The organism is Lonsdalea quercina (genome assembly GCF_900107885.1).
GTDB classification, from domain to species: domain Bacteria; phylum Pseudomonadota; class Gammaproteobacteria; order Enterobacterales; family Enterobacteriaceae; genus Lonsdalea; species Lonsdalea quercina.
Genome location: NZ_FNQS01000014.1, coordinates 1 through 96442, shown reverse-complemented (window position 1 = coordinate 96442; position 96442 = coordinate 1). Strand labels below are relative to the sequence as shown.

The 96442-nt window shown below is 53.0% G+C and carries 68 protein-coding genes and 9 pseudogenes; 28 read left to right on the top strand and 49 right to left on the bottom strand.

Annotated elements, in window-relative coordinates; all coding sequences use genetic code 11:
• The first annotated feature begins 766 nt into the window (after window positions 1–766).
• The 4 genes from BLU64_RS15890 (at window position 767) to BLU64_RS15875 (ending at window position 6421) form a co-directional block, all read left to right on the top strand.
• Window positions 767–1900 carry an HlyD family secretion protein gene (locus tag BLU64_RS15890; RefSeq protein WP_051625479.1) on the top strand — a complete coding sequence of 378 codons (1134 nt, stop codon included), beginning with the start codon at window positions 767–769 and terminating at the stop codon, window positions 1898–1900.
• The gene (locus BLU64_RS15885) at window positions 1897–3465 is read left to right on the top strand and encodes a DHA2 family efflux MFS transporter permease subunit (protein WP_074729366.1); all 1569 of its coding nucleotides are present in this window, start codon (window positions 1897–1899) and stop codon (window positions 3463–3465) included. Before BLU64_RS15890 ends, BLU64_RS15885 begins: the two co-directional genes overlap by 4 nt.
• A 1-nt stretch (window position 3466) precedes the next feature.
• Window positions 3467–5011, top strand: a complete 1545-nt coding sequence (locus tag BLU64_RS15880) for an efflux transporter outer membrane subunit (RefSeq protein WP_026742280.1) — start codon at window positions 3467–3469, stop codon at window positions 5009–5011.
• Between the two features lie 312 nt (window positions 5012–5323).
• Window positions 5324–6421: an MBL fold metallo-hydrolase gene (locus BLU64_RS15875; RefSeq protein WP_026742281.1), complete on the top strand. Its 1098-nt coding sequence runs from the start codon at window positions 5324–5326 to the stop codon at window positions 6419–6421.
• A 140-nt stretch (window positions 6422–6561) separates the two neighbouring features.
• Here BLU64_RS15875 and BLU64_RS15870 read toward each other — a convergent pair whose 3' ends face one another.
• A complete protein-coding gene (locus BLU64_RS15870) occupies window positions 6562–7617 on the bottom strand; it encodes a glycosyl hydrolase (protein WP_051625480.1) in 1056 nt (351 codons plus the stop codon).
• A gap of 869 nt (window positions 7618–8486) precedes the next feature.
• Between BLU64_RS15870 and BLU64_RS15865 the strand changes: the two genes are divergently transcribed.
• Both BLU64_RS15865 and BLU64_RS15860 read left to right on the top strand, forming a co-directional pair.
• Window positions 8487–9605: a DUF3289 family protein gene (locus BLU64_RS15865; protein WP_074729364.1), complete on the top strand. Its 1119-nt coding sequence runs from the start codon at window positions 8487–8489 to the stop codon at window positions 9603–9605.
• Window positions 9602–10294: a hypothetical protein gene (locus BLU64_RS15860; protein WP_026742283.1), complete on the top strand. Its 693-nt coding sequence runs from the start codon at window positions 9602–9604 to the stop codon at window positions 10292–10294. The genes BLU64_RS15865 and BLU64_RS15860 overlap by 4 nt, the downstream gene beginning before the upstream one ends.
• Window positions 10295–10412: 118 nt before the next feature.
• On the opposite strand, the pseudogene BLU64_RS17070 reads toward BLU64_RS15860, so the two are convergent.
• The 12 genes and pseudogenes from BLU64_RS17070 to BLU64_RS15795 all read right to left on the bottom strand — a co-directional run.
• Window positions 10413–10636, bottom strand: a pseudogene (locus tag BLU64_RS17070) (transposase); the annotation flags it as partial.
• A gap of 237 nt (window positions 10637–10873) precedes the next feature.
• Window positions 10874–11578, bottom strand: coding sequence for a fimbria/pilus periplasmic chaperone (locus BLU64_RS15845; protein ID WP_074729362.1), 705 nt, complete (start codon window positions 11576–11578; stop codon window positions 10874–10876).
• On the bottom strand, window positions 11550–13910 hold the full coding sequence (locus tag BLU64_RS15840; RefSeq protein WP_026742285.1) for a fimbria/pilus outer membrane usher protein: 2361 nt from the start codon (window positions 13908–13910) through the stop codon (window positions 11550–11552). The genes BLU64_RS15845 and BLU64_RS15840 overlap by 29 nt, the downstream gene beginning before the upstream one ends.
• 57 nt (window positions 13911–13967) lie before the next feature.
• Window positions 13968–14666, bottom strand: coding sequence for a DUF1120 domain-containing protein (locus BLU64_RS15835; protein ID WP_081825698.1), 699 nt, complete (start codon window positions 14664–14666; stop codon window positions 13968–13970).
• 420 nt (window positions 14667–15086) lie between these two features.
• On the bottom strand, window positions 15087–15542 hold the full coding sequence (locus BLU64_RS15830) for a hypothetical protein (RefSeq protein WP_051625481.1): 456 nt from the start codon (window positions 15540–15542) through the stop codon (window positions 15087–15089).
• Window positions 15543–15546: 4 nt separating this feature from the next.
• The gene (locus BLU64_RS15825) at window positions 15547–16365 is read right to left on the bottom strand and encodes a winged helix-turn-helix domain-containing protein (RefSeq protein ID WP_026742287.1); all 819 of its coding nucleotides are present in this window, start codon (window positions 16363–16365) and stop codon (window positions 15547–15549) included.
• Between the two features lie 1394 nt (window positions 16366–17759).
• Window positions 17760–18047 carry a Bor family protein gene (locus tag BLU64_RS15820; protein WP_074729360.1) on the bottom strand — a complete coding sequence of 96 codons (288 nt, stop codon included), beginning with the start codon at window positions 18045–18047 and terminating at the stop codon, window positions 17760–17762.
• A 445-nt stretch (window positions 18048–18492) separates the two neighbouring features.
• A complete protein-coding gene (locus tag BLU64_RS15815) occupies window positions 18493–19410 on the bottom strand; it encodes a hypothetical protein (RefSeq protein ID WP_139171529.1) in 918 nt (305 codons plus the stop codon).
• Window positions 19411–19487: 77 nt separating this feature from the next.
• On the bottom strand, window positions 19488–20054 hold the full coding sequence (locus BLU64_RS15810) for a fimbrial protein (RefSeq protein WP_026742290.1): 567 nt from the start codon (window positions 20052–20054) through the stop codon (window positions 19488–19490).
• A gap of 54 nt (window positions 20055–20108) precedes the next feature.
• A complete protein-coding gene (locus tag BLU64_RS15805) occupies window positions 20109–22679 on the bottom strand; it encodes a fimbrial biogenesis usher protein (protein ID WP_051625482.1) in 2571 nt (856 codons plus the stop codon).
• Window positions 22680–22829: 150 nt separating this feature from the next.
• Window positions 22830–23441, bottom strand: a complete 612-nt coding sequence (locus BLU64_RS15800; protein ID WP_235195085.1) for a fimbria/pilus periplasmic chaperone — start codon at window positions 23439–23441, stop codon at window positions 22830–22832.
• A gap of 160 nt (window positions 23442–23601) precedes the next feature.
• Entirely contained in the window at window positions 23602–24219 is a 618-nt protein-coding gene (locus BLU64_RS15795) for a fimbrial protein (RefSeq protein WP_026742292.1), read from the bottom strand.
• Between the two features lie 2548 nt (window positions 24220–26767).
• Between BLU64_RS15795 and BLU64_RS17685 the strand changes: the two are divergent.
• Window positions 26768–27025: pseudogene (locus BLU64_RS17685) on the top strand (transposase); the annotation flags it as partial.
• 236 nt (window positions 27026–27261) lie between these two features.
• On the opposite strand, the pseudogene BLU64_RS17520 reads toward BLU64_RS17685, so the two are convergent.
• Window positions 27262–27942: pseudogene (locus tag BLU64_RS17520) on the bottom strand (IS110 family RNA-guided transposase); the annotation flags it as partial.
• Window positions 27943–28064: 122 nt separating this feature from the next.
• Entirely contained in the window at window positions 28065–28265 is a 201-nt protein-coding gene (locus BLU64_RS17515; protein ID WP_200873745.1) for a hypothetical protein, read from the bottom strand.
• 106 nt (window positions 28266–28371) lie between these two features.
• Here BLU64_RS17515 and BLU64_RS15780 point away from each other — a divergent pair.
• Both BLU64_RS15780 and BLU64_RS15775 read left to right on the top strand, forming a co-directional pair.
• Window positions 28372–29216 (top strand): annotated as a pseudogene (locus tag BLU64_RS15780) (IS3 family transposase); the annotation flags it as partial.
• 32 nt (window positions 29217–29248) lie between these two features.
• Window positions 29249–29492 (top strand): annotated as a pseudogene (locus tag BLU64_RS15775) (IS3 family transposase); the annotation flags it as partial.
• A gap of 308 nt (window positions 29493–29800) precedes the next feature.
• On the opposite strand, the gene BLU64_RS15770 reads toward BLU64_RS15775, so the two are convergent.
• Together BLU64_RS15770 and BLU64_RS17290 are read right to left on the bottom strand one after the other, a co-directional pair.
• Window positions 29801–31168 (bottom strand): hypothetical protein, encoded by a 1368-nt coding sequence (locus BLU64_RS15770; RefSeq protein WP_139171528.1) that lies wholly within the window; start codon window positions 31166–31168, stop codon window positions 29801–29803.
• 373 nt (window positions 31169–31541) lie between these two features.
• A pseudogene (locus BLU64_RS17290) lies at window positions 31542–31720 on the bottom strand (integrase core domain-containing protein); the annotation flags it as partial.
• A 75-nt stretch (window positions 31721–31795) separates the two neighbouring features.
• Here BLU64_RS17290 and BLU64_RS15755 point away from each other — a divergent pair.
• From BLU64_RS15755 to BLU64_RS17060, 5 genes and pseudogenes are all read left to right on the top strand, one after another.
• Window positions 31796–32930: pseudogene (locus BLU64_RS15755) on the top strand (IS3 family transposase).
• Between the two features lie 26 nt (window positions 32931–32956).
• Window positions 32957–33167 (top strand): annotated as a pseudogene (locus BLU64_RS17925) (helix-turn-helix domain-containing protein).
• Between the two features lie 527 nt (window positions 33168–33694).
• Window positions 33695–34222, top strand: coding sequence for a hypothetical protein (locus tag BLU64_RS17510; protein WP_200873746.1), 528 nt, complete (start codon window positions 33695–33697; stop codon window positions 34220–34222).
• 8 nt (window positions 34223–34230) lie between these two features.
• Complete coding sequence (locus BLU64_RS17505; RefSeq protein ID WP_200873747.1) at window positions 34231–34728, top strand: SIR2 family protein; 498 nt, start codon at window positions 34231–34233, stop codon at window positions 34726–34728.
• A gap of 46 nt (window positions 34729–34774) precedes the next feature.
• Window positions 34775–36285, top strand: a pseudogene (locus BLU64_RS17060) (IS3 family transposase).
• 20 nt (window positions 36286–36305) lie between these two features.
• Here the strand turns inward: BLU64_RS17060 and BLU64_RS15730 are convergent.
• The 3 genes from BLU64_RS15730 to guaB all read right to left on the bottom strand — a co-directional run bounded on the left by BLU64_RS15730 (window position 36306) and on the right by guaB (window position 40996).
• Complete coding sequence (locus tag BLU64_RS15730; RefSeq protein WP_026742296.1) at window positions 36306–37556, bottom strand: tyrosine-type recombinase/integrase; 1251 nt, start codon at window positions 37554–37556, stop codon at window positions 36306–36308.
• A 298-nt stretch (window positions 37557–37854) separates the two neighbouring features.
• On the bottom strand, window positions 37855–39432 hold the full coding sequence (gene guaA, locus BLU64_RS15725; RefSeq protein ID WP_026742297.1) for a glutamine-hydrolyzing GMP synthase: 1578 nt from the start codon (window positions 39430–39432) through the stop codon (window positions 37855–37857).
• Between the two features lie 94 nt (window positions 39433–39526).
• Entirely contained in the window at window positions 39527–40996 is a 1470-nt protein-coding gene (gene guaB / locus BLU64_RS15720; protein ID WP_139171527.1) for an IMP dehydrogenase, read from the bottom strand.
• A gap of 170 nt (window positions 40997–41166) precedes the next feature.
• Here guaB and xseA point away from each other — a divergent pair, with 170 nt between their 5' ends.
• The 3 genes from xseA (at window position 41167) to BLU64_RS15705 (ending at window position 44016) form a co-directional block, all read left to right on the top strand.
• A complete protein-coding gene (xseA, locus tag BLU64_RS15715; RefSeq protein ID WP_026742299.1) occupies window positions 41167–42522 on the top strand; it encodes an exodeoxyribonuclease VII large subunit in 1356 nt (451 codons plus the stop codon).
• Between the two features lie 116 nt (window positions 42523–42638).
• On the top strand, window positions 42639–43700 hold the full coding sequence (locus tag BLU64_RS15710) for a M4 family metallopeptidase (protein WP_026742300.1): 1062 nt from the start codon (window positions 42639–42641) through the stop codon (window positions 43698–43700).
• A complete protein-coding gene (locus tag BLU64_RS15705) occupies window positions 43675–44016 on the top strand; it encodes a protealysin inhibitor emfourin (RefSeq protein ID WP_394296478.1) in 342 nt (113 codons plus the stop codon). The genes BLU64_RS15710 and BLU64_RS15705 overlap by 26 nt, the downstream gene beginning before the upstream one ends.
• A gap of 30 nt (window positions 44017–44046) precedes the next feature.
• Here the strand turns inward: BLU64_RS15705 and BLU64_RS15700 are convergent, their stop codons facing one another.
• From BLU64_RS15700 to ndk, 10 genes are all read right to left on the bottom strand, one after another.
• Window positions 44047–44289 (bottom strand): zinc ribbon domain-containing protein, encoded by a 243-nt coding sequence (locus BLU64_RS15700; RefSeq protein WP_026742302.1) that lies wholly within the window; start codon window positions 44287–44289, stop codon window positions 44047–44049.
• A gap of 113 nt (window positions 44290–44402) precedes the next feature.
• On the bottom strand, window positions 44403–45896 hold the full coding sequence (gene der, locus BLU64_RS15695; RefSeq protein ID WP_026742303.1) for a ribosome biogenesis GTPase Der: 1494 nt from the start codon (window positions 45894–45896) through the stop codon (window positions 44403–44405).
• Window positions 45897–46042: 146 nt separating this feature from the next.
• Window positions 46043–47224, bottom strand: coding sequence for an outer membrane protein assembly factor BamB (gene bamB / locus BLU64_RS15690; protein WP_026742304.1), 1182 nt, complete (start codon window positions 47222–47224; stop codon window positions 46043–46045).
• 10 nt (window positions 47225–47234) lie between these two features.
• A complete protein-coding gene (locus tag BLU64_RS15685; protein ID WP_026742305.1) occupies window positions 47235–47849 on the bottom strand; it encodes a YfgM family protein in 615 nt (204 codons plus the stop codon).
• A gap of 13 nt (window positions 47850–47862) precedes the next feature.
• Entirely contained in the window at window positions 47863–49137 is a 1275-nt protein-coding gene (gene hisS / locus BLU64_RS15680) for a histidine--tRNA ligase (RefSeq protein ID WP_026742306.1), read from the bottom strand.
• Window positions 49138–49271: 134 nt separating this feature from the next.
• Window positions 49272–50393: a flavodoxin-dependent (E)-4-hydroxy-3-methylbut-2-enyl-diphosphate synthase gene (ispG, locus tag BLU64_RS15675; protein ID WP_026740089.1), complete on the bottom strand. Its 1122-nt coding sequence runs from the start codon at window positions 50391–50393 to the stop codon at window positions 49272–49274.
• Between the two features lie 36 nt (window positions 50394–50429).
• Entirely contained in the window at window positions 50430–51422 is a 993-nt protein-coding gene (rodZ, locus tag BLU64_RS15670) for a cytoskeleton protein RodZ (RefSeq protein WP_026742307.1), read from the bottom strand.
• A complete protein-coding gene (pilW, locus tag BLU64_RS15665; RefSeq protein ID WP_036152732.1) occupies window positions 51412–52170 on the bottom strand; it encodes a type IV pilus biogenesis/stability protein PilW in 759 nt (252 codons plus the stop codon). The genes rodZ and pilW overlap by 11 nt, the downstream gene beginning before the upstream one ends.
• A 136-nt stretch (window positions 52171–52306) precedes the next feature.
• Complete coding sequence (rlmN, locus tag BLU64_RS15660) at window positions 52307–53485, bottom strand: dual-specificity RNA methyltransferase RlmN (protein WP_074729354.1); 1179 nt, start codon at window positions 53483–53485, stop codon at window positions 52307–52309.
• Between the two features lie 154 nt (window positions 53486–53639).
• Window positions 53640–54071, bottom strand: a complete 432-nt coding sequence (ndk, locus tag BLU64_RS15655; protein WP_026742310.1) for a nucleoside-diphosphate kinase — start codon at window positions 54069–54071, stop codon at window positions 53640–53642.
• A 397-nt stretch (window positions 54072–54468) separates the two neighbouring features.
• On the opposite strand from ndk, the gene sseA reads away from it, so the two are divergent.
• Complete coding sequence (sseA, locus tag BLU64_RS15650; RefSeq protein WP_026742311.1) at window positions 54469–55329, top strand: 3-mercaptopyruvate sulfurtransferase; 861 nt, start codon at window positions 54469–54471, stop codon at window positions 55327–55329.
• A gap of 294 nt (window positions 55330–55623) precedes the next feature.
• Here sseA and sseB read toward each other — a convergent pair whose 3' ends face one another.
• From sseB to trmJ, 5 genes are all read right to left on the bottom strand, one after another.
• Window positions 55624–56418: an enhanced serine sensitivity protein SseB gene (gene sseB / locus BLU64_RS15645; protein ID WP_026742312.1), complete on the bottom strand. Its 795-nt coding sequence runs from the start codon at window positions 56416–56418 to the stop codon at window positions 55624–55626.
• Between the two features lie 123 nt (window positions 56419–56541).
• The gene (gene pepB / locus BLU64_RS15640) at window positions 56542–57837 is read right to left on the bottom strand and encodes an aminopeptidase PepB (protein WP_074729352.1); all 1296 of its coding nucleotides are present in this window, start codon (window positions 57835–57837) and stop codon (window positions 56542–56544) included.
• A 786-nt stretch (window positions 57838–58623) separates the two neighbouring features.
• Window positions 58624–59841 (bottom strand): IscS subfamily cysteine desulfurase, encoded by a 1218-nt coding sequence (locus BLU64_RS15635; RefSeq protein ID WP_026742314.1) that lies wholly within the window; start codon window positions 59839–59841, stop codon window positions 58624–58626.
• A gap of 119 nt (window positions 59842–59960) precedes the next feature.
• Complete coding sequence (gene iscR, locus BLU64_RS15630) at window positions 59961–60455, bottom strand: Fe-S cluster assembly transcriptional regulator IscR (RefSeq protein ID WP_026738381.1); 495 nt, start codon at window positions 60453–60455, stop codon at window positions 59961–59963.
• A gap of 132 nt (window positions 60456–60587) precedes the next feature.
• Window positions 60588–61310, bottom strand: a complete 723-nt coding sequence (gene trmJ / locus BLU64_RS15625) for a tRNA (cytosine(32)/uridine(32)-2'-O)-methyltransferase TrmJ (RefSeq protein ID WP_026742315.1) — start codon at window positions 61308–61310, stop codon at window positions 60588–60590.
• Between the two features lie 120 nt (window positions 61311–61430).
• Between trmJ and suhB the strand changes: the two genes are divergently transcribed.
• The 4 genes from suhB (at window position 61431) to BLU64_RS15605 (ending at window position 65755) form a co-directional block, all read left to right on the top strand.
• Window positions 61431–62234 (top strand): inositol-1-monophosphatase, encoded by an 804-nt coding sequence (gene suhB / locus BLU64_RS15620; protein WP_026742316.1) that lies wholly within the window; start codon window positions 61431–61433, stop codon window positions 62232–62234.
• A 514-nt stretch (window positions 62235–62748) separates the two neighbouring features.
• The gene (locus BLU64_RS15615) at window positions 62749–63873 is read left to right on the top strand and encodes an ABC transporter substrate-binding protein (RefSeq protein WP_051625483.1); all 1125 of its coding nucleotides are present in this window, start codon (window positions 62749–62751) and stop codon (window positions 63871–63873) included.
• Window positions 63874–63878: 5 nt separating this feature from the next.
• The gene (locus BLU64_RS15610) at window positions 63879–64961 is read left to right on the top strand and encodes a FecCD family ABC transporter permease (RefSeq protein WP_074729350.1); all 1083 of its coding nucleotides are present in this window, start codon (window positions 63879–63881) and stop codon (window positions 64959–64961) included.
• Window positions 64958–65755 (top strand): ABC transporter ATP-binding protein, encoded by a 798-nt coding sequence (locus BLU64_RS15605; RefSeq protein ID WP_026742319.1) that lies wholly within the window; start codon window positions 64958–64960, stop codon window positions 65753–65755. Before BLU64_RS15610 ends, BLU64_RS15605 begins: the two co-directional genes overlap by 4 nt.
• 80 nt (window positions 65756–65835) lie before the next feature.
• Here BLU64_RS15605 and BLU64_RS15600 read toward each other — a convergent pair whose 3' ends face one another.
• The 4 genes from BLU64_RS15600 to glyA form a co-directional block, all read right to left on the bottom strand.
• The gene (locus BLU64_RS15600) at window positions 65836–66885 is read right to left on the bottom strand and encodes a nickel/cobalt transporter (protein ID WP_074729349.1); all 1050 of its coding nucleotides are present in this window, start codon (window positions 66883–66885) and stop codon (window positions 65836–65838) included.
• Window positions 66876–67481 (bottom strand): DUF1007 family protein, encoded by a 606-nt coding sequence (locus BLU64_RS15595; RefSeq protein ID WP_036152747.1) that lies wholly within the window; start codon window positions 67479–67481, stop codon window positions 66876–66878. Before BLU64_RS15595 ends, BLU64_RS15600 begins: the two co-directional genes overlap by 10 nt.
• Before the next feature lie 72 nt (window positions 67482–67553).
• Complete coding sequence (locus BLU64_RS15590) at window positions 67554–68723, bottom strand: 3-phenylpropionate MFS transporter (protein ID WP_026742322.1); 1170 nt, start codon at window positions 68721–68723, stop codon at window positions 67554–67556.
• 131 nt (window positions 68724–68854) lie between these two features.
• On the bottom strand, window positions 68855–70108 hold the full coding sequence (gene glyA, locus BLU64_RS15585) for a serine hydroxymethyltransferase (protein ID WP_074729347.1): 1254 nt from the start codon (window positions 70106–70108) through the stop codon (window positions 68855–68857).
• 487 nt (window positions 70109–70595) lie between these two features.
• Here glyA and BLU64_RS15580 point away from each other — a divergent pair, with 487 nt between their 5' ends.
• From BLU64_RS15580 to BLU64_RS15570, 3 genes are all read left to right on the top strand, one after another.
• Window positions 70596–71798, top strand: a complete 1203-nt coding sequence (locus BLU64_RS15580; RefSeq protein WP_074729345.1) for a polysaccharide lyase — start codon at window positions 70596–70598, stop codon at window positions 71796–71798.
• A 412-nt stretch (window positions 71799–72210) separates the two neighbouring features.
• Window positions 72211–73407 (top strand): pectate lyase family protein, encoded by a 1197-nt coding sequence (locus BLU64_RS15575; protein WP_026742325.1) that lies wholly within the window; start codon window positions 72211–72213, stop codon window positions 73405–73407.
• 785 nt (window positions 73408–74192) lie between these two features.
• Window positions 74193–74423: a hypothetical protein gene (locus tag BLU64_RS15570; protein WP_139171526.1), complete on the top strand. Its 231-nt coding sequence runs from the start codon at window positions 74193–74195 to the stop codon at window positions 74421–74423.
• An 84-nt stretch (window positions 74424–74507) separates the two neighbouring features.
• Here BLU64_RS15570 and glnB read toward each other — a convergent pair whose 3' ends face one another.
• The 5 genes from glnB to purL all read right to left on the bottom strand — a co-directional run bounded on the left by glnB (window position 74508) and on the right by purL (window position 83326).
• The gene (gene glnB / locus BLU64_RS15565; protein ID WP_026738393.1) at window positions 74508–74846 is read right to left on the bottom strand and encodes a nitrogen regulatory protein P-II; all 339 of its coding nucleotides are present in this window, start codon (window positions 74844–74846) and stop codon (window positions 74508–74510) included.
• Between the two features lie 105 nt (window positions 74847–74951).
• On the bottom strand, window positions 74952–76289 hold the full coding sequence (gene glrR, locus BLU64_RS15560) for a two-component system response regulator GlrR (RefSeq protein WP_074729342.1): 1338 nt from the start codon (window positions 76287–76289) through the stop codon (window positions 74952–74954).
• The gene (locus BLU64_RS15555) at window positions 76286–77026 is read right to left on the bottom strand and encodes a two-component system QseEF-associated lipoprotein QseG (RefSeq protein ID WP_157755387.1); all 741 of its coding nucleotides are present in this window, start codon (window positions 77024–77026) and stop codon (window positions 76286–76288) included. The genes glrR and BLU64_RS15555 overlap by 4 nt, the downstream gene beginning before the upstream one ends.
• Window positions 77027–77094: 68 nt before the next feature.
• Window positions 77095–78534, bottom strand: coding sequence for a sensor histidine kinase (locus BLU64_RS15550; protein WP_074729340.1), 1440 nt, complete (start codon window positions 78532–78534; stop codon window positions 77095–77097).
• A 907-nt stretch (window positions 78535–79441) separates the two neighbouring features.
• A complete protein-coding gene (gene purL, locus BLU64_RS15545) occupies window positions 79442–83326 on the bottom strand; it encodes a phosphoribosylformylglycinamidine synthase (protein WP_026744295.1) in 3885 nt (1294 codons plus the stop codon).
• A 281-nt stretch (window positions 83327–83607) separates the two neighbouring features.
• Between purL and mltF the strand changes: the two genes are divergently transcribed.
• A complete protein-coding gene (gene mltF, locus BLU64_RS15540; protein ID WP_074729338.1) occupies window positions 83608–85074 on the top strand; it encodes a membrane-bound lytic murein transglycosylase MltF in 1467 nt (488 codons plus the stop codon).
• Here mltF and tadA read toward each other — a convergent pair.
• From tadA to murQ, 3 genes are all read right to left on the bottom strand, one after another.
• On the bottom strand, window positions 85063–85569 hold the full coding sequence (tadA, locus tag BLU64_RS15535; RefSeq protein WP_074729337.1) for a tRNA adenosine(34) deaminase TadA: 507 nt from the start codon (window positions 85567–85569) through the stop codon (window positions 85063–85065). The genes mltF and tadA overlap by 12 nt on opposite strands.
• A 192-nt stretch (window positions 85570–85761) precedes the next feature.
• A complete protein-coding gene (gene yfhb, locus BLU64_RS15530; RefSeq protein WP_026744292.1) occupies window positions 85762–86400 on the bottom strand; it encodes a phosphatidylglycerophosphatase C in 639 nt (212 codons plus the stop codon).
• Between the two features lie 72 nt (window positions 86401–86472).
• Window positions 86473–87366 carry an N-acetylmuramic acid 6-phosphate etherase gene (murQ, locus tag BLU64_RS15525; protein ID WP_026744291.1) on the bottom strand — a complete coding sequence of 298 codons (894 nt, stop codon included), beginning with the start codon at window positions 87364–87366 and terminating at the stop codon, window positions 86473–86475.
• Window positions 87367–87564: 198 nt separating this feature from the next.
• On the opposite strand from murQ, the gene lapG reads away from it, so the two are divergent.
• Together lapG and lapD are read left to right on the top strand one after the other, a co-directional pair.
• Window positions 87565–88224 (top strand): cysteine protease LapG, encoded by a 660-nt coding sequence (gene lapG / locus BLU64_RS15520; protein WP_026744290.1) that lies wholly within the window; start codon window positions 87565–87567, stop codon window positions 88222–88224.
• A 42-nt stretch (window positions 88225–88266) separates the two neighbouring features.
• Window positions 88267–90216 carry a cyclic di-GMP receptor LapD gene (lapD, locus tag BLU64_RS15515; protein ID WP_026744289.1) on the top strand — a complete coding sequence of 650 codons (1950 nt, stop codon included), beginning with the start codon at window positions 88267–88269 and terminating at the stop codon, window positions 90214–90216.
• Between the two features lie 60 nt (window positions 90217–90276).
• On the opposite strand, the gene BLU64_RS15510 is transcribed toward lapD, so the two are convergent.
• Complete coding sequence (locus BLU64_RS15510; RefSeq protein WP_026744288.1) at window positions 90277–90618, bottom strand: hypothetical protein; 342 nt, start codon at window positions 90616–90618, stop codon at window positions 90277–90279.
• A 91-nt stretch (window positions 90619–90709) separates the two neighbouring features.
• The coding region (locus BLU64_RS15505) for an Ig-like domain-containing protein (protein ID WP_139171525.1) at window positions 90710–96442 on the bottom strand (5733 nt) is incomplete at its 5' end.

Sequence of the window (96442 nt, the reverse complement as noted above, 5' to 3'; positions counted from 1 at the left end):
GAATTTAAAATATACATTTCAGCCTATTCAAAATCTGCGCAAAAAGTTGCGCAGAATGCGCAGATCGTTTGCAAACATTGCGCAAAAAGTGATTTATGCTGGAAAGTGCGCAAGAAGTTGCGCAGATTTGGCAATTATTCTGCGCAAAGACACATGAACTGACAAACGCATAAAAAACGTACTGCACGCTGCCGAAACAGATCTTAATTTTGTCACGTCACTGGCACATCATTCCCTGTCTGTCGGGAGTGAAAATATAAGCTTTCAAGCACTTAGCAGGCGACAAAAAGAAACCCACGGAAAATATCGTTACAAATCATGTCACGTATTCTTCCTAAAAATCACCTGTTCAGCCCAGATGAAAAGCCCCGTTGATGCCGATGTCATGACGAAACCGATACGGCGATTCACCGACGAAATATGACGATATTCCGGCTAATTAGAAGCAATGTAGCGATTTTTTCTGCGCGAAAAGCGCACCGGGTCAACGCCCAAAACGCCGAGGATCGGTTGCAGAATGGACGCACATTTTGACGCTTACTCCTGAATTTTTTCCATGAATTTACTTAACCCTACCTTGATTGACAGACGCGTTAGTCCTAAGGTCGAAAAAAGCGTAGAGGAAGGGATACAGCAGCGCGAGTTACGCCGATCACCTCCATCCGCAATCGCCTGTACTTGGGAGTGCCGGATTTAACGTCCGTCTCATAATGGCAGTATTCATTTCGCGGACTTGGTTTGAGTCCGTCGTTTATCGATGAGAACTATGGCTAATCAATCTATTTCTCCGTCTGAGAATGACCCGCGTCATCAGGACGACAACCCGCAGAATCACACCCCAGACAGCGCTCCCACGGAACGCAAGACGCCCGGTAAGAAGCCACTGATTATTCTGGCCATCGTCGTTGTACTCATGCTAATCGTCGGCCTGTTTTTCTGGCTGGCCAACCGCAATATTGAAACCACCGATGATGCATTTACCGACTCCGATGCGGTCACCATCGCTCCCAAAGCCTCGGGCTACGTAACTGAGCTGCGGGTAAAAGATAACCAGCGTGTTAAGCAGGGCGACTTACTGGTCATCATCGATCCCCGTGATAATACCGCGCAGCGCGATCAGGCTCAGGCTCAGTTGGGACTGGCGATGGCGCAGCTGCATCAGGCGCAGGCCGCGTTAGATCTGGCGAAGGTTCAGTATCCCGCACAGAAAGATCAGGCGCTGGCAACGCTGGCGAAAGCGCAGGCCAACTACGTTAATGCGCTGGAAGATGACAAACGTCAGCGGGGCGTCGACCCGAGAGCCACCTCGCAGCGCAACATTGATGCGGCAGGCGCGCAGCTAAGAAGCGCCCGTGCGGAATTGGAAAGCGCCAAGGCGCAGGTCGAAGTCGCCTCGCAGGTCGCGTTGCAAATCCGCCAGCAGGCCACCAACGTCGAAGCGCGTCAACGGCAGGTTGAGCAGGCGCAAGCCCAGCTCAATACCGCCAACCTGAATCTCTCCTACACCGAAGTCCGCGCCCCGTACGACGGCTTCATCACTCGCCGCAACGTGCAGGTAGGCAGTCTGGTGCAGCCGGGTACGGCGTTGTTCTCGCTGGTGTCGCCGAATACCTGGATTACCGCCAACTTCAAGGAATCCCAGCTGGCGCGGATGCGGCCGGGCAATAAAGTGAATATCACCGTGGATGCGTGGCCCAACATGAAGCTCGAAGGCCACGTCGACAGCGTACAGATGGGCTCTGGCTCGCGCTTTTCCGCGTTCCCGGCGGAAAACGCGACCGGCAACTATGTAAAAATCGTGCAGCGCGTCCCGGTGAAAATCGTCATCGATAAAGGGCTGGATCCGGAAAGGCCGCTGCCGCTGGGCCTGTCGGTTGAGCCGAAGGTGACGGTGGAATGAGCCAGAACCAGACTTGGCAGCCGGCCGGGAATCCCTGGCTGGTCGCCATTACAGTCACGCTGGCGGTATTCATGGAGATCCTGGACACCACGATCGTCAACGTCGCGCTTCCGCATATGGCCGGCTCGCTGTCCTCCAGCTATGACGAGTCGACATGGGTGCTGACGTCTTATCTGGTGGCTAACGGCATTGTGCTGCCCATCTCAGCCTTCCTGAGCCGAGTCTTCGGCCGTAAGCTCTTCTTTCTGCTCTGCATTGTGATGTTTACCCTCTGCTCTTTACTCTGCGGCGTCGCCACGGAGCTGTGGCAGATCATTCTGTTCCGCATCTTGCAGGGCTTCTTTGGCGGCGGTCTTCAGCCCGTACAACAATCGGTGCTGCTGGATTACTTCAAGCCGGAGGATCGTGGTAAAGCTTTCGGCCTGTCCGCGATTGCGGTGATTGTCGCCCCCGTCATCGGGCCGACGCTCGGCGGATGGATCACCGACAACTACAGCTGGCGCTGGGTGTTCTTCATCAACATCCCCATCGGCATTTTGAGCGTGCTGGCCATCTACCATCTGCTGGAAGATCCGCCATGGGAGCGCAAATCGGAGAAAGGCACGCTCAGCATCGACTACATCGGCATCAGCCTGCTCACGCTGGGGCTGGGATGTCTGCAGGTCATGCTCGACCGCGGCGAGGACGACGACTGGTTCCACTCCAATTTCATTATTACCTTTGCCATATTGACGGCGATCGGCCTGGTGGGCGCAGTTTACTGGCTACTCTACGCCAAAAAGCCGGTGGTCGATCTCCACTGCCTGAAAGATCGTAACTTCGCGGTGTCTTGCTTGCTCATGGCTGGCATGGCGCTGGTGATGTACGCCAGTGCGGTGGTCATCCCGCAGCTGGCGCAGCAGGATTTGGGCTACACCGCGACCTGGTCTGGCATGATCCTCTCTCCGGGGGCGATTTTGGTGGTGCTGACGATCCCGGTCGCGCTGAAACTGATGCCGCTGGTGCAGACGCGCTGGATGATTGCGTTCGGATTCACCTCGCTGGCCGCCTCATTCCTGTATTCGTCAACGCTGGCGCCAAACGTGGATTTTTATACGCTGATACTGATGCGTAGCGCTCAGACCATCGGACTCGGTTTCCTGTTTGTGCCGCTGACCACCATCGCCTTTGTGTCGATTCCGCAACGGCTGAACGCGGATGCCTCCGCCCTGTTCACCATGTGCCGCAACGTGGCGGGGTCGATCGGCATTTCGCTGTCCACCGCGATGATTACCGAGCGGCAGCAGGCGCATAGCGCCAGCATGGTGCATAACATGACCCCGCTCAACGAGCCGTTCAATCTGGCGTTGGAACGTTTGACCCACGCGATTAAGAACTTCTCCACGATGGCGGGCGATCCGATGTCCATCGCAACCGGTCAACTGTATAAAGAGATGATTGCCCAGGCGCGTATCCTTGCCTATATAGACGTTTTCACGGGCCTCAGCGTTATCGCTCTGCTTCTCATTCCTCTTTGTTTGCTGCTTTCTCCCATCAAGAGCAAAGGCAGTGCTGGAGCACATTAACATGAAGGTTTCTCTACCCTACTCGTATTCCCCCATCGCTACGGTGATAGCGGTTGTGCTGGCGCTGTCGGCCTGTACCGTCGGGCCCGATTACCAGGCGCCGACCCCTGCCGCGCCGGGCGCGTTCAAGGACATGGCATCTGACGGCGCATCACCAACGCTGGCCGCGGAGATCAACCCCAGCTGGTGGAAAACGTTTAACGACCCACAGCTGGACAACCTGATCGACCGGTCGATCGCCGGCAACCTCACCCTGCAACAGGCGGTGTTGCGCATCGCCGGATCGCGCCAGCAGCTGAATCAGGCTCGCGGAGCCTGGCTGCCATCGGTCAACGCCAGCGCTTCAGCGCAGCGGCAGCAATTGGGTCTGAAGGGGCTGATGGAGTCTCATGACGTGTACGGTCAGGTGGATCAGGTCGATCCCAATCTGACGTCTTCGCTCGATAGCCTGACCCAGTCCGTCGGACTGTATCAGGGAAGTTTTGACGCGTCATGGGAGCTGGACTTGTGGGGCAAAGTGCGTCGTCAGGTGGAAGCCGCCGACGCTCAGCAGCAGCAGTCGATAGAGAGCCGCAATGATGCGCTGGTGTCGCTGGAAGCCGAGGTGGCAAGAACCTATTTGCAGCTGCGAGGCGCGCAGGCCGCCTATCAGACGCTGGAGAGCCAGATTGAGATTGCGCAACAGACGCTGACGCTGACCCAGAGCCAGCAGCGCAACGGCCTCTCGCCGCAGATGAACGTCGAGAACGCGCAAGCTCAGCTCAGTTCGCTGCGAGCGCAACTGCCGCAGTATCAGGCGCAAGTGCGGCAGGCGATGAACGGGCTGGCCGTGCTGACCGGGCAAGTGCCGGGCGCGCTGGATAATGAACTGGCGGCCACGAAAGCCATACCGACGTTGCCTAAAGCCGTGCCGGTCGGCGTACCGTCGACACTGGCCAGACGCCGCCCGGATGTCCGTCAGGCGGAAGCGCAACTGCACGCCGCCACCGCCAACATCGGCGTCTCGGTCGCACAGCTGTTCCCCGATCTGTCGCTCACCGGGCAGCTCGGCATGCGCAATACCGATTTTAGTTATATGGATAACTGGAGCAGTCACTTCTACCGCTTCGGCCCGTCGGTTTCCATTCCTATCTTCCAGGGCGGCCGTCTGGTCTCCGGCGTCAAACTGGCCCGAGCGGAACAGGCCAGCGCGGCGTTAGGCTATCGTCAGACGGTCCTCACCGCCTTGCAGGACGTGGAAAACGCGCTGATCAGCTACCGGACCGATCAGCAGCAAGTCGAAGAACTCGAACGCGCCGTCGAATCGCAGCAAAACGCGTTCGACCTGGCGAGTGACGGATACAGCAAAGGCCTGACGTCGTTTATCGAGGCGCTGGACGCACAGCGGCAGCTCGCACAGGCCAAACAACAGGCCATTATGGCGCGCGTGCAATGTCATCTGGATCTGGTCGCGCTGTATAAAGCCTTAGGCGGCGGTTGGGAACCTTACCAGCAGGTCAAACTGCCGGAGTTCTCAGTGTTCGGTCCGGCTGAAAGCTCATCCTGACGGTCGAAACACCCCGTTTTATCACGTCAATTCACGCACGTTCTTTACCGCCAGACGCCTCTCTCGCGCTGGCGGTTTTTCTCCTCCCTTCCCTGCCGCTCCGAGCGGCAGGTCATCACGGAAGGATTTCATTAGGAGCGGAGGACTTTGCGCCGCGCCTTCTGGAAAATCACGACGTCACCCCCAAAAGCCTGATCTGTGAAGGAGGAGCGCGCACGCCGGTTCGCCACGGCAGAACACGACACAATGCAGTACACTGAATGGGACAATATCCTCTCTTACAACTCTTTGCGTTCAGGTACGGGTAGAATCATGTTATTGAGTTTATTAGCGATAATAGTGGTATTCATTGTCATTCCCGTCGTTTACCTTTATCGGCCCGAGTTTGTCAAAATCAGCGTTCCTGAAGTGAAAGCACAGGACTCGGACCATTACCGGCAAGGCCAATTTCACAACGTCGAGCCGACTCCCGTGCTGACCGGGAGCGGGAGCTTTGCCAAGTTGATGCTGGAATTTTTGCTCCACGGCAACCCGCGCCGTCGCCCTAAACAGGCGCTCCCCACGGTCAAGACCTTACTGTTGGCGTTACCCGCTGACCGGGACGTCGTTATCTGGCTCGGCCACTCCTCTTTTTTTGTGCAGCTGGCGGGAAAACGCCTGCTGGTCGACCCCGTGCTCAGCCAAAACGCCGCGCCGGTCCCGTTCGGCAATCGCGTATTTCAGGGGACTAATCCCTACACGCCAGCCGATATGCCCAACATTGATTATTTACTGATGACGCACGATCACTGGGATCATCTGGATTACGCCACCCTGATTGCGCTCAAACCCAAAGTAAAGCAGGTGGTCTGCGGGCTTGGCGTGGGCCAATATTTTCGCGCGTGGGGATTTGCTCCAGAACGCGTTCATGAAGCCGACTGGTTTTCCGAACTGAATCTTGGGGATGGTATCGACATTTCAGTTTTACCCGCACGGCACTTTTCCGGTCGTTTATTTAAAAAGAACCAGACGTTGTGGGTGTCTTTCGCCCTGCAAACGGCTGCACGACGCCTGTACTTTAGCGGAGACTCGGGATACGGCGCGCATTTCAAGAAAATCGGCGAGCAGTTCGACGGTTTTGATTTCGTCGCACTCGACAGCGGCCAATATGACGAACGCTGGTCGCACATTCACATGCGGCCGGAAGAAGCGGCTCAGGCGGCGACGGACCTGAAGACAGGCGCCCTGCTGCCCGGGCATATCGGCAAATTCGCCTTGGCGCAGCATGACTGGAACGATCCGTTTATCCGTATCGTCAAAGCCAGCAAAAATCATGATTGGCGGCTATTGACGCCGCTCATCGGTCAACCGCTGTGGTTAGACGAGAGCGAAACGGCGTTTGAGCGCTGGTGGGAAACGGTCTCTCGCTGATCGCCCCCGACGCCTGAGGGAAAATAACTTGATTTAGCGAGGGAAAAACGCGCGAATAAAGGAACCCAGCGCCAGACTTAGGGCGTTGGGTTCCTTTATTCGCGCCTGAACGGCTCACTCATCTACATAATTTCTCACAATCACGTCTGACTGAGCACGTCGCCACTCCAGACATCGCCCCGATTGATCACATGAACATGATTATACGCCTCTGCCATGTTTTTATTTTTCAATGGACCCCAGGCATTATTCCACGGCATAAAAAACGTAGTCTTAGGGTAGGCCGAGAGAATCACATCCACCACGCTGCCATAATCTAATTGACCATCAAGGGTCATTGGCCCTATTTCCGGAAAGGCGAACGGTTTATTGAGGTTCAGCATCTCCTGATAACCGCACAGTGTCTGCGGATTATCCAGATACATATCCAACCCAGTAATATCCACATACGGATGGCCGGGATAATAGTCCGATTTATATCCGCGTAGAGCATCCGGCGAATAAACCCACAGCAGATTATTCAGCCCTTTGTGATAGGTAAAATAATTAAACATGTCCTGATAGAGCATTTTATACAGCTCCATGCGTACGGTATCGCTATTTTCATAGCCGGACGCCCCCCACCAAAACCACTCCCCATTCATTTCATGCAAAGGCCGATAAAACACCGTGATACCGCGACGGTTTAACGCCATCAGCCCCTCGGCGATCTTATCCAGCATTGCCAGCCAGCGCTGGCGCTCATCGGAACCCAACGCGAGAATCCGCGAATATTGTTCATTGCTGATCGGCTGCTTCAGCGCGCCCTGCCCTGTTCCCGGATTGTTCCCCGCATAAATGGGATTCGGCAGGTGATGGCTAATGGCGACTAATCCGCCGTTCTCCCAATGTGTTATCAGCTCGGCGTTACAGCCGTAGTCGATTAAATTCGCTTCCTCGCCCGGCTCGGTAATATCCCAACCGCGGGCGTAGTCCGCGCCGTAAATAGCGGGGTACTGCCCCGTGGCGGCGTGAATCGCCTCCGCCTGGCGCATTGAGAACGCATCCTCGCCGGTAATGTGGGTGTAACCGCCGAATGCGCCGGAGATGAGTTTTTTATTTGAACGTGCCGGTAACTCGGCGAGCCAGTGATAAACCTTAACCGCCGTATCATCCGCATTTTCATTTGCCGTGGTCAGTTCTGTTGTATTGTTCATGGTGATATTCCTCATTATTGAATGATGTCTTAATATGCATTTCCGCCATACTTAATCGCGGTCTAATGAGGTTATCACTGCAAATAACACAATAAATGACTAGCTGTTGTATAGGAAATAGCACAACACAAACTCATTGAATTATTTTTAGATAAATACACAGCGCACGAAATAAAGCCTTAAATCAATTAGTGGGAGAGGTTTAGTTTTATGGCTATTTATCGCGACAATGATTTTTCATGAAGGAAGAGTTCATTGGAATTACGAAAAAAATTAATCACCTGACGGTAATGGACGATATTCTGGTGTATAAATCACGTCATGCGTGAGGGGATAATATTGGGGGATATCACCTTTTTCACTGACTCGTCATCCCTATAAGCGATGGTGAATCGATGATAAGTGCACTGTGATTTCTCAGAGGATCATCGTTAAGGTTGTAAAAGCAGCAGGATCAAGGCGGTCACCCACAGTGCCGTCGTCGCTGCTAGCGCTCGGCGAAAGAGTCGCCTAACGCCCAGATAACGCTCGGCCAGTGTGCGTGTTTTTCCCCCAGGCTTTGGTGACCACATTACGTGGGTAGGATCAATTTCATCAACGCCACCTAACGCACTGAGCAGCAGCATAACCTCACAACGCGATCGGCAATACCGATCGAAATGAAAAATTGTTCTGTATAAACGTTTATAAAATAAACAGCTCTGATGTCATTATAAGCCTGCATACTAAAAACACATGCTGACAACCGGGAAAATTAAACCGCCGATTTTGGCGGTTTTTTCGTGGCCTATCGTTCATTTACATAATTATAAGTTGCGCATAGACTATTCGCGCTTCACAGGGATAGATCTGTTTACAGGGAATGAAACATGCTGATCACCAAGCGTCTGGATGAACTCACCCCAGATGAATTTACGCGTATCTTATCGCCCGAAAAAGGCAGTGCGCTGGACGCCCAAACCGTCGTATTAGGCTCGCAAGAGCACGCCTGTTGTTCATTAACGGCGGGCACCTTAGACATCAACGCCAACCGCGATTTCGCCAATACCGTCCGGAATGCCTATGACCGCGCCAGGGTGAATGCGCCGGCACAGAAAGCGGGCTGGGGATTTGCGCCCCGACCTGCCACGCCGCGAACCGAACCCGAGCCGACGCTCAAGGTCACCGAAGTGACCGACACCACCAGTGCGACGCGGATTGATCTCCCCATTTTGGTGTACGAGACCAAGCGAAAGCCGGGATTGAACGCCAATGGGACGCCGGCGGCGGATATGCTTTACGGTGATATGACCAAAGAAGAGATCACAGACATTCCCACCTATATGCATACGCACATGTTTGCAGTGGATGACTGGATGGTTGACTTCGATTCCCCTGATATTTTCTTTTATAAATTCAGAGAAATGGCAACCAGCCTTTTTTCTACGGGGAAGTTGGAAATGGTTATATTGGCAATGATCGCCAAATTCCAAAAGAAGGAAGGCGGAGAGTTCAGCCACCCAGATTTGACACGCGCGGTGCGCGCGCATCCAGATACTCAAGCGTTTGTCACTAGGTTACAGTCAGGTATCAACACGGTAATTCGATCTCAAGGTGGTGAAATAAATAATTCACCTCTGGAATTGTGGATGAGCGAATATGATCGGGATAATGACAAAAAATTACGGCCTCCAGCTTTTCATAATGTTTCAGATATCATTGGTGGATTAACCATGTCAATTAACGATGTCTGGGCAGCTAAAGCAGAACTGGTTAAGTATGACCGCGTAGGACGCTTTTATACCGGTAAGGTTCGCGTCACGTTCTACGACCATTTTGGGTTAGATATTCCAGACATCGGCCCCGATCCGACCAACGGCTCTATAAAAAAATATGGCATGCTTGCAGGGTTCCGAGGCTGGTTTATCCTGCAACATATGAAGCAGTTCGGGTATAAACCATTCATCACCGTTATGGAAATGGACTACCCCATAAAGGGAACGTTATGAATTTTACCTTTGCTTTTCTGGTTGTGAATTACCTCATCCTGGTCGTAGGACGACTTTATCAATTCGATGCAGACTCCTTTTTGTACATGCACTATTCCACGATGCTGCCGTTGATGTTAGTCCTGAGTCCTGTATGTACGCTTATCTTTCTACGCCGTCGATTTGCTCATAAATGGCGTTTCGTGGGATGGAATACATTTCTATATGCTTTTACATTGCTATGGATTAATTATATTGGCCCTGCTTCAGCCTATTTATCTTTTTCAAAACCGACAATGAGACTTGCTGAAAATAATGTTCATTACGTGATAAATAACCCGCCCAAAGGACAGCATGCGCTCATTGATTTGATCATGGATTATTTTGCACAGCATCCCTTTGATAAGAGCAGTGATGAATACTCTGCTGTTTTTTATGAGGAAAGTGTTGATTCTCCGCTAAGTGGTAAGAGGCCATTAGCTCACTGGTGGGATCAGTCCATGTTGAGCGAATATCAAAAATACCAAAATACCGAAGACCATCAATTAGCTTTTATGATTTATTTTAATAGAAGTAAGTTTAAAGGTTTTAATGGCCTTACACGGTTCTGGCTTTATAACGGTTATGCATTTAACTGTAATGGTGACCCGTCAGAAATGAATCTTTTCGATATCAAACCCGATGGTTCTCGCCGCTCTATCTGCGATTAACCCCACTAAGTAAAAAACAGCGCGACGCTGAGCACTTCTTTCAGCGCCGCTTACAGAAACCTTCCAGGCAATCAATACGATGTGTTTTCTTATGGTTAACCCACCAGCCCTCGCGTCACAACTGGATATGAATACGCGGACAGCCATATTGTATCCGGATTTCCGCTATCTCTCGGATGCGGTGGGTGAACGCCCGATCATCACGCCGAATTTCTTCTTCCAATTGTAAAAAGTAGCCTCACAAATTCCCATCTTTCTACAAATTTCCCCTAAGCGGGTGCCGGTTTCGGCTTGTTTCAGCGCAAACGCAATCTGTTCTTCGATATAACGGGTCTTTTTCATGGCAATGAGCCTCTCTGGGTGATAGAAGAAAGACCGGGTACTTCCGTTTAGACTGAAACTATTTTCTGGGGGGAAGGTCAATTGCACTATTTGTATATCAAGAGTGCCACTACAGGCACAGGCTTTCCTTTTCCTGATGCCTGATGTAAACAGCAACTCAATGGGGAAAAATCCGTATGCCGGAAGATCGTTAAAAGTGAATGCCCCCCTTATGCGGCATACTTTCAAAAAATTGACTTATAAAACGACCTTATTGGTTTTAATACGATAATTATAATCGCTGACGCTTGTCAGGTTGATATGCATACCTTTACTCAGCGCGCGATTGGGTAATGCACACAGCGCTTCGCCGGGAAGGATATACGCTTTTTTGAAAGTGATTTCTATTTTACTTTCATCGGCAACTATCGTCGGTGAGAAGCGAAAAACTTTCGCCGTCGGATTCAACAGACACAAACCTGAATCAGTAATGCTGTAGCGTATACGCTCCCAGATATCTTTTTGTGCCATATCTTTTCGCACATTGATCACGACGGGCAAATCGTGTCCGATAAGGATTTTTACCTTGCCATCGCTCACGTCTCCCGTAGGAGGAAGTCCTGAAAAAATCACCCGGGCAATATGCTCTTTGGTGTCGGGGGTGTTGGTCTGGTATATCACCCGGATGCTTTGAGTCTCACCGGGCGCCATCAAAACAGTCTGTGGATCAGTGATGATTGTGCCTTTAGCCAGATCATCGTCCGGGAGAAGATTAATCTTGCTGTAAAGTAAAACGCTCTCATCTCCGCTGTTTTTAATATCGATGGTCGTTTCCTCTTTACCTGCAGGAATTAATACCGCGGATGAGGAAGGATGAATTTCAGCAGAAACGTAATGCGTGGCTGCGAGTGAAATCAGCATGGCAATAAAAACATTACGCATTGACACTATTGAAAATGACATTTTTAATTTTTTCCTTTTTCTGAACGCTGCTGGGCAACAGTCTGTATTTAACGTTGATATTTGAAGGTGAAGACATCCCTTCCTTTTCTAATTTTTTTAGATCTCCCTCATCAATAATAAGAATGTCCTTGTCAATGAAACGGGCAAGCATTTTTCCATTGCTGTCGTAAAAGACGTCACTCTGACTAATTTTGGCGGGTTTATTCCTCCATTTTAAAAGCAGTAAACGGTTTCTATAGGCGTTGAAATTAAAGTGTGCCACCGAACCACGTTTGGCCGAAAATTCCCGGATATTATTCGCAATAACAACCCCTTGAGGTAACCCTTCCGGACTGACTCGGATGAAATCATTACCGCTGTCGGTTATTGGACTGATAATCGCTTTGCCGTCGTGATTGGTGACGGCGCCCCCCTGCAACGATGAGACCTTCAGATACTGACGGACGCCGGTATCAACAACCGCCCAGGTGTCGCTGACACGCGACGGAGAAAAGATAATGCCTTTCCGACTTGCGGCAATGGCTCCGGAAGCATAGACCGCCGTTGTCTGGGAAGACAGGCCACTTTGTTTATTCTGCGACAGCGAAATATCTGCGGTCGTATAAGGCGTGGTGACCGAATTATCCAGAGAAAACGCGTCACTTCGTTGCGCACCCGTCGTACGCATCTGGCTAGCGGTCAGCGTATAATTGTCGCTGACATGTGCACCCAGCGAGTTCATTAATCGCGACGTACCGGCATAATTGTAATATTGACTACGCCAGGTGGCCTGATGTTCACCAAAATTCAGGGGAACGCTAAGGAACAGATTCATGCTGACTTTATCTGCTTCTTTACGTCTCTGTATGGGCGACATATATGAGAGGTTTACCCCCACCGAAGCCCGTGGCAGAGCCAGGTTCAAACCGGTAGACACCGAGTTAAAACCTGGGGCGTCATAAAAGTTGTAATGGGTGAATGAAAAATTCCCGGTGATGCGGTCGTTCAGCCTAAGGCTTTGTGCAATACCGATACTGCTGCGTTGACTATTAACGCCCCCCAATAAAGCCTGATCGAGGTAACTGAAGTGCCGGCTATTTTGCATGTAACTCAGGCTTGAATTCATAAAGCTGACAGTGAGATTCAGGCTAGAACCCATTTCACGGTTTTCATTACGGACAGTAGTCAGCCAGAGGTTAGAGCGTAATCGTCCGATATCTGAATAGTTACTGAGCGCAATGCCGTGGTAACGGGAGGTGGAGACCATTGCTGCTGCGGGACGTAATTTGTCACTGAATCGGTGACTAAAGCCAGCACCGGTGACCGGACTACGGCTTCCACTGGTCGTACGTCCCGAAAAAGCGTAATACCCGGCGCTTCCGTCCTGAGCGGCATTAATTTGCCCGCGTACGATTAATCTGGAGTCAATAACCTGGTCATTTCGTTTAATTAACACAATGACATCGTCAGCGAAGCCTGACACCGGAATATTCTTCAGCTCGGCGTGGCCCTTCTGCACCGTCTGCTTCCATAGCAGCAGATTATTCTGCAAGAACTCAATGGTCAGAATTTCGGAAGCGTCATAGTCAAAATCGACAAAAGCCTGATTATTGCCAGTTGAAGAAGACACCATCGCGCCATCGATAAAGCCAGTGCCAAATCCACCGTCACTGACCATGGAGCGGCCGGCGCGGATCCTGATCTGTCCGATATCTCGCTCAGCGTAACCGTCGCGGATATGGTTATAACGAGCGTGAGTTTCATGGCTCCGGAAGGCGCTATAAGTGCCGTGCGCCCGGATAATCATATTATGGGTATTAATGCCCGCTTCGTAATCGGCATTCAGACTACTGAGCTGGCTTTCACCTCCGTTGAAACGGTATCCGTAGGCGTTGTAGTTGACGAACGCGCCGGTCCCCCCCGTAACGCGATTCATACCATCAGGATTGATGAGGAGTTTGGTTGAGACGACAAGCCTCAGAGTTGCATCAGAACGATCGTATTCCGTCCGTATCGAATGATTAAGACGGTGAAATTTGGCGTTATTAACGACTTTGGTTGACGTCCATGATTCAGAAGATATTCCTGCATTATTCTTTATATCTTCCGAGTAATAGATAATATTATTCTCCGAAAATATTGAACCAGTTGACACATACTTATTGTTCACATAAATGTCAACCACAGAAAAACCGGGGGGTGCAGTATTTCTATTAAGGGCATCATTTAGCTGCCCTGCGGTAATTCCATTAGCCTCAAGAAGGTTTCTGTCAAAATGCAGTGTTTGTGCCGATGATATAAAAGCATATAACATCGCGAAAACAGCAAAAAGAATACGCAGATTTTTTATCATAATAAATAGGCATCTCAGCAAGCCAAGATGCCTGCCACAAATTAATGGAAGTTAGAGTCAGAAATAACGAACGTTAACCTGTGCCGTCCCCTGCCAGTCAACCTGTTCCGCATTAGTAATCATTTCACCATTGTTGAGCTGAGGCTCAATATCGAATACCCATGAGAATGATTTCCCCACTGCAGGTTTATTTGTGGTTTCATTCCACGGCGTGTAGTCTTCGGTCTTTTTATAGGCCCATGACTTAGTCAGAACTCTACCGAATGCGGTTCCATTATGAGCGCCACTGACCATATAACCAAAAGAGGTATCATTAGTAATACCATCAACCGTCGTTGATACGGGATTCAGGGTGAAATTACCGAGTTTATTCCCAGTCACAGGATCAAAACCAAGTCCGAATATACGGTTGACATCGGCATGACCAGTTCTGCCATCAATATTTTCCCCAACCAGAGCACTGTCCTGATTAGGGTCAGTTGCCCAGAATGCTACACTTTGGTCTGACGGACAATTGAACTGCAAGGTGACTTTTTTTGCAGGAAAGTTATTCAGCGATTTCTGCTTTAAACTCGCGTGCTGCGTGATACCCCAGTCCAGATTATCCCCACCCACGATAGTGGCAATACATGCATTGGGGGCGATGATGCCATGTACATTAATGTTCATGGCGGAATAGGCATTGCCACATAACAGTACACTACTGCTGATTGATAGAACTGCTGCAATTTTTTTTATAGGCATTTTGTCTTCCATTTATATTATCGAGTACGTGAATTACCGGCCATTCCGGCCAGAAAATATTACCTGGCCGTATCGAAAAACAAGGCATTAATATCTCTCTCAAGCTTTATAAATAAATAATATGCAGTAAATTCAACACATTAAGACCGTTCTCTTTGTTAATCTTGAATAATTCAAGAGATTTCACAGGTATTTACAGAGGTTGAGAGAAAAATTAATGCCCAGTGAAGATATAAATAGATAGATTGATGAGGTTATCAAATGAACATTCAGATAATCGAGGTGACATTCGACGTTTATTAGTAAGTGGGAGCGTATACTGATGAGGGAAAATTTGTTTTTTAATATTAGGTAGGCCGCTCCTGTACATCTCTTAACGTAAAAGACGTATAGGAGACGCTTCATTCATTTTTTTCGCTATCACCTAAAGTTCTATGGTTCTTTTTCACAGAGGTATTGAGGAACCACGCCTGAATAGATGAACCATCCTTGCTCGCCCACAGGCCTGATTTTCAGGACCATGACCTGTCCTTGATGGCTATAAAATCCAGGGAACCATTTTTTCTCAAGCTCGGGTGACATAACCATGAGGGGCGAATTAACAATAATATCGGACTTTAAAATATATATTTCACCATTTTTTTCGTATGTAAAACGGATGTTTTTACTGATATGCGCCGAGGTATCTTTTCCATCGTAAAGAACGCCCGATATCGTCATTACGCCTTTTCCAGAGCTAAGTGACAGCATAGTAATCATATCTAATTGTGTGTTTTTCTTAATCACGGTTAGTTCAGATTTACACGAGAGCACCGTTCCTTTCTTGTAATAAAAAACAATAGATACTGCTGCAAAAGTGATAAATAAAATAGCTAATACTGATTTCATGGTGTTATATGTGCTCAATGTAATAATAAGAGTTGCAGTTTGCTCGTTGATTCAAGCCAATAGCATTCTGGCAAAGAAGAATGGAACTACGTTCTGATTTTTTGTAGGTTGTCACATAAAGAAATTTTTTCTTTTTACAGTTGAGACGTGAGGATTCCATGATTTTTTCTAGCTTGGCATCGTCCATACTATTGTCGGCATTGGTGTAAGCGTGACACTCTCTGAACTTGAGTTTTATTGGACGATATAAAACCCTCTCATCAGCAGACTGCTGTCTTATCATTCCCCCCCCTACTAATACAGTAAGTAGAAAACAAACCGTACAGAAATAAAAGTTTTTTTTGAATAAACTAAGAACATAACGTCTCAAGAACCCGTCATCTTTAGCTGAGATCTTAGTCACCTCTTCATCAGGGCTTAATTTTTCTTCTATATTGACATTTATATCAGTGTCATCCGGCGTCTGATTGTCAGTGTCGACGGGTGGCTTGCGTTCATAGTGAATGTCGGTAAGGGGGGAAAGAATAAATCCGCGACGCGGCATAGTGCGTATTATTTCTTCTTTCAGCCCCGTGCTGTTTAGCGCTCGCCGAAGATTAGAGATATTCTGATACAACGACGTGGCTGTAGGCTCCATTCCAAAACGACGCCATGCAAAGTCATATAATTGTTGGTGAGTCACTAGTACGCCAAGGTTATCAATCAGCAGTTCCAGACACAGGGTTGCAGAAGCACTAAGCCGGATGGCGTTTTTTTTCCCGGAAATGATTTTTTTATCAGGCTCAAATGTCACTATCTTATTTATTGTTATTTTTCTGCTCAAGTATATCTCCCAAAAATGCTATTCAAACATGTAGGATTGAACCCTCTTATAAAGCATTCCTAGCATTGTGAATGATATTTATTTATGGAATTTCAAGCTTATTTAGGCTTTGTTGAACAAACCGAACCATTGGCCGTAATGAGGGTTAAATCACCACATGCCCCATCCTGTAACAGCATAGCGTGGCAACAATAAAAATCTCAGATTGAACAACTTAGAGTAAGACGCTCGAGGGTGTCGTCCGCGATTGCGCTATTCTGATGATTCGTTCATCCAGGCGGGGTATGCGGAGCCAACAACACCCTCGCGTGATCGCTCCACAGGACTGAAGGTTTCCGTATTGGCGAAGAGAAAGTGAAAATCGTAGGCAGGAAAAAGGTCACTGCCCCTGCCGGTGGACGCCGGTGATGGCGGGTGATATTGACGGTTCCCACTCAATAACGTGACTGATAGGAAGGTTATCCCGGGACTTATCCGTCGTGCCCACCGAAAACCGGACGGATTGCTGTTCGGAGTGCGTATTTAACGCTGTGTGATGATAATGCGCAGGTCGGGAAGCGATGACGATCAACCACAAGTAAAACCAAATGACACGTGCAGGCAGGCAGTCGTGGTCGGATGGATGAATAAGTTAGTATTGAGGAAAGACTACTTAAAACTCAATATCTAAAAGAGCATAACCTCGACTGAAAATAGGCTCGTGTATATCATCAAACTGAATTGCTCCTCAGACACACCTTTCCATGACGAGATTCAATGACAAAGTCATATTAACATCCAACACTATTTAGGCAGAAAATAAATATGACATTGAGTCATCGATTTCCGTGTAAGGAGAAAGTATCGTTCTCCGACAGTAATAACATAAGCGTCTTATGAATAATGATTACGGTGGTTAATCTATTATTCATCATCAGATCTGTAGCTGATATTTCGACTATTTACGCAAATAACCTGTTTAAGATACCAAGCCAAAATAATTAACGCGCTACAGGATTTCCCCAACGGTGTTAAAGAGTGCTTATTGAAAGTGGACACTGGTAAGTGTCCTATAAAGAGAGGCTGGCTTGTGGCATGGCTGGGTCGGTATTATCGCCCAAAAAAAGACGATACGCCCCGACCAACTATCAAATACATTTACCCGGATCGAGCGTTTGAGCGCTTTTTGCAGGGCAGATATCGTTTTTCTGATTCATATTCCCAAGCCCCAGACGTGTCCCCTCACAGCCCGTGAGCATCATGACCACGGTCAGTGCCCCGATAGGCAGTATCCATCTTTGTATATAACGATGCTTCATTACGCTGATCTCACAATTGGGGCTTAGACGACCCGGATTTCTCCGGTCGACGAAATAGTTCATCCGGACATCGAACGGACCATTCGCTTAGCAGGCTTATTTTTCGCAATATACGCGAGCTTCACGCGGCGTATAAATACCGAAGGTGATGACATTGAGGAAGCCATTCATGAAGGTGAGCTGCGTTTCGGTTCGGGAAACTTTATCGGCCCCGCCGCAGACAGCTGCTGCATCAATAGTTTTCTCCTGACCCAACCCAGAAATAAAGAAATGATGCGTTTCTACTTTTGTGGGACTGAGCGGCACATTCTGTTTGAAATCAAAGCCCTGTTTTGCACAACCGCTGAGCATGACCATTAAACTCACCATTAAAACTTTTTTCATAAAAGCCTCAGTTAAATCGAAAGGAGACAGATTATTTCATACTATTTCTTGGTGTGTCTAAACCGGGCTTAAATAGAAAGCACTTACATTATTCATTCAAAAAAATGATAAATAACTGCCATACAGCGCGCCTCGAAAAATTTTCTCTGTAAAGTTTGGTTCAGCCACCATCGGGTTAATCGCACCATAATTCGGTATCTGGCGCACCTGAAAAGCCGTTAATCCGCGTACCCCAGCCTTGTTTTAATTTAGTCATCACATGGCTTCGGTGAATGAATCGGATCTACATAACAGCGTCCCTAAGACCGACTGATTCTGTTAATCCGAATTCGCGCTGACCTGCCTGCACGTGTCATTTTTTGATCACAGGTCATCGCCGTAAATTGTCGACCTCAGCAAGAGAGATCAACAACAGACCTGGGGTGTTCAAATTATTCGTGGCGATTCATTCAGGCTCAATCTTCATGACCATCACCCCTTGGCTTTTACCTATTACCGGTGTTTTCCCGGCGCCTGGAATAATCGTCAAGACCGTATCACCTTGGTCTTCCGCTACATCTACCGAGGATGTGCTATTTGTCATGTCGATAGCCACTTGATTTCTAAATACACAATATCGTAATGAGTCATTATCTGTGCCGATGCAGGCGCCATCACTTTTACTGGTTGAAAGAGTCAAATTTACTTTTGTCGGAGTTTCTGTGCACTGCCATTTCACCGGCAGTTCTTTTTGTTTACTGAATAGTAAACTATCCCCCGCGCTTGATAGCTCAGCTATGGCGATATCACCAAGATCCACCAGCGCATCTGTGGATAATGAACACTGAGATTTATAGGGAACTTCCCCAGATAGATATAGATCCCAGTGGTTTTCACCGACACTGATTACTCTGGAAATTTTTATCGTTTTGCTATCAGCGCATTGGTTCGTCACTTTAAGGGATGACGTATCAATACTATTGATGGTTACTGCATCCATTGCTTTGCTGACCCCAGGGCCATCGAGATGGGCATTTGACAGAAAAAAGTCAGAACTAAATACGACTTTTTCATTATCAGCTGCTCCACCACGATGAACTTTATAGGTAATATCCGCTTCCAGGCTTCCTGAAAAGGCGATGCACTGCGAATCCACGTCATACTCATCAGGACTCTCGCTGACCCAAACGTTGCCTTGGCTAATAGAGGCGGAGCTTGTCTTCTGACTGGGAGGTGGCAAATTTAAAGTTGCTATTCCCGAACCATCATTTCCTTCACTCGTTCCATACCATGAAATATGACCACCTACACCACAATATCCTATGGGAGAAAGGAATATTGCCAAGCTAACAGCCAGATTAAGCGTTCTATTTTTTAGATTCATGAGATTTATATTTCCAAAGGGATGTTTCACCTTATCTTAATAAGGGGGGGTACTCTCTTTCATATAATATGTGTAACTTATTGATATTCGAATTTCATATTCATTATCGAACTAAATTTTCCCGCAGTGGCCGTATTTTGGGTTCCGACGTAGGCAACTTTATACGTTAATGTATTATCCTGAGAAGGGGTTAAAGTACTGGTTTCTGTCGTGCTCCCATCGGGTTTAAATTGCGTCGCGTTATCTGTCTCGTAGACATAAACTCCGACGCCTGTTGCCCCCCCTTCACTACTACTCGCGTTGTTCGCAAAAGCCATGACATCATTTTCATCTGCGGTGCCTGACGCCGTCACTTTGACGGCAGAGGCGGCGGCGCCGCATCCGGTGAGGATTATATTGAAACTTCTTTCCCCTGCCGTTTTACTTTTTTGGATATCTCTGTCAGAAATATCGGGCAGAGGGACTGTCTGATTTTTAGAATTATCGTCAATAGCACATGTGTTAGCTTTGACAGTGCCTGTTATAGTAATTGTCGCAGTGTCGTCGGCAGCATAGACATAACTAAACAGATTGTTGATAAGCAGTAACATTGCGGCAAAAACAGTAGTGATTGCATGTGTTTTTAACTTCACTTTCGAACCCACCTATTAATCTCATTTTGATACCAGTAAGTAACCCATCGCTGAATCAGTGATTGTTCAATGACATTCCATATTGATCCTCACTACGGACTGTTTTTCAGCATCCGCGGGCAAGGACCAAGGAGCGGAACACCGTCTGCCAGCTCCGTCGCCCCAATCCGCATTGACCGTCCCTTCCCGCGGCATCCCGGACAAAAACACCAGACCATCATCACCCACAATGCCCGACCGCTCACCGGCCGTCACCATCGCCCCGAAAGGCACCGGTTTGCCTCTATACATCAGCGTCATCAGTATTCGACTACCGGAATACCCCTTAAACCTAGCTCGCACAATAGCTCCACGGGTTGGCACCACACGGCTGACCGCGTAATCAATATCGGTATGGTCATCCAGCGATGCAGTGTCCAGCGCGATCCGATTTTCCCGGTAGATGGTGGCATAGGGCTTAATCGCATACCCGCGCCAGTCCGTGCGGACCCCGGCTTCGTTTTCTACCGCCACGCCGGATACCCCCGGCGCTGCAATCAAGACGCCGGTCTCACCTATTTGCTGTCCCAGGGTCAGACCGTTTGCATGCAGCAGCCCTCCCCCGCTGACGCCATAACTCACTTGCTTGTAGGTGCTGCTATAGCTGTAGCCCGCGTTACTACTTCCATACCCGCCCTGATAGCTCGCGCTTACGCTGCCACTGTCGCCACTGGTGCGCGAATATCCCTGGGATACGTTCCAGCCAAGGTTGTTCCCTTCAAGTGCTGTGCCGCTAAGGCCGGCTTGATGAGTAATATTCCCGGTAGTGTCCTGCCCTGCGCTGTAGGTGGCATATACAGGATGGTGACGGTTCTCCCTATCGCCCGACAAAAAGGCATCCAGCGGTACGGACAGGGATAGATACAGCGATTTATCCGCGCCACTCTGTCCGGTTTCCCGGCTGTAACTCCATGACAGGCTGTAGCTAACGCTTCCAACGGAACTGTTAAACCCAGCCTGCAGAGAATCAGCGGCGCCAGTGCGATTCCAATATGTCTGCCTGACCCCTGTGAGGTATACAGAGCCGATCTTTCCTACCCGCTGAGAGATACTTGCCTGAACTTTCGCCCGCCGGTTGTTATATAGATTGTAATAATCGGTATAGGGCCGCTTTACTGGTTTACCTTCAACGTCAACGGTATCTGTGTCATAACGCCAGCCCGTCATTCCTTTCAGGGCCGTTTCATCCAGTGAGTGGAAACCCTGAGTGGAATAACGATACCCCGTTAGCTGGAACGTCGTACCCAGCGAGTTAAGCGAACGAGCGTATAAGAACCTTAGTGACTGCCCCTGATGACGGGAGCCATCCACAAGGGTACTGTCTGCCTGAGTGATATCAGCAGAAAAGGCACCCAGCAGCCCCAGATTCAGCCCACCGCCGATCAGACCGGACAGATAGTTCTGCGAATACTGCATGCCACCGTAAACAGTGATGTTATGAGGCAGCCCCCATATCAGCGTCCCCTGGGCAAACTCCGGGCTGTTGTAGCTGTCACTTCCCGCCTGATACCGCCCCGCCGTCAAGGAATATTTAAGATGACCTTCACGCTGTAACACGGGTACGGACGAATAAGGCACGGTAAAAGTATGTGTGCTGCCATCCGCTTCAGTGACGGTAACCTCAAGGTCGCCACTGGAATACACCGGATAAAGGTCATTAATTGCAAACGCGCCGGGGGAAACAAAGGTCTGATAAACCCTATAGCCGTTCTGTTTAATGCTGACTTTCGCATTGGTAGTGGCCACGCCCCGAATAACGGGCGCGAATCCTCGGAGACTGTCTGGATACATGTTGTCATCCGTCGCCACTTGCATCCCTCTGAATCCGAGCGAATCAAATACATCACCACTGGTTGTGCTCTCGCCCATCACCAGTTCACTGCGCAGCGGAACAATCGCACGCTCAGCGTAGGTTTTTATGCGCTGCCATTTACGGTAACGGTAATAACGGCTTTCATATTCATTCCACGTACGGTAATCCCGCAGTCGCCATGGCCCCACGTTCAGTCCGCTATTCAGGTTTAGGTAATGGCTGCTACTGTTGCTGTAACGTCCGTGATTGATATTGCCGCTGAAGCTATAGTTCAACAGCGCTGCATTGATCCCCTCATCCCACTTTTTCGGCGAAATATAGCCCCGTGCGCGATTGTGCATGGCAGCCTGTGGAATACTGATATCGAGCCTCATTTTCTGAAAATCGAATGAGGTGGATGCTTGCGGAATGTATCTTCCGGGAGAAATGCACGCATCGTCCTTAATCGCGTTCAGAACGGGGAATGACGTCAGATTCACCCCAAACTCCTCAAGGTCCTGACGGGTCAGACAAGCCATCAATCCTGTCTTATCCAAGATGTCCGATGCGTCTTGCTTTTCCGCCCCCGAGGCCCCTGAACGGGGATCACCATGACCTACAGCCTCAGTGAACCGCAGGTTGCGACTTGCAACCTGTTGATGATTAACATAAATATCAACCTGATAATTTCCGGGCAGTTGAGCGCCCTCTTTCCCAAAACGGGACAGATCCGCCACCATCTGTGCATCCGAGGCAATAAGCTCCGCCGGGAAATAAAGTTCAGCGTGCGCGCACAACGGCAGCATCAGTGCTGCAGTAACCCAGGCCGCCACAGATGATATGGCGCAAAACCGCCTGTTCTCTGGTGCTGTCTTTCCCTTGTGTTGTTTGTTGTCATGTAAAATCTGCATTCAGCAAGCACCCAAATCAAACCTGAGTAAAAAAAAAGAACAGCATTACTTCAGCTCTGAGCGCATTTCCGGTGTCGCCGCACCATAATCGTTGATTGTCCGATACGTCACCGTTCCTCCCGGTGAAGCCGGAAGCGCTAGCGTGGCACTGCTACGCGGTGAAACCATGGTGTCAGGCAGCTTGCTCCCTCCGACCTTCATCTCGACCAAAGTGAGATAATAAGGCGTCGGATTATCAATTCGTATCTGGCCGCCGGCACGGTGAAAGGTCAGTTCAGTTGGCGCTTTATCTACGGTCGGCTTCAGTCCGGCAGGGCGCAGGAATAATTTGATGCGCGTTACCGCCGCCAGCAACAGCATGTTTTTGCCTTCCATCTTCTTCTTGTCGATTGAGGGAATAGCTTTAGTGTTGAAGTAGTAAAGGGTTTCCCGGTCAGGCGCTGCCGATGCGCCGACATACATCAGACGAAGGGTGTTCTCATTACCCGGCCCGCTAACATATAGTGGCGGGGTAACAACAAAATCCTGACTCTTTTTCTCATCTGCCTGTTCTACCCAAGACTGGACCAGGAAGCTGCTCTGTTCCGAGGTATTGCGCACGGACATAGGGACCTGCTTCTGGTTTGCCGGGTAAATAATGCGGGTCCCCCCCAGCATGATGCCTCCTGCATTTGCCAAGGAGGGCATCAGACATACTGTCGACATAAATACTGCTATTAAGGTGTTTCGTATTTTAAAACCGGGCACGATTGTTTCCCCTGATGATGATGAAACCGATGTCCGCGACACTCATGTCGCGGACACAGTGACTCTGCGATTATTCGTAGTTCACTTTGAAGTTAACGGAGGCATTTGCTGCGCCAGCGGTAACAGACGTACCAGTCGCCACATAGGTTGCAGTGAAAGGAATTTCATTTTCACCCGCAATGATGTTCTGTGATTTGGTGCTGGTGCTGCCATCAACCGTGACAGTCTGTCCAGCCTGCATAATCTGGATACCTACGTTTTTGGCCGGCGTAGAGCCAGCTCCATCAGCGGTCAACTGCAGGGTGGTGGAATCCACGGTAGACCCATTGAACGTAATGGACGCTTTGGTGTAGTTGCTCGTCCCGGTAGCCGCACCCGCCTGCGGTGACAAGTCACAACCCACCAACTTGATGGTGAATGGTACTGCGGAGCCGGTGGCGCCTTCTGTTGCCAACTGATTGGTGGCAATTTGCCCCAGAGTGACACTCTGACCATTCGAAGAGCTATCTACCGCACATGGCGCAGCAACAACGGAACCCGTAAAGTTGATTTTGCCACCATCAACACTAATCGCTTTAGGGGAAACCGTCGTTGGCTCATCACCGCCACCACCTTCGTCATCTGCGTGACAAGTGAACGACCCAGCCATTAATACCGGTAACAATGAAGCCAGAATGAGTTTTTTCATTTAAAAATCCTGCTATTTGATATTCATATATTTCATTAGACAGTCAAAAACACCACGTTCTTGATGTCATACTTCATTCGCATGTCATGCGAATACATTTGTCCACTCAGTAAATAGACAAATGTATTCCCTGGATTTCGCAAGACCATACTTCCACCTGACAAAATGAAGTGCTAAACAAATAAAAACATTTAAAGACAGTAATACCTCTTATTAAAGTAACCCCAGAAACTAATAAAACGCCTCATCAAATCAGAGAAAAACAGCCATAGTAAAAAAGACTTAGCTAACTAAAGTTATGTGGAAACAAATCCAAGTTAAGCAATATCGTTTGATTGAAATAAAAATAACGTTAGTTATCTTAAGTAATAAAACAGTTTTCACACTCACCAAAATATTAATTACACCGGCAACTTCCGCTCCTTCACTCCTGAGCGCCATAACCTACGAAGTGGGACTTATTTCACTATAACCGCTTCATCTACTCTGGTTTTATCCGATCCACAGCGATTTCGTTGACGTAAGAATGTGAGATTAATTAATTTTCACCACCCCCACACCTGAGGATTGATTCAAATCAAATTGGCATTATTTTATTTTCACCCCTCAAATTGACTTGGTGCATTATCCATAAACCAAACCGATCGTCAAAGGCGATCAATCAAGCAACTTTAATAGTTAATACAAATCAAATATTGGGTCACCGATCGCTGATTCCGATCATCAAAATAAACTCACACACAAGTAAAATCACTGTTATATATAAGGAAATTAACTTTCCCATCATGTATTCGCAAACACGTTATCAATCGTTAAAAGTGAGAAATAAACAAAATGGCAACAGATTTCATTATCTAAATTAACGCTAGCCGTTTAACTTCCATTTAATTTTATAATAAAGCACAATTTTGAATATATATTTTCGAGAAAAGAACAGATACAAATTGTAGTGATGTTGTTCGTCTTAAAATATCACCCATTCTGAAATGTTTAACACTGACTCACGCGATAGATGGAATTTGATGTATCAAGACACACCTTTTTAATTAAATTGACGCCACTCGTTTAACCCACGTTTAGCTTTTCAAAGAAGCTCGGTTAAATTACTTATTGTCTAAATAAAATCAGATTCGAGATGTCACCAGGTGATTCGTTTCTAAATATTATTTATTGTGTGGTTATTAACATTAACCCCACGCTATAAGTGGAGTAAGGTGTGTCAGACGAACACATCTGGCCGATTACATGCTGACAAATAAACTCGTAACACATTGTTAAATAAAGATATTTAATATTCGGCACAGGCCTGATGTCGCCGGTAGTGGTTGTGTGCCCCTCCTAAATGTGGTTTTGCAGTCCGATCCCTCCATGAAAAACCGTGCTTCCCCGTAGCTAACCGCTGCCAGAAAGTGCCAGACACAAAAACAAAAAAGCCCGCAGTTACGCGGGCTTAGAGGTGTTTTTACTGCTTATACGTGCAGGCTGTTGCCAGAAGCGAAATCATTCCAACAAGATTATCAACCAATCAATAAATTCATTATAAAACATAACATTCATATATTCCGGAATCGTAAGGCTATGAAAAATGCCATACAGAGTCAAAAAACTACCTAAGAGGACGGGTTAGCGCTGCTAATGGCAAAGCTAGCCGATAGCTACCGTTCAAAGACAGCCAGATCATCATCACGAGCACCCTTAGCCAACAACTCAGCCGTATAAGACGGATCGGCCTATAAAAGCTTAGCCATTGCCTCTTAATGGCTACTGTCTTTCATAAAGTTCGCCTAGCACTCAAGCTTCAAGAATAACCCGTTCAGACCACCACAAAACCGTCTGATTCTGGACGACTCCAACCGATTGCAGCAAGCGTCTGCCAACCAAAAGCGGCCAGTGGAAAAAGACTGCTCTAGACCCAATTCAGACGTTTAATGAGTCAAAATAATGACCGCTATGCATAGCGTTGTGGTCTTTCGCAGTCGAAGACAGCACTTACTCTGGGACATCAAGAGGTCGCTGCGACAGCAGCGCACAACGTCATCAACTATCTGAGGTGATGTGCTCATATCCTAAGTGTAACTGTTTTGACCACCGTAGTGGCACCAAAGCCTCGCTGGTTCGTCGCGGCCATATTCGCTTTTTGGTGAACTATCATTGCAGCGCAAAATCTACCTACCGCTCCTAACATCACTCGGATGCGCACTTCGCCAATTCCGTCATTTATCCCCATGATGGCAGTGAGTACTCGAATACTCACACCGTAGCATGGCTTTGCCAAAAGATCCTGATAGTCAACAAGTACTTCGCCATGGCTTTTGCAAGGAGGATTGCCGCCATCCAGGATGCTGCACGGTTGACTGAGCCGCTCTTTGCGCAATGCTCTGACTTGACCAAGAAGCGTTTTCGGACCCTTTGCTTTCTGACAAGCAGTTAAAAGACACTGACCCTGACCCTGACCCTGACCCTGACCCTGACCCTGACCCGAAATCTTGCTCCATTCAGAAACAAAATTCCGGCATGATAACCTCCCCCCTGAACGGAGGTGGTGCCGATGAAAAGATCACGATTCACTAAAGAGCTGGTTGTTTTTGCCCTTAAGTAGGCAAAGCTTGGAACCTCTGTGCCGGACATCTGACGCAAGTTCGGTATCTACGACGCCACTTTTTACGCCTGGCGTAAGAAATACGGCGGGATTTCGCCTTCAGAACTAAAACACATGCGGCAGTTGGAAGAAGATAATCTCAGGCAGAAGAAGCTGGTGGCCGACCAGAGCCTCGATAAGGCCATGCTACAGAACGAGCTGACAAAAATGTATGGTTCGCTACCGTTTTGCAAGCACACGATGATAAAAGCTGTTTGCGTTAATGTATCCGGCCTCTTGCAAGTCAGCTGCTTTTGGCAGCAAGGCCATGATGGAATAAGCGCGTCAAGTTCTCGATAAACTTCTTCGGCTGCTAAAGCCGCTTTTTTGTCCCAGGTTTACAAGACGCCATTGCACAGTTTTGTCATCACATACCCTGCACACTGGTAAGATTTTAAGCGATTTTAGACATCTCGTTGTTGTAAATAGAAAGTGCCCGGTCGAGTCATGACAGCCCAGATAATTCGGGCAATTTTGTTCGCCAGTGCAACAACAACCTTATTGCGGTGTACCCCACGCTCTTCCATAATTTGTATCCACTGTCCCAGCAGATTTGTTGTTCTGTTTAAATGCAGAACACAGGTTCGGGCACCATGGATAAGCAGTTTTCTAAGGTATGCATTACCACGTTTACTCATACCTAATAAACGTTGCTTGCCTCCTGTTGAGTATTCTCGGGGGACAAGGCCAAGCCAGGCTGCTAAATTGCGCCCTGATTTAAATTGTTGACCATTACCGACAAACGCCGTCATTGCTGTCGCTGTCAATTTTCCTACGCCGGGAATCGACGTTAGCCTTTTAGCTATTCCATCCGCATCAGCGATAGATTCAATACGGCGACGAATGTGCAAAAGCTTTTCTTCAAGGGCACGGTATTCCTGCCAGAGATCAGTGAGTATATCCCTCATTGATGGACTCAACTCGTTTTGCTCGTCTGCTAACAGTGAAGGCATACCATGTGTAAATTTCGCAATCCCACTATGAATAGTCAGCCCGTATTCCAGGAGAAATGCTCTGGTCTGATTAACCACCGCTGTTTTATGAGACACCATGCGTTCTCTGATCCGATGTAATGCCTGCAGATCGAGTTGTGCCGTTGTTTATGGTATCACTGTTCGCATAGTAGGGTGAGAGATAGCTTCAGCGATTGCTTCAGCACCAATCAGATCATTCTCGTTTGATTTAACGAAAGGTTTTACAAATTGGGCTAGGACAATGAAGGGCGTATATCCAAATGATTTAGCTTTTCTGGCCAGCCAATGGCAACCCCCATGCCGATTGTCATCTGGGGTACACGGGCCAGATACTCAATTAATTTATCGCGGGTAAAACATCGCCGAATCAGGATATTTGCTTTGTCGTCCATCCCGACTAAACGAAACCTATTTTTACCGATATCAATACCCATTCTGCTCAGGGACTGTGTCTTTATTCTCGACATAACACACATCCAATATAAAGGCTGACAACAAGTGAAATTTTAGCAAGCCGGGTGGGAGCGAACCATTCCATTAGCTTTAAAACCATCGATAAAGCGTGAGCTTGTCAGCCATCTGACGACGCAGTTTACGATGAGCATACGCCAGGCATGCAAGACGTTATCGCTGAGCAGGACGGTGTTTCGTTATCAACCGGATACACGGCGTGATGAACCGGTGATCCAGAGCCTGACTGAGGCGGCTGAACTCTATCCTCGCTACGGATTTAAGAAGCTATTTCAGGTTCTTCGCAGGCAGGGAAATACCTGAAATCATAAGCGTGTACACCGGATTTACTTCCTGCTGAAACTGAATTTTCGTCGCAAAGTAAAACAACGACTGCCCTTGCGTAATCCGGTTCCGCTGGCCACACCGGGAGCGCTGAACCAGAGTTGGTCCATCGATTTTATTCACGATGCGCTCGTCTGCGGCAGACGTATCAGAACCTTCAACGTGGTTGATAATTTAACCGTAAGGCGCTGGCGATAGAAATCGATCTGAATATCCCGGCTCAGCATGTCGTCCGGGTACTGGATAGGATAGTGGCACACCGCGGATATCCACTGAAGATACGGATGGACAATGGGCCGGAATTAGTCTCGCTGACTTTGGCACAGTGGGATGAGGATCATGGTGTGATGCTGGAGTTAATCAAGCCGGGTAAACCTGCGCAAAATGCTTTTATCGAACGCTTTAACCGGACATACTGGACAGAAATACTGGATTTTTACCTGTTCAGAACACTGAACGAGGCACGGGAAATCACAGAGCGCAGGCTGACGGAATACAACAGCGAGCGGCCTCATGAATCCCTGAATAACCTGACACCGGAAGAGTACCGGCTAATGGCTGAAAAACTGAAACTCTCAAAAAATGCGTGAAACTAAAACGGGTGTGCTTACACTTACACCATGAGTGGCAGTCGTTCCTAAATCACACGGTCTTGAAGGCAGCATGAGCGTCGTGGTAACTGTCACGATAACGCAGTTGCGGAAAGCTTTTTCCAGCTACTTAAACGCGATCGGATAAAGAAAAAGATTTAAGGAACGCGGGAAGAAGCCCGCATCAATATTTTTGATTACATCGAAATGTTTTATAACTGTAAGCGTCGGCATGGTTCAAGCAATCAGATTCCACCGGCAGAATACGAAAACTAATATTATCATCGACTCGAAAGTGTCTGGATTTTTCGTGGCGATTCACTTCGACAAGATGATGCTGCAGGATGTGCTGGCAAAAAACTGCCGCCGGCGTGCCCACTGCAGAGAAAGACAGCTATTACTTGTGCTGCGCGTGAGCCGCAATCCGCCGGTTGTCAGAATATGCAGCTAACTTTAAGTCGATTACTTTTGATTATCAGTGGATTAAAACTGTCATCAGTGGCAGTTTTACTAAATTTTTAGCTAGTATAAGGCCCCCAATTTGGGGGCGGTTTGAAAATCTGGTATTATAAATTTTTATGCTATCAATGATCTGAAGCTATGAGGTTTTTATTCCAAATAAATATTTTTACGCCTTCTACTTCGATTACTTTGTCGGGATTACCGAATTGCCTAACAACAGTTGCCTCAATATCATTGTTGTTAACGATGACAAAATTATTTCCTGAGTTATACCACTCATCTTTACTTAGCCATTTCATCTTTATCAGCTTCATACCATCATAATATATTGGTGCTACTTGTACATCACCATATACTGAAATAGATGAAGCATGCCAAAACTCAGCATAGCCTTTTTTTAGACCATTTTTTTTGATAATTTCAGAAACATTATGCATTTGATTGAGGGCTTTAGGAGTATTTAGCATGTTGTAAATACTGTAAATAGATACAACAAACATTACAAAAAATACAAGATACTTCAATCGTGTGTTGCTACATTCTCCATCATTTTTTCTACTAAGGAGTATTGTCGTAAAAATAAAAAATGGAATTATATATCTGATTGATGATACCCCAACATTTACGCTACTTACTACAAAAGCTATGGGCATAACAAAGGTTGCTGAACAAAGATAAACATCAAGGCTATCAAAGTCTTTTGCTTTTTTTAATTTTAAAAAAAGCATGATCATAATATAACTTAGACATGCAAAGGATAAACAAATAAATATAGTCTGGCGGTTGTGTGGATCTGCACCGAAAAAGAAAGAGTCTTGTAATCGTAAAAAACCTTCAACTAAAATATTTAGGTTACTATAAAAATCATCCAATGATACAAATGTTGGGGATGAATATCCTGGAACATTAAACCCGTATTTTTTGAATAGATTCCATATTAACAATGATGATCCATATGAAACTAAGGATATTAGTGTAAGTGCAGACCAGCGCTTACTTATCTTACCTTGTATAAACGTGACAAAAGAAACAGTTAAAAAAGGGACAAGTATTATAAATATAGAGATACTATCACTGAAAAAAACCATCGTTAGTATAAAATAATTGATGATGAGATGACAGTTCAAACCGCTTTTAACGTATTTCATAGTAAGTAATAGAGATGTCAGGCTAAAAATATATGCGCCGATATGAATTACGGGAACTAGTATGTTACTTGTCAAAAACAGGCCCGGTGTTCCCAGCAAGAAAAATGTAAGAAAAAAACCTATTTTTTTATTATCACAGCACATTATTATGAGGGTGCATAAAACCACTAGATATATTGCTGGTAGAGCATAGTTGTACATATAATTATATCCACCGATGAGGATCACCAGTGAATACCAAACTAATTCTGTAAAGTAAAATGGAACAGTTGATAGACTCCAGCCTTTAAGATATATATTACCTTTACTTAAATCGCTAGCGGCAAGGAACCCAGAAGCCATATCCGAATTTATGTTTATTCTTTGACTTATTTTATAGTAGATAAGTGACATAACTAAGGCTATGACTAAGTATAATCCATAGTGGATGAAGTTCCTTTTATTCATTTTTTAACCTGTGTTAGATAATGGAATTGTAGAAGCATATATTACCTTCAATCTCTTCTTACATCTATAGAAAAATACAACAATGACCCGACATCTCTTGGCTGCATATCCTTATTTTTACTGAATATTTGGACTGGATTCATGCCTTGATATTTTACCTTGATCATGATCCCAAATCTGATTTGGACATAATCATAAATAACCGGCTTCAGGTTGGTTGCATATTCTGGCAACCGGCAGATTTTTCGGCAAATTCAGCAGGGGTCGTTCATCCCAGCGCAGAATGGGGGCGGCTCTGATTATAGAGTATGCGCCAGGCCTTGATTTAGCACAGTGCATCCTCCTGAGACATAAATCCGTTTTATTCAGGCACCCCTGCCGCAGTCTGCCGTTAAAAGACTCCACCGTGGCATTATCTGTGGGTGTTCCAGGCCTCGAAAAGTCAATCCTTATACCTCGTGATCCTACCCAGCAATAGTGGACACGCGATTAAGTGAGTAAACTCTCAACCAGAGGCGACTCATGACAAAACCGACATCAACCAGCAAAAAGCCCCGTAAACAACACACACCTGAATTCCGCGATGAAACCCTGAAACTGGCTGAGCGCATCGTCGCTGCTGCTGCTGCCCGCCAGCTCATTATGAATCGCAGCTCTATACCTGGCGCAGTAAGCAACAGCAACAAATGACCTCTTCAGAACATGAAAGTGAACTGGCCGCAGAAAGTGCTCGGTTAAAGCGACAGCTGGCCGAGCGGGATGAGGAGCTGGCCATTCTCTTTAAAAGGCCGCGACATACTTCGCGAAGCGCCTGAAATGGAGTATGTCTTTATCGAAAAATATCAGTCTGAGTTCAGCATCAAGGCCATTGTCGCCCGCAGCGGCTGGTATGCCTGGCGTCTGCGCCGTTATCAGGTCAGCCCGCGTCAGCAGTTCCGCCTTAACTGCGATAATGCTGTTCGCAAGGCATTCAGTGCGGCAAAACAACGGTATGGTGCGCCGCGTCTTGCAGTCGAACTACCGGAATACAACGTGAAAACCATCGCCGCCAGCCTGCATCGTCAGGGGCTGAGAGCAAAAGCCAGCCGGAAGTTCAGTCCGGTCAGCTACCGTGCACACGGCCTGCCAGTATCGGAAAACCTGCTGAAGCAGGACTTTATCGCCAGCGGCCCGAACCAGAAGTGGGCGGGTGACATCACGTACTTACGAACAGATGAAGGGTTGGCTTTACCTTGCGGTCGTTATCGACCTGTGGTCCCGGTCAGTTATCGGTTGGTCGATGTCCTCGCGGATGACGTCACAGTTGGTTTGCGATGCGTTACAGATGGCGATGTGGCGTCGGAAGCGGCCGGAACAGGTTATTGTTCATACAGACAGAGGCGGTCAGTATTGTTCAGCGGATTACCAGACTTTACTGAAACGGCATAATCTGCGTGGCAGTATGAGTGCAAAAGGCTGCTGTTATGATAATGCCTGTGCAGAAAGCTACTTTCACTCACTGAAGGTGGAATGCATCCACGGTGAACACTTCGCCAGCCGTGAAATAATGCGAAGCACAGTGTTTAATTATATAGAGTGTGATTACAATCGCTGGCACCGGCACAGTGCCTGCAGCGGTCTCAGCCCGGAACAATTTGAAAACCAGAACCTCGCTTAGGGCGGTGTCCACATTACGTGGGTAGGATCACAAAAAACATCACCGTCCGTTTTGGACAACGCGTAAAATACTTTGCTTACAGGCCGGACTCTCCAAAGAGGCTTTCGCCGATAAGTGTGGTTTGGATCGCACCTATATTAGTGGTATTGAGCGAGGCGTTGGAAATCCGACGCTGGAAGTGATGGGGTGATTGCTGATGAGTTAGGGATTGATTTTAAGGCTTTGTATGATTTTTAAAATTCTCTAGCTGCAATTATTTACAAAATAAATAATCAGAGAAACCTTGAGAGATGATTGATAATATTTATTCTTAGCCAAGAAAATATTATAACTGTATGCATAATGTTATTAGCTCCACACATTATTTGCAATTTCCGAGTCTTGGCCATGTTCTAAATGCACTGAGGAGTTAGAGATCTTCGTCTTTTCGGAGAACCCAAATAATTCATACTCTCGTGCAGAATATTATAGAAGACTCCTGTTGTCTGTTATGAGCAAGGAGGAGACATTAACAATTTCCGCCAATCGTCACATTTTCGTTATCTTAATCGCCTATAAGATGTCTACCGAACACATGTCTCTTCGGTTTATATTCATTTTTAGTTGAAACGGTAGTGAAAAACACAACCGTTGCAGAATTGTTGCCACCTCGTCTGAAGAATAATTGAATACGCTGTTATAAACATTTTAGTTAGAAAATACCGATCCGCAACACGCAGTAATGCTATCAAATTTTTACATGCACATAGTAAGGAGCAGTAATTGTGAATGCTAATGAGTCTTCATTCTCAGCTGATAGTGACGAAACAGCTACCCCTCCGGCATCCCAAGATGAGAAGAAAACACCAAACATCAACATAATTAAAGTGCGCGATGACCACGTACCGTTACAGTTCATCGCTGATGAAAATCAGACTGCCAAATTTAAATTGACTGAAGGAATAGAGGTGTCTTGGCTAAGCTCTGATTCATTTGGGTCTAAAGATTTGCGCAACCACATCGAACCTTGGCTAACTTCACTGTTTCAGTCAGAGCACCTTTCTTTATTGGCTGGTTCCAGCTTAACACATGCGATTCACTATCTGGCTACCGGGAAAGGTGCTGCTGGTATGAATACTCTGCCTCTTAGCAACCACCGCACCGAAATTAATCAAGCCACAAAGAAAGCAGCCATCGCTGCTGGACGCAAAGAATGCAATCTCGAAGATCAACTGCGAGTTGCTAATGAGTTACTCCGCGGCTTTGAGATATTGCAAAAAAAACTGAGGCTGAAGCTATTTGTGCAGAACTAAAAAGCGGCATGCAAAATTTCGCATATTCAATTCTGAAGAGTGAAGAAGGTATCGCGATTGCTGCGGAACATACACGAGAGCAGGCGTTCAATACTCTGGTTACTTTTCTGATGAGTTTTGCCAGCCGTACCGGGGTGCGGGATCGACTAAATATTTTCACAACTAACTATGATCGGCTCATTGAAGCAGGTGCTGAATTGGCTGGATTGCATTTATTAGTTCGTTTATTGGGCAACCTTATGCCTATTTTCCGTTCCTCTCGGTTAGATTTAGATATGCACTACAATCCTCCCGGCATTCGTGGAGAACCGCGTTACTTGGAAGGTGTCGCGCGTTATACCAAGCTTCACGGTTCGGTTGACTGGGTGCAAACTAAGAAGGATATCCATCGCGTCGGCCTTCCCTTTGGTGCGGAAAGTACCGAACCATACTTAAAAGCACCGGGTCTTGCCGGGACTACTGCTCATCAATTGATGATTTATCCTAATCCCCCTCTGGCAGGATAGTTGACACCCCTTACTGAAAATCTCTATGGGGGCAACGGAGCCTGTTATGAAACGCTATTCACCGGAACGTAAAGCCGCCGTTTTGTCCAAATTACTGCCGCCCTACAACATGACCGTTACCGCACTTGCACAACAGGAAAGGATATCGGAAGCTACCCTTTATAATTGGCGAACCCAAGCCAAGCTGGTGGGAAAACCGGTGCCCGGAGCTAACAAAACCACCGACCTTTGGTCGACAGAAGCGCGCTTTGCGGTCATCGTCGAAACCGCCACACTCAGTGAAGCCGAACTGAGTGAATACTGCCGTCGCAAAGGACTTTATCCTGAACAAATCGCCCAGTGGAAACAGGCTTTTCTCCAGACGCCACAAGCTGATACCCGCCAGTCGCAAAAGCAGGCCCAAAAGAAAATCAAAGGGCTGGAGCGCGAATTGGCGCGCAAAGAAAAGGCCCTGGCCGAGGCGGCTGCGTTGCTGGTCTTGCGAAAAAAGCTGAATCACTATTACGGTGTGGAGGACGAGGACGACTGACCCCCGCTCACGAACGCACGCAATTTATCCAATGGATACGTGAAGCCATGCGCGCCGGCGCACGTCTGCTCTCTACTTGCCGGGAAGTGGGGTTAAGCCTGAGCACCTGGCGGCGCTGGAACGGCCAGGCTGAAGACCGTCGGCCCACGGCCGTGCGTCCGGTCCCGGCCAATAAACTGACAGCTGAAGAAGAGCATCAAATAGTCGCGGTATGTAACGAGCCGGAATATGCCAGCCTGCCGCCAGCACAGATCGTGCCATGTTTGGCGGACAAGGGTATCTACCTGGCCAGTGAGTCGACGTTTTACCGGGTGCTCCGGCGAGACGGCTAGGTACATCACCGTGGCCGTAGTCGGGCACCACAGAAAGTGAATAAACCGACCACTTATCAGGCTATTGAGCCATGCCAGGTGTGGACGTGGGACGTCACCTGGTTAGCCTCACGGGTTCGTGGTCGCTATTTTTATCTCTATTTAATAGAAGATATTTTAGCCGAAAAATCGTCGGTTACGAGGTTCATGAAGAGAAAAACGGCGAGCAGGCCGCCGCGCTCCTTACGTGAAGGGTGCTACCGACATCCGTTAGTGCTGCATGCCGACAATGGTGCGCCAATGAAATCCCAGACGTTGAAAGCGAAACTGGAAGAACTGAATATCACCGGCTCGCACAGTCGCCCATGAGTCAGCAACGATAATCCCTATGTGGAGTGGCTGTTCAGGACGCTAAAATATGTTCCGGCTTGGCCGTCATCAGGCTTCCTGGACCTGGATGAAGCGCGGCGTTGGGTCGAGGTGTTCAGGCAGTGATATAACGAAGAGCACCGGCATAGCGCCATCGGTTATGTGACGCCGGACCAACGGCATCGGGGGGAAGATATAAGCCTGCTGGCAAAACGAAAAACCTTATATGAGACGGCTCAAAAAGCCCGACCGGAACGATGGTCAACCTCATGCCGTCAATGGCAGCGGGTCGAGGTGGTGATGTTGAATCCGGAGAAGCCAGAAACTGGGCTGAAAACGGCAGCATAAAAACGAATAATGCTTCATACCTATGCTCTCAATACCGGCACCGTGACACTTTCCGGCATCAGCGTTGGTACGTAGTTCCGGCCATCAATCCAGGCTTCGACCATGTCGGACCACTCTTGCAGCATATGCCGACGCTGCTCCGCATACTCAGCCTTGTTGTAGATCGAGCGCGAGGAGCGACCTTCTTCATGCGCCAAGCATTTTTCAATCCAGTCCCGGTTGAACCCCACCTCGTTAAGCAATGTAGAGCCGGTGCGACGCAAATCGTGAACGGTAAACGGCTCCAATGGTAAACCGTTGGCCTGAGCACGCTGAACCACAAGCTGCGTGACCCGATTAAGCGTGGCGTGCGACATGCTGCGATGACCGTCATAACGTGAAGGCAGCACGAACCTTGAGCCGGAAGCACAGGTATGCAGCGCCACAAAAATATCCAGCATTTGTCGGGACAAATAAACGACGTGTGGGTTTCGTCGCTTCATCCGTTCTTTAGGGATGGTCCAGGTAGCGTTCTCGAAATCGATTTCATTCCAGGTAGCCTCCACCAGCTCGCTTTTGCGCACCAGGGTCAACAGAACCAGACGCAGAGCCAGACGGATGGTCGGGTAAGAAGCCACAGACTCAAGTTGATGGAACGCCAGGCGGATCTCGGTTGGCGAGAGCGCCCTTTCCTTCGGCGCGAAAGTGGCAATCGAGGCGGCTTTGACCTCATCGGCCGGGTTAGTGACCTTCTCCCCATGCAAAATGGCAAAACCATAAATCTGTTTAACGATATCGCGGATATGCACCGCCGTCGCCGGAGCGCCACGCGCCTTAACCTTGTTGCACAAGGCACGTAAATCATCTGGGCTGATTTCGGTGAGTAGCCGGTTACGGTAAACCGGCAGGATATCGCGCTCCATGATACTTTTGCGCATAGAGCGGGTGCTGTCGGCCATGCGCGCGTCCACCAGCCAGCGGGCCGCCATATCATCAAAATGTTTGGCAGCGGTCAAACGGCGTTTCTCACGTTGTTTTTCATGTGCCGGGGAACGCCCTTCACTAATTGCACGCTTGGCATCCAGCAGCTTTTCGCGGGCCAGCGCCAGAGAAATACCGGCGGGGCCGTAGCGGCCAATAGTGAGGGTTTCGCGCCGTCCGTTAAGACGGTAATCGTAGCGGAAGGTGACGGTACCGGCGATGGATACCATGACATACATGCCGTCCCGGTCGGAAACCTTGTACGGTCTGGCTTTGGGCTTGAGATTGCGTAGTGCGGTGTCGGTGAGCATCGCGTTTTCCTCCTGTTCAATGGCGGTTTTACCGTCAGGGGTCAGGAAGTCTGAAGATGCCCCGAAAGCCGCATCACGTCTAGCTTTTGGCGGGGATTTTTACCGTCATGACCGAAAAAGAATCAATCATCAACGGGAGGGTCATAATCCGGGTCTCTTGATTTACCGTCGCGTCTACCGCCAGCCTGTTCTGCTGGCCGGCGATAGTCACCGATAGTCGCCACAACCTATTTAATTATAAATCAAACTGTTATAGCGATTTTTCGATAGTTAGCGATAGTTCTTGAAGAACCTTGGATCATTCCCACTCAATCGTCGCAGGCGGTTTGCCGGAGACGTCGTAAACGACGCGGGAGATACCGTCCACTTCGTTGATAATGCGGTTGGAGACGCGGCCGAGGAACTCGTACGGCAGATGCGCCCAGTGCGCGGTCATGAAGTCCACGGTTTCCACCGCACGCAGAGAGACGACCCAGTCGTACTTACGGCCGTCGCCCATCACGCCCACGGAGCGCACCGGCAGGAAGACGGTGAACGCCTGGCTGACCTTCTGATACAGATCGGCCTTGTGCAGCTCTTCGATGAAGATGGCGTCGGCGCGACGCAGCAGATCGCAGTACTCTTTTTTCACTTCGCCCAGTACACGCACGCCCAGACCCGGTCCTGGGAACGGATGACGGAACAGCATGTCATGCGGTAAGCCCAGTTCCAGACCGATTCTGCGCACTTCGTCTTTGAACAGCTCTTTCAGCGGCTCGACGAGGCCAAGCTTCATCTCTTTCGGCAGGCCGCCCACGTTGTGGTGGGATTTGATGACGTGCGCTTTACCGGTGGCAGAGGCGGCGGATTCGATTACATCCGGGTAGATGGTGCCCTGCGCCAGCCATTTGACGTCCGTCAGCTTGCAGGCTTCTTCATCGAAGACCTCAACAAACACACGACCGATGGTTTTACGCTTGGCTTCCGGCTCGTCAATGCCCGCCAGCGCGCTCAGGAAACGCTCTTCAGCCGGGACATGAACAATGTTCAGACCGAACTGGTCGCCGAACATTTCCAGCACCTGATCGGCTTCGTTCAGTCGCAGCAAGCCGTTGTCCACAAAGACGCAGGTCAGACGGTCGCCGATGGCGCGGTGCAGCAGCATCGCAGTTACCGAGGAGTCTACGCCGCCAGACAAGCCAAGGATGACTTTGTCTTCACCGACCTGTTCACGAATGCGGGCGACGGCATCGTCGATGATTTTCGCCGGCGTCCACAGCGCTTCACAACGACAGATATCGAGGACGAAACGTTCCAGCATGCGCTGGCCCTGGCGAGTGTGCGTCACTTCAGGATGGAACTGTACGCCGTAAAAACGCTTTTCTTCATTCGCCATAATGGCAAACGGACAGGTATCGGTACTGGCTACGGTCTCAAAACCTTGCGGGATCGCGGTCACTTTATCGCCGTGGCTCATCCACACATCCAGCAACGGCTCGCCTGCTGCGCTGACGGTGTCCTGAATGTCGCGAACCAGCGCGCTGGCAGATTTCACTTCCACCTGCGCATAACCGAATTCACGCTGGTTGGAGCCTTCAACTTTTCCGCCCAGCTGCATCGCCATGGTTTGCATGCCGTAGCAAACGCCCAACACAGGTACACCAGCCTGGAATACATACTCAGGCGCGCGCGGGCTGTTGAACTCAGTGGTGCTTTCCGGGCCGCCGGAGAGAATAATGCCGTTCGGATTGAATTCACGAATCTGCGCTTCGGTGACGTCCCATGCCCAAAGTTCACAGTACACGCCCAACTCACGCACACGGCGAGCGACGAGTTGCGTATATTGCGAACCGAAATCCAGAATAAGAATGCGGTGTTGATGAATGTTTTCTGTCATGAGAGGCGTATTCCAATACGGATAGAAGCGAATGAAAAATAGAACCCGATAAATATTACCGGGTTCTGTTCGTTAAATCAGTCAACAAAAGCGCTTAACCCATGCGATAGTTAGGCGATTCTTTAGTAATGGTAACGTCGTGAACATGGCTTTCCTGAATGCCTGCGCCGCTGATGCGGACAAACTCAGCCTTGGTGCGCAACGCATCGATAGTCGGACAACCGGTCAGCCCCATGCAGGAACGCAGCCCCCCCATTTGCTGATGGACAATCGCCTTGAGGTAGCCTTTATAGGCGACACGGCCTTCGATACCTTCCGGCACCAGTTTGTCGGCCGCGTTGTCTGATTGGAAATACCGGTCTGAAGAGCCTTTGGACATTGCGCCCAGAGACCCCATGCCGCGGTACGACTTGAACGAGCGGCCCTGATAAAGTTCAATTTCGCCCGGAGATTCTTCCGTACCCGCCAGCATGGAGCCGACCATCACGCAGGCCGCGCCAGCGGCAATCGCTTTGGCGATGTCGCCGGAGAAGCGGATACCGCCGTCGGCAATCACCGGAATGCCCGTGCCATCCAATGCTGCCACCGCGTCTGAGATCGCCGTAATCTGCGGTACGCCCACGCCGGTCACGATACGCGTCGTACAGATAGAGCCAGGGCCGATGCCGACTTTCACCGCATTGACGCCCGCTTCGGCCAGAGCTAAGGCGCCCGCGCCGGTTGCCACGTTGCCGCCGATGATTTGAAGGTCAGGATATTTGGCGCGAGTGTCACGAATACGCTGCAATACGCCTTCGGAATGACCGTGGGAAGAGTCGATCAGCAGGACGTCGACACCGGCGGCGACCAGGGCGTCGATACGCTCTTCATTGCCTTCGCCCGCGCCAACGGCTGCGCCAACGCGCAGACGGCCGCGTTCGTCTTTACAGGCGTTCGGTTTACGCTCCGCTTTCTGGAAGTCTTTGACGGTGATCATGCCCTTCAGGCGAAACTGCTCGTCGACGACCAGCGCCTTCTCGATGCGGCGTTCATGCAATTTGTGCAGCACGACTTCACGTTCGCGCGCTTCACTCTCGCTGACCGTGACCAAACGCTCTTTCGGCGTCATCACGGCACTGACCGGCTTGTTCATATCGGTCACGAAACGCACGTCGCGGCCGGTGATAATACCGACCAGCTCGTTGCCTTCCGTCACCACCGGATAACCGGCAAAGCCGTTACGTTCGGTCAGGTCTTTCACCTGCTGGAGCGTCGTCGCCGGAGTGACGGTCTGCGGTTCAACCACCACGCCGCTTTCGTGACGCTTCACGCGGCCGACTTCTTCCGCCTGACGCTCAATAGTCATGTTCTTGTGAATGAAGCCGAGACCGCCTTCCTGAGCCAGCGCGATCGCCAGAGCAGATTCGGTTACCGTATCCATGGCGGCGGACAGCATAGGGATGTTCAGGCGAATGTTTTTGGTCAGTTGAGTGCCGAGTTCGGCCGTGTTGGGAAGAACGGTAGAATGTGCGGGAACGAGCAGGACATCATCAAACGTCAATGCTTCTTTTGCGATACGTAACATGGGCAATATCTCACCGAGGAGGGTTGGAAGATTAGATAAAATATTGCCGCGGCATTATACAGAGCATGTATGATTGCCTCCAGCGTTTTTTATAAAAAGCCTTGCGTGCAGCCCTTTGCCCGGTAGTATGAAAAGATTAACCCACTGCTTAGAAACGCGATCTCTCTCTCATGCCACAGACTCCTTCAAGCGCCATATTTACCGTCAGCCGCCTCAATCAGACGGTCAAACAACTGCTGGAAGGCGAGATGGGCCATATCTGGCTCAGCGGAGAAATCTCCAACTTTTCCCAACCGTCCTCCGGCCACTGGTACTTCACGCTGAAAGACGAGCGAGCGCAGGTGCGCTGCGCCATGTTCCGTGGCAGTAACCGTCGTGTGACGTTCCGACCCCAGAACGGTCAGCAGGTGCTCATCCGCGCCATGATTACGCTGTATGAACCACGAGGCGACTATCAGCTGCTGGCGGATAGCATGCAGCCTGCCGGCGACGGCCTGTTGCAACAGCAGTTTGAACAGTTGAAGCAGCGCTTGTCCGGCGAAGGATTGTTCGACCAGCAGTTCAAGCAGCCGCTGCCGAAACCGGCCAAACGCGTAGGGGTGATCACATCCGCAAGCGGCGCCGCATTACATGACATTTTGCAGGTGCTGCAACGACGCGATCCGTCGCTGCCGGTCATCATCTACCCGACTTCCGTTCAGGGAACCGATGCCCCGCCGCAAATCATCCGCGCCATCGAACTGGCTAACCTTCGCGATGAGTGCGATGTCCTGATCGTCGGCCGCGGCGGCGGTTCTTTGGAAGATCTGTGGAGCTTCAACGACGAACGCGTCGCCAGAGCGATTTTCGCCAGCCGCATTCCCATCGTTAGCGCCGTCGGTCATGAAACTGATGTCACCATCTCTGATTTCGTCGCGGATTTACGCGCCCCGACGCCCTCTGCCGCCGCAGAACTGGTCAGCCGCAATCAGCTGGAGCTGTTGCGTCAGGTGACAATCCAGCGCCAACGGCTGGAAATGGCGATGGATTACTATCTGGCGCAGCGTCAGAGCCTGTTCACGCGTCTGCACCACCGCCTGCAACAGCAACACCCTCAACTGAGGCTGGCGCGTCAGCAAAACCGGCTTATCCGGTTGCGTCGGCGACTGGACGATGCCGTACAACTCAGATTGCGCCAAAGCCTGCGCAGGCAAGAGCACCTCCAGCAACGGTTGATGCAACAGCCGCCGCAGCCGAGGATCCATCGCGCTCAGCAACACCTTCAGCAGTTGAACTATCGGCTGCAACACGCGCTCGACAAGCAGATCGCTCAGAACAAACAGCGCTTTGGCGAGGCCTGCTCCCACCTGCAAGCCGTCAGTCCGCTGGCCACGCTGGGCCGAGGCTACAGCGTCACCACGATCTCATCGGGCGAAGTGTTGAAAAAGGCGGGACAGATTACCCCCGGAGATACCCTCAGCACGCGGCTGCAAGAGGGATGGGTCGAAAGCCAGGTCACCGCCATTCATTCGGTCGACAAAGCCTGATCTCGGGCTTCGTCTGAAAATGAGTTCCTGAACTATACTTATCGCTCCTTTGCTGGTTATCTACGTTATGGACGTCCGCTCATACCGAGAGATATGCATCCATGTGGAGATGATGTATGAAAGCGATTCATAGCATAGTACCCCCGTATATCCTTCATCGCATCGTCAGCAACGGTTCTGACGAAGAGCGTCGACTCGCTCAGCAGACGCTGATGCACGTGCAGTCGCTGATGGTTTCCGCCCAAACGCCTCTCCCCGAGCACGACGCGCTTCCCGGCGGACAGGTCCACCGCCACATTCATGATGCGCAAAATCAGCAAACGCTGCCGGGAACGCTCGTTCGAGAAGAGGGCCAGGCCGCCACGGGCGATATCGCCACGGACGAAGCCTATGAGTATCTGGGCGCCACCTATGATTTCTTTTGGCAGATTTTCGGCCGTAACTCTCTGGACAACGCCGGGCTGCCGCTGCTTGGCTCCGTACACTACGGTCAGAATTATCAGAACGCCTTCTGGAACGGGCAGCAAATGGTCTTCGGCGACGGCGATGGAAAAATCTTCAACCGCTTCACCACCGCCATCGACATCATCGCCCACGAGCTGGCGCACGGCGTCACGGAGAGCGAGGCGAATCTTCTTTACACCCGCCAGTCCGGCGCACTGAACGAATCGTTGTCCGACGTCTTCGGCGCTATGGTGAAACAGTTCTATTTCAAGCAAACGGCGCAGGAGGCGGACTGGATTGTCGGCGCTGGCTTGCTGACTGAGGAGATCGACGGCAAGGGGTTAAGATCCCTGGCCCGGCCGGGAACAGCCTATGACGACCCGCTGCTCGGCACAGACCCGCAGCCAGCCCACATGCGTGATTACATCAATACCCGTGAGGATAACGGCGGCGTACACCTTAATTCCGGAATACCGAGCCGCGCCTTTTATCTGGCGGCGACCGATCTGGGCGGGTATGCCTGGGAGAAAGCGGGCGTCATCTGGTATGACGTTTTGTGCGACAAATCTCTACCGCAGAACGCCGACTTTACACTGTTTGCCCAATACACGGTGAATCATGCTGAACAGCGCTTCGGCATGGCGGTCGCCAATACCGTGCTACATGCCTGGCATCGAGTAGGTGTGGATACAGGACTCCCGAATGAGTATGAACGCACAGCCCCGCTTGACTGACGACGCCATTATCGAACTGGCGCGAGAAGGCGGCATCGCCTGGATACCTAAATTATCCGGCCCGAGATGGGTGGTCTTAGCCAAACTGCCTGCGGAAGAACGCCAACGGATCCGTGCGATATTGCACAGCGTGTTGCCTTCAGCACAGACCGACGATCCGGCCGATCGCCCCGGCCGGGGCGATCAATTTTACTACCGGATTCACATTTTCCATGGCGATTCAGGCGGCGGCGCGCCCCCTCAGGTGTGGCTGGTTCCCGAACGGGCTGCGCCGGAACTGGACGTCCTGTGGCAGAACGCACAGCCAGCACCCTGATGTCAGCAGCGGCAACTCAAACCATCGGCATCAGGGGAGCGCGTCAGGCAGAACCGGTTGGCAGCGAAACGTCACACGTTTTTTTGAAACCAACGCCTTCTCCTGCGGACAAAAATAATCGACCGCGCCGCAGGCTTTGAGCACCTGTAGCGGCTGCCCACAATCCGGACACAGAGGCTCACGCCGATAATCCTGTTGACACTCGGCACAGCGAAAACGCTCATCGCTGCGCTCTCTCATTTCATGCTGGCACCGTGGACATAAAAAGGTCATGCCACTCTCTTTTTCCATCGTGTTGTTCCCTCTCATCCGTCTTGTCGTCCTGAAATAAAAACGGGGCAGAAAATATTCTGCCCCGCAGGTCGGAGTTACCGTTCCAAGTTGGCTTATTTGCCTTTTTTGATGTGCTGCATCAACCGCTTACGTTTACGTAGCTGGTTTGGCGTCAACGTATTACGTTTGTTCGCGAACGGGTTTTCCCCTTCTTTGAACTGAATACGAATCGGCGTTCCCATCACTTCCAACGAACGACGGAAGTAGTTCATCAGGTAGCGTTTATAAGAGTCGGCCAGATCTTTCACCTGGTTGCCGTGGATCACGACGATAGGCGGGTTGTAGCCCCCAGCGTGCGCATATTTGAGTTTCACGCGGCGCCCACGCACCAGCGGCGGCTGATGGTCGTCAACGGCCATACGCATAATGCGCGTCAGAAGCGAAGTGCTGACCCGGCGAGTCGAGCAAGTGTAGGCCTCTGTAATCGACTCAAAGAGGTTACCTACGCCACTGCCGTGCAACGCGGAAATGAAGTGAATACGGGCGAAATCAATGAAGCCCAGACGCAGATCCAGCGTCTCCTTCACTTGCTCTCTTACATCCTGGGAAAGACCATCCCACTTGTTGACCACGATCACCAGCGAACGACCGCTGTTCAGGATAAAGCCCAACAGAGACAGATCCTGATCGGAGATCCCTTCGCGCGCATCGATCACCAGCAGTACCACATTGGCGTCTTCAATCGCCTGCAGTGTTTTGATGACGGAGAATTTTTCGACGGTTTCCGTGATCTTGCCGCGCTTACGCACCCCTGCGGTATCAATCAGAATATATTCGCGCTCGTCACGTTCCATAGGAATGTAAATGCTGTCGCGCGTCGTACCAGGCATGTCGTAAACCACGACCCGGTCTTCACCCAGGATACGGTTGGTCAAGGTCGACTTACCCACGTTAGGGCGACCGACGATAGCCAGCTTGATCGGCAAAGACTCCGGATCGAAGTTATCCTCGGCTTCGGCGTCCTCTTCGGCCTCCGTTTCGATGGCCAACTGCTCCGCCCAATAAGCGGCATTAGCTTCTTCTTCCGTCAGTTCCTGCGGCTCTTCGTCCTGGTCTTCCGCGAACGGAAGCAGCACTTTTTCCAGCAGGCTGGTCACGCCGCGGCCGTGCGATGCCGCAATCGGGTAGACTTCCCCGAGGCCCAGCGAATAGAAGTCCGCCGTGCCGGTATCCACATCAATACCGTCGATTTTGTTGGCGACCAGGAAGGTGGACTTTTGACGGTTGCGCAGATGCCGGGCGATGCCCAGATCCGCCGGCATCAATCCATCACGGGCGTCAACCATGAACAGAACGATATCCGCTTCTTCAATCGCCAGCAGAGACTGGTCCGCCATCCGCGTTTCCACGCCCTCTTCGCTACCGTCAATACCGCCCGTATCGATGATAATGAACTCGTTTCCTTCCACCTCGGCACGACCATACTTGCGGTCACGCGTCAGCCCAGGGAAATCCGCCACCAATGCGTCACGAGTACGCGTCAAGCGGTTAAACAGCGTGGATTTCCCCACATTCGGGCGCCCGACCAGCGCGACGACAGGTATCATTGTTACAACCTCATTGCTTATATTTCAATTCGTTACAGCGAGCTTAGCCGGCTGATCATCAAAGACGAAACGGCTCCTGATAGCGTCAGGAGCCGTTCGACGGGCGAAGGCCTTCTGGCGCCTTAGCCCGGAGTAAAACACGTGTACTAGCGAGTAAAGGCGTAAACCTCTCCGCCTTTAGCCTGGATCAGCAGCTTATCGCTGGCTACCACGGGATTGCTCAGGAATCCGGAGCTATCCACTTTCTGCTGAGAAACGAAACGGCCATCGGTCGTGTTGACCCAATGCATATAGCCTTCAGCATCCGCAACCACCAGATAACCATTATACAGCGCCGGTGCCGTCAGATTACGATGCAACAATTCGCTCTGACGCCAGATGCTCACGCCGCCGTTGGTACTCAAGGCCACGATACGATCGTCCTGATCGACCAGATAGATACGGTCGCCATCAACGATGAAGTCATTCACCGAACCCAGCTCACGTTTCCACAAAATCTGACCGGAGCGCAGGTCCAGCGCCGTCAGGTTGCCGTGGTAACCCAGCGCATAGACCACTTCGCCGACGATCACTGGCGTGGTATCGACGTCGTTCAGACGATCGATTTCAGTGGCGCCGCTCGGCTGGGAAATTCGCTGCTGCCAAATCAGTTGCCCCTGATTAATCAGTACGGCGCTCACGCGACCGTTGTCGCCGCCAACGATGGCTGCGCCAAAGGCAGTCGCAGGAGCAGATTCACCGCGTACCGACAATGACGGCATATCCAGGTTTACCGTCCACTTGACGGCACCGTCAGATTCGTTCAGCGCCTGCAGCATACCATTGCTGGTGTGCACCAGCACTACGCCATCACTGATAACCGGATGGGAAGTGACTTCGCCTGCGACCGGCGTTTCCCAGACCCGTGAACCGTCATCGGCATTCAGGGCGAACATCTTCGCTCTTTCGCTGCCGACGTAGACGTGATTACCGGCAACCGAGACGCCGCCGGACAGCAGCGCCGGACGATTCGCCGACAACAGCCCCGTCTTCTCAGACAGGTCAGCCTTCCATTTTTCTTCGCCGTTGCTCAAGTCCATCGCTTTGACCGTACCGCGTCGGTCAGCCGCATACACACGGCTGTCCTGCCAGGCCGGACGCAAATTGGAATAGAAATCACCGATACCGCTGCCGATTGAACGACTCCAGACTTTCGTCGGCGTGAACTGATTCTCTACCTGCGGCAGAGGGGACATTTTAACGACGTCCTCTTCACGGTCGAATAGCGAACAGCCGCTCAGCAGGGCAGTTGAAACCAGTCCTACCAAAAGTGTTTTACGCAATTGCATGGAATTCCTCTTAGCTGGACAGGTTGTTCAGTTTCATTCGTAACAGGGCCTGCAGCCCCTGAGGAGGCTGAGACTCAATGCCTTTTTCGTACGCACTGCGCGCGCCCTGGTTATCGCCTTTGCTGACCAGCACGTCGCCGCGAACGTCTGCAATCATCGCGGCCCAGCTTTCCGTCTTGATGGCATCCAGCGTTTTCAGCGCGTCGTCCGCTTTTTTCTGTGCAAGCTGGACCCGCGCCAGGCGCAGGTTGATCAGCGTTTGCAGATCGGCGTTGTTGCTCTGAGACAGCGCCTGAGTCAGCTGCTGCTCTGCTTTGGCGAAATCTTTCAATTCAGCGTAGTGAGCCGCCAGCTCCATCGAAGCAAGCGCGCCGTAGTTGTTTTTGTTGCCGGCAGCAAACGCTTCCACCGCCGTGGTGCCCTTACCTGCCGTCAGCGTTTCACTGGCTTGCTGATAAGCCGACGATATTTCCATCGCGCTATTGTCCTGATGGCTTTGCCAGAAACGCCAACCTACCAGCGCCCCGATACCCAGGACTACACCGACAGCCAACGCCTTGCCGTTTTCTCTCAAGAAACGTCGCAGCGCATCAACCTGTTCATTTTCTGTGGTATAGACTTCCACGGTGTCTTTCTCCTCAATCCAGTAGCGTCGTCAGCCGGGCTGCAACGTCAGCCTGCGCCAGAGTTTCTTGTTCGCCGCTGGACAAGTTTTTCACTACTGCCTGTCCTGCCGCGACTTCATTTTCGCCCAGCACCAGAGCGACGCGCGCCCCGCTTTTATCCGCACGGGCAAACTGCTTTTTAAAATTGCCGCCGCCAAAGTTGGTCATCAGCTTTAATCCGGGCAGCGCATCACGCAGCGATTCCGCCAGCAGCATCGCCGCGCTTTGGGTTCCCGCGCCGGAAGAAATGACGTAAACGTCCACAGCCGGCAGCGCTTTGAACTCCGGATTGACCGTTTGAACCAGCAGCACCAGGCGTTCTAAACCCATCGCGAAACCGACCGCAGGCGTACTGGAACCGCCCAGCTGTTCCACCATGCCGTCGTAGCGTCCGCCGCCGCACACAGTACCCTGTGAACCGAGGCTGGTCGTCACCCATTCGAACACAGTGCGGTTGTAATAATCCAGCCCACGGACCAGGCGCGGATTAACCTTATATGGGATGCTCGCCTGAGTTAAAAGTTCACACAGGCCGTTAAAATGCTCGCGCGACTCGTCATCGAGGTAATCGGTAAGCACCGGCGCGTCGTTCAACAGCGTCTGCACATCGCGATTTTTAGAATCCAGGACGCGCAGCGGGTTGGTGTACATACGACGTTTGCAGTCTTCATCCAGGACATCCTGATGCTGTTCCAGAAACGCAATCAGCGCCTCGCGATAACGCGCGCGCGCTTCCAGCGAACCGATAGAATTCAGTTCCAGCGAGACGTGTTCGGCGATGCCCAGTTCGCGCCACCAGCGCGCCGTCATCATGATCATTTCGGCATCGATATCCGGGCCTTTCAGGCCGAAGACTTCACAACCGAGCTGGTGGAACTGACGGTAGCGGCCTTTCTGAGGACGTTCGTGACGGAACATCGGGCCTGTGTACCACAGGCGCTGTTCCTGGTTGTAGAGGATACCGTGCTCGATGCCGGCGCGGACGCAGCTCGCCGTGTTCTCGGGACGCAGCGTCAGGCTGTCGCCGTTGCGGTCCTCAAACGTGTACATCTCTTTTTCTACGACGTCGGTCACTTCACCGATAGCGCGCTTGAACAGAGAAGTCTGCTCAACGATAGGCGTACGAATTTCGCCATAGCCATAGCTGGCGAGGATCTGTTTCAAGCTGGCTTCAATGCGGTGCCATAGAGCCGTATCGGCCGGCAGGTAATCGTTCATGCCTCGGATGGCTTGGATATTTTTTGCCACGTCAGTTCTCTAATCCGTTTTCTCGAAAATAGGCCCGATTATAGAGGGAGCGGCACTGCGGCATCAATGCGCGGCCGTCGCCGTCGGGTTGGGAAGCTGTCGACAGGGTGGCATCTCATGCGATGCCACCGCCGTCACTTATCGACCACGTTGATGGTGATGCGGTTACTTTCGTTCAGCATCGCCGCTTTGGCGCGGATTTTAGACTCCAATTGGTCGATCATCTGTTCATTGTCAAAACGTTCACGCTGGCGAACGCCGTCTTCATAAAAGCCGCTTTTCTTGTTGCCGCCGGTCACGCCCAGCGTCGACACCAGCGCTTCGCCCGGTCCGTTGACCACGCAACCGATAATCGAGACGTCCATCGGCGTAATGATATCTTCCAGTCGCTGCTCCAACGCGTTAACGGTGCCAATCACGTCAAACTCCTGACGCGAGCAGGTCGGGCAGGCGATAAAGTTGATGCCGCGCGCGCGAATGCGCAGTGACTTCAGAATATCGAAACCGACTTTCACTTCTTCCACCGGGTCGGCCGCCAGCGAGATACGCAGCGTGTCGCCAATCCCTTCGGAGAGCAGCAGCCCCAGACCGATGGCGGATTTAACCGCCCCGCTCCGCGCGCCGCCCGCTTCCGTGATACCAAGATGCAGCGGCTGATCGATGCGGGACGCCAGCAGACGGTAGGACTGAACAGCCAGGAAGACGTCCGACGCCTTCACACTGACTTTGAACTGGTCGAAGTTGAGTCTGTCCAGAATATCGACGTGGCGCATGGCGGATTCGAGCAGCGCTTCCGGCGTAGGCTCGCCGTACTTTTCCTGCAGATCCTTTTCCAATGAGCCGGCGTTGACGCCGATACGGATCGGGATGTTGTTGTCCCGCGCGCAGTCCACGACAGCGCGGATACGCTCTTCGTTACCGATGTTGCCGGGGTTAATGCGCAGGCAATCCACGCCGTATTCAGCGACTTTCAACGCGATGCGATAGTCAAAATGGATATCCGCAACCAGCGGCACATTCACCTGTTGCTTGATCAACTTGAATGCCTCAGCGGCATCCATGGTGGGGACAGAGACTCGAACGATATCGACGCCCACGCGTTCCAACGCTTTAATTTGATTCACCGTCGCTTCAACATTCGTTGTGCGGGTGTTCGTCATCGACTGCACCGCTATCGGCGCGCCGTCACCGACGGGCACCTTACCAACGTAAATGCGCTTTGATTTGCGACGGGTTATGGGTGCGGGGTTATTCACAACTTCACCTCCAAAATGCCGCTACCGGCCGGAAAATTACTGGCCGGCCAGCGTTAAACGTGCAACCTGATTGCTTCTGACGTACTGACTCAAATCAACCGGTTTACCCTGATACTGAATCTGAACAGCAGCAGGGGCGCCGATTTTGAGCCGATAAGGAGGTTGTCCGCTCAGATTCAGCGAACCGCCGTTGCGTTGCATACCGCTGAACAGCTTTTTGCCGGTGCTATCCACCACCTCCAGCCAGCAGTCCGCAGAGAACGACATCGCTAATGCATTTGACGCAGGCACGGAAGGCGCCGGAGTCTCAACAGCCGGAGCCGCGGAGGATGGCGATGGCGCTGGAGAAGGTTGAGTCGGAGACACGCTCGGCGCAGGAGCCGGCGTGGCGGGAGCGACCGGCGCAGGCGAATTAGCCGTTGGCGCAGACGTTGTTGCAGAAGACGCATCGGCAGGCGGCGTTACTTCTCTAGCTGCGCCACTCGTGGCGCTATCGTCCGGTACGACCGGGTCCGGTTCGCCATTGCCCAAATCCAGCGACTGTCCATCCTGCGAAGTCTGCGTAGCGTTCGCATGATCGACCATGGAATTGATTTCCTGCTGCTGCGCCTGATGATTTTGCCACCACCAGGCGACCGTCAGCCCCAAAACGCCCAACAATATCAACCAAGTAAAGGTCATGAGCCAGCCGTCGCGCTTCTTGCGGCTTTTGCCTAGCGCGAGGTGCTGCATAGGGGAAACGTTGGAGGTGCGGCTCGGCACCACGTGTTTTTCCAGCATCGGCAGCAGTTCGTCTTCAGGCAGATGCACCAACTTGGCATAAGACCGGATATATCCACGCAGAAATGTCGGAGCAAGCCCGGCAGGCGTGTTGCCTTCTTCAATCTCACGAACGGTCGAGACTTTCAGGCACAACCTCTCCGCGACGACTTGCTGCGACAACCCTAAGCTTTCACGCGCCTGACGCAGTCGCTCCCCAGGAGTGGCTATGGGTGATGCTGTTCTATCTTGATTGGCTTCAGTATTCATTAGCTAAGAATTGCTGGTACTGTTTAGATTGTGGAAAACTTCGCGCCAGCATCGCACCGTAACGCATCGCGTCATCGGTATCCCCCGCCAGCGCGGCGAAACGAATCTGTAGCCATAAACTTTCGGCACTCGCCGGAAATTTCGGCTGATGTATATTCAAGAGCATCCGCGTTTGTTCCGGATGGCCGGTATGCATACGATGCTCGGCTTCCGCGAGTAAGCGTTGGCCTTTGCGCGGGTCGTGGTTCAAAGCCCGACTAAGCCATTGCTTCGCCTCATCAGGCTGCCCGGCGTCTAAAAAACAATAACCGGCATTTTCCAGAGCATCAGCAACCGGCGGATAATCCGCGAGCTGCGCTGCGCGGCTAAACTGTTGTTGCGCCGTTACATACTGCCCTAAACCACACAGAAACGCACCGTAATTATTCATTACGCTCCCATTGACGGGACTCTGTCGCAACAACTGGCGATAACGCTTTTCCGCCGCCGCATTTTCGCCGATTCGCTGTTCGTACAGCGCCATCCCCAGTTGAGTGCGATAGTCATTCGGGGACGCCCTCAAGGCGATGAGCAGGTTACTGTGGGCAACGTCTAACTGCCCGCGTTCAAGGTACGCCAACCCCAATTGCAAACGCGTCTGCGCCTGGGGCGAGAGCAAGACTGTTTCCGAGGTATTCACACACCCGCTTATCATCACGCATACGACGGCCAAAGCGCGCCGCCACCTTCCCTGCCACCGTGAATTCATTTCTGACTATCCTTAGCCATTGTCTCTCGCCGAAGGCAAGCGGTCTCAGCCCATGAGGCCGCCGTTACTACAGCATAGTATGATAAGCCTCTGAAATGTAATTATCATCTGTCTGCCCCTTTCAGGCTGACAGCGATCATACGCTTTTGACGGCTATTGTATCCTTGACCATTTTTTTCTTCATTGTCCGCTTGGTGCGGTCAACGACTTCCCCAGCCAACTGCCCACAAGCTGCATCAATGTCGTCACCGCGCGTTTTACGTACGATGGTGGTGAAACCGTATTCCATCAGTACCTTGGAGAAGCGGTCAACGCGGCTGTTGGAGCTGCGTCCATACGGCGCGCCAGGGAACGGGTTCCACGGGATCAGGTTGATCTTGCACGGCGTGTTTTTCAGGCATTCCGCCAATTCATGCGCGTGCTCCGTTCCGTCATTGATGTGATCCAACATGACGTATTCAATGGTGACACGCCCCTGATTGGCGTTCGATTTATCCAGGTAACGCCGTACTGCCGACAAAAAGGTTTCGATATTATATTTTTTGTTAATCGGCATGATTTCGTTACGGATTTCATCGTTCGGCGCGTGCAGCGAGATCGCCAATGCGACGTCGATCATGTCGCCCAGCTTATCCAGCGCAGGCACGACGCCGGAAGTCGACAGCGTCACGCGACGTTTAGACAGACCGAAACCGAAATCGTCCAGCATGATTTCCATCGCCGGCACCACGTTGGTCAGGTTCAGCAACGGTTCGCCCATGCCCATCATCACGACGTTAGTGATAGGACGCTGGCCGGTGACTTTGGCCGCACCGATAATTTTCGCCGCCCGCCATACCTGACCGATGATTTCAGAAACCCGCAGGTTGCGGTTGAACCCTTGCTGCGCCGTTGAGCAAAACTTACATTCCAACGCACAACCGACTTGAGAAGATACGCACAGCGTCGCGCGTTCATCTTCCGGGATGTAGACCGTTTCCACGCGCTGGCCGTCAACCAGGATGGCCCACTTGATCGTACCATCAGAGGATCGCTGCTCATCCACCACAACAGGGGCGCGAATTTCAGCGATCTCCTGCAATTTGGTGCGTAGCACCTTGTTGATGTCGGTCATCTCGTTGAAATCATCACAGCAGTAGTGATAGATCCATTTCATGACCTGATCGGCACGAAATGGCTTTTCTCCCATTGAGGCAAAAAAGGCGCGCATTTGCTGACGGTTAAGATCCAGCAGGTTGATTTTTTCAGTGCTTGTCGGCTTAACAGCGATAGCGTCAGACTCGTTGGAGATCGGGGATACGGTTTGCTCAGACATATTGACTCATGGCCTCGTTGTTACACGTTATGGCTCGAAAGAAGTGATAAAAGAAAAGCCCCGGCCGAGCGCCTGCTCGCTCCGGGGCGCGGCATTGTACAAAGTTTAATAGAGCGGTGCCAGAGCCACTCAGCTTTTAATTCTTGGTCTCAGCTTAGCGGGTGCGTGCGTGCAACTCATCCGCACTGAAGAAATAGGCGATTTCGCGTTCGGCGGATGCCTGAGAGTCCGAACCATGCACCGCATTTTCAGTCAGGCTATCTGCGTAGTCAGCGCGCAGCGTGCCCGCCAGCGCATTCTCAGGATTCGTCGCCCCCATCAGGTCACGGTGACGCTGCACGGCATCTTCACCTTCCAAAACCTGAACCATAATGGGACCGGAAGTCATGAACGTCACCAGACCGTCAAAGAAAGGTTTGCCCTTGTGCTCAGCATAAAAGCCTTCGGCCTGTTCGCGAGTCAGATGAAGCATTTTGGCAGCAACAATCTTGAAGCCTGCGCTTTCAAAGCGGTTGTAGATAGCGCCAATCAGATTCTTGGCGACCGCATTGGGCTTAATGATAGAAAAAGTACGTTCTACCGTCATAGTGACCTCATTTGATAACTGTCTGATAACTGCCGGTTAAAAATGATGACTCCGGCACCGTAAAGTGGCGCAGATTATAGGGTTGCTCTTCCATCTTGCCTACGGTCAAATAACATTTTTTTAAAATAACGTTATCTTATCGTCCTTTTCCTATCATTATAACGCTGAATCCTTGTCTGACACTCACTCTCTGCCCGACCTGCGGCACGGATAGCAAACAAACCACCGCTTTTCATCTGTTTCATCCGTGTGTCCCAATCACGCACGCATTCCTGAAATAGCGTGCGCCGAAACTGGCATGAGATACAGGTTTGCACTTGTCCGTTGCTAAAAAATCACTGACAATTCAATCCTCATCTTATCTCGGGCTATATCGACAGCCCGCACGGGAGGTCACATGTCTGTATCCAGCTCCGACATCTTTGTCACCGCCGCTTGGCTGAATTCTCATCTTAACGACGCGGATATCACACTGCTTGATGCGCGGATGCTTCCGCCTGGTGATACCTCGCGGGATATCCAGGCCGAATATGAAGCCGGACACCTGCCAGGAGCGGCTTTTTTCGATATCGAAACGCTATCGGATGCGGCTTCGCCTTTGCCACATATGATGCCGGATAGCACATCCTTCGCTCAGGCGATGGGGGATCTAGGCGTGAGCGAAGACCAACACTGCATCATTTACGATGAGGGTAACTTATTTTCAGCACCTCGCGCCTGGTGGATGCTGCGAACTTTCGGCGTGACCAAGGTTTCTATCTTGGCTGGCGGGCTGGCCGGATGGAAACAGGGGCAACGACCACTGGAGCGGGGAAATGTCTCCCATCAGACCCGGACATTCAACGCTCGGCTGGACGCCGGCGTGATCTGTCAGGCCGAGGTCGTGCTGGCAATCACCCATGATCATTCCGCGCAGATTGTCGACGCCCGTCCGGCACCACGCTTTGCTGGCGATGTCGATGAGCCTCGTCCAGGACTGCGCCGCGGGCATATTCCCGGCAGCTTTAACGTACCGTGGAATGAGCTGGTGGAAAACGGCGCGCTGAAAACGCCGGAGGAGCTGGCCGCCGTATTCAAACAGAAGGGGATTGATATTCAACGTCCCATCGTCGCAAGCTGTGGGTCCGGCGTGACGGCAGCGGTGATCGTATTAGCGCTGTATGTGCTGAATGCTCCTCAAGTCAAACTGTACGACGGCTCCTGGGGCGAATGGGGCGGCCGAGACGACCTGCCTATTGAAACTGGCGCGGATCGCTAAGGCCAATCCGCCCGAAATCGAAAATAGCCTCGTGAAAACGGCCACTCAACGTGGCCGTTACAGCGTGAGTGATAGCAGGTATCACACACTCAGCGGTAGATAAGGTTCTTGCCTGACGTGGCCGAACGGGCCGCTATCGTTATCGATCATGAGGCGCGTTCGCGCGCAGCGCCATAGATGCGTTTGGCTTTTGCAGCTATACGGTCAAGCGGTCAAGCGGTCAAGCGGTCAAGCGGTCAAGCGGTCAAGCGGTCAAGCGGTCAAGCGGTCAAGCGGTCAAGCAACATTATCCGCTCAGGCGTGGCCGCTGTTTTTAAAGTCGCGAAGAAAGCTGCCCCACTTACGCTCATAAAATGGCGTGGTGTGCTTGATCATATAATGACTGATGCCCGGCTCGTTGTCGGCAACGACGCAGAGGTCGATTGGGCGATCGTCCGGCAGCGTGTCGCTGGCAACGGTGCCTGCCGCCTGAATGATCGCTTCCACATCTTCATCCACGTCGATGCCAACCAACAGATGCGGTTGTTCTTCGTCCGGTTCCTTGATTTGCACCAGAAACGCACGGCGCACCCCGGGATATTTCGCAAACAGCTGGGTCAAAGAGTCGATCATCTGCGCGGGCATTTCTGCCGGCTGACCAATCAGGACTTGAGTGTCCTCCTCAATCACCTTTTTCGTCACGAGTCCGGTGCCTTCGCCAGCCAACAGGTGTTCAACCTCCTGCGGCAGAAACTCTTTCCCGTAAGGCAATTTCGGATTGAGGAATAACACGGCGCCCTGTGTCAGTTCGAACAGCGCTCGCGCCGGTAAGGCCAAAAAGGACTGTTCTTCGGTGATGGCTGACTGTAAAGCCTCAAGGGAAGAAAAAAATGGGATCGCCGAAGTGCCATCCGGCTTCTCCCAATGCTGAAGATGCACATGGCTTCCGGCCTGAAGCGTCTGCTCACCAAAAGTGGTATTACCGTCGCTGTTTCCCAGTACGTACACTGTAGCCGTCATCAGTTCGCTGAAAAATTCGGGCCGATGCGCAGGCTCCGTGGCAGCGCGTATCAGCGCCTCTTCCAGCGTGTTTTGTGGTGAAAATTCCATCAAACCCCTCAACACTTTCATGCCTGCGCTTCACGTTGAAGCCGCGCAGGCCTGTTGTTATGCTCGCGCGGTGTTACCGCACATTGTTTTGTAGCGGGTATTAACTTGCCCGCCGTCGCTTATTCAGCCTGCTTTACGCAGCAGGAAGTCCGCCAGCGTGCGCACCCCCAGCCCGGTCGCGCCAGCCGACCATTGATCGACAGCGCCCTTACGATAGGTCGCCGAACAGTCAATATGGAGCCACCCTTTCTGGTAGTTTTCCACGAAGTAGGACAGGAAAGCCGCCGCCGTGCTGGCGCCCGCAGAATGCGCCGGACTGGCGATATTATTCAGATCCGCGAAGTTGGATGGCAGATGCTGGCGGTGAAACTCTTCCAGCGGCAGACGCCAGAAGGGTTCGCCCTCGCGTCCTGCGCTGGTGAGTACATCCCCGACCAGCGCATCGTCAAAACTGAGCAGGGCATGGTAGTCGTTCCCCAATGCCATCTTCGCGGCACCGGTCAGCGTGGCGCAGTCGATAATCCACTGCGGCTTCTGTGCGGATGCGTCGATCAGTCCGTCGGCGAGCACCAGACGCCCTTCCGCATCCGTGTTCATCACCTCGACAGTCTTGCCATTGCGGTAGCTAATGATGTCGCCCAGACGGAATGCGTTGCCGCTCACCATGTTGTCGGCACAGCACAAATACAGTTTGACGCGCTGCTTGAGTCCACGCGCTGCCGCCATTGCCAATGCGCCAGTCACCAGCGCCGCGCCGCCCATATCGGACTTCATCGAATCCATAAAGCCGCTGGGCTTAAGGCTATAGCCACCGGTATCGAACGTGATGCCCTTACCGACCAGACACGCCATCACCGGCGCATCCGGGTTGCCAGTCGGATTGTAGTCGAGCGCCAGCAATACCGGCTGGCGGTCTGAGCCGCGCCCAACGGTATACAGGCCGGAATAGTTCTGCTTACGCAGGTCTTCGCCTTTGGTAATGCGGTACGACACCGCGTCGCAGTTGACGGAACACAGCAGATCTACCGCGCGGGTCGCCAGCTGTTCCGGCCCCAGCGATTCCGCTGGCAGGTTGATGGTATCGCGCACCCAATCGACGATTTTCAGGCGGCGGTCCAACTCCTGCTGCGCAACTTCATCCAGCGCTGCCCATTCAACGGTGCGCTGCCCCTTTGGTCCACGGTAGCCCTGCCAGAAAGCCCAGCTACTTTCGAGATCCCATCCTTCGCCTTCCAGCTTGACGCGTTTAATGCCCTGACCGTCGATTTTACGGCCAGCGCGCTGGATGGTGACCAGCGATTTTTCGCCTGTCAGATGGATGGTGAACCCCTGTTCGCCAGAGGTTAATGTTGCTTTTTCGCCCCAACGAGCATCAGCCGGCTGGTGGGAAAGGGTAATCGGCATAATTTCGGTTGTCATAATCACGTTCCCTATTGCGCATTTCTTTAATCAGGCTGGTCAGCCATGAAGAAGAGAATATCGGCCGCCTCGATGGCGCACCTGTCGTGCTGGTTATTCAGCTTTTATCCAACCAGAGAACCGCATCTCTTCCAACCTTTTCAGGTCACGGTAAGGTGGCCGATCGTTCAAATCATCCCTATGCTCATTCCATCATGCAGAGGGGTCACTCTTACGGGAATCGGTATGGCAATATTCGACCGCCGATCCTCGTATCAATCCGTCTCGCCCAGCAGGCAGACGGAGCATAAGCCAGTGCGTGTATCAATATAGTGTAATGTGACGTTTTTACGGCCCATACGTCATCTTTGCCCTCGGTGGTCACCGGACGTTCTCAAGTACCGCCCTCTTGTCATCGATACGCGCTCACGATGCCAGTACCAGGACAGGTTATTACCAATCCTGCCCCATTAGTCCTGCGACAAAAACCTGGGTCAAGATAGCATATCTACGCCCCGCCACTGGCGTAACTCGCCGGGAATCACGCTCAAAAACAGGAAAATCCCACGTTGTATCAGCACAAAGGACGTTTTAAAGCCAGTCAGGTGAGAGGGGATCCGGAGCGGTCGGCAGAAAGCCGTGAACAACTTGAAGCGTGGAGCGCGTGATTGAGCGTTTAACGCTCTCGACTCGAGCGTTAATTCAATCCCTTACCAGGTAATCAATCGATGACGAGGAGAGTTAACTGCAGCGTTGACCGAGCAGAATCGCCCGGTCAACAACACCTGTCGGGATGATGGCAACGCCTTAGGATTGAGGCGCCAAAGCAATGCTGGCGTTCTTCGCGTTCTGTTTAAACGCTTTCCAGTCTGGAGAGACGTTACGCAGCCGGTCGACGGCTTTATGTATCTGCCCAACGGCGTAATCTACTTCCTCTTCCGTGCTGAAACGCCCCAGCGAGAAGCGGATGGAGCTGAGCGCCAGCGTTTCGTTAACCCCCAGCGCCCGCAGCACATAAGAAGGCTCAAGGCTGGCGGAAGTACAGGCCGAGCCTGAAGAGACCGCCAGGTCTTTCAACGCCATGAGCAGCGATTCGCCCTCGACGTAGTTAAAGCTGACGTTAAGAAGGTTAGGGATGCTTTGAGACAGGTCGCCATTCAAATATATTTCTTCAATATTCCGAATGCCGTTCCATAGCCGATCGCGTAGGGTCCGCAAGCGCGAAAAATCTGTTTCCATTTCTTCCGCCGCGATGCGATAGGCTTCGCCCATGCCAACGATCTGATGCACCGGCAACGTCCCCGAACGCATTCCGCGCTCGTGGCCGCCGCCGTGCATCTGGGCTTCGATACGCACACGCGGATTGCGGCGAACAAACAGCGCGCCGATACCCTTCGGGCCATAAATCTTGTGACCGGAGAACGACATCAGATCGACATTGAGCTGGCCGAGATCGATCGGTAATTTACCGACGCTCTGCGTGGCATCGACATGGTAGAGAATGCCGCGACGATGACACAGATCGCCGATAGCGGCGATATCCTGCACCACGCCCACTTCGTTGTTGGCATGCATGATGGAAACCAGAATCGTGTCGTCGCGAAAAGCGGCTTCCAGCACATCTAAGTCGATGATGCCGTGGCTCATCGGCGTGAGATAGGTGACGTCGAACCCGTCACGCTCTAGCTGATGGCAGGGATCCAGCACGGCTTTGTGCTCAGTCACGCAGGTAATGATGTGCTTACCCTTTTCCTGATGAGCGGCGGCAGCGCCTTTGATCGCCAGATTATCCGCTTCCGTGGCGCCCGAGGTGAAGACGATTTCACGAGGATCCGCGCCAACCAGATCAGCAATCTGGTTGCGGGCGACGTCCACCGCTTCTTCTGCCTGCCAACCATAACGATGCGAACGGGACGCGGCATTACCGAACGTACCGTCCATCGTCAGGAACTTCATCATTTTTTCAGCCACACGCGGATCAACCGGCGTCGTGGCTGAATAATCCAGATAAATGGGTAACTTCATTGCTCATTAACTCCGTACTTCACACCAAAACGTACTCTGCGTTTTGTTTATAGTCGGGCGCTCCTGCCCGCACCCCTCAGGGCCAACGCCATACGTTGTCAGACGTCCCCGAACCTTTTTCAGGCGCGCAGGTTAACGTTGATCGTTTCCTGGGTGCGGCCGGTAGAGGTACGACGCGTGTCGGCATCCTGACGGTCGGCAACATCAAGAATATCTTTGTTGTTGACCAGCTCGCCCAGAGTGATGTTGTTGAGGAAATCGGTGATGCGGTCGCTCAGATCGCGCCACAGCGTATGCGTCAGGCAGCGATCGCCGCCCTGGCAACCTTCGCGCCCCTGGCAACGGGTCGCATCGACCGATTCGTCTACGGCGGAGATAACCGCACCGACGGCGATATCATTAGCGTCTCTACCCAGCAAATAGCCGCCGCCCGGTCCACGAACGCTGGAAACCAGGCCGTTTTTACGCAGGCGGGAGAAAAGCTGTTCAAGATACGAAAGCGAAATGCCCTGACGTTCAGAGATGTCGGCCAGAGGAACAGGGCCTTCCTGAGAATGCAGTGCTACATCCAGCATGGCGGTAACGGCATAACGGCCTTTAGAAGTCAGTCTCATATCAATGGTATCCGTAGAATGAACCCATGTTTTTTAAACACAGGAGGGGTCGAAATGTGACATTAGTCTGTCATTCCCGAGTATTTCAGTCAAGTATTTATCCGAGTAAAACACTCAACTATTACTCGCTACTCACCGGTCATTCTTATGGATAGAACTCAGGATGCCACGCAGAATATTAAGCTCCTGACTTTCCGGGCGCGCGCGGGTAAACAGTCTACGCAGCTTGCTCATGACCTGCCCCTGATGCGACTGACGGATGAAACCGGTCTCGTGCAACGTGGACTCCAGATGCTGATAAAAGCGCTCCAAATCGTCCACCAGCGGATACGGGGTTTCTTCATGATTGGGCGTATCCATCTGCTCATTATCCAGATGCGCGACGCGGATTTCGTAAGACAGAATCTGCACCGCCATCGCCAAGTTCAGCGAGCTGTACTCCGGGTTTGCCGGGATCGCCACATGATAATGGCATTTCTGCAGTTCATCATTGGTCAACCCGACCCGTTCACGGCCAAATACGATGGCGACAGGCGCATGTCGCGACTCTTGCGCGCTACGAACGCCACATTCGCGTGGCTCCAGCATTGGCCACGGCAGCGTACGCGAACGGGCGCTGGTCCCAATAACCAGACTGCAGCCTTCCAACGCCTGATCCAGATTTTCAACCAGCGTCGCATTCCCGATGACGTCGCTCGCGCCGGCGGAAAGCGCGATCGCCTGTGAATCAGGCTTAACCAACGGATTAACCAGATAAAGATTGCTCAACCCCATGGTTTTCATCGCCCTTGCGGCCGATCCCATGTTGCCGGTGTGGGACGTTTCCACCAGGACAATGCGTATATTTTCTAACATGCTGACTCAATAGTGCGAAAAAGGAAATGCGGACTATGTTAACACAATCTTCGCTATTTTCTCTTTTGCTGGTATACTGCGCGCCGATTTCTGTTCTTTAACATTCTTGTGGACGATACCATGCATCCGATGCTGAACATTGCCGTGCGCGCCGCGCGTAAAGGCGGTAATTTAATTGCCAAAAACTATGAAACGCCCGACGCCGTCGAGGCGAGCCAGAAAGGCAGTAACGATTTTGTCACCAATGTCGATCGGGATGCAGAGCGCCTGATTATTGAAATCATTCGCAAATCATACCCTCAGCACACCATCATCAGTGAAGAGTGCGGAGAACTGGTCGGAGAAGACCAGGATATTCAATGGATTATCGATCCCCTGGATGGCACTTCCAACTTTATTAAACGTCTGCCGCACTTCGCGGTTTCCATCGCTGTTCGCATCAAAGGCCGCACCGAAGTTGCGGCTGTGTACGATCCAATGCGTAATGAGCTGTTCACCGCCACTCGCGGTCAGGGCGCTCAGCTGAACGGCTATCGTTTACGCAGCAGCAACGCTCGCGACCTGGACGGCACCATCCTCGCCACCGGCTTCCCGTTCAAGCACAAACAGCATTCCGCCAGCTACTTCCGCATGATGGAAGGTCTGTTCGGTCTGTGCGCGGACTTCCGCCGCACCGGTTCCGCCGCGCTGGATCTGGCTTACGTTGCCGCGGGCCGCGTTGATGGTTTCTTCGAAATCGGCCTCAAGCCGTGGGACTTTGCTGGCGGTGAACTGCTGGTACGTGAAGCAGGCGGTATCGTGACCGACTTCGTCGGCGGCCACAATTACCTGACGACCGGCAACATCGTCGCAGGCAACCCGCGCGTGGTGAAATCCTTGTTGTCCAACGTCCGCGACAACCTGAGCGATGCATTGAAACGTTGAGTTTGTCCCGGTTAGTCGACTTCGGTCGGCTAACCGCCGTTTTCTTTTATTCCTGCCACGGCCCCCAAGCGTTTTCCCTTATACACTTCAGTAACGTCCCCCCTTCATCAAGCGCCACACTCGCCGGTACGTGCTCCCTATCTCAGCCTGCGGACCTCATTGACGCGCTGATGCCGAACTGGTGATCTCATCCATTCGTTTCGATTCATCATGACGATGCCGACAGACCAGGCGGAAACCAAAGGACTGTAACGAGGATTCCCTGTACACAATACCCCCAATGCATCAATGACCTTAGGTGGTTTCCGTCTTACGTGAATAACCTCGTCATTATCCAGCTTTGTCGCTTTTTTAAGATGAAAGGCGTGAATTTCCGCATATTGGCGACGTAAAGGTCGAACACCTCAACGCTCACTAACTTTTGTTTTTTAACTTTTTCGTTGGTTGAAAGCCCCCCCTTTCACATATGATAATAATTATTAAACTCATTTTAAGGACGGAGTGCCGTCTCGTTATGTTCATCCCCCTGTTTCGACATGTTTTGCTGGTCGCCGCACTTACGGCTTCCTTTATTAGCCATGCTACGCAGTATCCCGTCACGGTGACCGATCTCGACGGGCAGAACGTCACGCTCAAGCAGGAGCCACGGCGCATTGTCTTGCAGGACGGCCGAGACATCATGGCGCTGGCGCTGTTGGATCGCGAGGATCCATTTCAGCGGTTGGTGGCCTGGAATAACCTGCCCAGAACATCCGACACCGCGACATGGAACATGTTGAAAGGCAAATGGCCGCAGGCAGCGTCTATCCTGGAAATGGGATTCAGCGATAAAGGCGATATCGAGCTGGAAAGCGTACTGGCGCAGCGGCCCGACCTGATGATTGCGCAAATGCGCGCCAAACCCTCGCTGACCGATAACGGTATACTCAGCAAATTGCGCACGCTCGGCGTCCCCGTCATCTTCATCGATTTTGAAATCGCGCCGGTCAAAAACACGACCGCCAGCATAGCCCTGCTGGGACACGTGCTGAACCGCGAAGATAACGCCAAAGCCTATACGGATTTTTATCACCAGCATCTCGCCGCCATTCAGCAACGCACCGCCGCCATCACGCCGAAAGCCAATGTGTTCATCGAAGCGCTGGCCGGTCGTTCTGAAACTTGCTGCTTCAGTCATGCACATAACGGCTGGGGCGGGCTGGTCGAAGCCGTCGGCGCACGGAATATCGGCTCAACGCTGCTTCCGGGCGCCTATGGTTATGTGTCTTTGGAAAAGCTCATCAGCATGAAACCGGACGTTTACATCATGACCGGGTCGAAACGCGGCGACGGCGCCAGTCCGCTGTTGCAGCTGGGTTATGGCGCGGACAAGGCGAATCTCGATGGCAGAGGAAACCAGCTGCTCAGCCGGACCGGCGTGGCACAAATTCCAGCCGTGCAGAAAAAACAAGCATTCGGCCTATATCACCACTTCTATAATCACCCGTACAATGTCATTGGTATGGAATATCTGGCTAAGGCAATCTACCCTCAGCAGTTCAGCGATCTGAACCCGGACGCCTCCTACCACGACATTATTCGCCGCTTCACGACATTGCCCGATAGCGAATTTATTTTTTCCTGGAAACAGGCTGAGTAACTTTCATGAGTGTTACGACCGAATCGACTCACCATGGTAGCCCCGCTGCCAAACAACGCATTATGCATCGCTATCAGCATATCGTGCGACATCGCATGCTGATTATGGCCGTCCTGGTGATAGCGATCGTCGCCTCGCTGCTGCTGGACTTTGTCCTCGGCCCATCGGGCCTGCCGCTGGAAACGCTGTGGCAAACGCTGACCGACCCCGCGGCGGCAGATGCCGGTATCCGCGTGATTGTCTGGGATATCCGTCTGCCCTATGCGCTGATGGCGGTCGTCGTCGGCCTGGCGCTGGGGCTAGCAGGCGCGGAAATGCAGACGATCCTCAATAATCCGCTCGCCAGCCCGTTTACGTTGGGCGTCTCCTCAGCCGCCGCGTTTGGCGCGGCGCTGGCCATCGTGCTCGGTATTGGCCTTCCCGGCATTCCAGCCCAGTGGTTTATCTCCGCCAATGCGTTCCTGTTCGCTCTGTTGGCCGCGCTGCTGCTTGATGCCATCACCCGCTGGACACAGGTCGCCTCTTCAGGCGTGGTGCTCTTCGGCATCGCACTCGTGTTCACCTTTAACGCGCTGGTGTCCATGCTACAGTTCGTCGCCAACGAAGACACGCTGCAAGGGCTTGTCTTCTGGACAATGGGCAGTCTGGCCCGCGCATCGTGGGAAAAACTCGGCGTTCTGCTGCTGGTGCTGACGGTGGTCATGCCGCTCTCGATGATGAACGCGTGGAAGCTGACGGCGCTGCGTCTGGGCGAAGACCGGGCGATCAGCTTCGGCATCAACGTGCGCCGTCTGCGGCTGGCGACGCTGCTGCGCATTAGCATATTGTCCGCGCTGTCGGTCGCCTTCGTCGGTCCCATCGGCTTTATCGGCCTGGTGGCGCCGCATATCGCACGGCTGATCTTCGGCGAAGATCACCGCTTTTATCTGCCGGCCAGCGCGTTGACCGGCGCGCTGGTGCTGTCGCTGGCCTCCGTGGTGTCCAAGAACCTGCTGCCGGGCGTCATCATTCCCGTCGGCATTGTCACCTCACTGGTCGGCGTGCCTTTCTTCCTGAGTATTATTCTGCGGCATAGGGGGAACGTATGAATTCGTCACCGAAAGGGCTGACCCTGGCCCACTTCCACGCAGGCTATCCCAAGCGCCCGGTGATCGGGGACCTCAACGTGCCGAAGCTCCCAAGAGGCAAAATCACCGTGTTGCTGGGACCGAACGGCAGCGGGAAATCTACGTTGCTGCGAGCAATTGCCGGGCTGGGCAATGCGAAGGGGGACGTCTATCTGGACGACGTGAACCTGATGCAGCAGCCTTTCAGCAAGCGCGCCGAAAAGGTGGTTTACCTCCCTCAGTCGCTGCCGGCCGGGGTGCATCTGCACGTCCTGGAGTCGATTATCGTCGCCCAGCGCGCCAGCGGAGGTCTGTCCCTGCGCGACGATAAAGACGAGGTCATGACGCTACTCCAACAGCTGGGTATCGAGCATCTGGCTCTGAGCTATCTGGACCAGCTATCCGGGGGGCAAAAACAGCTGGTCGGGCTGGCTCAGTCGCTGATCCGTCAGCCGTCGCTGCTCCTGCTGGATGAACCGCTCAGCGCGCTCGATCTCAACTACCAGTTCCACGTAATGGATTTGGTGCGTCGAGAAACCCAGCGCCGGAACATCGTCACCGTTGTGGTGGTCCACGACATTAACATCGCACTTCGCCACGGCGATCACGTGTTGATGCTGCAAAATGGTCAGTTGATTGCCGACGGGGAGCCGGCGGAGGTTATTACCGCAGAGAGTCTGGCGCGCGTTTACGGCGTACGAGGGCGTATTGAGCGTTGTTCACAGGGCATACCGCAGGTGATGATCGACGGACTGGTCACGGAGCCGGTGCAGTAACCCTCCCCGCCCTGGGCTACACCAAGGCTTTGGACCGGCAGGCTTTCCAGCTCAGCGAAGCCGCGCCGCTCCATCCACAACTATCCCGCGAACGGGCGAATGCCGCCCATCATGGCTGGTTGGGCGCTGACATACAGCACCACGCCCACCACCATGAGTAATGCGCCGCCGCTCAGGGATAAGGCACACCAGAAAAGTTGCTGCCACCGAGGTGAAGCCCGTCCTGCGCCGAGGCGCGTCATCAGCCGTCGGCAGGTGCTGACCGCCGCCGCCAGCAGGGAGAGCGTAAAGGCGGTGCCCAATGCCATCGTCAACGCAGACAAAATTCCCCAGCCATACACGCCGAGGACTTTGGCGAACAACAGCACCAGTATCGCGCCCGAACAGGGACGTAATCCCATCGCCAGCACCACCATTAAGCGAGCACGCCACCCGCCGTCTTCGGCAAGCGCTTCCGGCGGCGGAACATGCTGATGCCCACAGCCGCATCCCGCATCATGCGCGCCAGAACCGCGGATATTCTCGACGCGCCTCACCGACGACGACGGCGCTGCCGTCAGCGGCGCAAGCCGCTGGATGCGGGGAGGACGGGACCCCGCTCGCGCCGCAAACAGCCGCCGCACAGCCCGTACGCACAGCCATACCCCGAGCAACATCACCAGCAGGTAACTGCCCTTCTCTATCCAAAAACTGCTGACGTGCAGCACCCGGCTGGAGAGCTGCAACACGGAGAGCACTATCGTCACCAGCATCACCGCGACCATGCCCTGCAACAGCGATGCGGCGAAGGTGAGCTGGAGGCTGCGCTTCAGGCGAGAGGGATGCGTAGCGAGATAGGTGGCGATCACCACCTTGCCGTGGCCCGGCCCAAGCGCATGCAAAATGCCGTAGGTCAGACTGAACGCAAGCAGGCTCCAACCGGCGCGATGCGGCTGCGTGCTGACCGCTTCCATCAGCTGCGACATTTGCTGGTGAAGCGATCGTTGCCAGATGACGCTTTGGCGCAGCATCTCCGGCCACCAGGCCCAGACTTCATAGAGTCCCCAGCCCAAGGCCAGCAGCAAGATCAACAGCGGCCACACAGCGCGGCGCGCGTGACCGCCGGAATGAGAAGAGAGATTTATTGGCATTGCAATGCGACCCGCTGTGCAAATTGTTGACCCAGCGCCATGTCTTCGTCCGGGCTGTCATTTTTATCTAACGAGAGCGCATAAGACTGCAACGAAGCATCCGGTTTCGGCGTCGTCAGCGTAGTATGGCAGCGAGACGACAATGCCGGATTAACGGCGATCGCATTGTCCCCTTTGTAGGACATGTCGACGAAGTAGGTCGGATCGTAGGTGGATATCAGCAAAGGTTTTCCCGCCAGAGGCTGAGGATGGGCCAGCGGGAGCACGAACTCTAGCACCGCCTGATTGCCGTGACGAGAAAGATGATATTCGCTTGGCACCGGCGCATATTTAACCGGCTCGCCATCGCGAAAGATATCGGTGAAATAGTGCTGACCCAGCACGTTGGCCATGACTTCCGCCGCCAGCTTCTTCCAGACTTCCGCCTCTTGGGACGCCGCGCCCGCATCGTAGAGCAGATCGGCGGAGGTCATAGGATCCATCGTCCACGTCATGCGCAGGCCGGTGATGAGATCGTTTTGCCCCTCCACGGTCATGCGCATGTCGATAAAACTGTGCGGGTGCGCTAACGCCTGCGAAGTCGCGCCACATCCCATAATCATCAGCGCCGCCGCCAACCGGCCAGGCCATCGCGATGTGATTGCACCGAATACCATCGTCACCTCTGATTAATGATTTTCTTTCAGGGAGGTCTTCGTCTTCGCCGTATCCGGCAACCGGAAAAACAGGACCGGAGCCGCCAACAATGCCATCACCCAGAATGTTTTGCCCTGCAGATGGCTGAATAGATAACCGGAAAAGAGCGTGACCAAAGCGATTCCGCCGCCCATCGCCAACGCGGAATACACCGCTTGCAGCTTCAACACGTCACTGCCCTGTCGCGTGGAGATAAAGCGCATGGCCGACAGATGGCATATCGTAAACGTCCCGCAGTGTAATAGCTGAATCACGATCAGCCACGGCAGCGACACGGTCGCTCCCATCAGCCCCCAGCGGATCACGCCGCATGCGGCAGAGAGCAACAGCAGTCCCTGCGCCGTCCAGCGCCGAAATAAACGATGACTGAGCGCAAAAATCACAATCTCTGCGACCACGCCCAGCGACCAAAGATACCCCGCGACCGACGCCGAGTAGCCCATATTCTGCCAGTAAATGACGCTGAAGCCGTAATACGCGGCATGCGCTCCCTGCAACAGGGTAACGCCAAGCATAAAGCGCCACACGGCGGTTTCACTCAATAACTGACGCCATGGGGTTGAGGCAAGATCGGTCGCCTTAGACGCCGCCGCCTGGGGCGCGGTTTCAGGCCGAAACAACATGCCTAACAACATGCACAGCAGCCCGGCGCAGAGAACCATCAGAATGGCCGGATGCCCCCAGACGGCAATCAGGTCGCCGGTGACCGCAGAACCAATAACAAACGCGATAGATCCCCACAGCCGCACCCGCCCGTAGTCCATCGTGAGCTGTTTCCGCCAGGTACTTGCCAGCGCATCGGTCAGCGGCACCAGCGGCGCGAAGAACAGGTTGAACCCAATCATGACCAGCAGAAGCCACAACCACGCATTGCCGAGCCAGAACCCGAAGGCCATGATCAGCGAGACCAGCGCCAGACCGCGCAGTGCGCCGATGAGCCGGGACGGATGCCCGACCCCGGCAGTAATCGCCAGACTCCCGCAACAGCGAGCGACCAAACCGGCGCCGAGCAATAGCCCAATGGTTTCATCCGATAAACCTTCTCCCTGCAGCCAACGCCCCCAAAAAGGCAAAAAGATGCCGTAGCAGAAAAAGTAGGTGAAATAGCTGAGAGCCAGCCAGCGAGTGGATCGTAAAACCATGGGTTCTCCTGTGTTCGGCTGGCTACTTTGGCAAAGATGTTTGACTGGCGCAACCACGTCCGACAGATAAAAAAACGCCAGCGTTGCGCTGGCGTTTATTCGTGGTGCGTGACGGAGCACGCATCGCAGGCTTAGGCGTAAACAGGGAAACGAGCGCAGAGTTCCAGCACTTTCTGCTTGGTGCGCTTAATCACCGCTTCGTCGTTGATGTTATCCAGCACGTCACAAATCCAGCCAGCCAGTTCGCGCACTTCAGCTTCTTTGAAGCCCCTGCGGGTCGCGGACGGCGTACCGATACGGATACCGGAGGTCACAAATGGGCTTTTAGGATCGTTCGGCACGCTGTTTTTGTTGACCGTAATATTCGCCCGGCCCAGCGCGGCATCGGCTTCCTTACCCGTGATATCTTTGCTGACCAGATCCAACAGGAACAGGTGGTTTTGCGTACCGCCGGACACCACGTTGAAACCCCGTGCCAGGAACACATCCACCATCTCTTTGGCGTTTTTTGCAACCTGCTGCTGGTAAACGGTAAATTCCGGTTCCATCGCTTCTTTCAGAGCGACGGCTTTACCGGCGATAACATGCATCAGCGGGCCGCCCTGACCACCCGGGAATACCGCGGAGTTCAGTTTCTTATACAGATCCTCATCACCGCCTTTCGCCAGGATCAGACCGCCTCGCGGACCCGCCAGGGTTTTATGCGTCGTGGTGGTGACGATGTGCGCATGAGGCACCGGCGTCGGATAAACGCCGGCTGCAACCAGACCCGCAACGTGAGCCATATCAACGAACAGGTAAGCGCCCACGCTATCAGCGATTTCACGCATTTTCGCCCAGTCGACCACGCCGGAATAAGCAGAGAAGCCGCCGACGATCATTTTCGGTTTGTGCGTACGCGCTAATTCGGCCATTTCGTCGTAGTCAATCTTGCCGCTTTCGTCAATGCCGTAGGGGACGACTTTGTACAGCTTACCGGACAGGTTGACCGGCGCGCCGTGAGTCAGGTGACCGCCGTGAGCCAGGTTCATACCCAGAATGGTATCGCCGGGCTGCAGCAGCGCAGTATAAACCGCAAAGTTGGCTTGCGAACCCGAGTGTGGCTGTACGTTGGCGTAGTCAGCGCCGAACAGCGCTTTCGCGCGGTCGATGGCCAGTTGCTCAACAATATCGACATATTCACAGCCGCCGTAATAGCGTTTGCCCGGGTATCCTTCCGCATATTTGTTGGTTAGCTGAGATCCCTGTGCCTGCATGACGCGTGGGCTGGTGTAGTTTTCTGAAGCAATCAGCTCAATATGTTCTTCCTGACGCACGACTTCCTGCTGCATGGCCTGCCACAGCTCGGCATCATAATCGGCAATGTTCATTTCACGCTTTAACATCCGGATCTCCTGACTCATAACGTGCATTTTTTACAACGCAATATAATCACCCCGAAAGGCACTGGCTTATAGTGTAAACCGATTCTCACCGGCGAAGATAGGCTTTGACGGAGGTTTTTGCGCAAACGATTAGCTCCAGTCTGCGCAAGGGTTTTGCCTTTCCTTTACCTCTCTGCGCAGGGCGACTTTTTCTCATCAGGCACCTGTATCTTTTTCATGTTGGGCTGCGTCCTCATTCGCTGGCGCCCCGTCCTTCCCCTCCTTGTTCCCGTTGAGATTTTCTCTTGATGGTCTCTAAGACCATTCTGATACTAAGTATTTTTTATATTACCTTTTGACCAAGAATAATTATTACCAATAACGATATTGAACCTAACTATATGGATTGCTAATTTCCTCGCCTTGAACGGATTTCAACCACCCGCCCTTCATTCTCACACCAGGGAAACGTAGGCGAGCTACGTGGGCAAAATAAGGAGAAAACCTCATGAGTCGTCTTATACCTCGCACTGGATCAAGCCATCCCGGCCGATTGACCTCGTCCCCCTTCTTGCTGAAAACGTCGGCGAGTTTACTGTTTGTCAGCGTTGCAACGGCACTGATGTCTTCCAGCGCAATCGCTGGTTCTGTGCTGACGCAGGAAGCCCTGACCACCGCACCGGCCGTCGGTTGGGCATCACAAAACGGTTCCACCACCGGTGGTTCCGCCGCAGCGGAAGAGAACATCTACAGCGTCGCGACGATCGACGAGTTCAAAACGGCGCTGGCGGCTGGCAGCGCCAGCAAAATCATCCAGATTACGGCGCCTATCGACATCAGCGGCGGCACCGCCTATACGAGCTTTGACGATCAAAAAGCACGCAGCCAGCTCCAGGTCCCTTCCAACACCACAATCATCGGTATTGGCGACCAGGGTAAACTCACCAACGGTTCGCTGATCGTCAAAGAAGTCAGCAACGTGATCTTGCGGAATCTCTATATTGAAACGCCGGTTGACGTTGAGCCGCATTTCGAGTCGGGGGATGGCTGGAATGCGGAATGGGATGCGATGAATGTTCAGACCGCCGACCATGTATGGATCGATCATGTGACTATCAGCGACGGCAGTTTTACGGACGACAAGTACACGACCAAGGATGGCGAAACGTATGTACAGCACGACGGTGCGCTAGATATCAAACGCGGTTCCGACTATGTCACCGTTTCTAATAGTCGCTTTGAGCTGCATGATAAAACCGTCCTGATCGGGCATAGCGACAGCAATACCGCCCAGGACAAAGGCAAACTGCACGTCACTTTCTTCAACAACCTGTTTAACCGGGTACGTGAACGTGCGCCGAGAATTCGTTTCGGCAACGTACATGCCTTCAACAATGTCTATATCGGGGACGTAAAAGACACGGCTTATCCTTACTTGTACAGTTTTGGCATCGGCACCAGCAGCAGCCTATTGTCCGAAGGCAATGGTTTTACCATTAGCAACCTCAGCAATAGCTGCAAAGTGCTGAAAGCTTATAACGGCAAAATCTTCTCGGATAAAGGCTCCATGCTGAACGGCAGCGAGATCGATTTATCTACCTGCGGTTTTACGGCATACGCCGACACCATCCCGTACAGCTATACCGTACAACCGATGACGACCAGCTTGTCTGACGAAATCGCCGGGAATGCCGGCTTCGGTAAACTCTAAATAAAAAACGGCAATCGTACAAAGGTTATTAATCCGCGGTTGCCGCTTTACTCTATTTTTATTGAACTGAAATTAAATCAACTAACAAGTCAATAAGAAAAGACCAATAACAATGCAGCAAATCTCTTTCAGTAATACCTATAAAAAATGATAGGAATAATACGAATTTCAACAACACCTCTCTATTTATCAATGTATATAATCACGCCACGCAATATTCATTTCGTCTCAACCTTCCACAAAGCAATACCTTTTTTATTTAATTTTAACTTTCTCTCAGAAAAACGATTTCGATCAAAAAACCAAGCTTACAGTTCTGAATAATACGAGCCTATTACTTAATACCTTTATATCACCTCGATTAATTAAGAATTTTATTAATCATTTTTTATAACAAAGAAGGAACTTGTCGATGAACGTCACTCATTTATCTAAAGGGACAACCCCAGTGTTTTCTGGATCACTTTCACGTATTTTCTCTTATGCCAAACCTCTGCTGATTGCCAGCATCACTGCCGCGTTGATGATCTCCAACGCCTCGGCCGCCAGTCTGCTAAGCGCTCAAGGCCGTACTGCGGCTACGGTAGGGTGGGCGACTCAGAACGGAACGACCAGCGGGGGCAAAGCCGCCGCCGCCGCCAATATCTACACGGCGAAAAACATCACTGAGTTTAAAGCAGCGTTAGCCGCCAAAAGCACGGCGAAGATCATTCAAATTACGGGAACCATCGATATAAGCGGGGGTAAAGCCTACTCTTCCTACAACGACCAGAAGGCACGCAGCCAGCTTCTCATTCCGTCGAACACCACCATTATCGGCATCGGGACTTCGGGTAAATTTACCAAGGGTTCGCTGGTGATTAGCAGCGCCAGCAACGTTATTATCCGTAACGTTTATATCGAAACCCCCGTCGACGTCGCACCGCATTATGAATCGGGCGATGGCTGGAATGCTGAATGGGACTCCATCAATGTGATTACGTCTCACCACGTCTGGATCGACCATGTCACCTTTAGCGACGGTAGCTTTACCGACAACAAATACACCACGAAAAACGGTGCAACCTATGTGCAGCATGACGGCGCGTTAGATATCAAGCGGGGGTCCGACTATATCACCGTCTCCAATAACCGTTTTGAACAGCACGACAAAACCATCTTGATTGGCCATTCCGATAGCAATGGCTCACAGGATGCGGGCAAACTGCGCGTGACCTTCTACAACAACCTGTTCAACCAGGTCCGTGAACGTGCTCCGCGCGTGCGTTTCGGCAATGTTCATGCATTCAATAACGTATTTGTCGGTAATGTGAATGCCTCCGTCTACGCCTATCTCTATAGCTTCGGTATCGGCACCAGCAGCAGCTTGTTGTCGGAGAGCAATGCGTTCAACATCGCCAACCTAAAGAGCAAGTGTGGTGTCGTGAAGGCGTTTAACGGCAAAGTCTTTACCGATAAAAATTCACTTATCAACAATAGCGCCGCTGGCTTATCAAGCTGTGGTTTCACAAACTATACCGCTAAGATACCTTACTCCTATAAAGTGCAGACCATGAACACCAGCTTAATCAAAACCATCATGGCTGGCGCGGGTTACGGAAAAATCTAATCCGGAACATCTACAACGCGCGAAAGTCAAACGTGGTAAGTCACGGCCGGTCTATATTGGTAAAATAACAGTTTGGTCGGCCAACATAATAAAGCAGCGCAAATACAACCCTATTTGCGCTGTTTTAATGTTAAATATTCAAGCATAGATAGTTTTATCATGGATAAAGCGCCGTCACCTCATCGTTAATATTCAAAAAAAGCAAAACACTTTTTTTATATCTTGAAAAACATAATTTCTGCTTAAAGAATATTGGCGACCGGATTGATATAAAAAATGACAACAATCGACAAGAACTGTATTCATTCCATTTACCACCTTAGGATTTAGGCCTATCACCTAAGCTGTCCTTTATTATTAATTCATCGGTATCACACTCACGTCCTTGTCATCACTACAGACATTTCGATATTTCTACAGAAAGCTGACGCAGCCCTAATAGGGTATCTAACACGCGCTTGCATTATCTTCATAAATAAAACCGGAATGATTGCGTGAACCTCACGATGTTATCCCTATGATTTCTACTGATGCCATCGCCGATTTTTTTGCCTGCGTTTTCTGCGCGTCAATGCCATAGGGCCAATAGAACCTTTCTGCCTAAATCTGGCGACAGCCTGAGAATCCCTTGAGTATCCGCCCTCTTCCCAGCGGCTTCAACAGCGTGTTGAGACTCGTCATCCCGGCGTAGACAGCAGAAACAGAAGAGGTGGAATAATCTCACGCCAATACATAACCAAGCTTGGGATCAGGGAACAGCGAGTAGCCTGGAGGCAGTTGGGCAGTTGGGCAGTTGGGCAGTTGGGCAGTTGGGCAGTTGGGCAGTTGGGCAGTTGGGCAGTTGGGCAGTTGGCAGTTGGCAGTTGGCAGTTGGCAGTTGGCAGTTGGCAGTTGGCAGTTGGCAGTTGGCAGTTGGCAGTTGGCAGTTGGCAGTTGGCAGTTGGCAGTTGGCAGTTGGCAGTTGGCAGGGTAAAGAAATGGTAGGGACGAATATACCTGAATCAACGCCGACGTGATGATGCGGCCGACATTGATTCAGCAGCGTTTTCAGTAGTCTAAGAAAACGTCAAAAACCCAATAATCCCGTCGAAGAGAGGCACTTAAAGTGCGGCTTCATCTTCTTCCCCCGTACGAATACGCACGACCTGGCTGACGTCATAAACGAAAATTTTACCGTCGCCGATTTTACCCGTTTGAGCCGTCCGCATAATGGTTTCGACACAGGTATCAACAATATCGTCAGCAATAACGATTTCAATTTTCACCTTGGGCAAGAAATCCACCATGTATTCCGCACCGCGGTACAGTTCGGTATGGCCTTTCTGGCGACCGAACCCTTTGACCTCAGTCACCGTCATGCCGGTAATCCCTACTTCCGCCAACGCTTCACGAACGTCGTCCAGTTTGAAGGGCTTGATAATCGCATCAATTTTTTTCATCAAGAAATCCTAATCGTCACTTTGTCACGGCCGTAGCCTGGCATCGTTTATGCGATGGGCCGCGCGTCAACTCGCGCCCGCTATCAGCACGTTACTTACCCATAGCTAGTCTTTAAAATCATTGGCGTCCAGCTCATGGCGCGCCAGCAGTTTATAAAATTCAGTCCGGTTGCGTCCCGCCATACGAGCCGCCTGGGTGACATTGCCCTTGGCGATCTGGAGCAGTTTACGCAGATAGTTCAGCTCGAACTGGTGGCGAGCATCCGCGAAGGTTGGCAGAGCCGTATTTTCGCCTTCCAGCGCCTGTTCGACCAACGCCTCGCTAATGACCGGCGCGCTGGTCAGCGCCACACATTGTTCGATCACGTTGACCAGCTGGCGCACGTTACCCGGCCAGCTCGCCGTCATCAAGCGTTTCATGGCATCCGTGGAGAAACTGCGCACAAATGGTTTATGGCGCGCAGCGGCCTCCCGTAGCAGATGATTGACGAGCAAGGGAATATCCTCCGAACGTTCGTTCAGCGCCGGAATTTTCATATTTACGACGTTGAGGCGGTAAAACAGATCTTCCCGAAACTCGCCTTTCTCCATCGCTTTGGGCAAATGGCGATGGGTCGCAGAGATAATACGCACATCAATATTCAGATCGTGATTGCTACCCAACGGCCTGACTTTGCGCTCCTGCAACACTCGCAGCAGCTTAACCTGCAGCGATAACGGCATATCGCCGATTTCATCCAGGAACAGTGTTCCGCCGTCCGCCGCGGTAAATAGACCATCACGATTGCTCACCGCGCCCGTGAACGCGCCGCGGGCGTGGCCGAACAGCTCAGACTCAAGCAGCGGCTCCGGCAACGCGCCACAGTTGATCGCCACAAAGGGTTTATCGGCGCGCGGGCTGGCCGCATGAATCGCCCGCGCCAGTACTTCCTTTCCGGTACCACTCTGACCATTGATCAACACGCTGACATCCGACTGGGCCACCATTTTAGCCTGCTCCAGCAGACGCAGCATCAGCGGGCTGCGGGTGATGATTGTCTCTCTCCAGCTATCATCCCGAGCAGGCGCCGCCACCGACAATGCCTCGTCGATGGCCTGATAGAGCGCATCGCGATCGACAGGCTTGGTCAGGAAGCTGAATACCCCTTTTTGCGTCGCCGCCACCGCATCCGGAATAGAGCCATGCGCGGTCAGAATAATGACCGGCATCCCCGGCTGTTGCTTCTGGATCTCCGCGAACAGCGCAAGGCCGTCCATTTCATCCATCCGCAGATCGCTAATCACCAAATCGATTTTTTCGCGCACCAGCAAACGCAACGCGTCCTGACCGCTGGCGGCGGTCGTTACGTTGAATCCTTCGCTGGTCAAACGCATCCCCAGCAGCTTCAGCAGGCTGGGATCGTCGTCGACCAAAAGCAGGCTGGCGGATTGCCGTGTCGTCATGGATTACTGACTCCCGTTTTCAAACTGGGCTGTACCGGTGAGATCTCCGCATTCTGAGGCTTGGCACTCGTTTCCGACGACGAGTGTCCTGAGGAGGAGCCGTGCCGCTCCTCTCCGTCAGAGAAATCAGCGGGCACCGCTTTGCGCGCCGACAACTGCCGCTCGATATCCGTCAGATTTTTCAGCTTGCGCGTCGTGGCGTCCAACTGCTCACGCAGCTGATTTTGCTGTTCCCGAAGATCAGCCAGCGTTTTTTCGTGATCGTCCTGCAACCGCTGCATTCGCCCCCGCTCTTCGTCCTGAAACGCGGCCAGTTGCTGCTTGTCCATCCACAGTTGCAGCAAGGGAATAAGGCCCGTCGGCACGTCTTCGCTCTCCTGCGCCAGCCGGGCAATCCGCTGACGCTGCTCCGCGGGAACGGTCCCCGCCCGCTCGCGCAGCAGACTTTGTTTCCAGAGCCCAGCCCAGTCTGAAGACATCGGTGTCTGATTGGCCTTCGTCAGCGCCTGCGATGGGGACAGCTGAGTCGCGCAGTCCATCGCCCTCAGCCAGTACAAGGCATTCGTCATCGCTTCGCGGCTGTTCGCCAGCCAGATGGCGCGGCACTCCACGCTGCGATAATCGGCCAACTGCTGATCGGGTGCGCGATTGGCTTCAACAAACATCGCGGTCCCGCCGCCCACATGCGGTGCGCAGCCAGCTAAAAGGGGTGAAGAGAACAGCAAAGTTCGTAACACACGGCCCCACGGGATTGATGCTGTCACAGCTCGCCAGCGGGGGGATAAAATACGAAACAACCGTGCACTCATGCTTCATTCTCGGAGGTTAGTGGCAATTCAATACGGAAACAGACGTCGGCGTAGTCTACCGAGACCAAAGTCAGCTCGCCGCGCATTCGCCGAATGCAGTCCTGCGCGATGCTTAGCCCCAGCCCACTGCCCTTGACTGCGCCCTTGCGCTGACGTGCGCCCTGATAAAAAGGTTCAAAAATCATGCTGTGGTCGGCTTCCGGGATGGGCGCGCCTGTATTGGCGACCTCAATCTGAAGGTGCGAACCGTCGCTGCGGCTACGCACCCAAATGTTACCGGATTCCTGCCCATAGTGCACCGCGTTGGAATAGAGATTATCGAGCACTCTCATTAAAAGCGTAGTTTCCGCACGGCACGTTTTGACGTCCAGTTCAACTAACGTCTTCATCGATTTTCCCCGCGCCGACAGGCTATGATCGGCCACGACGGCGTCAACGATCGCCGCCAGATCGACCTGCTCAAGCTCGGTCGGCGCATCGGCTAGCTGGCGATTGTAGTCAAGCAGCTGCTCTATCAGCTGTAGTAGATGACGGCTGCTGCTATCCAGAATTGTGACGACCTGCCGCTGGTCTTCCGTCAGTGGTCCGGCGACCTCATCCGCAAGCAGCGACGTGCCTTCGCGCAGGCTCGCCAGCGGCGTTTTGAGTTCATGCGAAATGTGCCTGAGAAACTCATGCCGCTGCGCTTCCAGCCAGGAAAGACGTTCGCTCAGCCAAATGATACGTTGCCCCAGCGAACGAATTTCCCGGGGGCCTCTGAACGTGGGCGTATGACCCAACGGCAGCCCTTCCCCCAAGCGGTTAATCATCCGCTCTACGCCTTTCACCGGACCGATAATCATGCGGGTAAACAGTACGACCAGCAGCACGCTGACCAGAAACAACAACAGCGCCTGCCAGCCGAAGAATTGGCCGCGTTCCGCGATCGTCCGTTGAAGCTGCTGCCCGCGGGAGAAGATCACTTCTCGCGTCACCTGTACCATCTGCGTATTGGCTTGCGAGAAACTATCCAGCAGCGCCGCGGCTTCACCGCTCGGCGCGCTATTCTGACAATGCATCTCCGCCAGTTGCGTCAAATACTGCCGCAGGCGCTGCGGTGATTGGGGGTCGGGCAAAACCGGGGCGTGAACGTCCAGCATCTGAGCATATTGCCTGCGCTGATTTTGATACAGCTGAGACAGCGTGCGATCGTCCAGCACGCAATATTGACGATAGCTGCGTTCCAACGCCAATGCCAAGCCGGCCATCGCCTCACTGCGTCGGGCATCCGTCAGCGTAGTGCGGTTGATGATGGCGGCCTGCTCGCTGAGGGCGTTCAGGCTGCCATACGCCTGATAGGCCAGCACCAGCAACGGCAGCAGCACCAGCAAAAACGCCATGACGACCAGCTGCCGCAAAGATCGGGGGAACAAACGCCATCGTTTCAATGAGATCATCTCGTTACCTGTTCATTTGCTCGATGCTAGCCCACTCCGGCGAAAGTGCAATGTTTTCGCCCGCGAGCTGCGAAGCGTATGTCAGCTCATCGCGAAATTCGGTCGGGTTGCCGGAAAGAATGCGAAACGCCTCGCAGAAATAGCACGTTTCACAGCATGGCGGCGCTAAAAAGCAAAACCCGGTCAAACGAGAAGTTTGACCGGGTCTTTAAAGAGGGGGTGCCTCACTCAACGTGTCGTCCGAGGGATGATAAAGTTCGTTTGCACGCACAGTTATCGTTGATGTTGGACGATAGGCACCATTTCTTATGGCATCATTCCGGGTGTTATGGGCAAAAGCGATGATTCTGCTTCGCTGTCATAACCAGTTGAATGAGCAGCTGCATAAGCTATAGCATCTACCGTGCCATCAATCCACGTAATATCATAACTAATTGATGTTTAATCGAAATTAAATTTCATTTTTCTTCTTATTTCGCTCATCCCCTGCGAATAAGCCGCTGTCGCCTCGCGCGTCTCCATTTTTTGTCGCTAAAAACCGACACCCCCATAGCTAAAAAATAAAATTCATGCTTATCAACAAAATAGATGTCTCCTTTAAGAGACAGTCAAAAATAATATTGTCGTGCCTTTGAGACAGCCCGTTCGAAGCGCCCTTTTTTAGCATGGGTTGGACTCCGCAGTATGGCAGCAACAAGGGGATATTCTTTCAGCCTTACTCACGCCGCTTTCCTGCGCCGGTCGCAAAGCCCCTGCGGGAAAAATAGCGCGCGAAACCGAAATATCCAAATGTTCACCGCAGCCTGGTGTCACGGTTTGCGTCCCTAAAAAAGCCGGCCACCCAAGGTGGCCGGCTCCGGGACATCGTCCCCTCTTCTTGCAGTGCTTTAGCTGAGCTGAATGTCCCTTAGCCGAGCTGCTTACGCGCATTGCGGAACATGCGCATCCACGGGCTGTCCTCCCCCCAGGAATCCGGGTGCCAGGAGTTGCTGACGGTGCGGAATACACGTTCAGGATGCGGCATCATGATCGTGGCGCGCCCGCCAACGCTGGTCACCGCGGTAATCCCCCGCGGCGAACCGTTCGGGTTAGCCGGATAGTTTTCCGCAACCTGACCGTAGTTATTGACGAAGCGCAACGTCACCAACTGCTGTTGCTCCAAGGCGGCCAGCTGCGCGGCATCCCGCACTTCCACCAACCCTTCGCCATGCGATACGACGATCGGCATCCGTGAACCGGCCATATCCTGCATAAACAAAGACGGGCTATGAGCCACTTCCACCAGGCTAAAGCGTGCTTCGAAGCGATCTGATTTGTTGCGGACGAAGCGCGGCCAGTTCTCCGCGCCGGGGATCAGTTCACGCAGCGTCGACATCATCTGACAACCGTTGCACACGCCCAGCGCCAGCGTCTGCGGACGCGCAAAGAACGCCGAGAATTCATCGCGGACGCGGCTGTTGAAGAGAATCGACTTCGCCCAACCTTCGCCTGCGCCTAACACATCGCCGTAGGAGAAGCCGCCGCAGGCGACCAGCGCCTGGAAGTCCTTCAGGCCGCGCCGACCCGCCAGCAGGTCGCTCATGTGGACATCGATAGCCTCAAATCCGGCTCGATCGAACGCCGCGGCCATTTCCACATGCGAGTTGACGCCCTGTTCACGCAGCACGGCCACTTTCGGACGCGCCTGCGTATTGATGAACGGCGCGGTAATATCCTCCTGCGGATCGAAGCTCAGTGAAACGTTCAGACCCGGATCGCTATCGTCTTCTTTCGCCAGATGCTCTTCATCCGCGCACTGCGGATTATCGCGCAGACGCTGCATCTGCCAGGTTGTTTCCGCCCACCAGCTGCGCAGCGTGGAGCGTTTCTCACGATAAATAACTTCTTTACCCAACGAGATGACGAACTGATTGCCGGCTTCCGCGCGGCCCAGATAGTGCACGCACTCTGCCAGACCAAACTCCGCCAACACCTGCTCAACTTCCGCGCGTCGTGCGGCTTCAACCTGAATGACCGCGCCCAGCTCTTCGTTAAACAGAATGGCCAGACCATCTTCGCCCATGCTGCCGATGTCGGCTGACAGGCTGCAATGACCGGCAAAGGCCATTTCCGCCAGCGTCACCATCAGACCGCCATCGGAACGGTCGTGGTAGGCCAGCAGCGCCTTGTCGGCCACCAGTTTCTGCATGGCATTAAAGAAACCGGCCAGCTGTTCCGGGCTACGCACGTCCGCCGTTTTACGTCCCAACTGACGATAAACCTGCGCCAACGCCGTCGCGCCCAGCGCATGATGGCCGACGCCAAGATCGATCAACAGCAGCGCATTGTCTTTGTCGGTGCGCAATTGCGGCGTGACGGTATTCCGCACGTCTTCGACGCGACCAAACGCGGTGATGACCAGCGACAGCGGCGACGTGACGGCGTGATCCTCCCCGTTTTCCTGCCAACGGGTTTTCATGGACATCGAATCTTTGCCTACGGGGATTGTCAGCCCCAGTGCCGGGCACAGCTCTTCGCCGACGGCCTTGACGGCTTCATACAGCCCCGCGTCCTCGCCTGGATGCCCGGCGGCGGACATCCAGTTGGCGGAGAGCTTGATGCGTTTGATATCGCCAATATGCGTAGCGGCGATGTTAGTCAGCGCTTCCCCCACGGCCAGACGGGCCGACGCCGCGAAGTTCCGCAGCGCCACCGGCGCGCGCTCCCCGATAGACATCGCCTCGCCGTAGTAGCTATCCAGACTGGCCGTCGTCACGGCGCAGTCAGCGACCGGCACCTGCCACGGCCCGACCATCTGATCCCGTGCGACCATGCCCGTCACGCTACGGTCGCCGATGGTGATCAGAAAGGTTTTTTCGGCAACGGCCGGTAAATGCAGCACACGCTCGATGGCATCAGCCAGATAGATATTGTCAAAATTGAGCGGCTTGCCTTCGTTATGCAGTCGGGTCACATCACGCTGCATTTTCGGCGCTTTACCCAGCAGCACTTCCAGCGGCATGTCGATTGGTTGATTGTTGAAGTGGCGATCGTTCAGTGTCAGATGCTGTTCTTCGGTCGCTTCGCCGATCACGGCATACGGCGCTCGCTCGCGGCGGCAAATGGCGTCGAATGTCGCCAGCTGTTCTGGGGCGACCGCCAGCACATAACGTTCCTGCGACTCGTTACACCAGACTTCCAGCGGGCTCATGCCCGGTTCGTCGTTCAAAATGTCGCGCAGTTCGAAACGACCGCCGCGGCCGCCATCGCTGACTAGCTCCGGCATGGCGTTTGACAGCCCGCCCGCGCCCACATCGTGAATGAACAGGATCGGGTTTTCGTCACCGAGCTGCCAGCAGACGTCGATCACTTCCTGACAGCGACGTTCCATCTCCGGGTTATCGCGCTGTACAGAAGCGAAGTCCAGATCGGCATCGGACTGTCCGGAAGTCATGGAAGAGGCCGCGCCGCCGCCCAGACCGATATTCATTGCCGGTCCGCCCAGCACGATCAGCTTCGCGCCGACGGAGATCTCGCCTTTTTGCACGTGATCCGCACGAATGTTGCCGATCCCGCCCGCCAGCATGATGGGTTTGTGGTAACCGCGCACTTCCGTACCGTTGTGGCTGTCGACCGACTCCTCATAGGTGCGGAAGTAACCGGTCAGGGCCGGACGGCCGAATTCATTGTTGAACGCCGCCCCGCCCAGCGGGCCTTCCAGCATGATATCCAGCGCGTTGACGATGCGATCCGGCTTACCGAAGTCCTGCTCCCACGGCTGAATGAAGTCAGGAATACGCAGGTTGGAGACGGAAAAACCGACCAGTCCGGCTTTCGGCTTGGCGCCGCGTCCGGTCGCGCCTTCATCACGAATTTCGCCGCCGGAGCCGGTTGCGGCCCCCGGCCACGGCGAGATGGCGGTGGGATGGTTATGAGTTTCCACTTTCATCAGAATATGCGCGTCTTCCTGATGATATTCATAGCGGCCCTGCGGGTTGGGGAAAAAACGTCCCACGGCGGAGCCTGTCATGACGGCGGCATTGTCTTTATAGGCGGACAACACGAAATCCGGCGTCTGTTCATAGGTGTTTTTAATCATTTTGAACAGAGATTTGGGCTGCTTTACGCCGTCGATAACCCAGTCTGCGTTGAAGATTTTGTGTCGGCAGTGTTCCGAGTTGGCCTGCGCGAACATATAAAGTTCGATGTCGGTCGGATTTCGGTTCAGACGGGTAAACGCGTCGATCAAATAGTCGATTTCGTCTTCCGCCAGCGCCAGTCCGAGACGCAGGTTGGCGGCTTCGAGCGCCTGACGCCCTTCCGTTATCACGTCCACCCGCTGAAGCGGCGCAGGTTCGTGCTGCGCAAATAGACGCTCCGCCTGCTGTAGCTCGCTAAACACCGCCTCCATCATACGGTCGTGCAACAGTTCACTCAGCGACCGCCACTGCGCTTCATTCAGTGTCGGCGCGTGAATATAGAAGGCCAGTCCGCGTTCCAGACGGCGAACGGTGTTCAGACCGCAGTTGTGCGCGATGTCCGTGGCTTTGGAAGACCAGGGAGAGAGGGTGCCGGGACGAGGCGTGACCAATAGCAGGTGACCTGAGGGATCGTGTTCGGGGAGTGAAGGACCGTATTTCAGCAGGCGGGCCAGCTGCGTTTTTTCATCGGTGCTTAACGGTGCGGTCACGTCGGCAAAATGCACATATTCGGCGTAAATATCGCTGACGGGAAGAAGATTGTCTTTGCAACGCGCCAATAGTTTGTTGATACGAAAAGCCGATAAAGCCGGGGAACCACGCAGTATTTCCATCATTTCACATTCTCTCGTCTTCGATGCACCGATAGCGGGGCACCATGGCGCTACAGGAGGGGGGAACGCGGCACATTATAGAGAATACCGACGCGCGACGAAACCGTTTGCGCGGCAATAGTCGAACATCTTTGTTGTTAGGTGACCAATTCGTTACCGGGGCAATAAAAGTTGCACCCTGGCGGTTTGTTACGCAAAATGCCCCGACTCTGGGACACTCAGTATAAGAAACTGCCTAATAGACAGACAGGCCTTCAGGCCGCCGAGAGACATCAAATTCTTTGAAGCGTTTAACGATAAATTATTTTTTCATCGGGGTGATTGCACTGTTATTGGCATTGGCGCTATGGCCAAATATTCCTTGGCGCAGCAGCCAGGACGACCAACTCAGGCAAATCCTTTCACGTGGTGAGCTACGTGTCAGTACGGTTGTTTCTCCACTGACCTACTCCCTACACCGTGGCTCCCCGTCAGGACTCGACTATGAACTGGCTAAACGATTCGCCGATTACCTCGGCGTCAAGCTGGTCGTTTCCACACGTCGGAACATTGATGAATTATTCACCGATCTCGACAACGGCGACGCCGATATGTTGGCGGCGGGTCTGATTTACAGCGATGATCGAACGCAGTCGTTCCGTGCCGGCCCCTCTTACTATTCCGTCTCACAGCAGCTGGTGTATCGATTAGGCTCACCGCGTCCCACGTCGCTTGGCAAGCTCAAAGGCCGACTTGCGGTATTGTCCGGCTCTGCGCAAATATCCACGTTGCGCGAGCAGCGGTCCAAACAGTTTCCGAACCTGACCTGGGAAACCAGCACCAACGTCTCCGAGCTGGATCTGCTTAAGCAGGTGGTCGATGGACGGCTCGATTACACGATTGCCGACTCTATCAGCGTCGGATTGTTGCAACGTATCTACCCGCAATTGGCCGTCGCATTTGATCTCAGCGATGAAGAGCCGGTGAACTGGTATATGCGCCAGACCCACGACGATAGCCTGTCCGCCGCCATGCTGGACTTCTTCAGCCGGATTGCTGAAGACGGCTCGCTGGCGCGTCTGGAAGAGAAATATCTGGGTCACGTCGGGGAGTTCGACTACGTGGACACCACTACGTTTCTGAATGCGATCGACAACACTCTGCCGGGGCTGCGGTCGCTGTTTGAGCGCTATGCCACGGAGATGGACTGGAAGCTGCTGGCCGCCATCTCTTATCAGGAGTCGCACTGGAATCCGCTGGCGACCTCGCCTACCGGCGTACGCGGTCTGATGATGTTAACGAGGACCACGGCGGAAAGCCTGGCAGTGGTCGACCGGCTGAATCCCGAGGAGAGCATTCGCGGCGGCGCAAAGTACCTGTCGCTGATGATGCAACGTATGCCGAACTCCATTCCGGACGACGAGAAAATCTGGTTTGCGCTGGCGGCTTACAATATGGGTTACGCCCATTTGATGGATGCGCGCAAGTTAACGGAGAAGCAGAAAGGCGATCCAAACAGTTGGGCGGACGTTAAAATGCGGCTGCCGATGCTAAGCCAGAAACGCTATTATCAGCAAACCGCCAACGGCTACGCGCGTGGTCACGAAGCTTACAACTATGTGGAAAATATCCGTCGTTATATGATCAGCCTGGTCGGCTACCTGACGGAAAAAGAAAATAAGGCCCAGCACGTTAAGCAGGCGGGTGAAGGCTATCCCGCAGTCTCTCCGGCGCTGGTGCAGTCCGGAATGTCTTCATCAGGGAAGTGATGCTCCTTTGGCCGCCGCACGGCGTGCCTTTTGCTCTTTCCGACGTTGCCGGAAAAAGTCGCTCAACTGCGTTGAACAGGCTCCCGCCAGCACGCCCGAGGTAATTTCAATCTGATGATTCATGCCCGGGTGACGCAAAATATCCACCAGCGATCCGGCCGCGCCCGTCTTGGCGTCGGCGGCGCCGTAAACCAAACGCCCGATGCGACTGTGCACCATCGCTCCCGCACACATCACGCACGGCTCCAGCGTGATATACAGCGTGCTGTTCAGCAGACGATAGTTTTGCGCCACGCTTCCACCTTGCCGCAACGCCATGATCTCGGCGTGCGCGGTGGGATCGTGCTGACCGATAGAGCGGTTCCAGCCTTCGCCAATGACCTGGTTGTCCAGCACCAGCACCGCGCCAACGGGAACTTCGCCTTCATCCCAGGCTCGTTGCGCCAGCGTCAGCGCATGCTGCATCCAGAATTCATCATCATTTACGCGGTTCATCGTGCCTCTTTTACCCGTCAATTCCCCTAAGCGGCGGGCATTATACTCGAAATAAGTCGAGTTGCAGGATGGCGGCAAAACGGCGAACACCGATACGCTTACGCCCGTCAGTGATTCAGGCGATCGATCGCCGCCAACGCACCTGCAACGAAAAGTATGACAAGTCTGTATACGCCATTCCGCGTGGAGGCATTACTCCAGCTGTTGCAAACTCCCCTGCGGCGTTACCCGCCAGCGGTGTTCGCAGAAATAGAGCAGCGGGTTATCCTGTTTGCTGTCGCTGTAACCGCTGTAGAGCTTCAGCGGAGCGCCCAGTTGGCGTTCCATCTGCACGACTTTTTCCCGGCCCAGACAGCGTAACGTGAGTACCCACCCGCCATAGCGGCGGGAGATTTGACTGCCCATCAGCCGTACACCCGGCAGAAAGGGGGCGTCGCGGTAAACCGCTTCCACCAGCCGTTGCGGAGAACCGGTGACCAGCCACACCTCTGCATCGCTGGCGCTCAGATAAGTGGTCAGCCGTTGCTGTACCTCAGGAAACGGCGTCACCTGCTGACGAAAACTATCCACGAACGCTTTTTCCAGCTGTTCGAGCTTCGCCTCGCCGCGGCCCACCGTGATGGCCCACAACAAACAGCTCATCGGCCAGCGAGCCGCCCTGCCCCTGCACAGCAGCGAGAGCATGACGACCGGCAGCACGGGGATAACCACCAGTAGATTCAACGGCAAACGCCGGATCAGAAAACGCAGAAAACTGCCAAACATATCCTGCTGATGCAGTGTGCCGTCCAAATCAAAAAATACGATGCGCAAATGTTGCTTATCGTTCAAAACCGGCTCCTTAAGTAGGACGGGAGCATCCCGCCTCGTTTTGCTGTCATGGGTTGTGAAAAGCGGATTGCGCTATTCCTGTATGGCGTCTCGCAGGTATCCCTGATGCCGCGCCAGTTTTTCCTGCGCCTGAGCGGCGTCGCAACCGGTCAGAAGCATCACGATAGCCGGTTTGACCTCATACCCCGTCTGTTCCAGCGCCCGCCGCGCGATGTCGCGCTCCACGCCGGAGGCTTCAACAACAATACGACAGGCGCGATCCACCAGCTTGGCATTGGTCGCTTTCACATCCACCATCAGATTTTGGTACACCTTGCCCAATCTCACCATCGCACCAGTGGAAATCATATTCAGCACCAGCTTCTGGGCGGTACCGGATTTCAGCCGGGTCGACCCCGTCAACACTTCCGGACCGACGACTGGAGAGATGGCGATCTCCGCCAACCTGGCGATCGGCGACGCAGGGTTGCAGGAAATGGCCGCGGTATGGCAGCCGATGCGGTGCGCATACTCCAGACCGCCAATCACATAGGGCGTTCTGCCGGACGCCGCCAGCCCAATCACCATGTCCTGAGCAGTCAGCGACAGCGCCGCCAGATCGGCCTCGCCCCCCGCAGGGTCATCTTCCGCGCCTTCCACCGCCTGTAACAATGCGCCGGGACCGCCCGCGATCAGGCCGATCACCCGCCCCGGCGCGAGGCCGAAGGTCGGAGGACATTCGGAAGCATCCAATACGCCCAAACGTCCGCTGGTCCCCGCGCCGAGATAAATCAAACGGCCGCCCGCCTTCATACACGCGGCAGTGAGGTCCACCGCTTGGGCAATCGCCGGCAGCACCTGCCGGATAGCTTCCGGCACCTGTCGGTCCTCTTCATTGATGAGGGCCATCATCTCCAGCGTCGCCATACGATCTAAATCCATCGTCGCCGGGTGACGCCTCTCGGATACCAATGCCCCTAAATCCATACGCTTCCTCGCTTATAAGTCCGAAGCTGATACGTATCAGCTTCGTGATAAATCAATCGTACCTGCTATCGTTATCACATGGCACTTTTCAGCCGTTCAAAGTAAGCTATGCGGCAGCGGTCTACAACGCCTGTTTATTCAGGCGTCGATTTCAGACCACAGAGTCCGGATTCACCGGTGGGTAACAGAGACGTCACGTTGAAATTTCATGCGCAGCGCCAGTCATTAGTTCATGTTCTATTACACTTCATCATCGGCAGCCTACTGCTGGTGGCGGGTACGCTCTATGCGGACTGGAATTTCTCCGCCATCAACTCAATTACCGATCAGCGTTATGGTCAGGCCACGCCGGAAGCACGCCAGCGGATAACCGCCTGGCAAGCGTTGATGCAGGCGCAGCTAACGGCCACAGAGAGCCAGAAACTGGAGTCGGTCAACCGCTTTTTCAATGACAAAATAGCTTACCGGGAAGATATTGATGTCTGGCGGCAGGAAGATTACTGGGCCACGCCGATCGAAATGTTGCGAAAAGGGATGGGCGACTGCGAAGACTATGCGATCGCCAAATATCTGACGCTCATTCACCTTGGCGTCGAACGTGAAAAGCTGCGTATCACCTACGTTAAAGCGCTAAGCCTAAACCGTGCGCATATGGTGCTCAGCTATTACCCTTCACCAAACGCTATCCCGTTGATCCTGGACAGTTTGATCACCGAGATCCGTCCCGCTACCCAGCGAAAAGACTTGCTGCCGGTCTATTCCTTTAATGGCGACGGACTCTGGCTACCCAGCACGGGCGGCAATCGACGCGCTGGCGACAGCAAACGACTGTCTCGCTGGCAGGACTTACTAATTTAAATGCGCGCAGAAGGATTTTCTCTTGATGAGTAGGATGGGGCTATGTCGCTATTTAAACAATTACTGATAGCCATCTGTTTGTTTATGCTGTTCATTTTCAGCGGTAGTTTTATCGCCAACCTGGAAAGTTCACGCGATCAATATAACAACCAGTTGCACTCGCACGCTCAGGATGCCGCCACGGCTTTGGGCGTGGCGCTCACGCCGAATATCGACGATCCCGCGATGGTCGAACTGCTGGTCAGTTCTATTTTCGATAGCGGTTATTTCTCCAGTATTCGCGTTATCGATCTGGAAACCCACAAGGTGACGATGGAGCGAGCTACATCGCCGGAAGTCTCGAACGTTCCCGTCTGGTTTGTCCGACTGGTGGACTTGCAACCGGGTAATGGTCAGGCCATCGTGATGCGCGGCTGGGAGCAGGCGGCACGGGTCGAAGTCGTCAGCCACCCAATGTTTGCCATCGCCAGACTGTGGCAAGGTACCTCCGCTTCGCTGATCTGGATGCTGTCGTGCGGCGCGATCGGTCTGGTGCTAGGCGCCTGGTTCCTGCGTCGTCAGCTGCGTGCGCTGGATGATATGGTCATACAGTCGCTCGCGATTTGTCGTCGCGAGTTCCTGAGCATCCCCAAACTGCCCAAGACGCCGGAGCTGCGCCGGGTCGTTCAGGCCATGAACCTCATGGTCACTAAACTTCAGACCTTATTCGAAGAGGAAGCCCAGCGAAGCGAGCGCTTGCGTAAGGAAGCTTATCAGGATCCGCAAACCGGGCTGGCCAACCGCCGCGCGATGGATATCCAGTTGGAAACGCGCCTTAGCGATGAGGAAGCCTCCACCGGTTATCTAATTATGCTGCGTCTACAGGATCTGGCGGGTATGAACCAGCGTCTGGGCGCAGCGAAAACCGATGCCTTGCTAGCCTCCGTCGCGCAAAACATTCTGAAATGCAGAAAACGTTATGTCGAAGCTGATAGCCTCGCCGCGCGCATTCGCGGCGGAGAGTTCGCCATTTTCTGTCCCGGCCTGGTACAGAAAGAGGCGCAGGCACTGGCCGACGAACTGTCGAACCGGATCGAGGCGCTATTTCTGACCGGCGAGACGGACGTGTCCCCCGTGGCCCGCTTGGCGCTGGTGTCATTCCAGCATGGAGATTCTCCTGCGTCGCTGTTCATCAGAGGCGATCGCCTGTTGATGAAAGCAGAACGCAATTCGGATATCCATGCGGAAGAAGAGGAAGACGGTAAGGAGTCTCAATGGGTGGCTGACCGCCATCACTGGTTCACCCTGCTGGATCCGTTGCTGGCGCAGGAGAATGTCCAACTGTTCCTGCAGCCGGTGATGGACTGCGCCGAGAATGGTCGGATTCTTCATCACAAAGTACTGGCCCGCATCCTTGATCAGGAAGGCAATACCATCAACGCCGGACAATTCTTGCCATGGGTACAACGCTTTGGATGGAACACCCGTCTTGATCAGGTGATGATGAAGCATGCCCTCGCCTATTTGCAGCGTTACGACGGCACGCTGGCCTTAAGCCTATCCGGCAGCACCGTGCTGGATCTGCAACTGATGGCAGAATGGCTGGCACCGTTGAAAGCGTATCCGCAGCAGGCCGCGCGTCTGATTCTGGAACTGGACGAAAACCAATTGCCCGACGCGCAGCAGCTCGACCTGCTGGTGAAACTGCTTAACGAATTTGGCTGCAAACTGGGACTGCAGCACTTTGGCGGCCGCTTTACCATTATCGGCAATTTGTCGAAATGGGGCCTCGCCTACCTGAAAATCGACGGCAGCTATATACGCGGTATCGATGAGGCGGAGGATAAGAAGGTGTTTATCACGGCACTGCAACGCGCGATGAATAGTATTGATTTGCCGCTGATTGCGGAACGAGTGGAAACGAAAGGCGAGCTGGAAGAACTGCGAGCGCTCGGCATCAAAGGCGCGATGGGCCGACTATTGGGAGAACCGTTCCCCGTATCGCTGTCCTGACCTGAGTCTTGGCGACTGACTTGCCGGCAACGGCAAGTCAGTTCGTATCAGGACCAAGATTCAAAACATCCCCTCTTCGTCATCGCGAATCAGCGCATCCAATCCCCCTAACACTTCACGCGCCTGTGCACGCTGAATCAATTTCAGCTGCGCCGCCTGCGGGAAATCCGTGATATTCAGCAACCCTTTTTGGGTCAGTACCTGAATCAGGTCCTCCAGCACACGCACCATTTCCAGGTCGCTGTTGCGCAGCTGTTCCAGACTAGAAAGAATCGACTGTTGATTATTCATCCACGCCTGTGCCTCCACCGAGTCCTGTAGCAGCTCGCCGTTCATCCCTTCGAAGGGGACAGGCTCCACCCGAACCAAGTTACCGTCGTTATCTCGTAATATATAAAACATAGGCTGTCCTTTTACATACTGCCAATAAGGAAACCGGACGCATAACGTCCGGTTTCCTTGGTGTTGCCTATTGCGAGTTGAGTATTGATGGCTAAGCGCTATGTTCCGGCTTCGCAATCAGGCTTTCCAGAGACGGCATCGCCCCGTTGTAATGTTCCAACGTGATGGACGTATCCGGCGTTGCGCCCCCCTGCTCCGTGAATTGGCCTTGAGTACTCACCTCAATCGTCGGCGAACCTTGGTTATCCACAATGCGGATATAGTGGCTGATATCCGTTCCCGCTTCCAGCTCGCCGACCAAATCACTCAGGTCGATGCGATCACCTTCCGCCGGATTGAAGTCCTTGATCGTGTCATAACCGGTATCGCCCGCCTTCCAGACGAAGGTATCCGCGCCGCTGCCACCGATGAGCGTATCGTTGCCGACCCCGCCTCTCAGCACATCATCGCCGCTTCCGCCATACAGGATATCGTCACCCAAACCACCATCCAGGGTGTCGTTACCGCCCTGTCCGTACAGGAGATCGTTACCCGAACCGCCGCTAATCGTATCATTACCGCCTTGCGAGGAAGCAATATCGAATTCGGCGCTATGTCCGGCGATATACTCATGTACCTGTTGGACGGATGCGGTGGTATCCGACCCCAGATGCAGTTGGTTGCCGACGTACTGCTGCAAAGCCGGCAGACCGTTGCCGTCGATGCCGTCGAACGAGATAGAGTCGCCGAACAGGATATCGTCGCCGTTACCGCCCAGCAGCGTATCGTGCCCACCGGTCAGAGACTGGTTCGATCCCAGAATCGCTTCTGACAGCTGGCCCGGGTCGATGTGATCCAACACCACGCCGTCGCTATCGTAGTTTTTCAGGCTCGATGCATTTAACGAATCCCCAACCCCGATGGCCTCCACGTTCGATACCTCATGCAGCAAGGCATAGCCTTCAGAGGAGTTCGACATCGTCGCCGAGTTGGCGTTGTAACCCGTGCCCGCCAGATGAGAGATCTCGTAAGTCCCGTCGCCCTCGGCGTGAACCTGGCCAATCACCGTACGCGTCACGCCGCCACGACCCGAGTTAGAGTAGTAGTAGACGTCGCCGGTACTGCTGATCACCTCACGGCTTACTCCGGAGATGTTCATATAGTAAGCCTGGCCCGGTTGGTAATCAAACGAGTCGATATCCAGCGTCGTACGGCTGCTGACCCTCACCGTATCCGTTTCACCCGTCTGATAATAGGTCGGTTCACCATCGGTAATGAAGTAGGTCAGATTGGTGCCGGGATTGCTTTCCACGGTATCGCTTTGGAACCAGTTAGCCGCCGTTTTGAACACATCCTCGTAGTTCGTACCGCCGCCGGACGTCATTGTCTGCAGCGCCGCGACCAGTTTGGACAAGGCGTTGGAATCCGACAGGTTGACGGAGATGGTCTGGCCGACTTTCGTATCGAAGTCCGCCAGGAACACATTCACCGACCCCGAATGAACGTCCGACGTGCTCTTGATCAGGTTGTTGAAGACCGTGGTCAACGAAGCTACCGTCTTGCTGATGCTGTCATTCGACATACTGCCGGAGGAGTCCACCAGGAAGGCAATGTTGTAGTTTTGCCCTTCCATGATCTGCAGACCGGAGACGTCACCCACGATCAGATCGTTACTGTTCGTCCCCGTCAGCGTATCGTCGCCGGTGGTGCCCATCGTCGCGCCGAACTGTTCGACTTCCTGCGAAGAATAGCCGGTCGACGAATCATAGTTCGCCACTTCGGTCGCCGTCGCTTGCGCAATGATGTCGAACTTACCGGCATCGACAGGCGTCTGAATGGTGATGGTTCCGGCCAGCGTATCCAAATGCTGAGCATTGGTAATCAGGTACACGCCGTCCGCGCCGACGGTGACCGTCACGTTATTGATGTGATCGGTCAACACGGAGCCTTCCGGAATCCCCGTCAGCGTAATGCCCGACAGCTGCTCGCTGCCGTCAAGGTCGGTCAGCGCGGCAGACACGGTCAATTCATGCTGCTGATAACCCGCCTGTTCCGCCACAGACTCTTCCTTGAAGTCCTGCTTATCCGCCGCGATATAGCTGCCGTCGCCGTAGATAATGCCGTCCAGATGGTTAGCGCCGCTGATCAACGTATTGCCCTGATACGTAATAGTCACAGAGTCATACGTGTTCACATTGGTGGCGGCATTATTGTTCGGACCGACGTAGGTGGTGTAGCCATCAGCCGTCGTACCTTCAACAAAGATATAGTCAGGACGCGTACCTGAAGCTTCCGTCCCGCTATTGCCGGTCACCGCGTTCAGCGAGCGCCAGCTGCCATCCTGATAGTAGCCGCTGCCGTCATGGACGACGAACAGGTCGGTGTACTGGCTGCTGGTGCCATTCGTGTTCCCCTGACCGTAGTAAGCGACCACGCCGTTACCCACAATTTCAGGCACCGTATCGCCTTCGGACAGCCAGATGCGCACGTTGTCGCCGATACGCACAATTTTACCGTCCTGAACGTCGAATCCGCCGTTTTCACTACCGCCGTTGACCTTGATGTAAGACGGGGTCGTCGGTACGGTTTCACCGCTGGAGATATCCAACGATACGACTGGCGCATCCGCCACCGGCGTTACATTGATGGACACTTCGCCCTGAGAGCCGGTGTTGCCCGCGGCATCGACCGGCTGCCAGCTCAGCTCCGCCAGTCCGTTACCAGACACGTTGGCCGCAGGAACAAAGCGCAACGCGGTATCGCCCGCCGTGAACGCCTGACCAACGGTCACCTGATGCCATTCGCCGCTCTGGCTGTAATAGAATGTACCCGCGCTGGCGTCTGGCAGCGAAGAGATTACGATGCTGCTGGTGTCGGAGGATACCCCCAGATCGCTCCAGGAGATGGCCAATGCCGTATCTTCTGCGACGGTCAGCGTATGGCTACCGCCGTCCGGAGCGACCGTATCCACGCCATAGCCATGATCGTCTGTCGCCGTGGTCGGGTTGCCGGCCACATCCAGCGTCGTGACTGAGGCGTGAATCTGCGAGTCACCCGCTAGCACGCTACCGGGAACCTCTACGCTCCAGACATAGCTGCCGTCCGCGGCGGCGACCACGTTCGTCTGATAGGTCTGTCCCCCCACGCTGACGGTGACGATATCGCCGACATGCACATCGTTGCCGACACGGCCGGTGATAGTCTGGGTCTGACCCGATTCCGCCAGGTTGATGGTGTTATCCGCCGTGACCGCATCAATCGTAATGCTGGCTTCCGGCGCGGACGTATCCACCGCGTAACCGTGATCGGCCGACGCCGTTGCCGAATTACCGACGACATCCGTAGTGGTGACTTCCGCGTGGATCTGCGCGTTACCGGCCAGCACGTCGCCCGGCACATTCACACTCCAGACAGCGTCTCCTTCGTCATTAACGGTGACTTCGGTCTGGTAACTATATTCGCCCACTTTGACCGTGACGATATCGCCTGCCTGCACGTCGTTACCCACGTGACCGGAGATCGTCTGCGTTTGTCCAGACTCAGCGATGTTGATGATATTGTCGCTGGTCACATCATCGATGGTGATGCTGGCATCCGGCAGCACCGTATCGACCGTGTAAGTGTGGTCGGCCGTCGCCGTCGTCGCGTTCCCCGCCTCATCAGTGGTGGTGACCGCTGCGTGCACCACGGTATCCAGAGCTAGCACGCTGCCCAGAATAACGACACTCCAGACCTTAGCCCCGTCCGCACCGGCCGTCACGCTGGTCTGATAAGACTGACCCGCGACGTTGACCGTCACCGTATCGCCGACGCGCACGTCGTTGCCGACACGGCCGGAGATGGTCTGCGGCTGATTGCTTTCGGCCAGATTGATTGAATCATCGTCGGTGATCGTATCGATGGTGATCGACGCTTCCGGCGCGGCAGTATCAACGGCATAGCTGTGGTCAGCACCGGCAGTCGTGGCGTTGCCTGCACCATCGGCGGTGGTCACTTCCGCGTGGATCTGGCTGTTACCGGCCAATACCTCACCCGGCACGCTCACGCTCCACACATTGCCGCTATCGGAGGCGGTCACCGTAGTCTGGTATGTCTGATCGCCGATGGTCACGGTCACCGTATCGCCGACCTGCACGTCGTTGCCGACGCGGCCGGTCACATTCTGATTCTGACCGGCTTCGGCGATATTGACGGTGTTGTCGGCCGTCACATCGTCGATAGTGATCGACGCTTCCGGCGCGGCGGTATCGACCGCGTAGCCATGATCGGCAGATGCCGTGGTCGGGTTACCGGCCGCATCCGTGGTGGTCACTTCCGCGTGGATCTGCGCGTTACCGGCCAGCACCTCGCCCGGCACGCTGACACTCCACACGTTGCCGTTATCGGAGGCGGTCACCGTAGTCTGATAGGCCTGATCGCCAATCGTCACGGTCACCGTATCGCCCACCTGCACGTCGTTGCCCACACGGCCAGTCACGTTCTGGTTCTGACCCGCTTCGGCAATGTTCACCGTGTTGTCAGCGGTCACATCGTCAATGGTGATGGACGCTTCCGGCGCGGCGGTATCGACCGCGTAGCCATGATCGGCAGATGCCGTGGTCGGGTTACCCGCCGCATCCGTGGTAGTGACTTCGGCATGGATCTGCGAATTACCGGCCAGCACATCGCCCGGTACGCTGACACTCCACACGTTGCCGCTATCAGACGCTGTCACGGTGGTCTGGTAAGCCTGGTCGCCGATGGTCACGGTCACCGTGTCGCCCACCTGCACGTCGTTGCCGACGCGACCGGTCACGTTCTGATTCTGACCCGCTTCGGCGATATTGACGGTGTTGTCGGCCGTCACATCGTCGATGGTGATGGAGGCTTCCGGCGCGGCGGTATCGACCACGTAGCCGTGATCGGCAGATGCCGTGGTCGGGTTACCGGCCGCATCCGTGGTAGTCACTTCGGCATGAATTTCATTGTTACCGGCCAGTACCTCTCCCGGTACGCTGACGCTCCACACATTGCCGTTATCGGAGGCGGTGACGGTGGTCTGGTACGACTGATCGCCGATGGTCACGGTGACCGTATCGCCCACCTGCACGTCGTTGCCGACGCGACCGGTCACGTTCTGGTTCTGACCCGCTTCGGCAATGTTCACCGTGTTGTCGGCCGTCACATCATCGATGGTGATGGACGCTTCCGGCGCCGCCGTATCGACCGCGTAGCTGTGGTCAGCACCAGCAGTCGTGGCGTTGCCTGCACCATCGGTAGTGGTCACTTCCGCATGGATCTGGCTGTTACCGGCCAGCACCTCACCCGGTACAGAGACGCTCCATACGTTGCCGTTATCCGACGCGGTGACGGTAGTCTGGTATGCCTGATCGCCGATGGTCACGGTCACCGTATCGCCCACCTGCACGTCATTGCCGACGCGGCCGGTGATGGCCTGCGGCTGTCCCGCTTCCGCGATATTCACCGTGTTGTCTGCCGTCACATCGTCGATGGTGATGGAGGCTTCCGGCGCCGCCGTATCGACCGCATAACCGTGGTCTGCCGCGGCAGTGGCCGGGTTACCCGCCGCATCCGTGGTGGTGACTTCCGCGTGGATCTGGCTGTTACCGGCCAGCACCTCGCCCGGCACGCTCACGCTCCACACATTGCCGCTATCGGAGGCGGTCACCGTAGTCTGGTATGCCTGATCGCCGATGGTCACGGTCACCGTATCGCCCACCTGCACGTCGTTGCCCACACGGCCAGTCACGTTCTGGTTCTGACCCGCTTCCGCGATATTCACGGTGTTGTCACCGGTGACGTTATCGATGGTGATCGACGCTTCCGGCGCGGCGGTATCGACCGC

Coding starts and splice junctions, on each gene's coding strand:
- BLU64_RS15615 (WP_051625483.1), top strand. CDS start 62,749: ATGTTCATCCCCCTGTTTCGACATGTTTTGCTGGTCGCCGCACTTACG.
- BLU64_RS15890 (WP_051625479.1), top strand. CDS start 767: ATGGCTAATCAATCTATTTCTCCGTCTGAGAATGACCCGCGTCATCAG.
- BLU64_RS15860 (WP_026742283.1), top strand. CDS start 9,602: ATGAATTTTACCTTTGCTTTTCTGGTTGTGAATTACCTCATCCTGGTC.
- BLU64_RS15510 (WP_026744288.1), bottom strand. CDS start 90,618: ATGTTTTATATATTACGAGATAACGACGGTAACTTGGTTCGGGTGGAG.
- pilW (WP_036152732.1), bottom strand. CDS start 52,170: ATGAATTCACGGTGGCAGGGAAGGTGGCGGCGCGCTTTGGCCGTCGTA.
- BLU64_RS15870 (WP_051625480.1), bottom strand. CDS start 7,617: ATGAACAATACAACAGAACTGACCACGGCAAATGAAAATGCGGATGAT.
- BLU64_RS15705 (WP_394296478.1), top strand. CDS start 43,675: ATGAACGCACAGCCCCGCTTGACTGACGACGCCATTATCGAACTGGCG.
- BLU64_RS15730 (WP_026742296.1), bottom strand. CDS start 37,556: ATGCTCACCGACACCGCACTACGCAATCTCAAGCCCAAAGCCAGACCG.
- BLU64_RS15795 (WP_026742292.1), bottom strand. CDS start 24,219: ATGAAAAAACTCATTCTGGCTTCATTGTTACCGGTATTAATGGCTGGG.
- ndk (WP_026742310.1), bottom strand. CDS start 54,071: ATGACGGTAGAACGTACTTTTTCTATCATTAAGCCCAATGCGGTCGCC.
- BLU64_RS15700 (WP_026742302.1), bottom strand. CDS start 44,289: ATGACCTTTTTATGTCCACGGTGCCAGCATGAAATGAGAGAGCGCAGC.
- tadA (WP_074729337.1), bottom strand. CDS start 85,569: ATGAACCGCGTAAATGATGATGAATTCTGGATGCAGCATGCGCTGACG.
- murQ (WP_026744291.1), bottom strand. CDS start 87,366: ATGGATTTAGGGGCATTGGTATCCGAGAGGCGTCACCCGGCGACGATG.
- BLU64_RS15600 (WP_074729349.1), bottom strand. CDS start 66,885: ATGCCAATAAATCTCTCTTCTCATTCCGGCGGTCACGCGCGCCGCGCT.
- BLU64_RS15805 (WP_051625482.1), bottom strand. CDS start 22,679: ATGCTGCCGTTGTGCGCGCACGCTGAACTTTATTTCCCGGCGGAGCTT.
- BLU64_RS15845 (WP_074729362.1), bottom strand. CDS start 11,578: ATGTCATTTTCAATAGTGTCAATGCGTAATGTTTTTATTGCCATGCTG.
- BLU64_RS15800 (WP_235195085.1), bottom strand. CDS start 23,441: ATGCTGGGGGGGACCCGCATTATTTACCCGGCAAACCAGAAGCAGGTC.
- iscR (WP_026738381.1), bottom strand. CDS start 60,455: ATGAGACTGACTTCTAAAGGCCGTTATGCCGTTACCGCCATGCTGGAT.
- pepB (WP_074729352.1), bottom strand. CDS start 57,837: ATGACAACCGAAATTATGCCGATTACCCTTTCCCACCAGCCGGCTGAT.
- BLU64_RS15590 (WP_026742322.1), bottom strand. CDS start 68,723: ATGGTTTTACGATCCACTCGCTGGCTGGCTCTCAGCTATTTCACCTAC.
- BLU64_RS17515 (WP_200873745.1), bottom strand. CDS start 28,265: ATGGGTATTGATATCGGTAAAAATAGGTTTCGTTTAGTCGGGATGGAC.
- BLU64_RS15580 (WP_074729345.1), top strand. CDS start 70,596: ATGAGTCGTCTTATACCTCGCACTGGATCAAGCCATCCCGGCCGATTG.
- BLU64_RS15610 (WP_074729350.1), top strand. CDS start 63,879: ATGAGTGTTACGACCGAATCGACTCACCATGGTAGCCCCGCTGCCAAA.
- BLU64_RS15635 (WP_026742314.1), bottom strand. CDS start 59,841: ATGAAGTTACCCATTTATCTGGATTATTCAGCCACGACGCCGGTTGAT.
- guaA (WP_026742297.1), bottom strand. CDS start 39,432: ATGACAGAAAACATTCATCAACACCGCATTCTTATTCTGGATTTCGGT.
- BLU64_RS15880 (WP_026742280.1), top strand. CDS start 3,467: ATGAAGGTTTCTCTACCCTACTCGTATTCCCCCATCGCTACGGTGATA.
- BLU64_RS15770 (WP_139171528.1), bottom strand. CDS start 31,168: ATGGCTTCTGGGTTCCTTGCCGCTAGCGATTTAAGTAAAGGTAATATA.
- bamB (WP_026742304.1), bottom strand. CDS start 47,224: ATGCAATTGCGTAAAACACTTTTGGTAGGACTGGTTTCAACTGCCCTG.
- BLU64_RS15575 (WP_026742325.1), top strand. CDS start 72,211: ATGAACGTCACTCATTTATCTAAAGGGACAACCCCAGTGTTTTCTGGA.
- BLU64_RS15815 (WP_139171529.1), bottom strand. CDS start 19,410: ATGAATCTAAAAAATAGAACGCTTAATCTGGCTGTTAGCTTGGCAATA.
- BLU64_RS15550 (WP_074729340.1), bottom strand. CDS start 78,534: ATGATCTCATTGAAACGATGGCGTTTGTTCCCCCGATCTTTGCGGCAG.
- BLU64_RS15595 (WP_036152747.1), bottom strand. CDS start 67,481: ATGGGATGTGGCGCGACTTCGCAGGCGTTAGCGCACCCGCACAGTTTT.
- BLU64_RS15865 (WP_074729364.1), top strand. CDS start 8,487: ATGCTGATCACCAAGCGTCTGGATGAACTCACCCCAGATGAATTTACG.
- sseB (WP_026742312.1), bottom strand. CDS start 56,418: ATGGAATTTTCACCACAAAACACGCTGGAAGAGGCGCTGATACGCGCT.
- BLU64_RS15835 (WP_081825698.1), bottom strand. CDS start 14,666: ATGGAAGACAAAATGCCTATAAAAAAAATTGCAGCAGTTCTATCAATC.
- BLU64_RS15875 (WP_026742281.1), top strand. CDS start 5,324: ATGTTATTGAGTTTATTAGCGATAATAGTGGTATTCATTGTCATTCCC.
- glrR (WP_074729342.1), bottom strand. CDS start 76,289: ATGACGACACGGCAATCCGCCAGCCTGCTTTTGGTCGACGACGATCCC.
- BLU64_RS15840 (WP_026742285.1), bottom strand. CDS start 13,910: ATGATAAAAAATCTGCGTATTCTTTTTGCTGTTTTCGCGATGTTATAT.
- glnB (WP_026738393.1), bottom strand. CDS start 74,846: ATGAAAAAAATTGATGCGATTATCAAGCCCTTCAAACTGGACGACGTT.
- BLU64_RS17505 (WP_200873747.1), top strand. CDS start 34,231: ATGCAAAATTTCGCATATTCAATTCTGAAGAGTGAAGAAGGTATCGCG.
- rlmN (WP_074729354.1), bottom strand. CDS start 53,485: ATGTCTGAGCAAACCGTATCCCCGATCTCCAACGAGTCTGACGCTATC.
- lapD (WP_026744289.1), top strand. CDS start 88,267: ATGTCGCTATTTAAACAATTACTGATAGCCATCTGTTTGTTTATGCTG.
- guaB (WP_139171527.1), bottom strand. CDS start 40,996: ATGTTACGTATCGCAAAAGAAGCATTGACGTTTGATGATGTCCTGCTC.
- purL (WP_026744295.1), bottom strand. CDS start 83,326: ATGGAAATACTGCGTGGTTCCCCGGCTTTATCGGCTTTTCGTATCAAC.
- rodZ (WP_026742307.1), bottom strand. CDS start 51,422: ATGAATACTGAAGCCAATCAAGATAGAACAGCATCACCCATAGCCACT.
- BLU64_RS15885 (WP_074729366.1), top strand. CDS start 1,897: ATGAGCCAGAACCAGACTTGGCAGCCGGCCGGGAATCCCTGGCTGGTC.
- suhB (WP_026742316.1), top strand. CDS start 61,431: ATGCATCCGATGCTGAACATTGCCGTGCGCGCCGCGCGTAAAGGCGGT.
- sseA (WP_026742311.1), top strand. CDS start 54,469: ATGTCTGTATCCAGCTCCGACATCTTTGTCACCGCCGCTTGGCTGAAT.
- BLU64_RS15830 (WP_051625481.1), bottom strand. CDS start 15,542: ATGAAATCAGTATTAGCTATTTTATTTATCACTTTTGCAGCAGTATCT.
- trmJ (WP_026742315.1), bottom strand. CDS start 61,310: ATGTTAGAAAATATACGCATTGTCCTGGTGGAAACGTCCCACACCGGC.
- BLU64_RS15710 (WP_026742300.1), top strand. CDS start 42,639: ATGAAAGCGATTCATAGCATAGTACCCCCGTATATCCTTCATCGCATC.
- glyA (WP_074729347.1), bottom strand. CDS start 70,108: ATGTTAAAGCGTGAAATGAACATTGCCGATTATGATGCCGAGCTGTGG.
- BLU64_RS15605 (WP_026742319.1), top strand. CDS start 64,958: ATGAATTCGTCACCGAAAGGGCTGACCCTGGCCCACTTCCACGCAGGC.
- xseA (WP_026742299.1), top strand. CDS start 41,167: ATGCCACAGACTCCTTCAAGCGCCATATTTACCGTCAGCCGCCTCAAT.
- der (WP_026742303.1), bottom strand. CDS start 45,896: ATGATACCTGTCGTCGCGCTGGTCGGGCGCCCGAATGTGGGGAAATCC.
- BLU64_RS15820 (WP_074729360.1), bottom strand. CDS start 18,047: ATGAAAAAAGTTTTAATGGTGAGTTTAATGGTCATGCTCAGCGGTTGT.